We start from the raw sequence: 113,375 nt of genomic DNA, 5'->3' as shown, positions 1-113,375 counted from the left end.
GCTTCGACGCCGAGCGCCGGTTTTCGCCGGGCGACGCCTATGAAGTTCGCAGCGTGGACGGCAACGCGCCGGTCTTCGCCGCTGCGCCGGTTCCCTGGAAGAAGGGATCCATCGACCGTTCCGCCGGCGACGTCGGCTGGTGGTTCGATTTCTCCGAGGTCCACGCTGCAGGCAGCTATTACCTCTACGACGTGCAAAGGAACGTCCGGTCCGCGACGTTCCGGATCGCGCCGGACGTCTATCACGACATCCTCAAGGCGGCGGTGCGCGTCTACTACTACCAGCGCAGCGGCTTCGAGAAGAAACCGCCGTTCGCCGACGCCTGCTGGGCCGACAAGGCCGCCTATCTGGGGCCCGGCCAGGACCGCAGCGCGCGCGATATCCGCACCCCTGACGAGACGCGCAGCGAGCAGGACCTCAGCGGTGGCTGGTTCGATGCCGGCGACACCAACAAGTACGTGACCTTCGCCTCGCAGCCGGTGCACCAGTTGCTGACGGCCTATCAGCAATATCCCGCCGCCTTCACCGACGACTTCGACATCCCCGAATCCGGCAACGGCATTCCGGATGTCATCGACGAGGTGCGCTGGGAGATCGAGTGGCTCAAGAAGATGCAGCAGCCGGACGGCACGTCGCTGCTCAAAGTGGGCGCAAGAAAACACGTCACGGCGGCTCCTCCGAGTTCCGACACGCAGCCCCGCTATTACGTGGGCTCCTGCACGTCGTCGACCATCGCGAACGCAGCGATGTTCGCCCACGCGGCGCGTGTGTTCGCAGGGTTCCCGGCGTTGGCGAAGGACGCCGGGGATCTGAAGGCGCGGGCGGTGAAGGCGTTTGATGCCTATCAGGCAAAGCCGGACAAGGAGACGAACTGCGACGACGGCAAGGTCTTGTCGGGAGACGCCGATCAAGATCGCGAAACGCAGGAAGGTATCGCTGTCACCGCTTCGATCTACCTGTTCGCGGTGACCGGAGAGCAGCGGTTCCACGATTACCTGAAAGCCAACTATCGCAAGCTCCAGCCGTACAAGGACGTCGGATGGTCGCGCTACCACCCGCAGATGGGCGAAGCCTTGCTGTACTACACGCGTCTGCCGAACGCGGATAGCGAATTGCGCGCGACGGTCCTGGCCGACAAGCGCTCGGACGTGAAGGGCGGTCACGAGGTCTATGGAAGCAGCGGCGAGGATCTCTACCGGAATCCGCTGGGCGCGCAGCAGTACCACTGGGGCAGCAATTCCGTTCGCGCTTCGTACGGCTCGACCAATCTCGACGCCATCGACTACAGGAGCGATCCCGACAACGATGCTGCGTACCGGTTGCGCGCGCTCGACACGCTGCACTATTTCCACGGCGTGAATCCGTTCGGGATCGTCTATCTGACCAACATGTATCGCTACGGCGCTACGTACTCCGCCAACGAAGTGTTCAGCAGCTGGTTCTCGCTGGGTACGCGCTTCTCGAATGCCCGCACGTCCGCATGCGGTCCTGCGCCCGGCTATCTCGCCGGCGGCCCCAACGCGAATGCCGGGAAGGACGGCGTGCCGGAGCAGATCGTGCCTCCGGTCGGCCAGCCGCCGCAGAAGTCGTATCGCGACTGGAACAAGCCGTGGCCGGACGCCTCCTATGCGGTTACCGAGCCGTCGAACGTCTACCAGGCCGGCTACGTGAAGCTGATCGCAGCGTTCGTCCCGTAGGGGTTTCGCGCGGTCTTCAGAAGTCGAGATCCAGCGAGCCGCACAGCCAGTCCAGCATCGGCGCCATCAGCGTGTAGCGCGCCATCAGTTGCTTGACCAGATCAGGGCGCAACAGCATCTCGTCGTCGAGCTGGGCCGAGGCGATGAAGTCCTTGCGCTTGAGGTCCTCGATCAGCTCGTGCGCGGGGTCGTAGCCCTTCGGCGGGCGCACCAGCGATTCGCCGCCCGGCTCGAACTGCTTGCGAAACTTCGGGTCGCGCGTGGCCTTCTTCCAGCTCGCCGGGTTGCTGATCATGTAATCGCGGATGCGCTTGGTGGTCTCGGGCTGCGGATGCCAGATGCCGCCCCCGAGGAAGCAGTGACCCGGCTGCACCTGCAGGTAGAGGCCGGGGGCGTCGAGCCGTCCCGGCGCGCCGCCGCCCGCATCGTTGCGCGCCGCCTTGGTGGCTGCCGCATGCGAGAAGTACATGCCGGCGTTGGTCTTGTACGGGCTCTTGTCGCCCGCGAAACGCGTGTCGCGATGGATGCGGAACAGCGAGCCGCCGACGGGCTTGGCGATGGCGGTGAGCTGCGGGCTGATGTCCTTCAGCGGATCGGCGAGATCGGTGATCAGGCGCAGGCAGGGCCCGCGCACGGACGCCTCGTAGCGCGGCTTGTTGGCCAGGAACCACTCGCGCGTGTTGTTCTTCGCCAGCTGTCGCAGGAACTTGAACGTGTCTTCGGAAAAATACGGTGTCGCCTTGGCCATCGTTGGCTCCGATTTCGGTGGAGAGGATTGTCCCGCAATCGAGGGGGAGCGGGCACGGGTGTTTACGGGGCGTGGGTTCCAGGCCTGGCGCGGCCGCACCGTCGAATGATTGCGGAAACCCGTAGCCCGGACGAAGTCCGGGATCTTTCCTGGTTTGGCCGAGATCACGGGAAAGCGTTTGAACGCAGAGGCGCAGAGGACGCAAAGAGAAAATCCTTGCGGGTAGAGAGCGGGATGCCGCCCGGCAACGCCAGCGAATCCGTCCTTTGCGTCCTCTGCGCCTTTGCGTTGGAACGTGGTTTCGTCGCGACCCAAAGGCGACGTCCACGGACCTCGCCCGGGTAGCGAGAAAGGCAATAAAAAACCGCCCGGCTCTCGCGAGCCGGGCGGTTCTTCACATCGGGTACGGACTCAGGCCGCCTTGGCTTGCGCCGGGGCGTCCATCGTCTGGCGCAGTCGCGGCAGCACTTCGGCCGCGAACAGACGCTGGCTGCGCTCGCACTGGGCAAACGGCAGGCCGGCGAACGAGAACACCGTGTTCAGCGAGAAGTCGCCGATCAGGTCGCGCCAGCGCGCGTAGTTGGCGAGCACCTTGTCCGGTGTGCCCCAGCTCTGCGCATGGCGATAGGCCTCGGCCGAGGCTTCCAGGCCGAACTGACGGATCAGCGCTGCGCCTTCGCCGTAGCTCTTGTAGCCCTTCGTGTTGTCGAAGTGCGTGCCGGTGAACTCGTAGTGCTTGCACACCGACAGGAAGTACTGGGCGATGTACTCCTTGGAGACGCGTTCGGCTTCGGCCATGTCGGTATCGACGTAGCAGAAGTCGGTCAGCACCGGCGGCGGTGCCTCGCGCCCGTGGATCTCGCGGAACATCTTTTTGTAACGCAGGATTTCCGGTGCGTGCTTGGAGATGTCGTACTGGATGAAGCTGGTCATCGTGGCGCCGAGCTTGGCCGCGATGTCGACGGAGTCGGGAGACATCGCCACGCAGAACAGGCGGTCGCGGATGCCGCGGCTCGGCTTGGGACGCACCTCGACCCGCGGCTGCGGATAGAACTTGCCGTTGCCCTCGACGTATCCGGTCTCGAGGCCTTCGATGATCATCGGGGCGGATTCGTCGAAGCGCTCGCGCGCCTCGTTCATGTCGATGCCGAAGCCCTTGTATTCCATCTTGGCCAGGCCGCGACCCATGCCGAACATCATGCGGCCGCCCGACAGGTGATCGAGCATCGTCATCTTCTCGACGACGCGCAGCGGGTTGTTCCAGGGAAGGATCACGGCGCCGGTGGCGAGCTTGATCTTCTTGGTGCGGCCGGCGAGGTAGGACAGCGCCTGCATGTTGTCCGGGCACATCGAGTAGTCGTCGAAGTGATGCTCGGCCATCCAGATCGAGTCGAAGCCCAACTCCTCGCAGCGTTCGAGGAGCTTGAGTTCCTCCATGAACATCTGCTCGTCGCTCAAATCCTTGTGCCAGTTCTGGAAAACACCCAGTACGCCGACGTCCATGTCTATCTCCTGCCTAACGGTTCATGTCATACCGGTGGGTGCATGCCGCACCGGCTCGAATACGGGCCCATTCAACAGGCTCCCGGCGCAGGATGGACACGGCAGGAGGGCATTACTTGTCTCCAGATGCCGTGGCGCGCAGCCCCGGGAGCCGCCCTGAACGAGGGTGGTTTTCGATGCTAGGCCCACCTCGGGACCGGGGCCTATGAGGGCGAATCCCCCATCGGCGTGCCGTCCGTCGGCCGGCGCGTGGGATAATGCCGCCCCGCCAGGCCTGCTTCTTTTATGGACGCCACACCGCTGCTCGACTTCCGGACCCCGCGTACGCCTGCCGCGCGGGTGGAACGCGATCGCGTGGAGTCCAACAAGCTGGCCAAGCGCCTGCGCCGCGAAGTGGGCCGCGCCATCCAGGACTACCGGATGATCGAGGAGGGCGACCGCGTGATGGTCTGCCTCTCGGGCGGCAAGGACAGCTACACGATGCTCGACGTGCTGATGCAGCTGCAGGCCAAGGCGCCGGTGCGCTTCGAGCTGCACGCGGTGAACCTGGACCAGAAGCAGCCCGACTTTCCCGAGCACATCCTGCCGGAGTACCTGAAAGCGAAGGGCGTGGCGTACACGATCCTGGAACAGGACACGTACTCGGTGGTGAAGCGCAACATTCCCGAAGGCAAGACGATGTGCTCGCTGTGCTCGCGCCTGCGGCGCGGCGCGCTGTACACGTTCGCGCACGAGAAGGGCTTCAACAAGATCGCGCTGGGTCACCATCGCGACGACATCCTCGCGACGTTCTTCCTGAACCTGTTCTTCGGCGGCAAGCTCTCGGCGATGCCGCCCAAGCTGCTGTCGGACGATGGCCGCAACATCGTGATCCGCCCGCTGAGCTATTGCCGCGAGCCCGACATCGCCGAGTACGCGACACAGAAGGCGTTCCCGATCATCCCCTGCAATCTCTGCGGCACGCAGGAGAACCTGCAGCGCAAGCAGGTGCGCAAGATGATGGATGCCTGGGAGCGCGAGCATCCGGGACGCAGCGAGATCATCTTCAAGGCGCTGACCAACGTCGCCCCCTCGCAGCTGGCCGACGTGAACCTGTTCGATTTCGCGGGCCTCGGCGGCGTCACGGGCCCGGTCCCCGATTGGCTGATGCCCGGCCCGGATCCCGCCGGATAGCCCCTCGTTTCCAGCCGGACGCGGCGCATTCTGGAATGTGCGTTGGCGCACAGCCCGCTGGTTGACATCCCTTGTCCGCGGAAGGCGGCGGCGTAGATTGAAGCCGCTGTCAACTGCCCTGCGCCAGTTGGCCCGGGGCGACACCGCGACCACACAGGGAGTGTGCAATGTCCGACCAATACACCGTGACCTCCAGCCAGGGATGGGGATCCCGCATCGGGAATTCCATCAAGGGCATTCTGATCGGAGGCGTGATGACCATCGCCTCGTTCCCGATCCTGTTCTCGAACGAGGGCCGCGCCGTTGCACGCGAGAAGGCGCTCAACGAAGGCGCCGCCGCCGTCGTCAGCGTGGATGCGGCGAGCATCGACGCACAGAACGAAGGCCGGCTGGTGCACCTGTCCGGCAACGCGCAGACCACCGACGTCGTCCAGGATCCCGAGTTCGGAGCGCAGACCGTCGCTCTGCGCCTGGTCCGGGAGGTCACGATGTACCAGTGGAAGGAGAAGGAGGAGCGCGAGACGCGCAAGAAGATGGGTGGCGGAGAAGAAACGGTCACGACGTACAAGTACACGAAGGACTGGGACGATGACGTGATCGACTCGAGCTCCTTCTACGACAGCGAGGGGCACAAGAATCCAGGCGTGAAGCCTTACAACTCCGAATCGTTCCAGGCCGAGAACGTGACGGTCGGCGCGTTCCGCATGAACCCGTCGCAGGTGGCTCGCACGGGCTCGCCCAGCGACCTGCCGGATGACGTGGCCCTGACGCTTCCAACAGACCTGGGACCGGTGAAACGCGTGGGCAACACGGCGTACTTCGGCCAGGATTCGGCGAGTCCGCAGATCGGCGACGTCCGCGTGAGCTTCTTCCTCGTGCCGCCCAGCGATGTCAGCCTGGTCGCCGAGCAGAGAGACGGAACGATGCAGCCGTTCACGACCCCGTCGGGCGGAGAGGTCGACCTTCTGGAAGACGGCATCGTCTCGGCGGCGGCGATGTTCCAGATCGCGCAGGACGAAAACACCATGCTGACCTGGGTGCTGCGCGGAGTCGGGTTCTTCCTGATGTTTCTGGGCCTTTCGCTGCTCTTCAAGCCGCTGTCGGTGCTCGCCGACGTCGTTCCGATTTTCGGCAGCATCGTCAGCGTGGGCACCGGCGTGGTCGCCTTCCTGCTCGCCGCGGCCGGCTCGTTCCTGACCATCGCGATCGGATGGGTGTTCTTCCGGCCGCTGATCGGGATCCCGCTGGTCATCGTCGGTGTGGGCGCACTGGTGTGGACTTTCTTGAAGGTGAAAGCAGCGCCGCGGCCGGCAAGCCAAGGCGCCGTCACGGCCTGATCCGCCTTGCCGCCCAAAGGAGGGGCGGTTGACGGTGTTGTGGGCCGGAGGGTTTCCCTCCGGTCTGCACCGGCGGCCGTTGCAACGCGCGACGGTGGCTCGCGGGAGCTTGCTACTGTAGGGCCATGAACGGCGCAGACTCCTCCGGTGTGATTTTCACGGACCGCACGCGGCTCCATTTCCTGTTCGATTTCATCTCGCACAACGCCTACCTCGCGTGGCATCGCGCGCGCCAGATCGCGCGCATGCACAGCCTGGAATTCGAGCCGGTTCCGGTGGTGTTCGGCGCCATGCTGTCGGCGTACGGCCAGATCGGCCCGGCCGAAGTGCCGCCCAAGAGCGCGTGGATGCTGCGCGACGTGCTGCGCAAGGCGGCCGACCTGAATTTGCCGATCGCGCCGCCGCACTCGCATCCGTTCAAGTCGCTGTTGCCGTTGCGCTGGGCCTGCTGCGCGCTGGAGCCCTCGGCGCGCCTGCGCCTGATCGACGCGCTGTGGAACGCGACCTGGGCGCAGGGCCGGGAAGTCTCGAATCCCGCCGTGCTGCGCGAGGTCGCCGCAGAGCAGGGCCTGGATGCCGAGGCGCTGGAGCGCGAGACCGCCGGCGAGGCGGTGAAGCAGCAACTGCGCGCCAACACCGACGCTGCGCTGGCGGCCGGCGCGTTCGGCGTGCCGACGGTGTTCGTTCGCGGGCAGTTGTTCTGGGGCTACGACGACCTGGGCGCGATGACGCGCTTTCTCGAGGGCCGCGACCCGCTGGGCGATGCGCCGGATTTCTCGGCCTGGTCGAATGTGAAGCCGACAGTCCAGCGGCGCCGATGATGCCGGTGCTGCGGCTTGTCGCGCTGATGCTGGCCCTGTGCGCCGGCGGCGCACAGGCCGCTGCGGTCGACGCCCCGTTCCTGTGGAAGGTGCAGGGCCCGAAGGCCGTCCATTACCTGATGGGCTCGGTGCACCTGCTGCCGGCGTCCGCGTATCCGCTGCCGCCGGCGCTCGACGCGGCCTATGCGCAGACGCGCGCGCTCGTTCTGGAGACCGATCCGGGCTCGCTGGAGACGCCGCAGATGCAGACGCAGATGCTGCAGGCCGGCCTCAGTGCAGGCGGCCTGGGCAAGGAAATCGACGCGGCGCTGTACGCCCGCGTCCGCGAACAGGCGCAGAAGAGCGAACTGCCGACTTCGGCCTGCGATCGCTTCAAGGCCTGGTTGTGCGGACTGACGCTGACGCTGGTCGAGTTCCAGCGCTCCGGCATGAATCCCGAGCTGGGTCTGGACCTGCATTTCCATCATCGCGCGCAGGCCGATGGACGTGCCGTGAGCTGGCTCGAGACGCCGGAGTCGCAGCTTGCGGTGTTCGCCGGCATGACGGCCGCGATGTCGGCGGAGTTCCTCGCATCCTCGCTGGACGACCTCTCCGAGCCGGGATGGCGACCCGAGTCGATGGTGGACATGTGGCGTGACAACGACACCGCCAAGCTCGGCGGGCTGATCGACGATACGCGCAAGGAGTTTCCCGATACGTATGCGCGACTGCTCGGCGATCGCAACCGCGCCTGGGTCGACACGCTGGTCGAGAAGCTGAACGGCGCCACGCCGCAGCTCGTGGTGGTCGGTGCCGGACACCTGGTGGGCAAGGGCAGTGTCGTGGAGTTGCTGAAGGCGCGGGGTTTCGCGGCCGAGGCGATGGCGGCCCCGTAGCTCCGTTCAAGTCAACGGCTAACGCAAAGGACGCAAAGGGAAAAGAAAGGCGCGAAGGATTTTTCAAACCCTTTGCACCTTTCTTTGCTGTTCTCTGCGCCTTTGCGTTCGCCTTTCTTGTTTTGGCCCGTAGCCCGGACGAAGTCCAGGGCAGCGCTAAGTTCTCGCAGATCGAACGGGATCCCGGACTTCGTCCGGGCTACGCCGGGGACCGATCGCGCGTCGTGACGCTCAGCGCCCCAGCACCACCGATCGCATCGCATCGTCGCCCGTCGTGGACGCCGGCTGCGATCGCGACGCCTTCGGCGCATGCATCACGCTGTCGGTCCAGGCCTGCACCGCGTGGTGATCCAGCACCTGCGCCACGTAGTCGCGCTCCGCGCCGTCGAGTTCCACGGCGTATTGGTGAAGGCGCAGCGCCATCGGCGCAAACATCGCGTCGACGATCCCGAATTGCCCGAACAGCCAGTCCCCGCGCGAGCCGAAGCGGGTGCGGGCGGCGCGCCAGATGCTGCGGACGCGCACGACGTCGGCCTGTGCGCTGGCGCTGATCGCGGCCGGCGTCGGGCTGCGCGACATATCGAAGCTCAGTTCGCGGCGCAGGTGAAGGAAGCCGGACTGCATTTCCTGCGCGACCGAACGCGCCATCGCGCGTGCGCCGGGCGCCATCGGCCAGGCCGCCGGAAGCGCGAACCATTCGGCGGCGACCTCGCAGATCGCCAGCGACTCCCACACCGCGAACTCGTTCGACAGCAGTACCGGCAGGCGACCGGACGGGGAGTATTTGGCCACGATCGCGTGTCCACCGGGCTGGTCCTGGTTGACGACCACTTCGCGAAAGTTGACGCCGTGGTGCTTCAGAAAAAGCCAGGGACGCATCGACCACGATGAGGAACGCTTGTTGCCGATCACCAGCGTCGCCTCGGACATCCGTACTGCCCCGGTAATATGTCCCCGATGATTCTGCCACGACCCCGTCTGGCCGCGACGGGAGCCGCCTTCCTGCTCGGTTCGTTCACCGCCATCGCGGCGGCGGGCGTGCGCGTGGAGATCGAGGGCCTGACCGGCAACGAGCGCGACAATGTGCAGGCGCGACTGAGCCTGCGCGTGCGCGCCGAGAAGGAAAAGCTCGACGAGGCACAGGTCAAGCGGCTCCACCAGCAGGCACCGGACGACATTCGCGGCGCGCTGCAACCGTTCGGCTATTACGAACCCGAGATCGAATCGCGCCTCGAAGGCAGCGCGCCGAACTGGGTCGCTCACTACGACGTGAAGCTGGGGCCGGCGACGCACGTGAGTGCCATCGACACGAAGTACGAAGGCGAAGGCGCGGACTTCGAGCCGCTGTTGCAGCCGCTGCGAAGACTGCCGCTCAAGCTCGACGAACGTCTGCGCCACGCCGATTACGAGGCCACCAAGAAGCGCATGAGCGACGCTGCGCTTGCCAATGGTTTTCTCGATGCGAACTGGGCGGTGTCCGAACTGCGCGTCGAGCCGCAGAAGCGCGAAGCGCAGGCGATCCTGCACCTCGATACCGGACCGCGCTATTTCTTCGGTCCGGTGACGGTGGAGCAGGAAGGCCTCGACCCGGCCTTCGTACGCCGCTACATCGACATCCATCCGGGCACGTCCTTCGATCCGCAGAAGCTGCTCGATCTGCAGTTCCGGTTGTCGGATCTGGGTTACTTCCAGGCCGTCGAGATCGATCCGCGCCGCGAGGACGCCGACGAGGAGCGTCGCGTGCCGATCGACATCCGCACCACGCCGCGCGCCCGCACGCGGTACGACTTCGGCGTGGGCTACGGCACCGACACCGGCGCGCGCGTCTCCATCGGCACCGACTGGCGGCGCATCAACCAATACGGGCACACGATCAACACCGACTTCCGGCTGTCGGAGATCAAGAACACGCTCGCGGGCAAGTACAACATTCCGCTGGGCAGCGAACCGGGCGAGAGCCTGAGCTTCAACGCCAGCGCCGAGACCGAGAAGCTCGAGGACGGCGACACCAGGAAGTACACGCTCGGCACCAGCCTCAACCGGCAGCCCGGCGACTGGACGCGGCGTCTGTACGTGGAGTTCGCGCACGAAGAATCCGATTTCGGCCAGACGTCCGCCACTGCCGACCTGCTGACGCCGGGCCTGACGCTGACGCGCAGCGTCACCGACGATCCGATCTACACGCGCCGTGGCTGGTTCCTGTCCGGCGACGTGCACGGCGCGCTGCACAACGTGCTGTCGACGACCAGTTTCGTGCAGATGCGCGGCACCGCGCGCGCGGTGGTCTCACCGATGTGGCGGCTGCGCTTCATCGGCCGCGCCGAGATCGGCTACAGCCTGGTCGAGGAGTTCGGCGAACTGCCGGCCTCGCAGCGCTTCTTCGCCGGCGGGGACCAGAGCGTGCGCGGCTACGCCTACCAGTCGCTGGGGCCGCGCGACAGCAAGGGCAACGTCGTCGGCGGCAAGTACCTGAGCGTCTTCAGCATCGAGAGCGAATACCGCGTCATCGGCAACTGGGGCGCGGCGCTGTTCGCCGACGCCGGTGGCGCCGAGGACGATCCGGGCCCGAATCTCTCGATGGGCATCGGCGCGGGCGTCCGCTATCGCGCGCCGATCGGCAGCCTGCAGTTCGATCTGGCGCATCCGCTGGACGGCGACGAGTCGCCCGTGCGCATCCACATCGGCGTGAGGGTCGGCGTCTGATGGTCATGCGAGCCATCGGCATCGTGATGGTGATCTGCGGCGTGCTGCTGTCGGGCCTGGTCGTCGGCGCGATGTTCTTCGCCGGCTGGGTGGTGGGAACGCAGGACGGTGCGCGCTGGGTGTTCGACTGGATTCCGCGTGCGGGCCTGGCCGAGTTGCGCGTCGAGAACGTCGAAGGCCGGCTGCTGGGGCCGCTGAGCATCGAGGGCCTGAAGCTCGAAGTGCCCGGCGTGCAGATCGAACTCGACCACGCGCGGCTCGAATGGGCGCCCGGCGCCCTGCTGCGCAGTCAGGCGCGCATCTCGAATCTCGCGGCAGGGACGCTCGTCGTGCGTCTGCGCGAGAAGGACGACGAGCCGCAGGACGACACGCCTGCGCGCGTGCCACAGCTTCCGGTGTCGGTCATCGTGGATCGCGCGAGCCTGGACCGGCTGGAGGTCCACCTGCCGCCGCCGGACGACGCGAATGAGCCCGAAGCGCCGCCGCAGGTCGTCACCGGCGCGAGGATCGATCGCTTCGAATGGGTGGACGCCCGTTTTGCCGTCGAGCATCTCGAAGGCCATCACGACACGGTGGGGGGCATTGCGGCCAGCGCGCAGGCCACGCTCGCCCCCGCATCCGTGCGCATCGAGAAGCTCGCGGTGGTCACCAGCGGCGAGAAGCCGGCGCGCATCGACGCCCAGGGCCTGGTGCGGCTGGACGATCGTGATTCGCATCTCGACCTGAAATGGACGGACCTGCGCTGGCCGCTGCTCGGCGAGCCGACGGTGACCAGCCGCAGCGGCACGCTCAAGCTCGAAGGCACCGCGAAGGATCTGCGTGCGCAGACGGAGCTGGCACTGGGAGACACCGCGTCGATTCGCGGGCATGGCCACTACGCCGCGGAGCAGCTCGAAGCGCGGCTCGACTGGACGAACCTGACCTGGCCGTTGAGCGGCGCGCCGCGTGTGGCCAGCGCCAAGGGTGGGCTCGACGTCACCGGCACACCGCAGGCGTATCGCTATTCGCTGGACGCCGATCTCGCGGCCGAGGGCCAGAAAGGCAATGCGCGCGCCTCCGGCAGCGGCGGCCTCGACCACATCGTGCTCGACGCGCTGCGCTTCGCGGTGGCCAAGGCGAAGATCGAGGGCAAGGCCAGAGTGGAATGGTCGCCCGCGCTGGTCGCCGATTCCGACCTGCGCGTGCAGGACCTCGATCCGGGACTGATCGCGCCGGCGTGGCCGGGCCGGCTCAACGGCACCGTCAAGGCGCGCACGACGATGCACGGCGAAGAACCCGAAGTGCAGTTCACCGTCGCGCTGAAGGACTCGCGCCTGCGCGACTATCCGCTGGCGCTCGACGCCCGCGGCACCGCGATCGGCGCGAGCGTGAAGCTCGACGCGATGCAGCTCGTCACCGGCCAGACCAAGCTCGAGGCCCAGGGGCAGGTCACGCCGCCGTTCGATCTGACGGCGCGGCTGGACAGTCCGAATCTCGCAGCGCTGTGGCCCGGTCTGCGCGGCCGCGCGAAGCTCGATGCGAGCGTGCGCGGATCGCTCGAGGCGCCGCACGTGATCGCCAAGGGTGCAGTCGACGGTTTCGAGTACGACACGCTGGTGATCCGTCGCGCCGACCTCGACGCCGATGTCGATCTCGCCGGTGCGTGGAAGCTCGACCTCGCGGTGCTGGAGCTGAGCGGGCCGACGACGATGGCGCGCGCGCAGGCCACGCTCGCGGGCCGCGCTTCGGACCACGTGCTGAAGCTGGGCATCGATTCGGAGCCGGCGGACATCGACCTCGAATTCCACGGCGCTTTCGACGTGGCGCGCCAGGCCTGGAGCGGAACGGTCGCGAGCGGTCGCGCCGCACCCGAGGGCCTCACGCCGTGGACGCTCGAGGAGGCCGCCGCGCTGCGCATCGACGCAGCCAGCGTGCGGCTCGAACCCGCCTGCTGGAGCGCCGCCGATTCACGCGCCTGCGCACAGGTGACGCGCCAGGCCGGGTTGCTGCGCGCGGCGTTCCGTCTCGAGCAGCTCGACTTCGCGTACTTCAAGAGTTTCCTGCCGGCGGGCTGGGAACTCACCGGCGGCGTCGACGGCACCGGATTGTTCGAACTGCGCGACGGCGTGTTGTCGGAGGCGCGCGCGGATCTGGCGACGGATCCGACCGAGGTGCGGCGCGACGGGCAGCTCCTGCTGCAGGCCGAGCGCGGGTCGCTGTTGCTCGAGGAAGTCGGCGGTCGCGTCGTGGCGCGCGTGAAGCTGCCGCTGCAGAACGGCCTGGTGAAATTCGATGGCGAACTGGCGGCCGGCGGAGACGACTACGCGACGCGGCCGCTGAGCGGACAGCTCGACGTGAAGCTCGAGGACCTGGGTTTCCTGCGCATCGCGACCGAGGAGATCACGAAGGTCAGCGGGCGCATCGAAGGCCGCATGAACTGGACCGGTACGCTCGCGCGGCCGCGGCCCGAAGGACAGATCGAACTGCTCGACGCGACGCTCGATCTCGCGACACCCGGCATCGAGCTGACCGAACTGCGCGCGCGCGTCGGCACGCAGGCCGACGACGGCGTGCTGAAGATCTCCGCGTCCGCCAAGTCCGGAGGCGGGACGCTCACCGTGGACGGCAGCGCGAATCTCGCGAGCGAGCCGCGCAAGATCGAGATCGCGATCCGCGGCGACCAGTTCCAGGCCGCGGACATGGCCGAAGCGCGGGCGTGGGTGAGTCCCAAGCTGGATCTGAATCTGGTCGGCAACCGGCTCGAGCTGCGCGGCGATATCGAAGTGCCGCGTGCCGACATCACGCCGCCCAGCTTCGACACGGGCATCGGCGTGAGCAGTGACCAGGTGATCATCACCGGCGAGCAGAAGAGCGTGGACGACGCCAAACTCGAGCTGCACGCGGATGTGCGCCTGGTGCTCGGGTCGAAAGTGCGCTTCGAGGGCTTCGGACTGAAGACGCGGCTCGAAGGCAGCGTGCGCGCCATCGAGATGCCCGGCCGCAGCAGCAGCGGGCGCGGCGAAGTGCGCCTCGTCGAGGGCCGCTACAAGGCCTACGGTCAGGATCTCGAGATCGAGACCGGGCGTCTGCTGTTCAACGGCGGGCCGCTGACCGAGCCCGCGATCGAGATTCGCGCGCTGCGCAAGCCACGCGAGGACATCGAGGTCGGCGTGATGGTGCGCGGTACGCTCGACAAGCCGGAGTTCCAGTTGTTCTCGACGCCGGCGATGCCGCGTGAGCGCCAGCTCTCGTGGCTGGTGCTGGGACGCTCGATCGAAGAAGGCAACGGCGCCGACGAGCGCGCGATGCTGGCCAACGCAGCGCTTTCACTGGGCCTTACCGGCACCGACTTCCTGGCGCAGAACGTCCGTGGAGGCCTGGGCATCGACGACATCTCGATCGGCGCCGAGGCCGGCGAGCAGGCCGACCAGGCGCGGTTCACCGTCGGTAAATACCTGTCGCCGAAACTCTACGTGTCCTACGGAGTCGGTATTTTCCAGCCGGGCCAGGTCTTCAAGCTGCTGTACGACCTGGGCCACGGATTCAAGTTTTCCACGGAGTCGGGCGTGCATACGGGCGGCGACCTTCTGTACACGCTGGAACGCTGACGCCCGTTTCATGTCCGCATTGCGTCTGCCGCCGTTAAACTTCGGTTCCTAACCTTTCTTCCCCACTTCAATGGAGTCCGCGACTTGAGACGCAGGCGTCGCCTACGCATGTTGTTCTGGTGGAGCCTGGGCCTGTTCACCCTGTTCGTGGTGCTGTGCAACCGCTGGGTGATCAACAGCACGGATGCCTACCTGTACACGAACTACGCGCTGCTGCCGGAGAACGACGTCGGCATCGTGCTCGGCACCAGTTCGTATACGCGCGAGGGCGAGTCCAATCCGCAGTTCAACGAGCGCCTGCGTGCGGCGGCGGAGCTGTACCGCATGGGCAAGGTCAAGCACCTGATCGTCAGCGGCTCCAACCCGAGCGAGAACTACAACGAGCCCAAGCGCATGCGCCAGGCGCTGGTAAAAGCGGGCGTGCCCGAGAAAGTCATCACGATGGATTTCGCCGGGTTCCGCACGCTCGATTCGCTGGCGCGTGCACAGCATGTGTTCGGCGTGACCCGCTGCACGATCATCACGCAGCGCTACCACGCCTACCGCGCGGTCTTCCTCGGCAAGAAGCTGGGCATGCGCGTGGCGGCATTCGTTGCGCCGGCGGGCCCGAATCTGGATTACGGGCGGCGCAACCCGCCGCGCGAGATCCTCGCGCGCGTCAAGGCCGTGCTCGACCTGTTCGTGCTGCGCACCAAGCCGCGGTTCCTCGGTGCGCCCGAGCCCATCGAGATGCGGCCCGAGGTCCAGCTTCTGCCGCCGCCCGATTCGATGCAGCCGGATGATTCATCGGTGCCGCCGGCAGCGCCGTCGCCATCGCTGCCGCCGCGACGCGAGTCCACCTGATGACGCAGCGCGACTATTCACCGGCCGACCGCGTCGTGATGGGCCTGGCCGAGGGGCTCGGATCGCTGTTCGGCGGTAGCCGCCAGACGCCGTCCCCGCCGGCCGCAGCGCCTGGTGCGGCACTCGACGACGCCGCGCGCCGCGAGGCCGCCAACCTGATGCGCGTGAATCACGCGGGCGAAGTCGCCGCGCAGGGCCTGTATCACGGCCAGGCGCTCACGGCGCGCAATCCAGAGACGCGGCGGCATCTGCTCGAAGCCGCGGGCGAAGAGCAGAACCATCTCGAATGGTGCGAGTCGCGGCTGCAGGAACTCGGCGACGGTCCCAGCCGCCTTCGTCCGCTGTGGTACGGCGCCTCGTTCGCGATGGGCGCCGCGGCCGGATTGTTCGGCGATCGCTGGAGCCTGGGCTTCGTCGCCGAGACCGAGCGCCAGGTGTCCGAACATCTCGACGAGCACATCCAGAAGCTGCCGGCCGGCGATGCGAAGTCGCGCGAGGTGCTGCAGGCGATGCGTGCCGACGAACAGCGGCACGGCCTGGAAGCCGAACACATGGGCGGGGCGCCGCTGCCGGCGCCGGTGCGCGGCCTGATGCGCCGTATCGCGAAGGTCATGAAGGAAGGCGCGTACCGGTTCTGAGTCGGCGTAGCCCGGGTGAAACCCGGGGGCGTTTCTCCTCACATCAAGCAAGGGCTCCCGGGTTTCACCCGGGCTACGCGAGCGCTCGCCGTCGAGCCTTTGCGAAAGGCCGAGCGGTCATCGGTTCCGGCCGGGCCAGGCATTAGGCTGGGGCTCGTCTTTCCGTCGACACTGCCTCGTGAAGAAAACCAAGCTCAAACCTGCCGAGGCGCTGCTCGAAGCGCATGTCGCCTTCGTCGTCGAGCAACTCCGCGGCGCGCAACTCCAGCCCTTGCTCGAATCGCTGCTCGATCAGGCGCTGGCCGACGCCGCGGACCTGAAGCTCGAGCAGATGGTCACGCGCGACATGATCAAGGCCACGGCGCGCACCTATGCGATCGAACTGGATCTTCAGGGCGGCATTCCGGAACTGATCGGTGATATCGCACGGGCCTTGCACGCACATCCGGTGCACGAGCGCACCCGCCTGGCCGACCTGATCTCGCAGCGTCGCTTCGAGGATCTGCTCGACCATGTGCTCGCGCTCAAGTCGATCCGTCGGCGTCTGGTCGGCGAGGTGATCGCCAGCCCGCTGTACGAGCGCATCGCCTCGGCCCTGCTCTACAACGGCATTCGCGACTACCTGGCGCGCAGCACGATCCCGGCCGGCATCCCGGGCGCACGCTCTGCACTCAAGCTGGGTCGTGCGGTGGTCAAGCGCGCAACGGCGGGTTTCGAGGACGCGATCGAGGACGGGCTCAAGCAGCACATCGGCCGCAGCGTCGGCAGCGTGTCGCAGAAGACGGCGCAGTCGCTGCTCGATGGCGAGCACGACGAGGCGTTGCGCGAGGTGGCGCTCGATTCCTGGAAACGCCTGCGCGAGCTGCGCATCGGCGAGTTGCGCGAGGACCTCTCCGCGCTCGATGTGGAAGAGCTGTTCGTGACGCTCTACGAGTGCTGGAAGGAGCTGCGCGGGACCGACTTCATCGCGCAGATGATCGGCACCGGCATCGATACGTTTTTCGACAAGTACGGCGCGTCTTCGCTGAGCGATCTGCTCGAGGATCTGGGCATCGATCGCGACCTGATGCTGGTCGAGGCGCTGCGGTTTGGTCCGCACGTGCTCGCGCAACTCCATGCCGCGGGCAAGCTGGAGCCGGCGGCAAGGCGGCTGCTGGAGCCGTTCTATCGCTCCGGCAAGGTCGAGAAGATCCTGGCCGCAACGTGATGCCGCTGTTGTAGCCCGGGCGAAGCCCGGGATCGCGTCCGCTCGAACGGATCCTTTGCCCGATCCCCGGACAACAGGATCCGCAACGGATCGCCCGCTAGGCCGCGACCTCTGTCTGTGCCGCCGCGTTGCGACGGGCATTCAGATACGCATCGAGCGAGCGGCGCGCCGCCGGTCCCAGATCGATCGGCTCGGCGCGACCCGCGACGAGGTCGTCCAGGAACATCTGTGTGCGCAGCTGCAGCTTGTTCTGCCCGTTGAACTCCGCGAACGTCACCGTGCCTTCGGCCGGATGGTGCGCGATCACCTTGAGCCAGCGGTTCTGCCCGCGGTCGTGGTCGTAGACGCGGAACCAGCTGCTCAGGACCATCAGAAGATCCAGCAAGGTCACCGGGTCGGGCAGGTCGCCGGCGACTTCCGTCAGCTCTTCCGCCGCCGATGCTGCGGGCTGCCCGTGCGTCGCTGTCAGGAGTTCCGGCGGGATCTCGGGCATCAATGACGATTCGACATCGTCGTCGTCGCCGGTTCCTGCGACGGCCGCGTCGTCGCCGTGAACGAGATGTTCGGCGGGCGCGATCGGCCCATCGAGATCGAACGGGATTTCATCCAGCAGCGCCGCGGTGTCCGCGACCGCCTTCGCCTGCGGATCCAGCGGCACCTCGGGCGAAAGACTCGCCGGGACGGTGACGGGCGCGACGGCCGGCGCGGGGGCATCGAGCGACGGCGTCGTGACCGGCAGCGGTGCGGGAGGGTGCGCCGTGGCGGCAGCCTCGACTTCCTCGATCCCGGTGCGCCAGCTGCGCAGCAGCGCGTGGATCCGGTCCGGGATCATCCCGATTTCGTGGAAGCTGTCGGCCAGATCCTGCGCAAGCTCGTCGACATTGTCGCGGCTGCGTGCCGCCGGACGACGGATGTCGACGGAATCGAGCACGCGGTTGAGCAGCTTCATGGCATCGCGCCAGCCGTCGCTGTCGCCACCGAGCTTGAGCAGGCACAACGCCGCGAGCGGCGCCCAACCCGAATTCAGCAGCGGCCAGACGGCGTCCGGAATCTTGCGGCTCAGCGTCTGCAGCTGGAGCTCTTCGGCGACGACGCGGCGCGTGCGCTCGATGATGATCTGCCGGCGCTGGCGCGCGTCTTCCTTCTGCTGCGCGAAGAACTGCTCGAGCGTCTTCTCGTCGACCGCGCCGGGCAGCGCGGACTGCGAACGGACGTCGTCCGCCGCGACGTCGAACTGGCCCTGGATCTGACCGACGAGTTCCTCGATGCGGCGCAGCGCGTCCATGCCGCTGGCTCGCGCACTGGCGGCGAGCGTGGTCAGCTCGTTCATCAGACCGCGAACCGGATGCTGGCGGTCGGCGAAGAAGCTGGTGTCGCGCAGCGCACTCTTGATGACGGAGAAGCGCAGCTGATCGAAGCGCGGCTTCAGCGGAGCCGGCAGGCTGGGGTCCTGCATCAGCTCGTTGAACATCTGGCCGACGGCACCGGCGCGCTGCACATAGGCGTAGGCGCGCGGCGCCTCCCAGCCCGGAACGATGCGGCCCGATGCGACGGCCACCAGATCGGCGCCGAGCTGCACGTCGCCGTAATAATTGGCGCCGCCCCCACCTGCACCACCGTAGGCCGGCGCACCGACGGCCATCGCGCCGCCGGAGCCGCTCAGGTTGCGCAAGGCATTCAGCGTTGCGGCGTCCATCATCGGCGCCTGCGCGAAGCCGTAGCCCTGCGGTGCGGGCAGGCCGGCACCGGGCATCGCTTCGGCCGGAATCTGCGAGGGATCCAGCCCGGTTGCGCCCGGGATTCCGCCTTGGCCGCCGGTCAATCCTGCACGCGGTCCCGCGCCACCGATCGGCGCAGGCTTCACCCCATTCTCGTCCAGGAAACGCAAGGCGCGACTGTAGAGCTCGCCCAGATCGCTGATCACCAGTCGATCGAACAGCTTGAAGATCACCAGCTCGATGTCGAATTCGACATCCAGCGCCTCGGCGCTGCGACGGAACGCCGCGGAGATCGTCGCAGGTGCCAGCGCGTTGGTGGAGATCGCCGCGCCGTGTTCCTTGATCAGCCACTCGATCCGGCGCCCGAGTTCGAACAACAGATGGCTGTAGAGATTCTCGGCCTTGCTCGACATCGTCGAGATGGCGATCGATTCTTCCAGCGACTTGGATTCCTGCAGGCTCAGATTCTCGAACGCGATCTCGAGCGCCTTGTCGTCGTCCTTGCGCTGCGATTCGGGCACGAAGCCCGCGCTGATTTCCTCGCGGAAGATCTTGCCGATCTTCGGCCGGCCCAGGCGCACGACACGCATCGTGTCGAAATAGATTCGCTGGTCCTTGTTGTTGGAGGCGCGGCGGGCCATCTCGAACAGCATGTCGTCGGCGCCATCGAACATGCGCTCGATACCGCGGCCGAGCGTATCGGACGCCAGTGCACGAAGTTCCTCGACCAGCTTGGACGTGGCTGCGTCTTCCGGGCCGCGCCTTGCGGCGGGCGGTTGGGGTGCCGCGCTAGCGTTCAAGACTTGCTCCGATACACGCCCGTCCCGCCGACCGTTGGCGAAGACCGGCCCTCTGGGGCGTGCTGGCGGCCCCATCCCTTGGTACGTCGTGACTCCCTTGCCGGACGCCCGTCGCGATCATGCGCGATCCGTAACGGGCTTCCCCAGCGTGCGGAGTTTGCCGCGTTTGGGCCCGGCTTGTCGCATAAAGCCTGATCCTGCTCAGGCAATACGCAGCCGCATCTGGATCGTCTCCAGGTGGGCAGCTTCCTCGGTCAGATCGGCCTGGGTCAGGGGATGCGAAGCGAGCCATTTGCCGGTGAAGCCGAGCTCGAGGTTGCGCCGGTCGACCTTCAGGCGAACCGGCGGCATCAGGTCCGGGGTCCTCGACCGGTGGAGCAGGAAGGCCAGCCGGAACAGGATCGCCAGGCGCTGGATCGATTCCACGAACGTGCTGGGCAACTCGTCCAGGGCGCTGATCGAGAATTTGCTGCGATGCAGGCGGACCAGGCAGGCGAGCATGCGCTGGTCGGTCTGGGAAAAGCCCTGCAGGTCGGCGTTCCGCAGGATGTACTCGCCGTGCTTGTGGTACTGCGAGTGGGCGATGACCAGGCCGATCTCGTGCAGGCTGGAGGCCCAGCCGAGCAGCGCGGCGGAGGGCTTCGGATCGAGGTTCCAGGGCCCCTGCACCTGCTTGAGCAGCTTCAGCGCCGTGGTCCGCACCGCCTCGGCGTGAGCCAGGTCCACGTCGTAGCGCTTGGCCATGGCCTGCACCGCCCGGTCGCGCATGTCCTGGTCGGAGAGGCGGCCGAGCAGGTCGTAGACCAGCCCTTCGCGCAGCGCGCGCTCGGAGGTGGCCAGGGTCTTGAGCTGCAGGGAGTCGAACACGCCGGCCAGCACCGCCAGCCCACCGGCGAACACCGGACGGCGATCCTCGCGCAGCGCCGGGAAGTCGATGTTGTCGACATGACCGCGCTCGATGACCAGCGACACGACCTTCTCCAGACCGTCGCGGGTCAGTTCCTGATCGGCCCAGCCTTGTTCGCGCATCACGCGCCAGACCCCGCGCACCGTGCCGCTGGCGCCGATCGCCAGGTCCCAGCCGGCCTTGCGGTAGCGATGCTCGAGGAACTCGAGCCCGACCTGGGCGGCGAGCCGCGCCTTGCGGAAACGCGCGCGGGTGATCACTCCGTCCTCGAAGAATCTTGCCTGGTGGACCACGCAGCCCAGGCCCACCGACTCCATCAGGCGCGGCTCCGCGCCGCGGCCGACGATCACCTCGGTGCTGCCGCCGCCGATGTCCACGACCAGCCGGCGCGGCTTCGCCAGGCCCATGCCGTGGGTGACGCCGCCGTAGACCAGGCGCGCTTCCTCGACGCCCGAGATGATCTCGATTCGATGGCCCAGAGCCACTTCGGCCGCAGCGTGGAAGTCGGCGTCGCGCTTGAGCTTGCGCATCGTGTTGGTGCCGACCGCGCGCACGCGCTGGCCGGGCAGATTGCGCAGGCGCTGGCCGAAGCGCTTCAGGCAGTCGAGCGCGCGGGCTTGCGCATCAGGACGCAGCCGGCGGTCCGGATTGAGACCGGCGGCCAGGCGCACCGGTTCGCGCAGGCGATCGATGACCTGCAGCTCCGAGCCATGCGCGCGCGCCACCAGCATGTGGAAACTGTTCGAGCCGAGGTCCACAGCAGCGACCTGCAGCGAGGGATCTTTGCCAGCGGAAACGGGACTCGGCATGGGTCAGGTGGCCAAACGGGGCCGCTGTGCGACCAGAGTCCGCGCGACTATAGCCAAGCATGCATGACGCCTGCGCGTTGACCGGCGCGACGCATTCCCCGAACATAGCAACCCGCCGCGGGCCCTAGAACCGCGCGATGCAAGTCAGCCAGCTGGGAGCCAGCCACTCATGAAATTTGCGCGTTGGGGGTTCATCGCCCTCGCCGCCGTCCTCAGCCTGCCCGCATGGGCGGAAGGCAACGTCGAGGCCGGCATGGAAAAAGCCAATACGTGCATGGGGTGCCACGGCATTCCCGGCTACAACAACGTGTATCCGACGTATCGCGTGCCCAAGGTCGGCGGCCAGTCGCCGAAGTACCTCGAAGCCGCGCTCAAGGCCTATCGCAGCGGCGAGCGTCCGCACGCCACGATGCACGCGCAGGCCGCGGGCATGAGCGACCAGGACATCGCCGATGTCGCGGCGTACCTGGCCACCGCTCCGCACCACCGATGATCGCCGCCATGAACTTCAAGCGCATCCTGATTGCGGCCGTCCTCGCTGGACTCGCCCTGCCGGCTTCGGCCGCAGAAACCGCCGCTCCCGAGAAGGCCGCCGTCTGCGCCGCCTGCCACGGACCCGGCGGCGGCAAGCCGATCCTGCCGGAGTACCCCTCGCTGGCCGGCCAGTACTCGAACTACCTGCAGCACGCGCTGCACGAGTACAAGGACGGCAAGCGCAAGAACCCGGTCATGGCCGCCCAGGCGGCCGGCCTGTCCGACGCGGACATCAAGGCGCTCGCGCTGTATTTCGAATCGCAGGAAACGACGCTGTTCACGCCCAAGATTCCGAGCCACAAGGCCCGGTAAGGCGTTGCGTCAGGTGTCGTTCATCGGGGCCGGCTCTCGCCGGCCCTTTGTTTTTGCGGGTTTCCTTGGCCGGAATCCGGGCCTTGGGCATCATCGGGGCATGAGTGCCCTCGAACAGCGCCTGCGTTTGATCCGCCTTCCCGCGTTGATCGCAGGTGCACTGCTGCTCGCCGCCTGCGCCTCGAAGAACGAGCCGCCCTCGGACACGCCGGAAGGCGAGGCGGAATCGCTGGCGGCTGCGACGGCGGCCGCCGACGAGGTGGAGATCACCAAGACGCCGGCCTCGTCGACCGAGGTCGCGCAGGCGCCGCCGCCGGAGAAGGAGGCAACGTCGCCCGCACCGCGTCCCAACGTGGAGCCGCCCGACTTCGCCGGCCTGCTCGAGGCGCACAACCACTGGCGCAAGCAGGTCGGCACGCCCGCGCTGTCCTGGTCCAACTCCGCGGCGGACGTCGCGCAGGCCTGGGCCGATGAGCTGGTGCGCCGGGGCTGCCAGATCAGCCACAGCACGGGCGACAAACGCCGCCTGACCTGGGGCGAGAACGTGTTCAGTTACTGGCGCGGCGGAGCCTACGAGGGGTATCGCAAGACGCCGGAAATCGTCGTCGACCGCTGGGCCAGCGAGGGCCGCTGGTACGACAACAAGACGCAGACCTGCAAGGCGCCGCGCGGATCGGTCTGCGGCCATTTCACGCAGGTGATCTCCACGTATTCGACGCACGTGGGCTGCGGTCGGGCGCGCTGCGAGACGGCCGAGGTCTGGGTGTGCAATTACTCGCCGCCCGGCAACTACAAGGGCGTGCCGCCGTATTGATCGGTGCGGGGTCTGGGATGGCCTCGTGGTACGAGCAGCGCATCCCGGGTCGCACCCGCGCTACACGGCAGCCCGTAGCCCGGGTGCAACCCGGGATCGTCCCTAGCGCTGCTCGACGCGTCCGAGGTGGCGCGACACCGCCAGCCACGCACCGGCAAGACCGAGCACCGCGCCCGCACCCAGCACCACCGCCAGTGTCTGCGGATCGGGACCGCGCAGGCTGAAGGCACCTTCGTAGAGGGCGACCAGATGATTCACCGGCGCGGTCAGCGCATAGCGCGCGATGTAGACCGCCAGGATCGCGAAGACGCCGCCTGACAGGCCGTACCACAGGCCGGCGTACAGGAACGGCCGGCGGATGAACCCCGGCGGCGCGCCGATCAGCTTCATGACGACGATCTCCTCGCGCCGCGATTCGATGTCCAGGCGGATCGTGTTGCCCATCGCCAGTACGGCGGCGATCCCGAGCGCCACTGCGAGCAGCAGGGCCAGGCGCGAGGCCACCGCGAGCGCGCCGGAGAGCCGCTGGCTCCAGGTGTCGTCTAGCAGCACGCGCTCGACGCTGTCGCGCCCGCGCAGGTCCTTGGCCAGCAGCGCCAGGCTGGCAGCGTCTTCCTCGGTCCGCGGCGTGATCGAGATCGACGCCGGCAGGGGATTGGTCTCGAGCGCGTCGAGCACCGCGCCCAGGTCGGTGCGCGCGCGGAAATCCTTCAGGGCCTGATCGCGCGAGGTGTAGGCCACCGTCGCGATCTCGGCGCGCTTGCCCAGCGACGTGCTCAGCGCACGGCCGTCGGACTCGCTGATGCCGTCCTTCAGGAACACCGTGATGTTGCGCGTCTCGTTGAGGCCACCGGCCGCGGTGCGCAGGTTTTCGACCAGCAGGTGCAGGCCGGTGGGCAGCGCCAGCGTGATGCCGATGACCAGCGAGGTCAGCAAGGTGCCGACCGGATCGCGCCACTGCCGGCCGAAGGCGGCGACGCAGACGCGCAGGTGCTCGCCGAGCCAGCGCTGCAGGAAGTTGGGGCGCCGGAGTGTCATGCGCGTGCTCCGCGCGGGCGGCGCATGGGGGGATGCGCGCTCATGGCGCCGTCAGCCGCGACGCGGCCTCGGGTCGCGCCTGGCTCTCGCGTCCCGCTTCGAGATGGATGGCGCGATGACCGAGCTGCTCGATCAGGTCGATCGCATGCGTGGCGATCAGGAAGCTCACGCCGGCCTCGTTGAAGCGCTCGAACAGCCGCATGACGTCCAGCGCCATCCGCGGATCGAGGTTGCCGGTGGGTTCGTCGGCGAGGATCAGTTGCGGCCGCGCGACGATCGCGCGCGCGATGCCCGCGCGTTGCTGCTCGCCGCCGGACAGCGTGCGCGGCAGCGACTTCTCGCGACCCAGCAGGCCGACGGCATCGAGCGCTGCGCGCACGCGGCGCGCCAGATCGGTATGCGACAGCCCGCGGATCACCAGCGGCAACGCGATGTTGTCGAACACGCTGCGGTCGTGGAGCAGCTGGAAGTCCTGGAAGATCATGCCCAGCTCGCGCCGGTGCGCGGGGACCTTTCCCGGCCGCACGCCCGCGAGGTCCTTGCCGTTCATCAGCACCTGTCCGCGCGTGGCGCGAAGCTGCATCGCGGCCAGGCGCAGCACGGTGGACTTGCCCGCGCCGCTGGGGCCGGTGAGGAACAGCATCTCGCCGCGCGCGAGCTTGAAGTCCAGGCCGTTGAGCACGTCGACGCCGCCCTTGTAGCGGCAGCCGACATCCCGGAACTCGAGGATGTGTTCGCTGGTCGCGGCGGGCTTGATCACGTCAGCTTCCGATCAGCGCTTCGGCGTACGTCGTGGCGTCGAACGGCTCGAGATCGTCGATCGCCTCGCCGAGCCCGACGAAGCGCACCGGCAGCGACAGGCGCTTGGCGATGGCCATCAGGATGCCGCCCTTGGCGGTGCCGTCGAGCTTGGTGATCGTGATGCCGGTCAGGCCGATCGCCTCGTGGAACTGCACGGCCTGGTTCAGCGCGTTCTGCCCCGTCGTCGCGTCGACGACCAGCATGACCTCGTGCGGCGCGTAGGGATCGTGCTTCTGCACGACGCGCTTGATCTTGCGCAGCTCGTCCATCAGATGGCTTTGCGTATGCAGGCGTCCCGCGGTGTCGGCGATGACGATGTCGATGTTGCGCGCCTTGGCGGACTGCACGGCGTCGTAGATCACGCTGGCCGAATCCGCGCCCTCGCCCTGCGACAGGATCGGGACGCCCGCACGGTCCGCCCAGGTCGTGAGCTGCTGGACGGCGGCGGCGCGAAACGTGTCGCCGGCAGCGAGCAGCACGCTCTTGCCCTCGCGCTTGAAGCGCATCGCCATCTTGCCGATGGTCGTGGTCTTGCCCACGCCGTTCACGCCGGCGACGAACAGGATGTAGGGCTTGATGAACGCGGGAATCGTCAGCGGCTCGGTGACCGGCGCGAGCAGTTCGACGAGCGCTTTCTTCAGCGTTTCGCGCAGCTGCTTTTCGTTCTTGATGCGACCCAGGTTGATGTCGGTCTGGATGCGGTCGACCAGCCACTGCGTGACGTCGATGCCGGTGTCGGCCATCAGCAGGCGCGTCTCGAAATCCTCCAGCGCATCGGCACGCAGTTTCTCGGCGGCGAAGAAGCTGCCGATGTCGCGGGTCAGGAAGGAGTCGCCCTTGTTGAGCCGCGAGCGGAATTTGGAGAGCAGGTTCGGGGAGTCAGCCATGTCAGGGGGCGTGCAGCGGTACCGGCGGGCCGGGCGCCGCTTCCGGGATCGGCGAAGTGTAAAGAACCCGCGGTGCGCCCATCAGCCAGAGACGATCGCCGTCGCGTTCGACGATGCGGATCGCCGTGAAGGGCGTGCTCGCCGGCAGCGGCGGCAGGATCGGCTGGTCGGGTTCGGTGACCGGGTAGCGGAACAGCCGGTAATAGGTGCGCGCGCGCTGCTCGGTGACGGCGCCCAGCCAGACCGGTACCGGCTTGCCTTCGGCGGTGACGCGCGTGCCCGAATCCCACAGGCGAATCAGGTGCTGATGATTGTCGTCCACCGGGCGGCGCAGGCTCAGGCGCGCATGGTTGCCGGCGTGGACCTGCGGCAGCACCGGGAGGGAGGCGATGGAGGTGGTCTCGGTCAGCCAGCGCAAGGTGTCCGCCACGCTCAGCGGCGTCAGCGCCTGCCATCCGGCCGCGAGCAGCTCGGATTCCACCCGCGACTCCTCCGCCGCCCATTGCAGATCGAAGCGGCGGCCGCTGCGGCCACGCACGTCGATGCGCGAGGCCGGGAGGTCTCGCCAGCCGCCTTCCCACCAGACGCCGACGGGCATCGTGTGCGGAAGCGTCGGCGGACTGGCGGCCGCGGCATGCGTGGTGGCGCGATCCACGCCCCAGCTCATGCCCACGGCGACGGCGAACGCCGACAGCACCGGCAGCGCGAAGCTGCCGGCGAACAGCCGCTCGGGGCCGTGCTGGCGGTAACCCAGCGTCAGTGCTGCCGTCCACAGCAGGCCCATGATGATCGCGAAGCCGTTGAAGCCCAGCCACTCCTGTCCGAGCACCAGCCGCGCCAGCGCGATCAGCAGCACGACGGCGATGGCCATGCTGTACGCGAACAGGCGCACGCGCACCGGCCGCAACGTGGCGTACAGCGTCGCGGCGCAGCCGTAGATGATCGTGACCAGCGCAAGGTCGCGCGGTGGCGCGGGCCCGCCGTGCGCGAAGAACACGGCGGGCGGCGGCAGCAGCGGGCCGAACTGCATCAGCAGGGTCACGACGACGCCGAACGTCAGTGCCGACACCCAGTGCGCGGCGGCACGCAGGCGACGCCGCCACAGCAGCACGCCGAGCACCGCCATCGCCGTGCTGCCGTACACCGGCCATTCGCCGAGACGGGCGATGAAACGCGCCGCGGCCGAACCCCAGGGCGTCGAAAGGTCGGACAGCGTCTGGTGCACCACGGCGTCGAACGGCCCCGGGAAGCCACGCCAGCCCGCGCCGCCGAAACTCACGAGCCAGACGGCGCCGGCCAGCAGCAGCAGCGCGCCCACGGCGATCAACGCCGGCATCTCGGGCTGCGCCGGATCGGCCAGGCCTGGACCGAAGCGACCGAGCCGGCGATGGCGGCGGCTCCATTCGAGCAGGCCACGCACCCAGGATCCGGCCCGCAGGTTGAAGATGCCGATGGCCGCGCGCGCGGCCCAGATGCCGAAGACCAGCAGCAGGATGTTGATCACCAGCAAGCCGACCAGGCGCGTCGCGACTTCCGCCGCCAGTCCCAGCGAGGCGCCGAACACGACGCCGGGGACCAGGAAAATCAGCGCCCACAGCAGCGCCGCGATCGCATCGATGATCAGGAAGAACCACACTGACATATGCGAGGCGCCGGCCAGCGCCGGCGTGATCGAACGCACCGGCCCGAGGAAGCGCGCGAGCATCACGCCCTTGCCGCCGTGCCGCGCGAAGAAGCGGCGTCCGCCGTTGACGAAATCCGGATAGCGCAGCAGCCAGCGCGACTGGAACAGCTGCTCGCCGTAGCGTCGGCCAAGCGCAAAGCTCAGCGCATCGCCGGCCAGCGCGCCGGCGGCGGCGATCAGCGCGGTGGGCCAGAGTTCGAGCGAACCGAGCGCGACCAGGGCGCCCATGCCGAACAGCACGACGGCGGCCGGCACGAAGGCGCCGACGATGAAGATCGCGTCGAGCATCGACACCAGGAACAGCAGCACCAGCGATTCACCCGGATGCGCGGCGATCCAGGCGAACAGCGCTTGCGCGTGTTCGAGCACGCGGCGGGGCTCAGCTCTTCGCGATCAGCGCGAAGGCCTCGCGCGCGGCGTCTATCGTTGCAGCGATTTCCCGCTCGCCGTGGGCGGCCGACACGAAGCCCGCCTCGTAGGCCGACGGCGCCAGATAAACGCCGCGATCCAGCATCAGATGGAAGAAGCGCTTGAAGCGCTCGATGTCGCAGGCGCCGACAGCTGCGAGCGTCTCGATCGGGCCACTGCCGAAATACAGGCCGAACATGCTGCCGACCTGCGTCGTCGTGAACGCGACGCCCGCCGCGTCCGCTGAAGCCTGCAAGCCGCTGCACAACTCGCGCGTGCGTGATTCCAGCGATGCGTAGATCGAGGCGTCGTCGAGCGCGCGCAGCAACGCCAGGCCCGCGGACATCGCCAGCGGATTGCCGCTCAGGGTGCCCGCCTGATAGATCGGCCCGAGCGGCGCGAGCTTCTGCATGACGTCGCGGCGTCCGCCGAACGCACCCACCGGCAGCCCCCCGCCGATGATCTTGCCCAGCGTGATCAGGTCCGGCGCGATGCCGTACAGGCCGGTCGCGCAGGTGGGACCCACGCGAAAGCCGGTCATGACCTCGTCGAAGATCAGCAGCGCGCCGCGCTGCGTGCAGATCTCGCGCAGGCCCTCCAGAAAACCGGGACGCGGCGGCACGCAGTTCATGTTGCCGGCGACCGGCTCGACGATGATGCAGGAGATGGAATCGGGATTCGCGTCGAACAGCACGCGTACCGAATCCAGATCGTTGTACGTGGCGGTCAAGGTCAGCGCCGCGAGTTCCGCCGGCACGCCGGGCGACGTGGGCACGCCGAACGTCAGCAGGCCCGAGCCCGCCTTGACCAGCAGCGAATCGCCGTGGCCGTGATAGCAGCCCTCGAACTTCAGGATCTTGTCGCGGCCGGTGTAGCCGCGCGCGACGCGCAGCGCGGACATCGTCGCCTCGGTGCCGCTCGAGCACAGCCGCACCATCTCCAGATGCGGCACGCGCGCGCACAGCAGCTCGGCCATGTCGATCTCGGCCTCGGTCGGCGCGCCGTAGCTCATGCCGATCGCCGCCTGCTTGACCACCGCGTCGATCACGGCCGGATGCTGGTGGCCGAGGATCATCGGACCCCAGGAGCCGACGTAGTCGATGTATGCCTTGCCGTCGGCGTCGTGAATGATCGCGCCCTTGGCATGCGTGATGAAGCGCGGCGTGCCGCCGACGGACTTGAACGCGCGAACCGGCGAGTTCACACCGCCCGGGATGGTCTTCTGCGCGCGCGCGAACAGCGCGTCAGATCGGGGCGTGTCGGTTTGGGCCATGGTCGTGACGCAAGGGTTTACGGCGGGCGGTAGGGGGATTCTACGTTCCGCAGCGCGGCTCGCCGAACAGCCAGGCGAAGAACAGCGCCGCGAACAGCAGATCCCCGATCATCAGCAATGCGAACCGTCCACTGATGTCGCCGACGCACCACAGGATCGAGACGCCGAGGAACGCGAGCAGCTTTCCGGTCGCGCCGAGCATCAGCAGGGATCGTTCCACGACCCTGCGATGCGCAAGCCACGCGTATGTGAAGCCGAACAGCGCGATGAACACCGCGAGCAGCACGCGGTAGAGCGCGGGTGCCGGTTCCTGCGGCAGACCCGCGAGCTGGCCAGGCAGGGTTTGCGGGAGCAGTACGAGCAGCGCCACGCCGAGATTCGCCGCCGCGGTCGCCCACAGCGAGGCGCGCAGCAGCGCTTCGGGCGGCGCGCGCATCAGCCGAATTGCCGCGCGTAGGCCCGCGCGGCCGCCTCGATGTCGGCCGCCGCGAACACGCCTTCGACGGCCGCGATCAGGTCCGCACCGGCGGCAATCAGCGGCGCGCAGTTCTGTGCCGTGATGCCGCCGATCGCGCACAGCGGCAGCGAGGTCGTCACGCGGGCTTGCTCCAACAATTCGCGCGTAGCCTGCCGCGCATCGGGCTTCGTGCGCGACGGGAAGAACGCGCCGAACGCGAGGTAATCCGCGCCACCCTCGCTGGCAGCGCGCGCGCGGGCCAGCGAATCCTGGCAGGTGATGCCGATCAGCCGGTCCGGACCCAGCCGTGAGCGGGCCTCGACCAGCCCCATGTCGTCGAGGCCCAGGTGCACGCCGTGGGCATCGGCTTCGAGGACCAGCTCGACGTCGTCATTGATGATCAGTTTCGCGCGATGGCGGTCGCACAGCGTGCGCAACGCCCGCGCCGACGCCAGGCGTCGTGCATGGTCGTGGGTCTTGTCGCGGTACTGGACCACGCGGGCGCCGCCGCGCAGCGCGGATGCGACCGCCGTCAGCAGCCGTGGCGGGTCCAGGCACAGCGTCGTGGGCGTGATGGCGTACAGGCCGCGCATGCAGGGTCCTCTAGTGTCTCGGCCCATTAATTTGGCAACAAATGCGCGGCGTCTTTTCGCGCTTGGCTGCGTTGCTCCTCCTCACCATAGGTCCACTATGCCTCGTCGTCGCGCCTTGCCAGACACGAAAATCCGCATGCGCCTTTATTCTCAAATCAGTGTGCCGAGACACTAGTGTCGTCCGGGAATGCGGCGGCCGCGGCCGACCGCAATGGCGCGCTCGAGCGCCGATTGTGTCCAGCTTTGGCCTGTCTGGATCGCTGCGGCCATGTCGTCGCCAGCCGCCAGGCGCGCGGCGATCGCGGAAGCCAGCGTGCAACCTGCGCCGTGGAAGGTCTCGGGGAGTCGCGGCCAGACGTAGCGGCAGGGCGCTGCGCCCGCGCGATACCAGGTGTTGAGGACCTGGGCGCCCGGCTCGTCTCCACCGGTGATCAGCACGTTCGCGCAGCCGGCGGCCAGCAGCGCCTGCGCGCAGGCATCGAGGTCGGCGTCGGGCGCCTGGCCCACGAGGCGTCGCGCCTCGGCGGCGTTGGGCGTCACCAAGCGCACATTCGGGACCAGCTGCTCGCGTATCGCGGTTTCCAGCGAGGTGCCGGCGAGTTCGCGGCCGCCGCCGGCGCGCAGGACCGGGTCGAGCACCGCCGGGACGCGAAGCCTGGCGATGAGATCCACCGCCAGCGCGACCTGCGCAGGGTTGCCCAGCAGGCCGATCTTGATCGCCCGGATGTCACAGTCCGCTTCGAGACGCTGGAGCTGCTCGGACATCAGTCCCGGATCGACCGCCTCGACCCGCGAAACATTGCGACTGTCCTGGACCGTCAGCGCCGTGATCACCGTCAGCGGGTGCAGGCCCTGCGACGAGATGGCCTCGATATCCGCATGAACTCCGGCCCCACCGAGAGGGTCATGGCCGGAGAGACTCAACACGCAGGGACGACGGAAGCTCATGGGTGAATTCTCGCCCGTATGGATGCCGATCGGGCTTTCACACAATCTTGTGCGATGCAACATCCCCAGACGAACTATTCACAGTGGAGTGCACATGCCCCGCGAAGCCCCGTATTTGCGTAACCTTTTTGCAAGAATCCCGCAGCAATTACGGAACATATTGATTTAATAAAGGAATTCAGCTTGAGCAGAAACTGGTCGCAGCGCAGAAATGGCTGCACTGCCGGTCACTTAGGGGCACGGTACCGGGGTTCTGCACAAGCTTATGCACAAGGATTGGGGGCATCTCTTACTTCCTGAACGACACCATGGCGTTGGCCAACAAACTTAAAGTGATTACTGTCATCGGGGCGTTGATGGCCTGCGCGATCGCGTCGTCGGCGTCGACGCCGTCGGCCGCCCCGGCTGCAGAGGGTTTCGAGTACGTCGGCGCGCTGCTGGACCCGTCCCTGCCCGAGCTTTCGGGTCTGGCCGCCTCGTTCCGGCGCCCCGGTCTGCACTGGGCCTTGAGCGACAGCGGCAATGATCCGGCTCTGGTGGCGGTGGACGCCCAACTCGTGCGGCAGGAGGTCGTCGCCGTCGAGGGCGTGATCAATCACGATTGGGAAGATCTGGCGAGCTTCGAGCACGACGGCGAGGCCTGGCTGCTGATCGCCGACACCGGCGACAACTTCAGCCTGCGCTCCGAGGTGTCGCTGATCCTGGTGCCGGAGCCCGGGCCCGGTCAGCGGCAGGTCGCGCCGGGCAGGGTGATCCGCTTCCGCTACGAGGACGGCCCGCGCGACTGCGAGGCGATGGCGATCGATGCGACACGCCAGCGCGTGCTGCTGGCCGACAAGGGCCGCCATCCGGTCGGGCTGTACGAACTGTCGATCGCCGGAACGGACACCGACGTGCGCGTCGCGCGTCATCTCGCCAATTTCCCGGACCTGGTTCCGACGCCGCCGCCGCGCGTCCAGACCCTGAGCGGCGCGCGCTGGCGCGGTACGGCGACCGCGATGGACCTGTCGCCCGACGGGAACATGCTGATCGTGCTGTCGACCTTGTCGGCGAGCCTGTTCCGGCGTGGCCCGGACCAGGACTGGACGGCGGCGCTCGCGCAGCCGGTGCTGAGCCAGCGCCTGCCGCCGCTGCCGATGTTCGAGTCGATGGCGCTGGAGATCGGAGGCCGGTCGGCGCTGCTCGCCACCGAAGCGCGCCCGGCGCTGTTCTACCGCTGGTCGTTGCCAGCACCCTGAAGCGCGCGTAACCCGTAGCCCGGGCGAAGCCCGGGGTTCCCCTCTCTAGCTGGCGGAATCCCGGGCTTCGCCCGGGCTACACCCGGGCTACACCCGGGCTACACCCGGCTCGCCACCAGTCGACCGCGCAGCGCATCCGCCACCCACAGCACGAGCACCGACGCCCCCAGAAGCGGCATCACGGCGCACAGCACGACGCCGGTGACCAGCGCCCAGCGCGGCAGGCGGATCTCGCTGCGCAGCGGGGCGCCGAGGCGTCCGCGCGGGCGTCGCATCCACCACGACAGCAGACCGGTGGCGCTCATCCATACCAGCGCCAGCGCGACGATCGAGTTGAACCACTGGTTGGCGCGTCCGAAGAAGCTGCCCTCGTGCAGATCGACGCCGGTCGCAACGGCGCGCGGGATCGGCGGGAAATCCGCCCAGGTCGTCTTCACCAGCGTCGCGCGCGAGTAGCGGTCGAACGCGACCGCCGTTTCACGCGAGGCGCGCGCCAGGCGATTGCGCACCGACAGCGCCGAATCGGCCTTGCCGTCTAGCTTGATCTCGAGCCCGCCGATCACGCCCGCCGCACGCGCGTTCTGCACCGCCTCGTCCAGGCTCATCGCCGTCACGCCGGGCTGCACGACGCTCTTCGCACGCGCAGCGGCACCGAAGGGCGACGGCTGCCCGATCGCGTTCTGGATCGGCTTGAGCACCTGGTTGCCCCAGAACTGCGTCCACGGCAGCGCGCTGATCAGGAACGCGAGGATCACGGCGGAGAAGATCACCGCGACGCTGCCGTGCAGATCCTTCACCAGCACGCGCGCGCCCTGGCCGGTTCGCGGCACCAGTGCGGCAAGCAGGCCGCGATCGCGGGGCCACCACAGATACAGGCCCGTCAGCATCATCACCACCGCCCAGCACGCGCCCAGTTCGAGCAGCCACGAACCGGCGGCGCCCAGCGGCCAGCCGCCGTGCACCTTGCGCGTCCATCCCGGCATCCACTGCCAGCCGGACAGTTCACCGAGCACCTGCGCCGTGTGCGGATCCACGAACACGGGCACCGGCAGCGCATCGCCCTCGCCGTGATGGCCGCCGAACATCACCTGCGTCGAACGCGTCGGGTCGTCGGACACCAGCATCGTCGTGGCGTGTGCATGCGGATGCAGCGCCTGCGCGGCGGCGAGCTGTTCGTCGAAGCTCGCGACGATCGCCTGCGGTTGTACGAAGCGAAGTTCCGGGTGTGCCCAGTCCGCCCACTCGTCCTGCCACAGGTACATCGTGCCGGTGATGCCCTGCAGCAGCACGAAGGGAATGACGAGGAACGCGGCGTAGAAATGCCAGCGCCACAGCCGCCGGTACAGACGGCTCGACGATTCGGATTCGGGAGTGACGGACGTCATGGGCGATCTCAGAACGTGGCACGCAATTCGGCGATCCAGGTGCGGCCCGGATATGGATGGAAGATGTAGTACTCCTCGTCGGTGAGGTTCTCCACGCCGACGCCGAGCTCGATCGTTTCGCGGAAGTGCCAGGCCACGCGCGAGTCCACCGTCGTGAACTTCGATGCACCGCCGAACACATGGTCGTTCGTGTCCTGGTTGTCGAGGTCGCTGTACTGGCGGCCCGAGCGTCGCGCCGCGAGGTTCGCATTCCACTGCGGCAGGAAGCGCCAGTTGGCGACGAGGTTGGCGCGCACGTTGGGAACGCGCACCCAGTGCTTGCCCACCGTCTGCGGCAGCGCGTCGTTCTTCTCGATCTTGCTGTTCACCAGCGACAGGTTGGCGTCGAGGTCGACGTTGGGCAGGAGTTCCTTGATGCCGTAGACGAACTCGACGCCGTGCGTGTCGACGCGATCCACGTTCTGGATGTTGGTGACGTTGGTCGCCTGGTTGAGCTGCTGGGCGATGGTGTCCTTCACACGGTCGTAGAACAGCGACACGCGAACCTGGTGACGGTCGGCCAGCACGGTCTCGAGCGTCAGGTCATGCGAGATCGAGTCCTCCGGTTTCAGGTCGGGATTGTTGTTGACGATGTTCGTGCCGGTCTGCGAACCCTGGAAGAGTTCCGAGACCGTGGCGAAGCGCACGCCGCGTCCCACCGAGTAGCGCAGCGTGTAGGCCTCCGGCGCGTACGCGATCGACAGCTTCGGCGACACCGCATCCTCGTCGAGGTCGTCGTAGGGCGCGGTGACGACGGCGCCGCTCTCGGTGCGCTGGCGCTGACCGTCGAAGGCATCCCAGAACTCCACGCGCACGCCGGCCGTCGCGGTCCACAGCGGACGAAACTCCCACGCGTCCTGCGCGTACAGCGCCTGCTGGCGCGTCGAGCCCTGCGAGGCCGAGGTCAGCGTGCCGCGTCCGCCGTGCCGCCACTCGGCCGCCGAGAACGTCTTCGAGTCGAGGTCGTAGCTGGAGTGGTAGTAACCGAGCGTGATCGTGTGCGGCAGGCCATCGGCGCGATAGCTCGCCTGCAGGTCGGCGTTCCACCAGCCGTCACCCGATCCGCCTTCGACGATGTTGCCCGCGCGCGTGTTGGCGTCGGTGGGCGACGACGAGCGCAGTTCGTCCTCGCCGATGTGATAGATCGATCCGACGCCGGAAAAATTCCAGCCGCTGTCGCGTTGCGTGCGCACGGTCAGCGAGGACATCAGGTGTTCTTCGCGCCCTTCCTGTGGACCGAAGGCGTTGTTCGCCACCGTGTAGATATCGTCGCCGACGCGGATGTTGCCGCGCGTCACGGTGGCGCCGCCGGCATCGCGCAGGAAGCTGACGCCGTCGCGGTCGAAATCGTTGACCCAGAAACCGACCTGCGCGTCGGCGCGGAACAAATCGTTCTGGTACGAAAGACGTCCCTTCACCTGGTTCTGCTCGTTGCCCTCGAGCGAGCCGCCGTCGGGCCCGAGGATCAGACGCGGCTGGTTGCGCGAATCGCGATCGCGGATCGCACCGGTGACCGGCACGGCGCTCGCGATCACGGCCGCGGACGGGTTGTTCACGCGCGTGCCGGTGGCGTACTGCATCGGCTGGCTGTCGTTCTCCAGCCGGTTGATGCCCAGCGTGCCGCTCCAGGCGCCCCAGCGATTGCCGGTGAACGCGCTGTACTGACGGCCGCCGTAATCGTCCTGGTAACCGTAGCCCTTGTAGTCCTGGCTGAAGAACTGCACGCGGCCGGACGTCGTGAATTCGTTCGGATCGCGCGTCGTGATCAGCACCGTGGTGCCGATCGAATTGCCGGGATACAGCGCGGAGTAGGGGCCGTACAGCACATCGACGCGCGAGATCTCCTCGGGCGCGACCATGTTCCAGCGCGGCGCGTTGAAGCGGCCGAGAAAGTTGGAGAGCAGCACGCCGTCCGCGTAGACGACACCACGCGGCGCCTGCAGCGTGCCGTGACTGCGGCCGCCGATCAGCGCGTTGCGATCGCCGACGTAACGCTTGCGGATCGTGAGGTCCGGCAGGTGACGCAGCGCATCCTCGGTGTTGATGAACACGCGCTCGCGCAGCTCGGTGCCGGTGACGCCGGCGCTCGCGCCCGGAAGGTCAGCGCGCTTGGTGCTGCGCTGGCCCGACACCGTGATCGTCTCGACTTCGCGATCGGTCTCGTGCGTGTCGTGCGAAGCGACTTCGAGATAGCTGCCCGTCTCGGCGGCGGCTTGTTCGGTAGCCGGAGCGTCCACGACGACGCTCTCGGAAGGATGGACGGCAAAACTCGACAGCAGGGCGGCGATGGCGACGGCCAGAGGATGCTTCTTGAACACGAGGGTTTGAATCCTGATCGAGGTCCGCGACGCGGACCTGGGCGCCGAAGGGCGCGGCGGAGCCTTGCGGCTCCGTTCAAGGCGGGATCAGGACGCCTGCGGTGGACCGCGGGCGGGTACCGAATTCGTATACGCGTGATGCGCGTGGACCGCGGGCTGGGTCGGTGCGGCTTCGAGTCCCGCCGCGCGCAACGACACGGTGACCGGCGTCGGCGGCAGCGCACCGCCTGCGGCATTCGCGCAGAGCTGCGCGCAATCCTGGTGCTGACCGGACTGCGCCGAACCCTTCTGCAGGATCTCGCGGACCTCGAGCGGCAACGCCGCCAGCTTCTGCGTCATCGCCGGCGAAAACTCGCCGCACCAGGTCGCCAGACCCGCCTCGGGCTGCGCCATCACGGCCGCGTGCGCGACCGGCAGGCACAACTGCGCCAGCCACGCGATCAACGCGATCCAGATCAGCGGGCGGGAGCGGAGCTGCGCAAACATGGCGGCATTCTGCGGGAGTCGAAACGGCCTAAGCAAAGAATCTCGGCGGATCCCGTAGCCCGGGTGAAACCCGGGATGCCTCGCGCAGACGGAACGGACCCCGGGTTTCACCCGGGCTACGGGCTAGAGCTTCTCGATCTCCGCCGTCCCCAGGTGATTCATCTGCCCCAGGATCCACGACGCCCGTTGCTGCACGTAGGCGGACGGGGTCGCGACCTTCAGGCGCTTGGGATTGGGCAGCACGGCGGCGAGCAGCGCCGCCTCGGAGTACGTCAGCCGCGAAGCCGGCTTGCGGAAATACTTCTGCGACGCCGCTTCGACGCCGTAGACGCCGGGACCGAACTCCACGACGTTGAGATACACCTCGAGCACGCGCTTCTTCGACCAGAAGGTTTCGATCAGCAGCGTGTAGCCGACCTCGAGTCCCTTGCGAAACCAGCTACGGCCGGACCACAGGAACAGGTTCTTCGCCGCCTGCTGCGAGATGGTGCTGGCGCCGCGCTTGCGACGGTGATCACGGTTGTGTTCGACGGCCTTGCCGATGGCTTCGAGATCGAAACCGAAGTGCTCGGAGAAGCGCTGGTCCTCGGCGGCGATCACGGCGAGTTTCGCGGCGGGCGCGATCTCGTCCCAGCTCACCCAGTCGTGCGCGAGCGGCGGCATCTGCTTCGAGGACGTCAGGCGGTCCATCTGGTAGCCGACCATGAAGCTCGACGTCCACGCAGGCACGACGCTGAGCAGCATCACCGGGAGCAAGGTCACCGAGATGAAGGCGAGGCCGGCCCACAGCAGGATCCGGCGCGGGCGCGGGACGCTCCATTCACGCTTTCTGCGTGGAGAAGGTGCGAGGGCCTGTTTTTGCGGGTGGGGCTCGACTCGCAGTTCCGGCAGCGGCTTCGAGTCCTTCGGATCCAGCGTGGGGTATTGCCGTTCCACTGCGTGCGTCCGCGATAACGTGGCGCGATTCTAACGTCCGCTCCGACGGCTGCAGCGATATCCCGCAAGACGGCCGCGTCGTGCATTTTTCACGGCGACACGGCTTGCGCCGCGGTCTCGGGATCGGGCCGGCCCTGCAGGCGCGCGGCGTCCGCGGCCAGGCGGGTGCCGAAGAACTGCAGGCAGGCGCGGATGCGCGCGCTCTTGCGCAGATCGGGATGCGTGAGCAGCCAGGCCTGCACATCGGTGACGAGGTAGGTGCCGGGCAGGCGCTCCATGCGCGGATCGGCGTCCGCTGCGAAGCAGGGCAGCGAGCTGCAGCCGACGCCGTGCGAGACGGCGGCCACGACCGCGCCGATGGAATCGAAGCGCAGCTTCACGCGCGTGTCGGGAATGTTGTGCGCGATCCAGCGCGCCTGGCGGATATGCGCGAGCTGGCCGTCGAAACCGATCCAGTCGTACTCGGCCAGCGGCCTGCCGCGACCCTGCGCGTCGAGGTAGGCCGGCGACGCGTACGAGGCCACGCCCACGCGCCCCACGCTACGTCCGACGAGGTGATCCGGCGGCGTCGCCGTCGCGCGGATCGCGATATCGGCGTCGCGGCGGGTCAGGTCGACGATCTGGTTGCTGGCCGACACGTCGAGGCTCACGCCGGGATACATCGTCCGGAACTCGGCCAGGTGCGGGGGCAGCACGTGCAACGCGAACGCTTCGCTGGTGGCCACGCGGATGTGTCCCTGCAGGCGCACGTCGGTGCCGAGCACGCGGCGCTCCACCGCCAGCGCTTCGGTCTCCATGCGGGCCGCGGCCTCGGCCAGCGCCTCGCCGGATTCGGTGAGCCGGTAACCGCTGCGCAGGCGCTCGAACAGGCGGACCTCGAGTCGCTGCTCCAGGGCTTCGAGGCGCCGGTAAACGCTCGAAGGATTCACGCCCAGGGCCCGCGCCGCGGGGCTCAGGCCGGCGGCGCGGGAGATTGCCAGCACGTAGCGGAGGTCGTCCCAGTCCATGTCCGAGGCTCGTCGGTTATTTGCAAAAACGCAAGATCAAGATGCGATTCGAGGGAATGTCCGTGCAGATCGAACCGGCGCACGATGCATCCCATGAAGCCCCGGGAACGTCCCGGCGCCGAGGTCCAAGGAGTTCCGTCATGTCCTTCTTCAACGAGATCTTTTCTTCTTCGAATCAGTCGGTTGATACCGTCAACGTCGGCGCCGGCGCGAGCGTCCTGAGCGCCACGGGCCTGAGCCGCAAGGCGCTGGCCGAGCTGTTCCGCCAGGACGGCCTGTACGGACATGATTCCGACCTGTCGCCGGTCGAGCAGGCCATCGTGCAGAGCCGCCTGGGTTACATCCCCGGCCTGAAGGCCCGCCCGGTGCTGGCACCGACCGACGCCCGTCTGGTGGCGCTGGAGAACTTCACCGACGCTCTCGTCCAGGCCGGCGGCGTGGCCCAGGCCCGTGACGAAGCGCAGCTGGTGGCGGCCGGTTATTCGCAGGCCGCTACGAGCGAAGTGGTCCGCGTGGTCCGCCTGGCCCGCGACGTGTTCGGCCTGGTGGCGCAGCCGCGGCGCGCTGCGATTGCGGCTCGCCAGCCGGCCGCGCTGACGTACAACGCGTAACGGTGGACGAGGCGGAGCCGAAAGGTTCCGCCTCGTGCTTCCAGCCCGACGCTGCCCGGATGGCGGTTGGGGCGGGCGGAAGACGGTCGCGAAACTCCGTCAGACTGCCTCGCATCCCCTGCGACGGAAGCCGACATGAGCACGCTGGAGAAGGCCATCGAGATCGCGGCCCGCGCGCATGCCGGGCAGGTCGACAAGGGCGGCGCACCGTACATCCTGCATCCGCTGCGGCTGATGCTGTCGGTTTCCAGTCCCGAGCAGCGCATGGCGGCGGTTCTCCACGACGTCGTCGAAGACACGCCGATCACGCCGGACGATCTGCGCCGGGAAGGATTTTCGGAAGCGGTCGTCAGCGCGGTGATCGCACTGACCAAGCAGAAAGGCGAGACGCGCATGGATGCCGCGCGACGCCTGGCGCCGAATCCGGTTGCGCGCGCCGTGAAGCTCGCCGACCTGCGCGACAACATGGACCTGTCGCGTCTTGCGAATCCCACCGACAAGGATTGCGCGCGTCTGCGCGAGTACGAGCAGGTCCGCGCCTTCCTCGAGCAAGCGGCCGCCGAGAGTCGGTAAGGCCTGCGGCGCAGGCAGAATCAGTCGAGATCTGCGAGCGCAGCCTGGATTTCGGCGCGTCGACCGGCATCGGCATCTTCGCGCCCTTCCCGCGGCGGCGCATTCAAGGCTTTTTCGAGAAACCTGCGGCCCGCTTCCGCATTGCCGGTGTCGGTCAGCAATTCACCATAGAAGAAATTCGGGTCGATACCGTCCGGATTGATGGCCAGCGCCTGTTTCAGATATTCCGCCGCTTTTTTCTTGTCACCGAAGGACAGGGGCCAGCCCGGCGCCTTGGCGTAGAGACTGCCGAGCGATGTGTAGATCGATCCGCCCAGCACCTGCGGATCGACCTTCTCGGCGTCGAGCAGCAGCTTGCGTGCGTGCTTGATCAAGTCGAGCGCGTGCAGCCCGCCAGCGAATTTCGCATGGCTTGATTCGATGATCGCGCACCAGACCAGCGGCTCGGCACGCCCTGGGTTGCGCGCCACTGCGAGCTTCGCTTCTTCCTCGAGTTTGCCGAACGCTACATCCTTCTGGTCCTTGGGCAGTGAGTAGTAGACCTGGGCCCAGCCGTGCTGCAGCTGTGCCACGTCGCTCGTGACGGTGTCGGCCAAGGCTGTGCCGGCTAGCGTGAGCGCGGCAGCGAACAGCGCGTTGCGGAAGAGAGATTTCATCATCGGGCACTCCGTCTGGTTCTCAGGATTCGGGCAGTGACTGCAGTGCGTAGGGACGCATCTGCGCGGCCTGCTTGATCAGCGCGCCATCGACCAGGCGCGGGAACAGGCTGTTGAAGCGAACGAAGAATTTCTCCGGCCAGCCCAGGTAACGTTCTTTGGCGCGCTGTTCGATGGCCTGCGCTAGCTGCAGCGCCACCGACTCGGGTGAGTCCTCGTGCATCTTCACGGCCCGAGCCATGCGCTCGACCGCGCCGGCGTTGAACGCGGTGCGCGTGTAGCGCGGCGCGAAATACAGCAGCTGCACACCGCTGCCATCGAGCTCGCGCCGCAGCGCCTCGGAGAAGCCACGCAGCGCGAACTTGCTCGCCGAGTACGTGGCGAAACAAGGGAAGCCGATCGATCCGAAGATCGAGCCGATGTTGACGATCAGCGCCTCCCGGCGCCGTCGCAGTGCGGGTAGAACCGCCTGCGTCAGCCGCATCGGCGCCAGCACGTTGGTGCGCCAGATGCGATCGAGCGCGTCGTCGGGCGCCGTCTCGAAATTTCCGAAATGGATCGCACCCGCGCAGTTGACGACCATGTCGAGTATCGGGTCGCAGGCCAGTGTGTGCGCGACGATGTCGCGCGGACCGGATGGGGACAGCAGATCGCCGCAGATCACGTCGACGCGACCGCCCGCGAGTCTGAGTTCGGTCGCCAGTTCCACCAGCGCACGTTCGTCGCGCCCGGACAGTACGAGGTCGACATTGCGGCGCGACAGTTCGCGGGCGACTGCGCGGCCGATGCCGCCGCTGGCACCGGTCAGCAGGCAGCGGCGATGGGCGAGTTGCATGCGGAATTCTCCCGGTGGAGGTGGGCAAAGATGTCGCCGTACAGGCGATAGAAGCGGCGCGATGCGTGGATCACCGCCGCGCGGTCCGAGGGCTTGTCGAAGGCATCGACGAGCTCGCGGAAGAAATCCACGTGCTGGACGTCGAGCGCGCCATGGCTACTCAGGTAGGTGAACGCGCGCGGTGGCAGCTGCAGCGCAACGGCCAGGCTCGAGGCCGCGCGCGTCGCCAGCGCGGTGCTGGTGCCTTCGAGCACGTGCACCATGCCGAAGAAGCCCACGGGATTGCCGCGCTGCACCGTGTCGTAGGCGTAGGCGATCATCATCTCGGTGGGAAACGCCGGCTCGCTGCGACGCACGGCGTCGACGTCACCGCCCGCTGCACGGATGTCGTCGAGCACCCACTCGTGGTGGCCGTATTCCTCTTCAACGTAGTGCACGAGTTTTTCACGCAGCCACTCGTAGTCGGTACCCAGGCGTCCGCCGGCGGCCATCATCAGTGGCACGGTGTGGCGTACGTGGTGATAGGCCTGCGCCAGGAACGCGCAGTACAGGGGACGAGTGACGCGACCACTCATGGCATCGGCGAACAGCGGCTGCGCCAGCAAGGCGGCGCGCTCGTTCGCGGTGGCGTCGTGCAACATCTGGTGAAAGCTCATGCGGTCTTCGTTTCCTCGTAGAGAGCGACCAGGCGCGCGCCGTATGCCGACTCGATGGCGCTGCGCCGCAGCCGTCCGTTGGGCGTGAGTTGATCGTTGCCGGCGGCGAACGCCGCGTCGGCGCGAATCCAGCGAGATACGCGCGCGTAGTCCGGCAGGGTGGCGTTGACCTGGGCGAGTGCGGCATCGACCTCGGCATCGCCCGTGCGCGGCACGATCACTGCAGCGTTGAACGCGCGCGCCTCGCCGAATACGGCGGCCTGAGCGATGGCGGGCATCAGGCAGAGTTCGCGCTCCACCCATTCCGGTGAAACGTTGCGGCCGAAAGCGGTGACGAACATGTCCTTCTTGCGTCCGCTCAGGTGCAGGAAACCGGCAGAATCGATGTACCCGGCGTCGCCGGTGGCGACCGTCCCGGATTCCGGGCGTACCGGCTCACCCACGTAGCCGAGGAACCCGCGACCGCGAACGTGGATCTCGCCGTCGGCGGCGAATTCCAGCGACACCCCCGGAAGCGGCCGGCCCACGCTGCCGACGGCGCGCGCGCCTGACGTGTTGAGCGCCACCACCGAGCCGCACTCTGAAAGGCCGTAGCCTTCGAACACCGGCAGTCCGAGGCGCAGAGCGCGTTCGAGCAGGCGTGGCGACAATGGAGCGCCGCCCACCGCGACGAAGCGCAGCGTGGCTGGATGCGCCGCGCCGGCCTCGATGGCGAGCACCAGCGCGTGCAGCATCTGCGGCACCAGGATCAGTGTCGTGGCGCGGTGGGTCTGCACCGCGTGCAACAGGCGCCTGGGATCGAACTGTGTCGCGCCGCCGAGCCCGATGTCGGCCAGCGGCAACAGGCAGGCCTGGGCCCCGGCGAGCAGCGGCGCATACAAGCCGCCGACGTTTTCCAGCAAGGTCGCCAGCGGCAGTGCGGCCAGATGAAGGTCCTCGCGCGTGGCGCCGCTGGCGATGCACAGCGCGCGCGCCTGCCGCTCGAGCATCGCGACGCTAAGGCACACGCCGCGGGGTTGCCCCGTCGTGCCCGAGGTGTAGGTGATCTTCTGTGTCGCCGGTGCGATCGTCGCTGCGCGCGTCGCGGCAAGGGATGGCATACGCAGCAGTGACAGGGGTGCGTACTCCGCCACGGACAGTTTCTGCAGGGATAGCGCGCTGAGCATCGGCGGCAGAGGGACGCCCTGATCGGCCAACACGGCGTCGACGCCAGCGTCCCGGAGCGCGTGCGCCATCTGCTGTGGCGAGAAGAACAGCGGCAGCGGTACGAGGCGCACGCCCGAGTGCAGCGCCGCGAGATCGGCTAGCGCCCATGCGAGGCCATTGTCCGCGAGCAGAGCCAGCGTCCTCACGCCGGCGGTCTGCAGGCTCGTCGCAAGCGCGGTCACCGCCGTGCTCAGCGCCGCATACGACAGCGAAGCATCGCGGCCACGCAGTGCGACGGCATCGGGCCGCGACTTCGCGTGGTACTTCACCGCTTCGATCACGTCGCTCTTCATGGCGCGCCGACCCGCGCCAGGGGCGCCAGCTGCGCGCGCAGCTCGGCGGGTCGATCGGCCAGCGCGCTCAGCAGCTCGACGCCGAGGTCCACGTCGCCGAGCATCACGCTGGGCTGGTGGTCGTAGTAGCGCCCCCAGAGAGCGCGTTCCGCTTCGGGAAGGCGCTCTGGTGGTGCGGGCGCCACGACGCGCAGCGGCAGACCGAGCCGCGAGAAGCCGTTGCACAGGCGCGCTGAACCGGTGAAGGCGACGAAACGGTAGCCCTCGTCCTGCAGTCGGTGCGTGAGCGTGGGGATCAGCGAGCGCAATGCTCCGGGCGATGCGCCCGCGAGGTTGCCGACCTCCGCGATCTGACGGCGTCCGGCATGCCGGCCGAAGCTGGCGGCCACCAGGATTTCGACGGGAGCATCGAGATATTGCTCGAGAAACAGGGGGCCTTGATCAGCGCCGCGCAGACCGAACACGGCGGCCAGCGCGCCGCGTCGGTCCTGCGCACCGAATAGCCGCGGCAGGAAGGCGTGGATACGGGCGCCGTAGACCTCGAAGAAGCGCTGGGCGACGAAGGACTCGAGAGCGCCACGGCGGTCGGTCGATGCCTCGACCAGCGTCGTGCAGGCACCGGTCGAAGGGCGCAGCGGGGGCGGGATGGCGTCGGGGGATTCACGGCTGAGCGTGATCGCAGACGCGAAGTTTGAATCGGCAGGAGGCGCGAACATGGTGTTCGGAAGGACGGGGCCGACTTTCATCGCGCAAGACCAGTACCGCATGCGCTTTCGCGCCCGGCCGTTCGGTATGCCCGAATCAGATCAATGGCTTGTGCCGGTCGTCCGCGGCGATTGGCGACGCGCTGCGTGCCGACGAATCCTGCAGTGCTGCAAGAAACGTCTGCAGGATTTGCGCGATCGTCCACCGCACCGGTCGGGTCGGCCCTGCATTCCGGACCCGGCGATTGACGCCGTGACGAAACCGCGGCCGATCCGCCCTACAAGGATTTCACCGGGATTCCGCGCAGGCCGGCTGCTGATCCGCTGGCTTCAACTCTCCGGCCGGATCGATCAGCAGCACCGTGCGCAGGCCCGGCTCGGCGTAGCAGGCGGCGGTGTACCCGACCGCGTGCGCGGTGGCGGCCACGAAGCGCAGCATCGCCTGCTCGGAGCCGACCACGTGCGGCGGCAGCACGCCCTGGAAGTACTGCTGGTTCCAGTACTCCTCCAGCGCTTCCGGCCGCAGTCCGAGCACCGCGCGGGAGAATCGTTCGCGCAAGGCGTGGTCTGCCGGCAGGTTGACCGGCGTCATGCGCGTGCCGTCGTCGGCATAGAGCTTCTTGCGCTGGAAGATCAGGGCCAGCTCGCGCGGCGTGAACCGCTGCGTTTCACCGGCCGGGACGATCACCGCGATCCACGGCCGCTCCTGGGCGCTTGGAGTGCCGGTCGCGAGGGCTCCGGCCAGCAGCAGCGCCGCGCGCAGGACGCGCCGGAGCACTGGCATCAGAACAGCACCGCGATCGACGCGCGCCACCCGTCCGGCACGCCGACGTCGTTGTCGGTGGCGCGCGAGTACTCGCCCTTGAACACAAGCGCAGGCATCGGCCGCCAGGCGAGGCCGCCGAGGTACAGGTTCAGGTCGCGGTCCGCGCCCGACTGGTGGAAGGCCTCGTAACGGCCCACGGCGTATACCTGGGCGAACAGTGGCGCGACCGCCTGCACGTAGTAGCCCTTCTCGTCCTGCTGCTCCTCGCGGCCCGACAGCGAGCGCACGGCGTACTCGCCGGACAGCTCGAACCGATGCCAGGACCAGGCGAAGTCACCACCGATGAGCTGCTTGCGCGTCTCGGCGTCCGACTCCTGCTCGAACGTCGCCCACGACAGGCCCAGCTGCACGTGCGGACCGGCGTAACCGGACACACGGGCGCCGACGGCCTCGCGAAAGGTGTCGAGATCGTCCTCGCGGAACAGCTCCTCGCCGGGCGAGGCGTACACCGAGTACTCGATGCCCTGCGCGGTCCACGGCAGCACGCCGTACACCATCGCGCCGGTGGCGTTGGTGGGGAACGTGGCCTCGGTGATCAGTGGGCGCGAGCTGGTCCACGTGAGCGGTGCCGCATGGATCAGGTTCCAGCGTCCCACTGGCGTCAGGAACTTTCCGAAGCGCAGCTTGAGCTCGTCACGCCATGCGTAGTCGAGATACAGACGCTCGGAGATCAGTTCGGCGTCCGAGGCATGCGCGCCGTCGTTGTCGACGCGCGCCACGTCGGCGAGTTCGGTCTCGGAGAAGAAGCGCCAGCGTCCGCCGCCGTCCCACCACAGGAAGGCGCTGAGCGCATCTACCGCCGCGTCCCAGTCGCGGGCGTCACCGGGATCGCGGTAGCCGAGTTCGCCGTAGCCGCCGAGCGTGAACCCCGAAGAGCCCAATCGCAGGCCCTGGCCGAGCGCGTAGCGCTGCGCCAGCGGATCCTGCCCGATGGGCGGCGGCGCCGGCGCCGCTACCGGGTCCGCACTTTCCACTGCTGCCGTTTGCGCGGTCGCGGCAAACGGCAGCGCCCACACGGCTGTGAGCGCGAGTCGAACGAAGGTGCGGGAGCTGGGCACGGGGGCGCACGCTAGCGTCGCCGCGCTGGCGGAGCAAACACCCACAGCTGAATAATCGACGCGTGACCATCCGCCGCATCCTCCTGCTCGCCTTCCTGTTCGTCGGCGTGGTCCCGGCAACGGCGCTGACCTGGCTGGCGTTCGAACGCAGCCACGCGGCGATGCAGGCGCAGATCGAACAGGCGGTGTCGCAGGCCGCGGCAGGCGCCGGCCGCGACCTCGACCGCCTGCTGTACGAGCGTGTGCAGAACGCCACCACCTGGAATCACCTCGAGGTGATGCAGGACCTGCGGCTGCAGGATGTCGACAAGCGTCTGTCGGCGTTCCTGGCCCAGATGAAGGGCCGTTACGGCGGCGCCTACCTCGACCTGCACGCGGTCGACGCCGCCGGGCGCGTGATGGCCAGCAGCAATCCGGCAGCGATCGGCCAGTTGCGTCCGGAAGGGCCTGCGTGGCTGCACACGGATACGGCCGGCGGCCGCGTGCGCCTGGAAGCGCCGTCGACCGTGCGTGACCGCCGTGCGCTGCTGCTGCGGACGGATATTCCATCGTCGTTCGGCGAAGGCCGCATCGGTGACCTGCTCCTCGAGGTCGACTGGCGCCAGCTCGAGAGCGTGCTCGACGCCGCGGCCGACGCGTCGCGCCAATTGCTGGTCCTCGACGGCGACGGGCGCGTGATCGCGGCTTCGGAGGGACTGCGCGGACGCGGCTACGACTACGGTGTGCGCGTGGACGGCTGGAGCGGCGTGGGCTTGGTGCAGCTGCGCGGCGGCGAACCCTTGATGAGCGGCGAAGTGGTGGTGGGTGCGTCCGGTGTCTCCATCCTGGGCTGGCGCACGCTGATGCTGCAGTCGCGCGATGTCGCGCTGGCGCCGGTGCGGCGCATGGGGGTGGTGTTCGCCGGTCTGCTGACGGCGACACTGCTCGTGACCGTGCTGGCGAGCCTGGGCGTGTCGAGCCTGATTGCGCGGCCGGTGGTGCGCCTGACGCAGTTCACGCGCGACTACCTGCGGCCCGGCGCAGCCTCGGTGCCGCCGCGGGCCGGGCCCGGCGAGATCGGTGAACTCGGGCGCAGCTTCGTGCACCTGATCGACGAGTTGCAGCGCTCGCAGAACACGCTGGTGCAGGCTTCACGGCTGGCGGCGCTGGGCGAGGTGACCGCCCTGATGGCGCACGAGGTGCGCACGCCGGTGGGCATCCTGCGCTCGTCGGCGCAGATGCTGGGCGGCGAACCCGGCCTCAGCCCGGAGGGCGCCGAGCTGCTGCGCATCGTGCAGTCGGAGACCGAGCGCCTGAACCGTCTCGTCGCTTCGATGCTTGACCAGACGCGCACGCGCGCGCCGCAGAAGCAGGCCAGCGACGCGCACGCCCTGATGCGGCACGCGGCGACGCTGCTGGCGGCGCAGGCACGGGATCGCGGCGTGACGGTGGAAGTCGTGTGCGAGGCGCGCGAACCGATCCTCGACGTCGACGCCGAGCAGTTCATTCAGGTGTTGCTCAACCTGCTCGGCAACGCGCTGATGATCCTGCCGCGCGACGGCCGCGTGCGCTTGCGCAGCCATGGAGACGACGGGCGCTTCATCGTTGACGTCGACGACGATGGTCCGGGTATCGGGCCCGAGGATCGCCAGCGCCTGTTCGAGCCCTTCGTGCACAAGCGCGAAGGCGGACTCGGTCTGGGCCTGGCGGTGGTGCGGCAGATCGTGCGCGCGCACGGTGGCGACGTCGCGGCCGAGACCAGCACCTGGGGCGGCGCACGCATCAGACTATGGCTGCCACAACCCCCGGGCCGGACTCCGTGACTTCATCCCCGCGCGTACTGATCGTCGACGACGAGCCCAACATGCGGCGCGTGCTCGAAATCATGCTCGCGCGCCGCGGCTATCGCACCCTCGCCGCCGCCGATGGGCTCGAGGCCTGGGAGCGGGTGCAGGAAGGCGGCATCGACCTGGTCGTCAGCGACCTGCGCATGCCGCGGCTGGACGGCATCGAGCTGCTGCGCCGTCTGCGTGAAGCCAAGCTCGACGTGCCGCTGATCCTGATGACCGCGCACGGCAGCCTCGACAGCGCGGTGGAAGCACTGCGGCTCGGTGCCTGCGATTATCTGCTGCGGCCGTTTGACGTCGAGGCGCTGGAACTGGCGGTCAATCGCGTGTTCGCGTCGCGCCGGTTGCTGCAGCAAAACGATTTCCTGCGCAGCGAAGTGGCGCGCGCAAAGCACGGGCTCGTCGGCATCAGCAGCGCGATGCAGAAGCTGCGACGGCAGATCGAGCAGGTCGCGCCGACACGCACCAGCGTGCTGCTCACCGGCGAGACCGGCACCGGCAAGGAAGTGGCGGCACGCGCGATCCATGACGGCTCGGAGCGCGCGGATGCGCTGTTCGTGCCGGTCAACTGCGCCGCGATTCCGGCAGAAATGCTGGAGAGCGAATTGTTCGGACATGAGAAGGGCGCCTTCACCGGAGCGGTCAAGCACCGTGTCGGCAAGTTCGAACTCGCTCAGAGCGGCACCTTGTTCCTCGACGAGCTGGCGGAGATGCCGGTGGCGTTGCAGGCCAAGCTGTTGCGCGTCATCGAGTCCGGCGAGATGCAGCGCCTGGGTGGAAACGACGCTATCCGCCTTGACGTACGTCTTGTTGCCGCCACGAACCGCGCACCGCAGCAGGCCATCCGTGACGGTCGTCTGCGCGAAGATCTGTACTTCCGCCTCAACGTTTTCGCCATTGAACTGCCGCCGCTGCGCGAGCGGCGCGAAGACCTGCCCGCGCTTCTCGCGCATTTCGCGCAACTACAGCGCGGCGCGGTGCCGTCCGCGATCGCATCCGACGTCGTCGAGCATCTGCAGGGATACGCCTGGCCAGGCAACGTGCGCGAGCTGCGCAACATGGTGGAGCGCGCATTCATCCTGGCCGGCACACAGGATTTGAAACCCGTGCATTTTCCGCTCGATGTCGGGGCGCCTGTGGTGACGTACGCGACGACGGATCACCCGCCGTCCGACCTTCGCCTGGAGCCCGCGGTCGAGGCACTGGAACGCAGCCTGATTGCCGCAGCCCTGCGCGACAGCGGCGGGAACAAGTCGCGTGCCGCACAGAAGCTCGGGATCAGCGAGCGCTCGATCTGGTACAAGCTCAAGAAATACGGTCTGGGCGAATGAGCGTCCGCGTCCCATGACTGGCCCGGGCGCAGCCAGGGATCCTGTTCCTGCCTTGGCGAGCAGTCCCGGACTTCGTCCGGGCTACGGCGGCTAAGACCGCCGCGTCACGCGGTCTTGATCGCCGCGGCTTGTTCCAGCCCCAGGCGCTTCACGGCCTGCTCGCGCATCTCGACCTTGCGTACCTTGCCGGTGACCGTCATCGGATATTCGGTGACGACCTCGAGGTAGCGTGGGATCTTGTAGTGCGCGAGCTGATCCTTGCAGAAGGCCTTCATCGCGTCGTACGTCAGCGGCGGCCGGCCGTCCTTCATGATCACGCAGGCCATCACTTCCTCTCCGAACTTCTCGTCCGGCACGCCGATGACCTGCACGTCGCGGATGTCCGGATGCGTGTACAGGAAGCCTTCGACCTCCACCGGATACACGTTCTCGCCGCCCCGGATGATCATGTCCTTGATGCGGCCGACGATGTTCACGAAGCCCTGCTCGTCCATGACGCCCAGATCGCCGGTGCGCATCCAGCCGTCGGACGTGATCGTGTCCTTCGTGCGCTTCTCGTCGTTCCAGTAGCCGAGCATCACCGAGTAGCCGCGCGTCTGGAATTCACCGGTCTCGTCGTAGTCGCAGGTCTGCCCGGTGTCCGGGTGGGCGATGCGGATCTCGACGTGCGGATGCGCGCGCCCGACGCTGCCGACACGCTTCTCGATCGGATCGTCCGGACCGGTCTGCGCCGACACCGGCGAGGTCTCGGTCATGCCGTAGATGATCTCGACCTCGGGCATGTGGAAGTCGGTCACCAGGCGCTTCATCACCTCGACCGGGCACGGCGATCCGCCGATCGTGCCGGTGCGCAGGCTCGACTTGTCGGTCTTCTCGAAGTCCGGGTGCGCCATCATCGCGATGAACATCGTCGGCACGCACATCGCGCCGGTGCAGCGTTCCTGTTCGATCGCCTTGAGCGTGGCGCCCGGATCGAACGCGGGCGCGGGCACGACCAGCGTGGCGCCGAAGCTCGCGCACAGCAGGTTGCCGCAGACCATGCCGGCGCAGTGATAGAACGGCACCGGCACGCAGAAGCGGTCGTTCTCCGAGAAGTTCTGGCAGACGCCGTCGAAGTACGCGTTGTTGAGGATGTTGCGATGGGACAGCGTCGCGCCCTTGGGCGCGCCGGTGGTGCCCGAGGTGTACTGGATGTTGATCGCGTCGTTGCGATCCAGCGTCTTCATGCGCGCCGCGATCTCGCTGCGCGGAATGCGCTCGCCGTCGGCGAGAAGCTGCGCCCAGTCGGCGGGCTGGCCCGGATCGTCGATGAAGATCGTCTCCTTGAGGTCCGGCACGTCGGCGCGGATCTCGGAAATCATCTTCACGTAATTGCTGGTCTTGAACTGGCGGGCGGCCACGATGCCGCGGCAGCCCGACTGGCGCAGCGCATAGGCCAGCTCGTTGCTGCGATACGCAGGGTTGATGTTCACCTGGATCACGCCGAGCTTGGCGGTGGCGAACTGCACGAGAATCCACTCGATCAGGTTGGGCGCCCAGACGCCGATGCGATCGCCCTTCTGGTAGCCGCGCGCCAGCAGCCCGCGCGCGACGCGGTCGATCTCGTCATTGAAGCGCCGATACGTCCAGCGGATGTTCTGGTGTGGCATCACTACCGCTTCGCGGTCCGGAAACTTCGCGACCGTCGCCTCGAAGTTGTCGCCGAGGGTCTGCTCGAGCAGCGGGATATCGGTCCGGCCTCGGGACTGCGCACGCATCTCGAATCTCCTCATCTCTTTTTATGAGGGCGGATTGTGACCCACGACGCGCCCCTCGCGGGAGCGACTAAGGCCTACCCAATCGGGTGGTTCTTCGATCGAGCCCGTAGCCCGGGTGAAACCCGGGGCTGTTCGCCCGACGTTGGAGAAGAAGCCCCGGGTTTCACCCGGGCTACGTTTTTTTGTCGTTCGAAGGAGCGGTATCGCGTACGGCCATGCGGTCGACGGCTCAAATTGCGAACGCGATCAGGTGCTCCACGTCCAGCCGGATGCCGATGCGGCATCCGATCGCGTGATCGTGATGGCTGGGCACCAGCGACAGCACTTCGCGACCCGAGTCGAGCCGCAGCGAATACAGGAACTCGGCGCCACGAAACGCGCGGGCCGTGACGGTGGCCTGCACCGCGCTGCTGTCGTCGTGCACGACGTCGTCGGGTCGCAGCAGCACTTCGACGGGGCCGGGTGGCGGGATCTCCGCGTGCGCCCTCAGCACACCCAGTTCCATCTCGACGGCGCCATCCGCCCGGCGCGTACCCGGAAGCAGGCGACCTTCGCCGACGAAGTCCGCGACGAAGCGGTCCGCCGGCCGGTGATACAGGTTGTAGGCGGTGTCCCACTGATGCAGATGGCCGCTGCGCATCACGCCGATGACGTCGGCCATCGCGAAGGCCTCGAACTGCGAGTGCGTGACCAGCAGCGCCGTGGTCTTCTCGTGCAGCAGGATCGCGCGCACGTCCTGCGACAGCCGTTCGCGCAGTTCCACGTCCAGCGAGGAGAACGGCTCGTCGAGCAGGATCAGTCGCGGCTTCGGCGCCAGCGCACGCGCCAGCGCCACGCGCTGCTGCTGGCCGCCGGACAACTGGTGCGGATACGCCTTCGCCGAACCGGCGAGGCCGACCAGTTCCAGCAGTTCGGCGACGCGCGCATCGCGTTCGGCACGCGGCTGCCGGTGCAGCCCGAACGCGACGTTGGACGCCACGTCCAGGTGCGGCATCAGCGCCAGATCCTGGAACACCATGCCGATGCCGCGCTTTTCCGGCGGCACGATGTGGCCGGCGTCGGTCAGCACCATGTCGTCGCCGAGGATGCGGCCGGCGCCGATTGGCTCGAAGCCGGCGATCGCACGCAGCGCCGTGGTCTTGCCGCAGCCCGAAGGCCCCAGCAGGCAACCGACTGTGCCCGGCGCCAGTCGCAGGCTCAGCGCGTGCAGCACGGTGTGCGCGCCGTAGCCGGCGCGCACGGTTTCAAGTCGAAGATCCACGGATGTCCCTGGCTCCGGCGATGCCGTCGTCGAGATGGCGCACCAGCCACCATACCGGCACCAGGCCGGCGATGACGATGGCGATGGCGGGCAGCGCGGCGCGCTGCCACTCGCCCTCGCTGGTGAGTTCGAAGATGCGCACGGCGAGCGTGTCCCAGCCGAAGGGTCGCGTCATCAGCGTGATCGGCATCTCCTTCATGACGTCGACGAACACCAGCGCGCACGCGGCGGCCAGCCCCGGTCGCAACAACGGCAGATGCACACGAACGATCTGCGCGACGCCGGTGATGCCGGCGAGCCGCGCCGCCTCGTCGAGGCTGGGCTTGATGCGCGACAGGCCGGCCTGCACCGGTGCGTGCGCCACCGCAGTGAAGCGCACCGCGTAGGCCAGCAGCATCAGCACCAGGCCGCCTTGCAGCAGCAGCGACCAGCCGAGCGCCTCGTTGACGTGGCGCACCAGCGCGGCCATCGGCACGAACAAGCCCACGGCCAGCAGCGCACCCGGCAAGGCGTAGCCCAACGTCGCCGTGCGCGTGGCCCACTGCACGGTGCGGCTGGACGATCGGCGCGCCGCGTAGCCGAGCATGACGGCGAGGAAGGCGATCAGCAGCGCCGCGATGACGCCGAGCAGCACCGAGTTCGTCGCCGAACCCAGAAGCTGGGCGTTGACGTCGGCCAGATGCCGGGCCGACCAGATCACGAGCTGCAGCGCGGGCGCCGCGAAGCACAGCAGCAGCACCAGCGTGCAGGCGAGGACGGCCAGGGCCGCACCGATCGGCGCCAGCCGCAACCGCATCGCCGGCGGCCCGGACTGCGTCGTGCGCCGTGCCGCGTGCACGCGGTTCTGCAGCATCAGCAGCACGACGACGACGATCAGCAGCACCCCGGCCAGTTGCAGCGCGGCGTCCACCGAGAACAGCGCGAACCAGGCCTTGTAGATCGCACTGGTCAGCGTGTCGACGTTGAACGCGGCCACCGTGCCGAAATCGGCGAGCGTCTCCATCGCGGCGAGCAGCGTGCCGCCGAGGATCGCGGGCGCGGACAGCGGCAGCGCGACGCGCAGGACCGCCTGTGCCGGTGTCAGTCCCATGCCGCGCGCGGCTTCGAGCACGCGCGCGCCCTGCGTGGCGAGGCTGCTGCGCACGACCAGATACACGTAGGGATACAGCGCCGCGATCAGCACGATCGCCGCGCCGAAGGTGTTGCGCAGTTCAGGCAGCATCACGCCATGCTCCCGCAGGAACGTCGCGACACCACCCGCGTAGTCGAGGCTGCCGACGAACACCGTCGCCAGCACGTAGGCCGGCATCGCCAGCGGCAGCAGCAGAGCCCAGCTGAAGAAGCGGCGGCCCGGGAATTCGAACAAGGTCACCAGCACCGCGAGCGCCGTGCCGAGCAGGCTCACGCCCAGGCTCACGCCGAACAGCAGGATCAGCGTCGTCGGCAGCACCTGCGGCAGCACGTACTCCGACAGGTGCGACCACAGCTCCGCGTCGAGGCGCGTGAACGAGCCGAGCGATGCGGTGAGCGGCAGCAGCGTCGGCGCCGCGATCAGCGCCGCGATCAGTTTCCAGCCGACGGTTTCCGGTTTGCGGAACACGCCGGGTCAGCGCGGCCTGTGCCGGCAGGCTGCAGGCCGGGTCATGCGATCACTTCCAGCCTGCGCGATCCATCAGCTTCACGGCGTCCGCCTGGTGCTTGCCCGCTTCGGCCAGGTTGATCGGATCCTGGCGGAACGAACCCCAGTTGGCGGTGATCGCGTCCGGCGCCACCGAGGCGTTGGCCGGGAACTCGAGGTTCATGCCGCCGAACAACGCCTGCGCCTCGCGCGCCGACAGCCACTCGAGGAACTTCACCGCGCCGTCGCGATTCTTCGCATGCGTCGTGACGCCAGCGCCGGAGACGTTCACGTGCACGCCGGCGAGCTGCCCCTTGGCCTTCGACTGGTTGGGGAAGAACAGCTTGATCGGCAGCTCCGGCTTATCGCGGACCATGCGGCCGTAGTAATAGGTGTTCACCAGGCCCACGTCGCAGCGTCCGGCGACGATCGCGTCCATCACCTCGTTGTCGCTGGCGAAGGGCGCCGCCGCGAAATTCGACACCCAGCCGCGCACGATCTCCTCGGTGCGCGCCGCGCCCAGTTCCACCCACATCATCGCGACCAGCGACTGGTTGTAGACCTTCTTCGAGGTGCGCATGCACACCTTGTTCTTCCACGCCGGCGTCGCCAGCGCTTCGTAGGTCGACAGCTGAGCGGGTTTCACGCGGCCGGTGTGATAGACGATCGTGCGGGCGCGGATCGACATTCCGAACCAGGTGTTGCCCGGGTCGCGCAGATGCTCGGGAATGTTCGCCTGGAGCACCTTCGAGTCGATCGGCTGCAGCATCTTCAGATGGCTGGCCTGCCAGAGATTGCCCGCGTCCACGGTGAGCAGGATGTCGGCCGGCGTCGATGCGCCCTCGGCCTGCAGGCGCTGCAGCAGAGGTCCTTCCTTGTCCGTGATGAAGCGGATCGGCACGCCGGTCTCGTCGGTGTAGCGCTTGAAGATCGGCTGGATCAGGTCCTCGATGCGGGCCGAGTACACCGTCAGTCCCTCCGCGTACGCGGCCGAGGAGCACAGCAGGAGCAGCAGCGGCAGCAGGACACGGGACATGGCGCTGATCAAATAAGAATGTTTCGCAAGTATAACGATGAGGGTGGAGCGGCGTTCCGCGTGGCTCTAGAACCATCATTAAAGTTTTCCCCGAAAAGCAGTACTTCGTTGCCATGGCTGTGAAGTCTTTCCATCAAATGGACGTGCGCGGCCATCTGGTCGGCCCCAGCGGGTCAGCGCCTGACCGGCTCGGAGGCGCAACTCGTCGTATTCGCTTCTAATGTCAGGCTTTCTGAAGCGTGGTTCGCACCCAACTTCCACGCTTCCGGGCCGGCGGGCAGCCCAACCGATTTGCTAACGGAGTGCCCAAATCCCCAGGTGTTCCCGCCCGACTCAATTCTCATCCCCGAGCGTATCGACTGGGCGTCTGCCCGACCTGGCGACTGAAGGCGACGCTGAAGGCGCTCGCCGAGCCGTAGCCGATACGTTCAGCGATTGCAGCGATCGATTGCTCGCCACTGCGCAGTAGCTCTTTCGCGAGTTCCAGGCGCCATCGCAGCAAATACTCCATTGGAGGCACCCCCATGACCTGCGTGAAGCGCTCAAAAAATGTCGAGCGGGACAGGGCAGCAGCATCTGCAAGCTCCGCGACGGTCCACGGCCTCTCGACCCGTGCGTGAAGCGCTTTCAGCGCTCTTGCCAGTCGCTCGTCGCCCAAGCCGCGCAGCAAGCCCGGAGGAGCATTCGTCGTTGCCGAGGCTCTCATCGCTTCGATGAGCAGCATCTCTGCCAGCCGTGACAGCATGTAGTCACCGCCCGGCAAACCCTCACTGGATTCGTCGCCAACCATCTGCACCAGCTGCGTGAGACGGTTGGAGGCCTTGACGTGAATGACTCGTGGGAGCAATGCCACCAGCATGCCGGGATTGGCACCGTCGAATTGGAAGGCGCCCCCCAAGGAGCGCATGTCGGCCGGGCCGCTGGGATCGCCGTAGCGCAGCTCCGTGGTCCGGCCCTTCACCGACCGTGGGTCGAGATAGACCGGAGGCGCGGGCGCAAAGCTGGAAATCGTGAAGCCGGGTGTGGTCGGCAACAGCACAAAATCGCCAGCGCTGATCGTGATCGGTTCGTGTCCGTCGACCGTCAGCACGCTGCCGCCTTCCAGCACGATACAGAAGCTGGGCAGCCCCAATTCCGAATAGCGCACAGCCCAGTTGCCGCGGCCGCTGATCACGTTGGCCAGCATCGCCTGCGGACGCAGGAGGCGGACGACTTCGGAAAGAGGATCGGCCATATCGGACGCTCGCTAAAACAAGCCGGACTTCTGAGCATCGGCAATCCGGAAATGCTCAATTACTGTTCGCTCCGTCGTCAACACCCACCCACGGAGATCACCCTTGAAGACGGTCCTCATCACTGGTTGCTCGTCAGGCTACGGCTTTGAATCCGCCTGCCACTTCCACGCCAAGGGCTGGAAGGTCCTTGCCACCATGCGCACCCCCCGACCGGATCTATTCGACGGTCTGCCCAACGTCCGCGTTCTGGCTTTGGACGTCACCAACCTGCGCAACATCAGCAAGGTGCTGGACGAAGCCGGTCCGATCGACGTGCTCGTCAACAACGCTGGCATCGGTCTCTTCGGCGCCGTTGAAGCGACGCCAATGGCCACCGTCCGTGAAATCTTCGAGACCAACACCTTCGGCGTCATGGCGATGTGCCAAGCCATCATTCCGCAATTCCGTCGGCGTCGTGCCGGCGTGATCGTGAACGTCACCTCCAGTGCCACGCTGGCGTCGTTCCCGCTCGTCGCGGCATACACGGCCAGCAAGACCGCCGTCGAGGGCTTCACCGAGTCGCTCGAACACGAACTCAAGTTCTTCGACGTCAAGGTCAAGATCGTCGAACCCGGTTACGGCCCCTTGACCCGCTTCACGGCCAACGGCCAGGAGCGCATGCAGGGTCTTGTACCTGAGCCCTATGTGCCCTTTGCGCAAAGCGTCTTCGCAAGCCTGAGCGAACAGCACGCCCACACCCAGGCCATCGATGTAGCCGAGAGCGTCTTTGAGGCTGCAACCGATGGATCTGCGCGGCTGCACTATCCAGCCGGCGCTGATGCTGTGGCACTGGCCAACCGTGTCACTCCATGCCCGCGCTGAGGTCAGCGCCGCTTCGGCCTGGAGGTGTCCGAAGAACTTTATTGATTCGGCGCGGAAAACTTTTGTGACGGTTCCAGGGGCCGATGGACGAGCGGCATGTCACGAAGTTTCTGCCGCGAAAGCCCGCCCGGCGTTCAATTCTTCAACGACGGACCGCCCTCGAATGCCGCGATCGCCGCTTCCTGCACGCTCGTCTCGACCGCGCGGGGCGAGCGGACCTCGCGCACCTGCGCGATCGCCGAGGCGGTATCGACACCACGGCTCTTGAGCCAGCAGGCGGCGACCGTCCCGGCGCGGCCGATGCCGCCGACGCAGTGCACGACGACCTTCGCGGAGTCGGCGACGCGCGCCTGGATCCAGTCCACCGCCTCGCGGAGCTCGCCCGCGTTCGGCGGGCGCCCATCCAGCGTCGGGATATGCAGCACGTCGATGCCGGCCGCGCGATAGGTCTCGAGCAGATTCTCGACGCCGTAGCGCGCGAACTCGTCGCGTGCGAGCAGGCACACGATGGAACCGACGCCGGATTGCACCAGCGCGCGCACGTCTTCTTCGAGCACGCGCCCGGCGTCGCGGCGTCCGGGCAGCCAGGTCAGGCCAAGCTGGCCTTCGTTGCCGCCGAGTGCCGGCAGCCAATCGATGCGGATGCCGACCGCCGCCAGCAGGCGACGACGCACCTGGGCCGCGGCGCTCGCCGCGGTGTAGAGCGCCCAGCGCTTCTGCAGCGGCGTGGACTCGTCGAACGACAAGGTGTGCACCGCGTAGCGGATCTGGCCGACCAGCAGTTGCAGCGGTTCGCGATCAGCCTGCACCAGCTCGCGGTAATAGCGACGCAGCAGGGCCACCGTCTCGTAGGCGCGCACCAGCTTCGGCGAGCGCAAAGCCCCGGCTTCCAGCGGCGGCAGTTCGGCGGCCAGGTCCTCGACGCACAGCAGGCGATCGGTCAGCGCGAGCGCGTCCTCGAACTCGTCCTGCGTTTCGATCTTCGTGAAGATGTAGAGAACATCGTTCTCCAGCTTGATCAGATCCTTCAGCACGTGCCCGCGATGGGCGTGGAAGAAATCGATCAGCCAGACATTGCTCTGCGCATCGAGAATGATGTTCGCGCCGTTGAGATCGCCGTGCTGCTGCGCCAGGTAATGCGGTCGCGCACGGCGTGGCAGCTTGTCGAGCACGCTCGAATAGAACGCGGTGATGTTCGGCACGCGACGGCTGCCGGGAAATTCCAGCACCTCGGCATCCGCGTCCTCGCCCATTGCGAGCAGCTTGTCGGACACGGATCCGGCCCAGCGCGAACTGAACTGGTAGTACTCGAGCAGGTCGATGCGTTCGAGCTGCGCCGCGCGGTGGAAGCGCCCGAGCTGTTCGATGAACACCGAATCGAACACCGCCTTCACGCGCTCCAGCGGCAGGCCCTTCTCGTACAGCTTCTGGAACGAGGTGCTCGATCCGCGTCCCATCGCTGCGTAGCGATACTTGATCGCACCGCGGTCTTCCATGTCGGCGAAATCCGCGACGCGCGGTGCGGAGTTGCCGAGCACCGCCTCGATGCGCTCGAACGAATCGCGCTCCTGGCCGATCGGCCCGCGCGATCCGATCTTCACGACATGCGGCACCTGCTCGTGTCCTTGCAGGTCGACGCTTTGCGTCGCCAGCACCGCGTTGCCGGAGAAGCCGCCGTCCAGCGATTTCACGCTGACTTCGCGGCAACCGCGGAACAGGTAGCGCACGAGCTTGCGGTCGGTTTCGCGCAGCGCCCTGGCGTCGTGTCCGGTGATCTCGGGATGCTTGTGCGAGAAGCCGATCAGCGGCGCCTCCGACATGCTGCCGCCGAGGTAATCCACGAATTCGCCGACCGAGGGCAACACGCGCACGCCCAGGATCCGCTCCATCTGGTCGAGCGCGAGGAAATGATTCTGCCGCGACGAACTCGCCGTCAGCGCCGAGCACACCGCGATGCGGAACTGCGGATAGCGCGCCTGCAGGTCGTAGGCGAGAAAACTGATCTTGGCTTCGGTCCAGACACCCATCAGGCCGACGCGGACCGGCTCGTCGCGAAACGGCTGAAGCGCGTCGCCCAGATCGGCACCGACGAAGTTGGACAGGCCGGTGGCCCCGACCAGGCGCAGCTGCTTGCCCGGCGCCAGGTCGTCGGTGCGGAACACGAACGCAGCGCCCGGCGTATCGCGCACACAGTGCAGGCCGAACTGCGAAAGATGCGAACGCTGAGCGGGATCGTCACCGTCGTGCCAGTCGCGCACGTGGATGACCTGCAGCTTCTCGTCCGGTTGCGCATGTGCCCAGGCGATCGTGCGCGCCACCGGACCCTCCGCCAGCACCGGCCCGAGCAGGCGCATCGATTCGTCATGGCCGACGTGCAGGGCATTCGGAAGCGCATCGAAGCGGCCGATCGGCCCGACGAAGTCGTGCTGCAGGCAATCGGTGATCAGGATCGAGCGCATCAGGTCCCCAAGGTTCCGGCAGTCCGGCAGTCCGGCAGTCCGGCAGTCCGGCGATCCGGGCGCCGACGTCCTGCAATGGCCTTACGATCTCATCGCCGCTGCACCGCTGTCGAACAAGGAAACGAAAAGCATGCAGACCCTGGACCGCCTCAATCGCACATTCGCCATCGACGGCCACGCCGTCTTCGAGGAGCGCGAGCCCGGCATGTTGCGCTTGCAACTGTCGTCTCCGGAATCAACAGCGACGGTCTACCTGCAGGGTGCGCACGTCACGCAATGGACGCCGCGCGGCGCGGACCCGGTGCTGTACCTGTCCCCCGCCGCGGTTTTCGCGCCGGGCAAGGCGATCCGGGGCGGCGTGCCGGTGCTGTTCCCGTGGTTCGGCCCGCGCTGGAACGGTGCTGCGTTCGATGCGGCGCACGGAACGCGTTCGCCGGCACACGGTTTCGCCCGCACGTCGGTTTGGACCGTCGACTCGGTGCGATGCGAAGCAGATGGCGACGTCGTCGCCTGCTTGTCGCTAGCACCGGACGAGGTGTCGCGGGGCCTGGGCTTCGACGACTTCGCGCTGGTGCTGGAATGCCGTGTCGGCCATGAGCTGCAAGTGGCACTGCACGTCACCAACCGCGGCGCCGCGCCGCTCGAATACGAAGAGGGCCTGCACGCCTATTTCGCCGTCGCCGACGTGCATCCTGCGCGGCTGGACGGCCTGGGCGGGAGCACCTACCTGGACAAGCGCGACGGCTCGACGCGCAAGGTGCTGCACGACGGCCCGTTCGCGTTCACGCGTGACGTCGACCACACGCACCTGCACACCGATGCAGCGCTGAAGCTGCACGATCCGTCCGGACACCGCGTCGTCGACATCGTGAAGACCGGATCGCTGAGCACCGTGATCTGGAATCCGTGGACGGTGCTGACGCCGGGCTTCGCAGACCTGCCGGCCGACGGCTGGCAGCATTTCGTCTGCATCGAGACCGTCAACGCCGACGAGAACCGGCTGCGACTGGAGCCGGGCGCCACGCACACGCTGGCGATGACGGTGCGCGTGAAGACGGTGCGCGTGAAGACGGCGTGATGCGGACTCCGATTCGTGCCGACTTCGTCAGGCCGGCAGCTTGCGCCAGCGCTTGATCGCGAAGTCCAGCGCCACCGCCACCTGCACCACCATCAGGATCAGCCACGGCGGCTGCGCGAACAGCAGCGGCGGCCAGAATACGGCGGCGAGGAACTGCAGGCCGATCGCGACGAAGAGTCCCGGCAGCAAGGCGTACAGCACGACGAGGTAGACCGCGGCCGCGGAATCTGCACGTGACTGGTCGCGCGCGAAGTTCAGGCCCAGCACGAGCGCAGCGTCGCGCACGAGGAACAGCAGGAATCCTGCTGCGGTGCACGCCGCCGCGATGGCTCGCATCGGTGGTTCGGTGATCAGGCAGGCCACGACGAACGTCGCGACGACGCCTGCGCTCAGCGCGAACGTGGCGAGCCACTTCGGCGTCAGCTCCCAGGCGCGCGACCGCTGTCCATCGCGCCACAGTGCGACGAGCCGCCGCATGCGCACCCAGTCCTTGCGCTCGCTGAACAGCAGTCCGTAGTTCGCCACCAGGCAGATCAGCAGGCAGGTCGCGAGGTGCGCCGCGACGGGGCCCAGATCCTCGAATATCCGCGACGTCTGGCCGCCGTGGAACCAGCCGCCGCCGAACACGAACAGGAACAGCAGGAACGCGATCCAGGCGTTCGGCGGATCGCGGAACGACAGCTCCTCGCGCATCACGCGATACAGGCCCAGCGTGGCCCAGAACATCGCCAGCAGCACGCAGGCCAGCAGGAACTCGGGGGCCGGAATGTGCCAGGCGTACCAGTGCACGTTGCCCGCGGGCTCATCGCCCGGAAGCATGAAGAAGACCTGCGGCCCAAAGACGATCAGCAGCAGGATCGACGCCCCACGCGAGCGCGGGGTCGCCGTGCTGCGCGGCTGCTTGCGCCATGCGAGCAGCGCCGACAGCAGCGCGAGTGCATGCAGCGAGATCGCAACGGCCAGCGCCGTCAGCAGCATCCTCAGCGAGGCCCAGTTCCACGGCGTCGTGAGCGCGAACACGACCAGGCTCAAGGCGCCGCCGTACCACGCGAAGACCGGGCCGCCGGCGAGCTTGCCCAGCGTCATCTGCCACGCGCCCATGCCGGACAGGCGCTGGTTGTCCCAGGTGCCCTGGGTCAGTTCGTTGTTGAGCGAGTCGCTGGCGAGCTTGGCGCCCCACAGCGCCGTCATGCCGACGAACAGCCCCATCGAGACGGTCGGCAGCCCCAGCGAGGCGATTTCGACCTGCGAGACGATCAGCACGATCAGGCCGAGGATCAGCGGCGTGGCGAGCAGGCGCTGCGGCGTCAGTTCGAGCCAGACGTGGCGCAGGAATTCCGGATTGCGCAGCAGGCTCACGAGACGCCTCCGCGGTCGTGCTCGACGGCCCTCAGATACGCGTCCTGCAGCGAGGCCTGTTCGACGCTCAACTCGCAGACCGGCAGGCCGGCCGCGAGCAGCGACTGCAGCAGCGCGGACAGCTCGTCGTCGCCACCGGAGAATTCGAAGCTCGCCTTCTGCGTGTCCGCATCGAGCGGCGTTCGCGCGGAGACGTGCGGCGCGAGCAGCTCGCGAAGCCGTGTCGAGGCTTGCGCGAGCCGCAGGCGGATCATTCTTCCGGTGCCCTGCGCGGTCTGCTGTTCGAGCAGCCGGTGCTCGACGACGCGACCCTGCTGCAGCACCAGCATCCCGGTGCAGTACTCCTCGAGCTCGGCCAGGATGTGCGAGGACACGATCAGCGTCATGCCTTCGGATCGAAGGCGGCGCATCAATTCCGACAGGCCTGCGCGCGATTCCGGGTCGAGACCGGATGCGGGTTCGTCGAGCAGCAGCACGCTCGGGCGATGGACGATGGCCTGCGCGATCGCCAGGCGCTGGCGTTGTCCGCGCGACAGCGAGCCGGCCTTGTCGTCGAGCTTGTCGACGATGCCGAGCTGCGTGGCAACCTCGACGACGCGCGCATCGAGCGCCTCGCCGCCGAGTCCGCGCGAGCGGCCGGCATGGAGCAGGCACTGGCGCGTGCTCAACTCCGCGTACAGGCCGAAGTGATCCGGCAGGTAGCCGATGTGGCGATGCGCTTCGCGTGGGTGTCGCAGCACGTCGATGCCGGCGATCTCGATCGAGCCGGAGTACGGTTCATCGAGTCCGGCGATGCAGCGCAGCAAGGTCGTCTTGCCGGCGCCATTGGGGCCGACCAATGCGGTGATGGACGCGGCCGGCAGCAAAAAGCTGACGCTGTCGAGTGCGCGCTTGCCCGGATACTCGTAGACCAACTCGCCCGCACCAATCATGGCTCCTCCCGTGTCCGCAGTATGCGGGGATCGGCGCGGGGGCGATGCCGTGGCAGCTGTGGATCTGCGGTGCGGGAAGAAACGGGCGAGAGCAACACGCTCGCGTATGCGCGGCCCGCTTTCATTCCGATCCTGGCCTCAGCCAGCGACGACCGTTCCCGATACAGGCACGGCCAGCGGCAGGATCAGCCTGGCCGACAGTCCACTTCCGCTTTGCGCGTCTTCCAGCAGCAGGTCACCGCCGTGCAGCCGTGCGATCTCCAGCGCGATCGGCAGTCCCAGACCGCTGCCTTCGCCGCGATTGCCACGCACGAAACGACGCAGCATCTGGGCGCGCAGTTCCGGCGGAATTCCCGGACCGTCGTCCTCGACCGCGACGCTCGGTGTCGGCGTGGACGCCAGGCGCAGATGGATCGCGCCCTTGCCCGGGTGGTACTTGAGGGCGTTGTCGAACAGGTTGTTGATCGCTTCGCGCAGCAGATCGGGGTCGCCGTCGATCCAGATCGGCTGGCGATCCGGCTCCGACGTGAAGCGGATGTCCAGACCACGGGCCACGGCGCGAGGCACCCATTCCGCACCCGCTTCCTCGACCAGCCTGAGCAGATCGAAGCGACGGAACGCGCTCAGGCCTGCGCCGTCCGGCTCGGCCCGTGCGAGCGAGAGAAGCTGGTTCGACAGGCGCGCGGCCCGATCGGCGGAAGCGCGCAACGCATCGAGCAGCGGGCGCAGGCTGGTGGCCTCGCCTTCGCGGCGGATCTCGTCGGCCTGCAGCTTGATCGCCGTCAGCGGCGTGCGGAGCTGGTGCGCGGCCTCGGCGATGAAGCGTCGCTGCGATGCGAGTGCGCCTTCGAGCCGGGATAGCAATTCGTTGAGCGCTCGCGTCAGCGGCTGCACCTCGCGTGGTACGCCTTCGTCGGCCAGCGGCGCGAGCTGGCGATGGCTGCGCGATTCGAGACGGTCCGCGATCAGGCGCAGCGGATGCAGGCCGTGGCGGATGCCGCGGCGGATCGCCAGTGCCGCCACGGCGATCAGCACGAGCTGCGGGATCAGCGTGCTCAGCAGGATCACCTGCGCGAGGCCGCGGCGCTTGCGCGTGGTCTCCGCGACCTTGACCTTCACCTTCTCGCCGTAGTCGGTCTCCGGCAGTTCGAGCACGGCGACGCGGACGTTCTGTCCGTCCATGCGGGCGTTGTAGAGCTTCGCGCCCTGGTATTCGTCGACGTCGGTGTCGTCGTCGGGTTCGGGCAGATTGGCGCGTCCGACGATAAGACCGCGACGTGCGCCGGAAATATTGAAATAGGTGTTGTCGGTGACGTCCCACTCGAACAGCCGCTGCGTCTGCGGTGGCATGTCGACGACCGGGCCGTTCGCCGTGCGATCGATTTCCAGCGCCAGCGAACTCACCGAGTCGAACAGCCAGCCGTCGTAGACGGCATCCGCGAAGTATTGGGCCAGCCCGTAGGACGTGGCGCCGCTGATCAGGAACAGTACGGCAAGCGGGCCGATCAGCCCTGCGAGCAGTCGTCCGCCGAGGCTCGGATTGCGCGGCTCAGTCGTCGCCATCGACCTGCAGCAGATACCCGAATCCGCGCAAGGTCCGGATCACGCAGCCCGAGTGCTCGATCTTGCGGCGCACGCGGTGCACATAGAGTTCGGCCGCGTTCTCCGACAGGTCGGTGTCGCCGCCGCCGATCAGTTCGAGCAACTGGCGCTTGGAGACCACGCAACCGTGGCGCAGCAGCAGGCATTCGAGCACCGCGAACTCGCGCGGCGACAGGTCGACCGCATCTCCTCTTATATAGATGCGTCGTTCGCGCAACGACATGCGCAGGTCGCCGATCACGACGTCGTCGCCGCGGCGGGCGATGGCGCGGCGGATGACCGCGCGGATGCGCGCTTCGAGTTCGTCCAGCTCGAAGGGCTTGGCGATGTAGTCGTCGGCCCCGAGGTCGAGTCCGAGGACGCGGTCGGCGGTCTCGTCACGGGCGCTGAGGATCACCACCGGCGTGTGGCGTTCGGTGCTGCGAAGCTGGCGCAGCACCTGGGTGCCGTCGATGTCCGGAAGCCCGAGGTCGAGCACGACACAGTCGTAGTCGCTGCTACCGACTGCGCTGAGGGCCGAGCCGCCGTCGTGGCTGACGTCGACGACGTTGCCGCTTCGCTGCAGGGCGCGCTTGAGGCTTTCGGCGATGGGAGCGTCGTCTTCGACTACGAGCAGATGCATGAGATTCGGAGTCCGGCGGAGCGAAGGGAAATCGTAACACCGGGCCGAAAATCAGCCTGAAAGCCCACTGAAAGGCGGGAGGGCTGCGCGGGACGATTCGATGGCGGCTGATGGTCGGTTCAGCACGGGCCCGCTCGCCTTGCTGCACCGGCGCGAACCCCGAGCGTTGATCCCTTCCAGGACCCATCGAGTTGGAGCCTGTGAAAAGTGGTTGCTCCGCCCGGTCCGCGCTGGTACATTTCGCGCCCTTTTTGCGGGCGGCTGCGCCGTTCCGCGTCTCCAAAGAGAGCGCGTCATGTCCAAAGTCTGCCAAGTCACCGGCAAGAAGCCCCTGGTCGGCAACACCGTGTCGCACGCCAACAACAAGGTGCGCCGTCGTTTCGAGCCGAACCTGCACACCCACCGCTTCTGGGTGGATGCCGAGAAGAAGTTCATCAAGCTGCGCGTGTCGCATCACGGACTGCGCATCATCGACAAGAAGGGCGTCGAGGCGGTCATCGCCGAGATTCGTGCCCGCGGCGAGAAGGTGTAAGCCATGGCAAAGGGCAAGAAGGACCGCGAAAAGATCAAGCTCGTGTCGACGGCCGATACCGGCTACTACTACACGACGACCAAGAACAAGAAGAACACGCCGGACAAGTTCGAGTTCATGAAGTACGACCCGGTCGTGCGCAAGCACGTCGCTTTCAAGGAAGCGAAGATCAAGTAAGCCACCCGTGCACCCCGCCGGCGAAGCCAGCGGGCAAGCGAGTGGTGGCTGAAGCGGGCCGAAGGGTCAGCTTCAGAAGCAAAGCGGCGCGGCGTGACCAGCTTTCGTTCCCCTCGACAAACGAGGGGCAAGAAAAGCCAGAAAACCTACCGCACCGCAGCATCGAAAAAGCTTTGAGCTCATAACCGAAGCGAGTAACCTCGCCGTCCCGCCGCTAGAAAGGCGGGGAAAGAACTGTCAACAGGCTGCCTTATTTCGAAGGCACCCTGACCGAGTGAGAACAACGAGCAACGGAGCCGATCAAGGCCACCGGGGCCAAGCTGGAGAAACAAATCCAACGCCCGCGCAAGCGGGCGTTCTTGTTTCTACTCGCTTTTTCTGCATCGAAATCAGCAGGCAGGTCGGATGAACGACATCTCTTCCAGACAGCTCCACCACCGCCATCTCGAGCAGGCCCGCGCGCAGGTCATCGAGCTGCTGTCGCGGCAGGCCGTCGAGCGGGAACTGGTCAACCGTAGCGGAGAGGGTCCTGAGCGATCGGCCAAGCAGGATGTCGTGGCCCTGCTTGTGGCCCGTCAGCACCAGGCCGCGCTGGAGCAGCGCCTGGCCGGCTTCCATCCCGCCGACATCGCATTCGTGCTCGAAAGCCTAGAGCCCGAACCCCGTGACCTGGCCTGGTCGCTGGTCCGGCCGGAACGTAGGGGTGCGGTGCTCCTGGAGACGGCGGACGTCGTGCGCAGGGCCTTGGTCTGCCATATGCCGGCCGACGAGGTGGCCGATGTCGTGCGGCCGCTGGACCCGGAGGACATCGCCGAACTGATCGCCAGCCTGCCGGAGGAATCGCGGCGCGCGGTCCTCGAGCGGCTCGACCAGGCCGACCTCGCCGAGGTGCGCTCGGTGCTGTCGTTCCCGGAAGACTCCGTGGGCGCGGCGATGGACCTGGATTTCGTGTCGGTGCGCGAGGACGCCTCGCTCGAGGCCGTGCAGCGGCTGCTGCGCCGGCGCAAGGAGCTGCCGTCCCATACCAACGAGCTGATCGTCGTGGACCGGGCCAACAAGCTGCGCGGCTTCCTGCCGATCTCGCGGCTGCTGCTGGGCGAGCCGGAATCGACCGTTGGCGAGCAGATGTCGCGCGATCCGGTGTTTTTCTATACCGATGACCGCATGCAGGAGGCCGTGACGTCGTTCGAGAAGTACGACCTGGTGTCTGCGCCGGTGGTGAACCTGCACGACCAAGTGGTCGGCCGGATCACCGTGGACGCCGTGGTGGACGCCATCGCCGAGCGCGCCCAGACCGAGGGCCTGCGCAAGGTCGGCCTGTCCGGCGAGGACGAGGATCTGTTCGCGCCCATCCGGCATGCCGCGCGGCGGCGCTGGCCGTGGCTGGCGATCAACCTGCTGACGGCCTTCATGGCCTCGCGCGTGATCGGGGCCTTCGAGCACACCATCGGCGCCCTGGTGGCGCTCGCGGCGCTGATGCCGATCGTGGCCAGCATCGGCGGCAATTCGGGCAACCAGTCGGTCGCGCTGGTGATCCGGGGCCTGGCGATGAACCAGCTCGGGCCGTCGCAGTTGCGCCGGATCCTGGTCCGCGAGCTGGGCATCGCCGTCATCAACGGCCTGGTCTGGGGCTTCGTGCTGGGGGTCGCCACGTTCGTCCTCTACGGGGATCCGAAGCTCGCGCTGGTCATCGCGGCAGCCCTGACGCTCAACCTGCTGGTCGCCGGCTTCGTCGGGGTGTGCGCGCCGGCGGCGCTGCACCGCTTTGGCCGGGATCCGGTGATGGGTTCGAGCATCGTGCTGACGGCCACGACCGACAGCATGGGCTTCCTGATTTTCCTGGGCCTGGCGGCCGCATTCCTGGTCTGATCGATGCGTATGACAGAGGTCTTTCCACAGACCGAACGTTTCATTGCGACACCCCCTTTCATGGCGTAAGGTGCGCCCCCTTCATGACCCCCCAGACCGCGATTGCCGAGCTGATTTCCGCAGGTGAACTCTTTCACCGGCGCGGCTGGGTGCCCGCCACGGGCGGCAACTTTTCCGCACGGCTCTCCGCCGAAAAGATGCTGGTCACGGCCTCGGGCTGGCACAAGGGCGAATTGCAGGAAGACGCGTTCCTGATCGCCGGCATGGACGGGCGCCCGGACGATGCAAGCCGCAAGGCCTCGTACGAAACCCTGCTGCATTGCCAGGTCTATCGCTTCGACGCGCGGGTGGGTTCGGTGCTGCATACGCACTCCATCGCCAACACCGTGCTGTCACGACAAAAGGAGAGCATCCGTTTGTCGGGTTACGAACTGTTGAAACTCCTGCCGGGGATACAAACTCACGACGCGACGGTCGAAGTGCCCGTGTTCGAGAACGACCAGGACATCCCGCGGCTCGCGGCCAAGGTGGACGAGGCCATGAAGCGACGCCCGGGAATGCCGGCCTACCTGATCTCGGGACACGGGTTGTACGCGTGGGGTGATTCGGTGGCACAGGCGCGGCATCGCGTCGAGGCGCTGGAATTCATGTTCGAGTGCGAGTTGCACTCGAGGTAAGAACGAAGCAAGGAGAGAGAGAACAATGAGCGAACTTCGCATCTATGACGAGAGCCGCCCGCAGCAGGCCGAGCGCGTCTTCAACCGTTTCGAGGACATCCGCGACGCGCTGGCGGAAATCGGCGTCGAGTTCGAGCGCTGGGAAGCCAGCAAGCAGCTCGACGCGCAGGCCACGCAGGACGAGGTCATCGAGGCCTACCGCGAGTCGATCGATCGCCTGATGAAGAAGTACGGCTTCCAGTCGGTGGACGTCATCAGCCTGACGGCCAAGCATCCGCAGAAGGATGCGATGCGCGAGAAGTTCCTCAGCGAGCACACGCACGACGATTTCGAGACGCGCTTCTTCGTCGAAGGCGAAGGTCTGTTCAACATCCGCAAGAACGGCAAGGTCTACGCCACGCTGTGCACGCGCGGTGACCTGCTGAATCTGCCCGCCAACACGACGCACTGGTTCGACCTGGGTCCGGAGCCGAGCCTCAAGGCCATCCGCCTGTTCACGACGCCGGAAGGCTGGGTCGCCACGTTCACCGGCGACAAGATCGCGGACCAGTTTCCGAAGCTCGAAGCGCCGCATTACCCGCTGCTGCGTCAGGCGGCCTGAGCTTGGCCATCCGCGCCGTGGTGACGGACATCGAGGGCACGACGTCCTCGATCGACTTCGTTCACCACACGCTGTTCCCGTACGCGAAGAAGCGGCTGCGCGCGTACCTGCGCGAACACGCCGGCGACACCGCCGTGCAGCAGGTGCTGCAGGACGTCGAAGGCATCGAGCACGCGGACCTGTCTCTGGACGAGGCGGCCGACGTGCTCGAGCGCTGGATCGCCGAGGACCGCAAGCTCACGCCGCTGAAGACGCTGCAGGGGATGATCTGGGGCGAGGGTTACGCCGCCGGCGAACTCAAGGGCCACGTGTATGCCGACACGCCGGACGCGCTGCGCCGCTGGCACGCGCAGGGCAGGAAGCTCTACGTGTATTCGTCGGGTTCGGTGGAGGCGCAGAAGCTGATCTTCGGCCATACCGAGTACGGCGATCTCACGCCGCTGTTTTCCGGCTATTTCGATACGCGTATCGGCGGCAAGCGCGACGCGGCTTCGTATCGCGCGATCCTGCAGCACGCCAGCCTGCCAGGTGACGAAGTGCTGTTCCTGTCCGACGTCGGCGAAGAACTCGATGCCGCACGCGAGGCCGGCATGCAGACGCTGCAGTTGATTCGCGACGACAAGGCCAAGCCTTTCGCGGCGCACGAGCAGGCGAAGGATTTTTCAGCGGTCCTCCCGTAACCGTAGCCCGAGTGAAACCCGGGGTTGCGCTCGGTCTGCGAGGGGAATCCCGGGTTTCACCCGGGCTACAGACTCACCCCACCCTCGACAGCAACGTCTTCCAATTCCGCGCCGGATCACCGATCACCGCGAACAACGGATTGAGCAGCGAGTCCTTCTGGTTGTACCGAAGCCGCGCGAAACCCGGCAGCCGCAGTACCTCCGCACCCGCCTGTTCGGCCACGCATTGGCCAGCCGCCGTGTCCCACTCGGACGTGGGCCCGGTGCGCGGATACAGATCGGCCGTGCCTTCGGCGACCTGGCAGAACTTCAGAGACGAGCCGCGGCTCACCGCCTCGTGAGGCGGCGCGGCGGCGAGGAAGGCTTCGAGCGTCGCATCCTTGTGCGAGCGGCTGACGACGAAAGCGGGAACCGCCGCAGCGGGCCGCGTACGAATCGCTTCGCGCTTGCCGGCGCGAATGCACCAGGCGCCCGCCGCTTCCGCGGCGAAGTAGCTCAGATCCAGCGCCGGCGCGTGCACGACGCCGAGCAGCGGATAGCCGTCCACGACCAACGCGATGTTGACGGTGAAATCGCCGTTGCGCTTGATGAATTCCTTGGTCCCGTCGAGCGGATCCACCAGCCAGTAGTGCGACCATGCGCGACGCGTCTCGAACGGAATGTCGGCCGCCTCTTCCGACAGCACCGGATAGCCGACCGGCAACGCCGCCAGCGACGCCGCGATGTACTCATGCGCGGCGAGATCCGCCAAGGTCAGCGGAGATGCGTCGCCCTTCTGCGTGACGCCGAAATCGGCCGATGCGTAGACCTCCATGATCCGGTTGCCGGCCTCGATGGCGATGTCGAGAACAGGTTGCAGCAGGTCGGCTGGTTTCATCGCGGCGCAGGACGTCGGGGTCGAGTCCGTATCATAGGCGGCATGAAATCGAATCGACTGCCGCGATCGAACGAGGACCACGCCCCTCGGCGGAACCGCACGGGTTGCGGCGCATGAGCCTTGCTCCGCCCGACTGGTCGCGCATCGACGTCGTGTTGCTGGACATGGACGGCACGATGCTGGACCTGGCCTTCGACAACTATGTCTGGCGCACCGCCGTACCGACGCGGTATGCGGCGGCACGCGGCATCACGCTCGACGCGGCGCGGCGCGAGCTCGAGCCCCGATTCCTGGCGGTGGCGCACACGCTGCCCTGGTACGACCTCGACTACTGGAGCGAGGTCACCGGCGTGGATGTCGCAGCGCTGCACGTCGAGTATCGCGAGCGCATCCGCATCCTCGATGGCAGCGTGGATTTTCTCGACGCCGTGCGCGCCAGCGGGCGCCCGATCTGGCTCGCCACGAACGCGCACACCGACAGCTGGAGGCCGAAGCTCGAGTACACCGGCCTTGCGCATTATTTCGAGCACATCGTGTCGTCGGACGCCGTGCAGGCGCCCAAGGAAGACGCACGTTTCTGGATGGCGCTGCGCGAGCAGCACCCGTTCGATCCGTCCCGTGCGCTGTTCTGTGACGACAGCCTGCCGGTGCTCAACTCGGCGCGCGCGTACGGCATCGGGCAGATCGTGGCGATGCATCATCCGGACACGACGGCGCCGCGAAAAGTCTTCGAGGAGTTCTACAGCGTGGCGCGGTTGAACGAGCTGTTGCCGATCACCATGTAGCCCGGGTGAAACCCGGGATGCCTCCGATCGAATGAGCGATATCCCGCCTCTTTCGCTTCGCGAAATTCAACACCCGGGCTACGGTTGGGTTTTCGCCGCCGCTTCCGCCCGCGCCCTGACCTCCGCCGCACGCAACACGCTCGCCGGCGTGCCGCCGATCGCCCAGTCTTCCGGCGGAATCGTCCAGCATCCGCCGCGCACTGCGGCGCGCTCGGCGCCCAGGATATTCACGACCAGGTCGGTGAAGCCGGTGAGCAGCGCATGCCGTTCGTTCTCGGGTCGGCCCAGCAGCGCGAGGAAGAAGAAGAACGGCGCGGACTTGCCGCCCTGGTTCATCATCACGCCGCCGACCGCGACCTTCGAGGCCTTGTGCTCGTGGATGACCACGCGCACGCGGTCCAGCGGGCTCTTCAGGATCTCGGCGTAGAGCTTGCTCGACTCGACGAGCAGCTTCTCGCACTGGGCGTCGGAGTACTGATTTTCGGTCAGGTGGTATTCGAGGATGGGCATCGTAAGGTCTCCAGAAATTGGTTCGCCGTCGTAGCCCGGACGAAGTCCGGGGCGGTTCCTCGACCGCCGAGCAGAAACCCCGGACTTCGTCCGGGCTACGGAACTAAGGGATCGCCTTGCGACGCCCGGCATCCATGAACAAGGTGCTACCTGCAAGCGCATTCGCCTCCGGCGCGAGCAGCGTCTCGACGGCCCACGCTATCTGCTCGACCGTCGTGAATTCTCCGATCGCCGACTCCTTCCTCATCTGGCCCAGCACTTCGTCCAGGCTGATGCCGTCGCGCGTGGCGCGGGCCGCCGCAAGGCGATGCAGCCGATCGGTGTCGGCCGGGCCGGGTGCGATCAGGTGCGCCGTGATGCCGCGCGCTCCGTAGGCCCAGGACATCTGCTTCACGAGGTTGGTCAGAGCCGCGTTGCCGACACCCGCGGTCGCGGCATAGGGGCTCGGCTCGGAACCGTAGTGGCCACCGATCGCGATCAGCCGCGATCCCGTGGACAGCTTCGCGTCGACCGCACGAACGAGCCGCAGCATGCCGCCCACCTTGATGTTCACGGCATCCACAACAGCCGCGGTCGGCGCTTCGAGCACGCCACCCACCACCGCCACACCAGGGCCGTGCACGACGACGCGCACCGGGCCGTCGGCGGCTGCACGGATCGCTTCGATCGAGGAATCCGACGAGATGTCGGCAGCGCAGGGCACGACGTTCTTGCTGGACGCCACGAGCGAAGCCACGGCCTCTGCCGAACGCGCCACCGCGACGACCTTCAGGCCGCGAGCGGCGAGGCGACGGACGATGACCTGTCCCATTGCGCCGGTGGCGCCGACAACGACGGCGATTTCCTGGGTTGCTGCCATTCGAGGAACTCCTGAATGAAAAATCCCGGGAATTTCCCGGGATTATTTTTCAATAGAACGGGGCCGATAGGCCTCGTTTGAAAGTGATGATCACAACCCGTAGCCCGGACGAAGTCCGGGATCGCGCCTCGCTTCAGAGACCCGAACCCCGGACTTCGTCCGGGCTACGGATTGCTACGGATCGAGCGAAGCTCTTCTAAGTCAGTACCTGCAGGAAACTCTCGCGCACGATGTTGTCCTGCGAGAACGTCGCATGCCCCGCGTCGGTGGTGTCCCAGGTCAGCGTCGGCGTATCCGGGTAGTGCACATAGCCTTCCGCAAAGACCTCGCAGCGATTGCCGGAAGGATCGAAGAAATAGATCGTCGCGCCGCGCGTGATGCCGTGGCGATTGGGCCCTACGTCGATGGGCACGCGGTACTTGCCGAGGCGATCCGCCGCCTTGGTGACGTCGTGCGAGGACTCCAGCCAGAACGAGGTGTGGTGGTACTTGTTCTGCTCGGGCTGCAGCACGAACGCGATGTCGTGCGGCTTGGTCGAGCAGGTCAGGAACATCGCCAGCGGCATCTGCGATTCCTTCTCGACGAAGCGCTCCGACAGATCGAAGTCGAACACTTCCATGAACAGGCGCGCGCTCTCCTGGATGTGTTGTCCGCCCAGCAGCAGGTGGTCGACGCGGTTGATGTGGCAGCCGCGCACGACGCCGTCGTCCGGCGTCACGCCCGGGTTGAGCGTGGGCATCGTGTTGCCGATCTGCTCCTTCTCCGCGTACAGGTGCATCGTGTGCCCGGTGGGCAGCACGAATTCCAGGCGGCGGCCGCTCTTCGGGTACACGCCGGCCGCGATGTGTTTCACCTTGAGGCCGAACTTCTCGATCTTCGGCTCGAGGTCCGTCAGCACCGAATCCGAGCTCACCTTGAACGCGAAGTAATCCATGCCCGGACGATCGGACGGATTCAGGATGATGCTGTGATGGTCATGCTCGTCCCAGCACTTGTAGTAGACCTTGCCATCCGGCCCTTCCATCACTTCGTGCAGGCCCATGATCTCGTCGTAGTGACGGCGTGCCTTCTTCATGTCCATCACGCGGATGCAGACTTCGCCTACCCGCAGCAATCCTCGCAAAGCCATCTCGATTCTCCAGTAGTCCCGCTTGTCTCTTTATATGTACCGCGGCCCGGATGGGCCGGGTGCGATCAGGCCGCGCGCAGCGGCGTGACCTTGTCCGAATTGCCGCCGGGGATCAGCCCGCGTTCCTTGGCCAGGGTCAGCGCGGTGTCCTCGATCATGTCTTCCTGGCCGCCGATCATCTTCTTCTTGCCCAGCTCGACCAGGATGTCGCGCGACGGAATGCCGTACTTCTTGCCCAGCCGTTCGGCATGTAGCAGGAACGTCGAATACACGCCGGCGAATCCGAGCGTCAGCGACGAGCGGTCCACGCGCACGATGTGATCCATCATCGGAAAGATGATGTCCTGCGTCGTGTCCATCAGCTTGAACAGATCGCAGCCGGTGGAGATGCCCATGCGATCGCACACGGCGACGAAGACTTCCGTCGGCGTGTTGCCGGCGCCAGCGCCCAGGCCACCCACCGAAGCGTCGATGCGCGTCGCACCCTGATCGATCGCGGCCAGCGAATTGGCGATGCCCATGCCGAGGTTGTGGTGGCCGTGGAAGCCGATCTCGGTCTCCGGCTTGAGCACGTCACGCAACGCCTTTATGCGCGCCGTCACGTCGCCCGGCAGCATGTAGCCAGCCGAGTCGACCACGTAGACCGTCAGCGCGCCGTAGGACTCCATGAGCTTGCCCTGTTCGGCCAGGCTCTTCGGATCGTTGAGGTGCGCCATCATCAGGAAGCCCGTCGTATCCATGCCGAGCTTGCGCGCGTAGGCGATGTGCTGCGGGCTGGTGTCGGCCTCGGTGCAGTGCGTGGCCACGTGCACGCTGCGCACGCCGTGGTCATAGGCGCTCTGCAGATCCTTCATCGTGCCCAGGCCCGGGATCAGCAGCGCCGAGATCGTGGCCTGCTTCATCTTCGGCACGACGGCGTCCCAGTATTCCTCGTTGCTGTGCGGCGAAAAACCGTGCTGCAGGGACTGCCCACCGAGTCCGGCGCCGTGCGTGACCTGGATCAGCGGCACACCGGCGTCGTCGAGCGCGGTGGCGACCTTGATCATCTGCTCGGTGGAGATCTGCTCGCGCTTGGCATGCATGCCGTCGCGCAGCGCCATTTCGTGGATCAGGACCTTGCGGCCCTGGCGATTGATCACGTGGGTCATCGTCTGTTCCTCTTCTCGTGCTGCTTGATCAGGCGGCCTGCTTCACAGGACGCAGGTTGTAGCGCCCGGCCAGGATCTCGGCGGCGAACATCTCGGCGGTGCGCGCTGCGGCGGCGGTCATGATGTCGAGGTTGCCGGCGTACTTGGGCAGGTAATCGCCCAGACCTTCGACTTCCATCCACACGGCGACCTTGTTGCCGTCGAACACGGGGCCGTTGACCAGCCGGTAGCCCGGTACGTACTTCTGCACTTCGGTGATCATCTGCAGGACCGACTCGGTGATGCGCGCCTGGTCGGGCGCCTCTTCGGTCAGGCAATAGATCGTGTTGCGCATGATCATCGGCGGCTCCGCCGGATTGACCACGATCAGCGCCTTGCCCTTCTTCGCGCCGCCGATCTTCTCGATGGCGCCGGAAGTGGTGAACGTGAACTCGTCGAGATTGGCGCGCGTGCCGGGGCCGATCGACTTGCTCGCGGTGCTCGCGATGATCTCGGCGTACTTCACCGGCTGGATGCGCGACACGCCGTGCACGATCGGAATCGTCGCCTGGCCCGCGCAGCTGATCATGTTGACGTTCATTGCCTGCGCCTCGGCGTGCTGCTTGAGGTTCACCGGCGGAACGCACAGCCCGCCGATGGCGGCCGGCGTCAGGTCGATCATCAGCACGCCGAGCGCGTTGAGCTTGTCCGAGTTGGACTTGTGCACGTAGGCGGAGGTCGCGTCGAACGCGATCTGCACGCCGTCGGCCAGGACATGCGGCAGCAGGCCGTCGACGCCCTTGTCCGTGGTCTTGAGGCCCATGTCACGGGCGCGGACCAGGCCTTCGGACGTCGGATCGATGCCGACCATCCAGACCGGTTCCAGCACCGGGCTGCGCTTGAGCTTGTAGATCAGGTCGGTGCCGATGTTGCCGGGCCCGATGATCGCGCACTTGATCTTGTTGCTCATGCCTTGGCTCCGGCGGTTTCCAATACTGTTGCGTTGTAATCGGTCGGTGCGCCTGCGGCATTCACGGCGGCGCCGTTCGCTGCGAGCCGGTCCTGCGCGGTGACGCCGCCGACCGAGAAGTCCTGCAGCCCCATTTCGTGGATCAGGATGCGCACGGTCTCACGCTTGACGCCGAGAACCGCGACGACCGTGTCGGTCACCTTGGCGGCGAGCTCGCGCTTCATTTCGGTCGTGCGACCTTCGAGCATGTTGAACTGGATGATGGGCATGTGAGCGGGTCTCCTGCAAAAGCGAAAAGATTTGACGCAAAGGGCGCAAAGGAAAAAGAGAGGGCGCAAAGATTTTTATCACGAAGGTTTTCTTTGCGTTCTCTCTTTTTCCTTTGCGTCCTTTGCGCTGAAAGTTTTTGACGTCAAACGAACTTGAACGAAATGCTGCCCATGTCCTGGAAGCGCGCAACCACGTTGTCGCCGCGCGAAACCGGGATGGCCTCGGTAATTCCACCCGTCATGATGTAGCTGCCCGCGGGCAGCGATTCACCGCGCGCCGCGAGATGGTCCGCGAGCATGATGATCGCGTTGGCCGGGTGGTTGAGCACCGCGGCGCTGGCGCCGAGCGCCTGGATCTCGCCGTTCTTCTCGATGACGACGCCGATCGTGCGCAGGTCCACCTTGCGCGGATCGAGCGGACGCCCGCCGGTGACGTAGCGGCTGCTGCTGCAGTTGTCGGCGATCACGCTGACCAGGTCGAACTTGAACTTCTCGAAGCGCGAGTCGATGACCTCGACCGCCGGGATGATGTAGTCGGTGGCCTCGATGACCTGCTCGATCGTCAGGCCCTTGCCCTTGAGTTCGCTCTTGAGCACGAAGGCGATCTCGGCCTCGATGCGCGGGTGGACGAGCTGGTCCATCTCGATCAGGCCGTTCTCGGGCCGCGCCATGCTCGACATCAGGATGCCGAAGCCCGGCACGTCGACGCCCATCTGCTGCATCTTGGCTTTCGACGTCAGGCCGGCTTTCACGCCGACCGGGCGATCGCCGCGCGCGATCCAGCGACGGCGCAGCTCGTCCTGCACCGCGTAACCGTCATCGACGGTCATCGACGGATGCTCGTCGGTCAGCTTGGAAATGGTGTGCGCGTGGTCCTGCGCGTGCAGCACGCGATCGGTCAGCGCCGAAATGGTCTTGGCATCGAGGCTCATTTCACGGCTCCGGAGAAACGCACCGTGCAGGAACCCAGTCCGCCCACGGTGCACTTGAAGGAATCGCCGACCTTGGCCGGGATCAGCATCGACTGCGATCCCGACAGGATCACTTCGCCGGCGAGGAACGGAATGCCCAGCGCGCCCAGCGTGTTGGCCAGCCATACGACGGCGTTGACGGGCCCGCCCTGCACGGCGGCGCCGGCCGCGGTGCTGAACAGCTCGCCGTTGATCTCCAGCACCATGCCCGCGAGTGTGAGATCCAGGTCGGTCAGCTTCTTCTTGTCCTTGCCCAGCATGTAGACGCCGCAGGAGGCGTTGTCCGCCACCGTGTCCTGGATCTTGATCTTCCAGTCGGTGATGCGGGAGTCCACGATCTCGAAGCAGGGCACGACGTAATCGGTGGCGCGGATCACGTCCGTGGCGGTGATGCCCGGGCCCTTCAGGTCACGCTTGAGCACGAATGCCACTTCGGCTTCGGCCTTGGGCTGGATCAGCCCGCCGATCGGCAGGTCCGCGCCTTCTTCGTAGTGCATGCCGGACGTGAGCTGCCCGAAGTCCGGCTGCTTGACGCCAATCATGTCCTGCACGGCCTTGGACGTGACGCCGATCTTCTTGCCGACGATCTTCTCGCCAGCCTTCAGCCGGTGCGAGACGAAGCGCTCCTGGATGCGGTACGCGTGCTCGATGGTGATGCCCTCGGCACGGCCGAGCAGCGGCGCGACCGTGGTGCGCGTCAGGAAGGCGTTGTACAGCTCGTCGCCGTAGTGGTTGATCTGTTCTGGGGTCATGGTGTCAGGCCGTGTTTGGCAAACGCTTTCAACGCGGAGGCGCAGAGGACGTAAAGTGAAGACAAAGCAGGAGCGGGTACCTTTGCGATCTCTGCGCCTTTGCGTTGATAGACTTTCATAGCTTCACGTCACAGCTTCACGCAGATGTTTCGCATCTCGGTGTAGAACTCGAGCGAATGCACGCCGCCTTCGCGGCCGATGCCGCTCTGCTTGCTGCCGCCGAACGGGGTGCGCAGGTCGCGCAGGAACCAGCTGTTGATCCACGTGATGCCGACGTCGACCTTGGCGGCGACGCGATGGGCGCGCGCCAGGTTCGTGGTCCAGATCGTCGTGGACAAGCCGTACTCGGTGGCGTTGGCCTTGTCGATCACCTCGTCCTCGGTATCGAACGGCGAGATGTGGCAGCAGGGTCCGAAGATCTCCTCGCGCACGACGCTCGCGGTCTCGGGCAGGCCGGTCCAGACCGTCGGCTGCACCCAGTTGCCGTTCGCCAGTTCGCCCGCCATCTGCGGCACGCCGCCGCCGGTGACGATCGTGGCGCCCTCGGCCTTGGCCTTGTCGTAGTAGCCCAGCACCTTGCGCTTGTGCTCGTCGGAGATCAGCGGACCCAGGCCCGTGGTCTTCTCCTCCGGTGCTCCGGGCTTCAGCGATTCGGCCTTGGCCTTCATCGCGGCCACGAACTTGTCGAACAGCGGGCGCTCGACGTAGACGCGCTCCGTGCCCAGGCAGATCTGCCCGCAGTTCAGGAACGCCGCGCGACCGATGCCTTCGATCGCCGCATCGAGGTCGCAATCGGCGAAGACGATGCCGGCGTTCTTGCCGCCCATCTCGAACGACACGTTGCGCACGCCGTCGGCTGCCGCCTTCATGATCGCCGTGCCGGTGCGCGTCTCGCCGGTGAACGTGATCGCCGCCACGCCCTTGTGCTTGGTCAGTGCTTCACCCGCGGAGTTCGGGCCGAAGCCGTGCACGACGTTGTAGACCCCCTTGGGCACGCCGACCGCGTTCATCACTTCGCCGAGCAGCGTCGCCGAGGCAGGCGTCTCTTCCGAAGGCTTGACCACCACGGTGTTGCCGCAAGCCAGCGCCGGGCCCACTTTCCAGGTCATCAGCAGCAGAGGCGCGTTCCACGGGCACACCACGGCGATCACGCCCTTGGGCACGCGGATCGCGTAGTTCAGCGCGCCGGCGCCATCGGGCGTCGGCATCATGAAGCTCTCGGTGGGCACGTTCTTCACCACGTCGGCGAAGATCTTGAAGTTGGCCGCACCGCGCGGAATCATCGCGTGCTCCATCATCGATTTCGGCTGGCCGGTGTCGTTCATCTCGGCCTGCACGAAGTCGGCGAAGCGCCGCGTGATCTCGTCGGCGACCTTGTGCAGCAGCTCGGTGCGCTGCTCCACGGTCATCTTGCCCCACGGTCCCTTCATCGCGGCACGCCCGGCGGCCACGGCCGCATCGACTTCGGCCTGCCCGCCCTCGTGGATGTAGCCGACCAGCGCGTTGTCGCTGGGGCGGCGCTTCTCGAAGGTCTTGGCGCTGCCGACGAATTCGCCGTTGATGAAGTGCTTGAACTGTGTCGGTTCCATGTGGTTTCTCGATTGCTAAGCCAGCAGGGCGGCGACGCCGGCCTGCGCACATTCCACGTCCTGCGCCTCGCTGCCACCCGAGACGCCGACGGCTCCGATCAGAGCCTCACCCGCACGCAGCGGGAAGCTGCCGCGGATCATCATGAAGCCGGTCTGCACGATGCCTTCGCGAACGCGCGGCGCTTCCTGCGACAAGGCCTGCTCGACCAGATCGGCCGGCACGCCGATGGACACCGCGGCGTGCGCCTTCTTCGTCGCGATGTCGCCGGAGATCAGGAAAGCGCCCGGCATGCGCGCGAAGCCCGCGAGCGTGCCCGCGCTGTCCACCACGCTGACGCACACCTTGATGCCCAGGCCCTCGGCCTTGGCCAGCGCGGCCTGGATCACGCGGATCGCGGCGGCGTGATGGATGACGGCCTGAGCGACCGACACCGTCGAAGAAGGGGCGTTGCTCATGCGGCGGCTCTCGCGGTAAGGCGGCGGAACAGCGCCGCGGTCGGATCGTTCTGGTCCACGTTCTTGCGACCGAGCACCTTGATCTGCAGATCGCTCCGGGCCAGCAGCTGGCAGGCCAGCACGATGCCCTTGGCGAGATCGCCTTCGCAGACCTCGGCCCGGCTCATCAGTCCGGTTTCGAACTGACCGTCGAGCACCTGCACCCGGCACACCCCGCAGCCTCCGCTGCGACAGCCCACCGTCATGCATTGCTTGCCCGCCGCGCTCATGGCAGCCAACACCGTCTGAGCTTCGCCGCAGGCGAAGTCCAGCGAGGTGTCCGCCACGCGGATCCGGAACGACATCGACGTAGCCCTCGGGTGGGGAAAACGGGCAGAAAAGCATGCCATCCGCATCCCGCGCGGACTTCATGCTGATGGATGAACCTTAGGACCCGCGACGGAGCCGGTCCAATACCTTTGCCGGGCCTTTGCGATACCACCAACGTATCGCTAGCCTGTCCAAATGTTCACTTTCGTACATCCGCGATGAGCCTGGCCGCCGTCGAGTTTCGCCATCTGCGTTATTTCGTGGCCGTGGTCGAACAGCGCAGCTTTCGCGGGGCGGCCCTGCGGCTGCACGTCTCGCAGCCGCCGCTGACGCGGCAGGTGCAGCAGCTCGAGGAAGCCTTGGGGGTGCAGTTGCTGCTGCGCAAGCCGCGCGGCATCGAGCCGACCGATGCCGGGCAGGTCTTCTACGAGGAGGCGCGCAACATCCTGATGCTTACCGAGCAGGCCGCCAGCCGCGCGCAGCTCGCGGGGCACGGCCAGATCGGCCGTCTGGACGTGGGCATCTTCGGGTCCGCCGTGTTCGGCGCGATTCCCCGCATCATCCAGATGTTCCGCGACCGCTATCCGAAGGTCGAGGTCGTGCTGCACAACCTCGATCGCGCGGGCCAGATCCGTGCGCTGCGCGAGCGGCGGCTCACGGTGGGCTTCAACCGCTTCTTCGAGGACGAGCCGGACCTGACCTGGGAAGTGATCCAGACCGAGCGGCTCAACGTGGCGCTGCACCACCAGCATCCACTGGCGACGTCGGCCGGCGTCACGCTGTGTCAGCTCACCGACCAGCCGCTGATCCTGTATCCGCGGGCACCGCGCCCGAGCTTCATCGAGCAGGTGCAGCGGCTGCTGCACCGACGAGGCGTGATGCCGCAGTCGATCCAGGAAGTGGACGACGTGGTGACCGCCGTCGCGCTCGTCGCCAGCGGTTTCGGCCTGAGCCTGGTCACCGATTCGGCCTGCAACCTCAAGCTGCCCGGGATCGTCTACCTGCCGCTGCGCGGCGAGGACCAGGCCACGTTCGACCTCTGCATGATCCACCGCAGCGACGACGAGTCCGCGATCCTGCTGGCCTTCCTGTCGACGGTGCGATCGATGCGGGATTCTTTGACCGTATTGCGGCCCGCGGTCGCGAAGAAAGGAAAGAAGCGCCCGTAGCCCGGACGAAGTCCGGGATTCCCCTCTCTAGATGGCGGGACCCCGGACTTCGTCCGGGCTACGGGTTGCGGGTTGCTCTCGAACGCGTCACGCCCTTCACCGTCGCCCCCCGCTTGGCTCTCGCCGGCGTCGCACCCGCAAGCGGCGCCTTCTCCATCCGCGCCTGCCGTTCCGCCAATGCACCGGGCGACCCTTCGAACCGCGTGTTCGCGTGGTGGATCGGGCCGTCGCAGCAGGAGCATCGCAGCTTGAGCTTGGTGAGCTTCCCGCACTCGGTGTGCCGCACGTAGACCGGGCGCCCCTGCGGCCATTCGCCCCAGCGGTCCGCCCAATCGAGCAGCGCGAACATCACCGGCCACAGGTCGGCGCCTTTCTTCGTCAGGAAGTGCTCGTAGCGGCCCGCGCGATATTCGGTGCGTTCGACGATTCCATCCGCGACCAGTTCGCGCAGCCGCACGCTCAGCAGATGCGGCGAGATTCCGGTGGCGAGCTGCAAATCGTCGAAGCGGCGCGTGCCGAGAAACAGCTCGCGAACGACCATCAGGGTCCACGTGTCGCCGACCACGCCGATGGCGTGGGCGATCGAGCAGTTCTGCGTTGCGATGTCTGGAATGCGCATGCGTTTCTTGACTTCAAAAATTGAAGTGATCTACCTTGAGCGCAGTGGTGCCGGAAAAACGCTGCGCTTCTGGACCGGAATTCTGGGCGATTCGATGCGACATGGTTGCACCGATCGCGCCAGGCGGACACTCGAAGTCGCGACGCTCATCGATGTAGGCGGTGGTCCGCATCCGTCGCGGAGGCCTGCACCCACCGCGCGTCGCCTCGACGCGACGCCGCCTGCAATGGAGAAGACCGCATGTCGTCCGTGAGTTTCTGTTTCGATTACGTCAGCCCCTACGGGTATCTCGCGATCCAGGCCGATCTGTCGCGTCGCAACCAGGCCGCGGCGGACGCCGGTGTCTTCGGCGTGCCGACGTTCGCCGTCGGCGACGAACTGTTCTTCGGCAACGACCGTCTCGAGCTGGTCAAGCAAGCCGTCCTCGGAGTCGCCGCATGAGCAAGCCCATTGCCCTGATCACCGGAGTGGGTCCCGGTACCGGCGCCGCAATGGCACGCCGCTTCGCCGCGGGCGGCTACCGTGTCGCGATGCTGGCGCGTGACGCCAACCGTCTGCATACGCTCCAGCAGGAGATTCCCGACAGCCGTGCGTACACCTGCGATGTGGCCGACGAAGGCCAGATCGATGCCGCAGTGAAGGCAGTCTGGGCGGAACTCGGAGAGCCGTCCGTGTTCATTCACAACGCGGTAGGCGGCACGTTCGGCAACTTCCTCGACATCGATCCGGCTGCGCTCAATCGCAACTTCCAGATCAACACGATGGGCCTGCTGCACTTCGCCCGTCGACTCGCGCCCGCGATGATCGCGGCAGGCGAGGGCGTGATGCTCGCCACCGGCAACACCTCGGCCCATCGTGGCAAGGCGAACTACTCGGCCTTCGCGCCGACCAAGGCGGCCCAGCGCATCCTCGCGGAGTCGATGGCCCGGGACCTCGGCCCCAAAGGCGTTCACGTGGCCTACCTGATGATCGACGCGATCATCGATGTGGAGTGGGCGCGCAAGATGTTTTCCGACAAGCCCGACAGCTTCTTCATCCAGCCGGCCGCGATCGCCGACGAGGCCTGGCACGTGGCGCACCAGGATCGCTCGGCGTGGTCGTTTAACGTCGAAGTGCGGCCGTACGGCGAAACCTGGTGATCCCGGTCCACGCGAATCATCCCTCCAGGAGCGCCCATGAGCGCCGAGCTGCGAATCTTTTCCTACATGCCCAATCCGCGTGTCGCCAAGGCGACGATCGTGGCGCGTCTGTGTGGCATCGAACTCGACGTGCGCGGCGCCGCGCCCAACGAGCTGTCGGACTGGCTGTGGGATTTCGAAGCGCGCCCGCTGTCGGATGAAGACAAGGCGAAGCACGAGCATCTCGTGCGACAGGCCAAGACCGGTTTCACGGCGCGCCTGTTCAAGACCGAGGCTTTCCTCGCGGCGCATCCGTTCGGCACCGTGCCGGCCGCGTTCAGCGCCGACGGCGAGATCGGCATCTTCGAATCGAACAGCATCATGCGGGCGGTGGCGCGCCTGCGCGAAGGACAGCACGGCCTGTACGGCCGCGATGGACTCGGCGCCTCGCGGATCGACAGTTTCCTCGACGCCGGCCTGCTGTTCGCGCGCGACGTGCAGGTCTACGTGCTCGCGATGCGTGGCGGCGCGATTCCAGCGCATGTCCACGCCGGCGTGACGCAGGCGTTTGCGAGCTACATGGCCGGTATCGAACGCGCGCTGTCGGGCGGTCACGGTTTCATCGCGGGCAAGGAGCTGACCTTGGCCGACATCTGCTACGTCACCGAACTCGCGCTGATGCACAACGAGTTCAAGTATCACGAGCTGCTGGCGAAGAATGATCTGCCGGTGTTGCTCACGAATGCGGCACGCGAAACGTATCCGCTCGCGTTCGCTCATTTCGATCGGCTGTGCGCGCACGAGGCGTTCGCGCCGGACATGGGGCCGTACCTGCGTACACTCAAAGCCCCGTAGCCCGGACGAAGTCCGGGGTTCCCCTCGCATACGGAGCGCAACCCCGGGTTTCACCCGGGCTACGGGTGCGCGCTCTCTTCGACCTTCGTCGTCCGGCAGGTATAAAGGCACCTCACCGAAAGAGGTCCGCGGCCACGCACCGCGACGACCCGCCCGGGCGATGGAAGAGAGCCGGACGCAAGAACGATGACGACGACGCAAGGCGCGGGCGATCCGCTGCATCAGCTTTTGTCCCGACCGCTGGTTCCGCTGCGTCCGCACTGGCGTTCGACGCGCCAGCAGAATCTGCTCGCCGAGGCGCGCGCCGTGCAGGCCTCGCACGGCAAGGACGCCTACTGGGAATGGGCAGCCGGGCATCTGCGCTGGATGCAGCCCTGGACCACGACGCGCGAAGGACATTTCCCGAACTTCCGTTACTTCGTCGGCGGACGTCTGAACGTCTGCGACAACTGCGTCGACCGCCACGTCGACGATCCGGCCCGCGCGAACAAGCCCGCGATCATCTGGGAAGGCGAGCCGGGCGAAGTCGTGCGCTGGACGTATGCCGAGTTGCGCGAGCGCGTGGCGCGATTCGCCAACGCGCTGAAGTCGCTCGGCGTGCGGCGTGGCGACGTCGTCGCGATCTATCTTCCGAACCTGCCCGAGTCCTTCGTCGCGGTGCACGCCTGCAACCGCATCGGCGCGGTCTACACGATCCTGTTCGCGGGCTTCTCGCCCGAAGCCGTCGCGCTGCGCCTGCAGGCGGCGCGCGCGAAAGTGCTGGTCACGGCGGACGCTTGCTGGCGTCGTGGCAAAAAAGTCCCGCTGCTCGGCAACGCACGCAAGGCGCGACCTTCAGCACCCGCGCTCGAGACGATCGTCGTCATCGATCGTTGTGCAACGAAACCCGAACTCGATGCCGGCGAAGTCGCGTACGAAACCTTGATGGCCGCACATCCGGCCGATTGTCCCTGCGAGCCGCTGGAGGCCAATGAACCGGCGTTCCTGATCTTCACCAGCGGCACCGAATCCAAACCCAAGGGCGTCGTGCACAGCGCGGCCGGTTTTCTGCTGGGTGCGTGGGCCAACGTGCTTTGGCAGGTCGGGCCCGACGACGCGGACCTGTACTGGTGCGCCGCCGACATCGGCTGGCTCACGTTTCCGATCCATGTCGTCATCGGCGGTCTCGCGCACGGCACGAGCCTGCTCTGTTACGAGGGCGCGTTCGACACGCCGGTGAAGGATCGCTTCTACCAGATCATCGCGCGGCACCAGGTCACGAAGATCCTGAGTGCGCCGACGGCGTTGCGCATGTTGCGATCGCTTGGGGACGAGGCGGCGAGGGCGCAGGACCTGTCGCGACTCAAGCTGATCACCGTGCAGGGGGAGCCGCTGGATCCCGACACGTTCGACTGGACCGTGCAGACGTTCGACGTGCCGGTGATCAACGCCTACGGTCAGACCGAGACGGGCTCGACGTGGACGTTGCCTGTGTACGGCGTCGAGCCGCTCAAGGCCGGATCCTGTGGCACGCCGGTGCCGGGGCACGACTACGAGGTGGTCGACGACACCGGTCAGCCCGTGCCGCGCGGCGTGAAGGGAAACCTGGTGCTCAAGGATCCGTTCCCCACGCTCGCCCGCACGATCTGGGATGACCCGGACCGTTATGTGTCGGCGTACTTCACGCGCTTCCCGGGCCGCTACCAGACCTCCGACGAGGCCATCGTCGATCACGACGGCCACCTGTGGGTGCTGGGCCGTGCCGACGACGTCATCAACGTGGCGGCGCACCGCATCAGCACGATGGAGATCGAATCCATCGTCTGCGCGCAGCCCGGCGTCGCCGACGGCGCGGTGGTGGGCGTCAACGATGCGCTGAAGGGAACGGTGCCAGTGGCCTTCGTGATCCTGCGCGCGGGTGCCGACGTGGCAGCGGTGCAGGCGCAGGTCGACGCGGCCGTCGTCGACGGCATCGGTGCGATCGCAAGGCTCAGCCGGGTCTACGTGTGCAGCGCGCTGCCGAAGACGCGTGCCGGCAAGACGATGCGCCGACTGCTGCGCGAGGCGGCGGAGACGGGGAACATCCGCGGCGACACGACCGGGCTCGAAGACCTCGCGTCGCTAGGGGCGGTGCTGAAGGCTGTGGCGGACGCGTAGCCCGGGTTTCACCCGGGCTACGCGGGTGTCACGATTTCGAGAGCACCTGGTTCGGCGCGCCGAGACCGCCCGCCGTCACGAACTCCTTGGCGCCTTCGATTCCGGGCCAGCGTTCGGGAGTGCAGGTAGGTGCGGTCGAGGATGATCTTGTTGTCCTTGTCGAACGTCAGGATCGCGATCCGCGGCCGTAGAAGCCGGGCTGTGCGCGGGCTTGGTAGCTGGGACGATGCCGGGGGTCTCCCGCGCCTTCGACGAATGTTTCTCGCTGGCCGCGGAACTCCGCGGGGCAAGCGGTACTCCCTGCTTGATGTGGCGCCATCCCCGACTCCGGCTCGCCTTCCTCGGCCTCGTCCTCCTCGTAGGACAGTTGCTGGAGGTTGCGCACGCCTACGAGCACCCGGCGCTGTCGGAACACCCGGTCTGCCAGATCTGCCTGCTCGGCCAGGGTCTGGATTCGGGTGCGCCGGCGCCGACGATCGCCGCGCTTCCGGTTTTTGCGCTGGATGCGCCCACGGCGCTCGAACTGCCCGCGGCCATCCGCATCCAGCGCGTCTCGGCCCATCGTTCCCGCGGTCCCCCTCTCGTCCTCGCTTGAAAGCGCCGTAGTTCCGCGCGTCGCCGGCTCGTGCCGGTGACGCGGCCTGCTTTCGCTGTTCCTGCGACGAGGATCCGATGTCCACCTTCCGCTACGCCCGATTCGGGGCGGCGCTCCTTGCGAGCGCGCCCCTGGCTGCGCATGCCGCTGCCGAACCCCCACCCACGCCCGCCGAACTCCAGCAACTGCGCGACGAGCTTCGCGCGCTGAAGTCCGATTACGAAGCCCGCCTCCATGCACTGGAGGAACGCCTCGAGCACGCCGAGTCGTCGCGGCAAGCGGTTGCCGAAGCGGCGCCCGCGCCGGCCGTCGCCACCGCGAGCGCGCCGTCGGGCGCAGCCTTCAATCCGAAGATCAGCCTGATCCTCGATGGCGGTTACGCCGACTACAGCCGGTCGCACCGCGAGCCGGACGTGGCCGGATTCCTGCTCGGCGATGAAACCGATCCGCGGCCCTCGGGGCTGTCCCTCGGAGAAACCGAACTGGCCGTCGAGGCCAACGTCGACCAGAGTTTCCACGCATGGACGACCTTGTCGGTGGCGCCCGAAGGCGGCATCGGCGTGGAAGAGGCCTACATCAACACGCTGGATCTTCCGGACGGCTTCTCGGTGAAGTTCGGACGCTTCTTCTCCGACATCGGCTACCAGAATCATCAGCACGCGCACGCCTGGGAATTCGTCGATGCACCGCTGGTGTATCGAGCGATGCTCGGCACGCAGCTCGGTGACGACGGCGTGCAGCTGCGCTGGCTGGCGCCGACCGATACGTTCTTCGAAGTGGGCACCGAGCTGCTGCGCGGCGCCTCGTTCCCGGCCGGCGGCGATGGCCGCAACGGCATCAAGGCCATCACCGGCTTCGCGCACCTGGGGGGCGACGCGGGACTCGATGGTTCCTGGCGCCTCGGGCTTTCGCATCTGCGCGCGGACGCCAACCGTCGTCCGACCGGCGACGAAGACGAACCCGCGCTGACGTTCGACGGCAAGAGCGACCTGACGATCCTCGACGGCGTCTACAAGTGGGCGCCCAACGGCAACGCGACGGTACGCAACGCCGTGCTGCAGGGCGAGTACTTCTTCCGCCACGAGCACGGCGAACTCGTGGCGGATCCGGACGGCAGCGCGGACCTGAGCCGTTACCGCGGCGACCAGCAGGGCTTCTACGTTCAGGGCGTCTACCAGTTCATGCCGCGCTGGCGCGTCGGCCTGCGCTACGACCGACTGTTCGCCGACAACGACGTGGCGAACGCCGTGCCGGACAGCGCACTGGATCGCCTCGCCGACGACGGTCACGACCCGCAGCGCTGGAGCCTGATGACGGATTTCTCCAACAGCGAGTTCAGCCGTTTTCGCCTGCAGCTCAGCCGCGACGTATCGCGCCCGAATCACATCGAGGACGACCAAGTCTTCCTCCAATACATCCTGAGCCTGGGTCCGCACCCGGCGCATCAGTTCTAGGAGTTCGTTCCCATGAAGAAACTCATTGCAACGCTTCTGCTCGGCGCCGCCGCGCTGACATCCGTTCCGGCCAGCGCAGCGCTTCGTGTGTTCGCCTGTGAACCCGAGTGGGGCGCGCTGGCGAAGACGCTGGGTGGCGACGACGTCGGCGTGTACGTCGCCACATCGGCGCTGCAGGACGTGCACCAGATCCAGCCCAAGCCCAGTCTGATCGCGCAGTGGCGGCAGGCGGATCTCGCGGTCTGCACCGGCGCGGAACTCGAGATCGGCTGGCTGCCGGCGCTGGCGGAGAAGGGCAACAACCCGAAGGTCGCGCCGGGTGCGCCCGGCTACTTCGAAGCAAGCCGATCGGTGCAGATGCTCGAAGTGCCGACGCGGCTCGATCGCTCCGATGGCGACGTGCATCCGCAGGGCAATCCGCACATCCAGACCGATCCGCGCAACATCGCGAAGGTGGCGCGTGCCCTGACGGACAAGCTTGTGGAGGTCGATGCCGCGCATGCCGATGGCTACCGCGCACGCTACGACGCCTTTGCGAAATCCTGGGCGACGGCGGTGCAGGGTTGGGAGACACGCGCGGCGCCGCTGCGCGGCGTGGCCGTCGTCAGCGCGCACAAGTCCTGGGCTTATCTGTACGCTTGGCTCGGCATCCGCGAAGTCGCCGCGCTCGAATCCAAGCCCGGCATTCCGCCCAGCGGCGCGCACCTGCAGGAGGTGCTCGACACGCTGAAGACGCAGCCCGCGAAGATGGTCGTCTACGCCGCGTACCAGGATCGCCGGCCGGTGGAGTGGATGACCGGGCGCGCGGGCATCGCGTCGGCGCAGTTGCCGTTCTCGCCCGGCGGTGCGGACGGCACCGACGAGCTGACCGGCCTGTTCGACGTCACGATCACGCGCCTGCTCGATGCGCTCGCGGGCAAGTCTTCGTGAGCGCCGGGACCTGGGGATTCGATCTGTCGCTGCTCGGTGCGCCGCTGGTCGCGGGCCTGCTGGTCGTGGCCACGCATGTGCTGCTGGGTCGCCGCGTGCTGGAGCGCGGCATCATCTTCATCGACCTGACGATCGCGCAGGTCGCGGCGCTGGGCGTGATCGCGGTGGGGCTGATCGAAGTGGATCACGTCGACGGCTGGCTCACGCAGTTGGCAGCGGGTGTCGCGGCGCTCGTCGCCGCGTCGTTGCTGACGTGGACCGAGGGTCGCTTCCGCAAGCTGCAGGAAGCGCTGATCGGCAGCCTGTACGTGGTGTCGGCCAGTGCGGCCCTGCTGTTGCTGGCGCGCAACCCGCACGGCGCGGAGCACATGCAGGAGCTGCTGGCCGGGCAGATCCTGTGGGTCGGCACGGCGCAGCTGTGGCCGGTGGCGGTGCTGTATGCCGGCGTGCTCGGCCTGTGGTTCGTGTTCGCGCGGACGCGGCCGAAGGCGTTCTACTTCCTGTTCGCGCTCACGGTGATGGCATCGGTGCAGCTCGTCGGCGTGTACCTGGTGTTCGCGAGCCTGATCCTTCCGGCGATCGCGACGTCGGGGCTCGACGAGCGACGCGGGCTCTGCGTGGGCTACGGCCTGGGCGCTGCGGGTTACGCGCTGGGCCTGTGGCTTTCGGTGCCGCTGGATGTGCCGGCAGGGCCGCTGATCGTGTGTGTGCTGGCGGCGTTGATGATCGGCACGGCGATTGTTCGGAGACTGTCGTAGCCCGGGTGAAACCCGGGATCCCCCTCGAATATCGAGCGCAACCCCGGGTTTCACCCGGGCTACTTCAAGGATTCAGGATCGTCATCCTGACGGATACCCACGCCTACGGTGGTGAAGCAGGGCTCAGCCCTGCTTCACGATCCACTCGCTGATCCGCGCCCACTGCTGCTTGAGCGTTTTGGCGCCCATGAACAGGCCGATGTGCCCGCCCGGTGCCAGCTCCTTGCGGATCTGCGACTTGGGCGTGCCCACGAGATTCTCGGCGTTGAACACCTGCTCCGGAGTCGTGATGTCGTCGTCCGAACCCGCGAGCAGATACACCGGCACGGTGATGGTCTTCAGCGAGATGCGCTCGCCGAGCGCCACGAACTCGCCACGCGCCAGGCGGTTGAGCTTGAACAGGTGCTTCACCGCTTCCAGGTACATGCGGCCCGGCAGGTCGACGACGTGCTCGTACCAGCGCGAGAAATGTCGCGCGCGTTCCACGTACTGCGGGTTGGTGATGTTGTCGAACAGGTCGATGTACTTGCCCCAGTAATGCTCGTCCGGGTGCATGTTCTTCCAGCCCTGCAGCATGAAGCGGCCACGCATGCGTCCGCCGCCCATCGCGACCAGCGAGCGATAGAAGTTGAACGGCGTGCGCTGCGCCATCTTCGTCACCGGGCCATGACCCGCGTGCGTGTCGATCGGCGCACCGGCGAGCACCAGTGACACCGCCTTGCCGGGGAAGCGCGCGGCGTGCATCGCCGACAGCCAGCCGCCCTGGCACAGGCCGACGAGATGCGCGCGGCCGCCGACGGCATCGATGGCGTCGTTGAGGTCGGACAGATATTTGTCGATGCCGAAGTTGCGCATCTCGTGCGTCGCGCTCTTCCAGTCGGTGACGTACACGCGCTTGCAGCCGCCCGCCTTCAAGGTCTGCACCAGGCTCTGGCCGTCGGCGTAATCGGCGATCGTCGACGGATGGCCGGCGTACGGCGCATCGATGATCACCGGGATGGCATCGGCCGGCGCATCGGCGTCGGAGAAGTCGCGCAGCAGCATCGTCTGCGACTCGAACGCCAGCGTGTTCGGCGTCACCCAATCCGGATAGTCCGGGAACGTGATCGAGCGGGCGGCCCGCACATAACTGACCCAGTCCTTGGGCAGGTTCGTGCCGCGCTTGCGGATCTGGCGCGCCCACTCCACCGGCCAGTAGGCGGGTATGGCGAGCAGGGCTTTCTGGAAATTGGTGCGTTCGACCACGGGGGTAGGGCTCATCGACGACCTTGGGACATGGAAATAAAGGAATACCGCAAAGGCGCAAAGGTAAAAGAAAGGGCGCAGAGAAAAGCCTCGCAAGAAAATCTTTGCGCCCTTTCTTTTACCTTTGCGCCTCTGCGGTGAAAACCCATCTAGGCGGAACCAGATTCATCCGCATGCATCGCCGCGCTCCACGGCCTGCGATGCTCGGACTTGGTCTGCACCGCGTTCTCGCCTTCGAGGAAATCGCGGACGAGGTCGGCGGTGATCTGCGGCTGTGCGATGACGAACAGATGCCCTTCGTCCAGCACTTCGAGCCGCGAATTCGGAATCAGCTTGGCCAGGATGTGGCCGTTGAGCGGCGGGCAGATCGGATCATCGGCGCCGGCCAGCACCAGCGTCGGCTGGCGCAGCCGCCAGACCCACAGTGCGCTGGTCCATCCGGTGATCGCGTTGAGCTGCAGCAGGTAGCCCGCGCGGCTCGGCTTGCGGATGCGCGAGGCGTAGTCGCGCGTCAGCGCCTTGTCCCAGCGGAAGCGTCCGCCGTAGAGGCGTCCGGCCTCGCGTTCCATGTAGCCGGGTTTGAGATAGCGCTGCGGGCTCAGCAGTTTCCAGAACACCGACGGCGACGCGGGCCAGGCCAGCGGCGAGCCGGCCATCGTCGCGCACAGCACCAGGCGACGGCAGCGGCTGGGCGCGGTGTGCGCGAACTGCTGCGCCAGCGCGCCGCCCCAGGAGACACCGATCACGTCGGCGCGCTCGTGTCCCATCTTCTTGAGCACGTGCACGGCCAGGCGCGCCACGGTGCTCATGCGATACGGATACGGCGGCAACGTCGAGCCGCCGATGCCGGGCATGTCGAAGCTGATCACCTCGACGTCGCCGAGTGCGGCGACGAAGGGCGTCAGCAGCTCGAAGTTTCCGCCGATGCCGTTGAACAGCAGGATCGGCGCCGGCGTCGATTTGCCGGGCCAGTGCGCCACGCGCAGGGTCATGCTGCCGACGCGCACTTCCTTGAGCAGCAACGAGCGCGGGGGCGGATGCAGGGGATCGGGAGCGTTCAAGGCAGGGGCGGGATCTGGCGGGAGCTAGAGAAGCAATTCAACGCGGAGACGCAAAGAGCGCAAAGGAAAAGCGATTCGATCGAACCTCTGTGTCCTTTGCGGTTCTGCGTTGAAAATCCTGTTTCAAGATTCACGCTTCCGGGGCGGTGGTGTCGAGCGGATCTGGAGGCCAGGCATGGTCTCAAGCCCGCACGTAATCGCCCGGCGCGGCGCCGATCGACGGATATCTCTCGCTGCCCGGCGTCTTGGGCGCCGGCTTCTTCTTGCCGTGGCGTTCCGAGGCCCACTTGATCCACAGCTCCCACCAGCTGCCGGTGGTGGCCTTGGAGGCGGCGAGCCATTCGTGCGGATCCTCGGGCAGCACGTCCGCGGTCTGGTACGAGGCCTTGCCCTTGCCCGGCGGGCACACGAGCGTCTGGATGTGGCCGCTATTGACGAGCACGAACTGCGACGGGCCGCCGAGAAGGTTCACCGACTTGTAGCAGGCGTCCCAGGGCGTGATGTGATCCGTGCGACCGGCGACGACGAAGCTCTCGATGTCGACCTTGCTCAGGTCCACCGTCGCATCCGGCAACTGGTAGGTCTCGCCGTTGCCGAGCTCGTTCTTGGCCACCATGTCGCAGAAGTCGTGATGCAGCGCGGCCGGCAGTCGCGTGCTGTCGCTGTTCCAGTACAGCACGTCGAACGCGGCCGGCTTCTGGCCCATCAGGTAGTTGTTGACCCAGTAGTTCCACACCAGGTCATTGGGCCGCAGCCACGCGAACATCTTGGCCATCTCGTACCCGTACAGCACGCCTTCCTTCTCCGAGCGCTTGCGCGACTTGGCCAGGCCGTCCGGCGTCAGGAAGTAGCCCATGTTCGTCTTCTCCATGCCGGAGATGTCGAGCAGGGTGACGTTGAGCGTGAGCGTGTTGACGGTGTCGAGCTTGCCCTGGTCGGCGTAGCGGCCCAGCGCGACCGCCGAGGTCAGGCCGCCGGCGCACAGGCCCTTGAAGCTGACCTTCTTGGCGCCGGTGATTTCCATCGCCGCCTCGTGCGCTTCCTGCAGCGCGCGCAGGTAGTGATCGAGCGACAGGTGCGCCAGCTCCGGTCCCGGATTGCGCCAGCTCACCATGAACACCTGGAAGCCCTGCTTCACGGCGTAGTTCACGAAGCTGTTGCCGGGCGACAGATCGAGCACGTAGTACTTGTTGATCTGCGGCGGCACGATCATCAGCGGGATCTCGAAGACCTCCGCGCTCTGCGGCTTGTACTGCAGCAGTTCGAGCACCTCGTTGCGGAACACCACGTCGCCGGGCGTCGCCGCGACGTTGCGGCCCACTTCGAACGCGGTGCGATCCACCATCGAGATCATGCCGGCGTTGTCCAGACGATCCGACAGGAAATGCTGGAAGCCGCGGATCAGGCTCTTGCCGCGCGTCTCGCGCACGTGCTTGAGCACGACCGGATTCGTCAGCGGGTTGTTGCTCGGCGCCAGTGCCTCGACCAGCATCGTCGACAGGAAACGCGCGGCGGAGGCGTCGCGGCCTTCGAGTTCCAGTTCCTTGACCAGCGCGTAGGCTTCCTGGCTCGCGGCGAGGTACACCTGCACCAGCGCGCCGCTCAGGCCCGAACTCCAGGCGGCGTCGGCGAAGCGCTTGTCGCCGGCGGCGGGCGCAACGGCGGACTTGCCGCGCAGGATGCGCAGGAATTCCTTCGCGAACGCCGCGATGTGGCGGATCGGCAGACCGGGGTTGCCGCGCAGGCGGCCGAGGATGACGAGCGCCAGGCGCAGCAGCTCGGAGCGCGACGGCGGCGACGGAAGGCGGGCCCGTCTCGGCGGGGCCTTGGACTTGGCCATGGGTTCTCTCCTGGATTCTTTCCGGCGCGTCGTTACGCGGCCTTGGGCATCAGCATGACGAGCAGCTCGGCGATCAGCGCCGGCTTGGACTCGTTCTCGATCTCGACCGTGTACTCCTGCGTCAGCAGCAGGCGGCCCTTGTCCTTGGGTGCAGCGGCGACCAGCTTGATGCGGGCGCGCACGCGGCTGCCGGACTTCACCGGCGTCAGGAAGCGCACCTTGTCGAAGCCGTAGTTCAGGATCGCGCCGGCGTCCGCCGGGGCTGCGGGCAGCTCGAACAGCCACATCGGCAGCAGCGAGAGCGTCAGCATGCCGTGGGCCACCGGTCCACCGAACGGGCTCTCCTTGCGCGAGCGCTCCACGTCGGTGTGGATCCACTGACGGTCGCCGGTGCAGTCGGCGAAGCTGTGGATGCGGGGTTGATCGAGTGTCGTCCAGTCGGTCACGCCAAGCTCTTCGCCGACCTTCCCGGCGATGTTCTGCATCGTCAACGCGGACATCGGTTCTCCTCCTCGCTGCATTGAATGGGTGACGCCGGGCGTCCGCTGCTTTTGGCGGACTTTCACGCTATCGGTACCCGGGGCAGTTTACGCCTGCCCATCCGAGTAGGGCTCCCCCCGAACGGATACCGTCCCGGCATCGTACGTCCCCGGCAAAGGTATTGGAGAAAGCGGTGCCCTGCCGATACCGTGCCGCATGGCGGCACACGCCGGGAAAAGTCCCGGTTCCGGATGCGTAATGGAGCAAGGAGAACGCGAGCGATGGCGGCGACGAACGACCGGCTGAGCCTGAAGGTGACCGACGTGCGCTGCGAGGCGCGGGACGTGATGGTGCTGGAGCTGCGGTCGCCGGAGGGCGGGGTGTTGCCGGCGTTCACGGCGGGCGCGCACCTCGAGATCTACCTGGGCAATGGCCTGATTCGCCACTACTCGCTTTGTAACAACCCTGCCGAGCGCGACCGCTACTGCATCGGCGTCGGCCTTGCCCGCGACAGCCGTGGTGGGTCGAGCTTCGTGCATCAGACCTTGCGCGTGGGTTCGAAGCTCGACGTGAGCGCGCCGCGCAACAACTTTCCGCTGGAGCTGGCCGCCGAGGAATGCGTGTTCGTTGCCGGCGGCATCGGCATCACGCCGATCATGGCGATGATCCGGGCCTGTGAGGCGGTCCATAAACCGTGGCGACTGTTCTATTGCGCTAGGAATCGACAGCGGACGGCGTTTTACGAGGATCTGCGGACAATGGCACCCGAGCGCGTCCAGTTTCATTTCGACGATGAGCAGGACGGCCGGCTGTTCGATGCCGTCGCGTCGTTGAAGGACGTTCCCGACACGGCGCACGTCTACACCTGCGGGCCGGGACCGCTGATGAAGGCGGTCGAAGCGGCCACGGCGAGCCGGCCGCAGGATCGCGTCCACTTCGAGTGGTTCACCGCCGCGGCGGTGGATGCGAGCGCCGATCAGCCGTTCACGGTCGTGCTGAAGAATTCCGGGACGTCCTACGAGGTGCCGGCGGGGCGCAGCATTTTGGAAGTACTCGAAGACAACGACGCCGGGGTTCCGTATTCGTGTCGCGAAGGGTTGTGTGCGACCTGCCGGACGACGGTGCTGGCGGGCGAAGTCGATCATCGGGACAGCGTTCTGACGGCCGCGGAGAAGGCGTCGAACAGGGAGATGATGATCTGCGTGTCGCGGGCGAAGTCGAAGGTGCTCGAACTCGAACTGTGATCCCGTAGCCCGGACGAAGTCCGGGATTCCCCTCGAACACGGAGCGCAGCCCCGGACTTCGTCCGGGCTACGGGGGCGATGACCCGCTCCTGCCGTTCGCACCCGCCGCCGCATCACCCGCCTGCGTAGCCCGGGTGCAACCCGGGATGCCCGTTCAATGAGCGAGAGAAACCCCGGGTTTCACCCGGGCTACCCGACCTGCGCCCTCCACACCCGCGCCGCCTGCACCCGCCGCCGGATCACCAGCTTCCGGTACGCGTTCTTCAAATGGAACTTCACGGTGTTCTCGCTCAGGCACAGCCGCTGGGCGATCTCCTTGTTGGAATGTCCGAGGGAGAGCAGCTCGATGGCCTGGCCCTCCCGCGGACTGAGCAGCTCCGGCTCGGTCATGTCCTCTGAAGCGCGCGGCTACGCGGCGACGGTGCGCGGCTCGCCTTCTTCCTTGAGCAGCTTGTCGAGCACCCACAGCATCTTCCCCGGCCCGGCATCGAGCGCGATGTCGATCGTCTTCAGATGCGGACGCTCCTTCACGCGGATGTGCTGCGCCTCGAGTACGTCGGCGTCTTCGCGGAACGCGATGTTCAGCGTGTCGCGCAGCATGTCGCTCAGGCCCGGGAACTCGGTGGCCCGGCTCGCGCCCCACGAGTAGTAGTAGTCCACTGAATCCGCATCGCGCGGCGTGACCGCCTGGCAGGTGTAGGTGTCGGCCACGAGCTGTCCGTTGGAATCGCCCTCGGTCGCGGTGCCGGCGGTGTAGATCGTGAAGTGCATGATCCAGTTGCAGGGCACCGTCATCTGGATCTCGAAGCGCAGGTCGAACAGCGTGCCTTCGGCAAACAGGTGCGCCACGGCCGCCGTCGGCGGCACCTGGCGAACCCAGAAGAAGCTGTTCATGCCGCGTGGTGTCAGCGTGTGCTGCGGCTTGGCCTCCGGATACTTGCGGCTTCCACCGACGGTGTTCTCGTGCACCCACGCCAGGTGGCTGAGATCCGCGAGGTTGGCGATCTCCAGGCGATAGTTGCAGTTGACGCGCATCTTCGACGTGCGGATCACCCAGTCCGGGTGGCTCGGTCCGACGGCGAAGCAGATCAGCTTCGGATCCGCCTTCGCGGCGTCGCCCATCCAGACCCAGATCCAGTCGTCCTTCTCGACGACGGGAAACGCGCGCACGCAGGCGCGCTCCGGAATCACCGACTGTCCCGGAATCTCGGTGCACGCACCGTCGGCCGCGAACTTCATGCCATGGTACATGCAGCGCAGCGAGTCGCCTTCCTTGCGTCCTCGCGACAACGCGGCCTGCCGATGCGGGCAGCGATCCTCGAGCGCGACGATCTCACCGCTCGGCTTGCGATACAGCACCACCCGCTCGCCCGCGATCTCGCGAGCCACCAGGTTGTCACGACCCTGCGTGACCTCGTAGTTCCATCCGGCGCAGTACCACGCGTTGCGTACGAACATGCTTCGTCTCCTCTGTCGTTGTCGGGACGTGCGGCAGCGCGCGGCGCTGACCGTGCCGGCCCGCGGTTCGTGACCGCGGGCGTTCGCCGAATCTTCGACGGCGGGCAAACGAGCGATCACCCTCCGAAACGCACGGCGCGGGCGCGGGCGAACCCGCAGCGAAGCCTCGTCAGCCGGCCGAATGGGGCGGTGACCGCCGTGTCCGTCGGCTCGAACAATCCTCCGAGCAGTACATAACGGAGGAGTGGGACATGAGAATTCGCAAATACGATTTCAACTACGGTCGTCGCGCGCTGCTGGAGAAGGCGGCCCGCGGCGTCACGGCCGCCGGCGTGCTGGCGCCGCTGTGGCCGATCATCGCCAACGGTGGCGACATCACGAAGGCCTATCCCGACGAACTGGTCAGCATCGAGGCCTACACCAAGGGCAAGATCAAGCCGGGCGACATCCTCACGGCCAACAACGTCGAACACGTCAAGGATCTGGTTAGCAGCATCGTATACACGCAGATCCGCGACATGGGCCGCCGCATCCTGATCCAAGAGCCGCTCAAGGACATCACCAAGCTGTTCCCGGCCGACTATCTCGAAGCGACGCTGCGCAACAAGGGCAAGGCGAAGCTCGATGCCGGCGGCAACGTCGTGACGACCGATGGCGGCCCGTGGGTCGGTGGCAATCCGTTCCCGGAGCCCACCTCCGGCTACGAGGCGATGGCCAACATCACGCTGAGCTGGGGACGTCACGACTATTCCCAGTACGCGATCCGCGACTGGGATCTGAATCCCAACGGCGAAGTCGCCTACCAGTACGACTTCATGTGGTGCGAGATGAACACCACCGGGCGGCTGTCCGCCGACGGCCCCGTGTGGAAGGAAAAGAAGGACCTGCTGCGTTACCAGTCCGTGTTCTTCGTGTCGCCCAACGACGTGAAGGGCAGCTCGTTCCTGAATATCTGGAAGTACGACCAGCGTCAGTTCCCGGAACTGTACGGCTACTTCCCGGCGTTCAAGCGCGTGCGCCAGTTCCCCACCAACCAGCGCTTCGAGCCGCTGGTGCCGGGCATCTCGCTGTTTCTCTCCGACGCCTGGGGCTCGGGCGATCCGATGGGCACCTGGGGCAACTACAAGATCCTCAAGCGCACGCCGTTCCTCGGTGCGATGTCACGCAACTGGTACGGCGGCCGTCACGCCAATTGGGAGCGGCCGGTGCACGGCGGTGCGAAGAACCAGACGTTCTTCGACACGGCGATGGAATTCATCCCCGAGTGCCTGGTGGTTGAGAGCACGCCGACGGGCTATCCGCGTGCGCCGGTGAGTCGTCGCGAACTGGTCATCGACGTGCGCAACGGCCTGTTCCCGTCGTACATGACCTACGACCGTCGCGGCAATCCGTGGAAGAACAACTGCCCTTCGTACTCCGTCTACGAAGACGGCAACACGTCGTACAAGGTCAACGGCAAGCCTTCGTGGTCGTTCGCCAGCGTCATGTTCCACGACATCCAGTCCAACCGCATGAGCCGCTTCGTGCAGGCCAAGCAGATCACCGGCGGCTATCCGACGCAGCACACCGACAAGGGCGAGGACGTCTACAACCGCTATCTGACGACGACGGCGATCCAGCGCTTGGGGAAATAAGCAGACGCGTATCGAGGGAGCGTAGCCCGGGTGAAACCCGGGGATGCTGCTCGTCCCTCGATACGCGACGTCGCTATCTGGGGCGAGCGGGCGTCAATTGATCCACCCATGCTGCCGCGCCACCTGCACCGCATCGAAGCGCCGGTGCACGTCGAGCTTCGAGAAGATCCGGTTCCAGTACCACTTCACGGTGCTATCCGAAAGGCACACCGACTTCGAGATGTCCGACGTGCGCATGCCCTGCGCGGAGAGACGGATGATCTCGATCTCGCGCGCACACAAGGTGTCCACCGGCCCGGCGCCCGCCGGCGTCCTGGCCGGAGCGGCGACCACCGGTCGTCCGTGCTGGCTGTCCAGGATTCTTCGGACCTTCTCCTGCAGATCGACCTGCGTTTGCGGAACCGTGTCGCGCAGATGCTCGAGCACCGGAACGATGAACGGCCCCTCGTCGAGCAGCGTGCGAACGAACAGGAAGCGCGGCGTCGCGGTCAGGCATTCGACGACGACGCGGCTCGCAGCTGCGATGTCCTGCGTGCGGGCGACGAGTCCGGCCAGCACCGCCGACAGCCGCGCGACAGAACGTCCGGCGCGACGTGTGCGAGCGAAGCTGAGCCAGCGCCGGATCAGCGCGATGGCATCGCGCAGGTTGCCGTGCGCGGCGGCGTCGCGCGCCCAGATGATCGCGACGGCCTCGTCGGTCATCGTCGGCGTCGTGCCCGGCACCGGCATGCGCGCCTCGTAACCGCGAAGCGCTTCGTCGAGCACCTCGCGCACGGTTTTCTCGCGGCCCGACATCACCATCTGGCGCGCGCGTTCCGCCAGCAGTTGCACCCGCACACGCTGCAGTCCCTTGCGGGCGGCGATGCTCATGCCCGCGTCGAGCGCCGAGGTTGCGTCGTCCGGACGGTTGTCGAGGAAGTCGAGGCGGGACGCGGTGACGAAGCGGGCGATGGCGTGATCGACGAATCCCGATTCGACCGACAGGCTGCAGTGGATCGCCAGCAGGTCACGCGCCTCGACGGTGTTGCCGCGTTCGTAGGCGAGTTCTGCGAGCAGCGCGACCGGCATCGACGAGAGTTTCGATTGCAGTCCGTGCAGCTTGACGGCGCAATCACGGGCGCGCGCCACTGCGATCGTCGCCTCTTCGATGTCGCCGTGCGCCATCAGCGCAAGGCCGGTCGCGCAGTCGTGAAACACCGTTCCGTAGATCGCGCCGCCCTTGATGAAGCGCTCGCGCATGACCGCCGCGGGGCCGGGAATATCCTGGAAATCGTAGTGTTCGCGGCGCGCCATCATCTTCGCGGTGCCGACGGAGGCCACCATGAAGGAATCTTCCGAGGGCGTCTTCTCGTGCCAGCGCTCGCAGTCCTCGACGACCGTCGACAGCTCGTCGCTGAGGACCTTGAGCATCATGCGGCGGTGCGCGAGCTTGCTGATCAGCTCCTGTCGGCGCGCCGGATCCGGATCGGCCGTGCGAGCGGATTCCTGCGCGTCCAGCAGCCGCGTCACCGAGTCCAGCGATTCGCGCGCCTCGTCGAAGCGCCACTCGAGCTGTTCGTGCCAGCTCAGTTCGAGTTGCAGCACCGGCAGCTGGCGCACGCGCTTGGTCGGCAGCATGCCGACGTAGCGCTCGAGCGTGCGGATCTGGCCGGTGGCGAAGAGCTGGGTCGAGGCTTCGTCGAGCAGCGCCGCGGCCTGCGCGATGTCGCCGGCCTGCAGCGCGTGATCGATCGCCTCGGGCACCGACCCCTGCGCAGTCAGCCAAGCCACGGCGCGCTGATGCAAGGTCGCCACGAGATCTGGATGCCGGTCGGTGAGCTGGCGGCGCAGGAATTCCTGGAACAGGTGGTGATACCGGTACCAGTTGCGATGATCGTCGAGCGAGAAGATGAACAGGTTCTGCGACTCGACGGTGTCCAGGATGCTGCGGCTGTTGTCGCGGGCGCACACCGCGTTGGCGAGCCCGGCGTTGAACTGGCGCAGGATCGACGTGAACAGCAGGAACTCGCGCACTTCCGCGCTCTGGCGCGACAGGACTTCGGCGCTGAGCAGTTCGCCGATGCTGCGCGATTCGCCGGAGAACGAATCGAGCACGCGCTGCACGTCGTCCGCGTCGCGCAACGCGATCGACGCGAGCTGTAGGCTGGCCGCCCAGCCCTCGGTCTTCTCGCGGATCAGCGAGACCTGGCTGCGATCGAGCGCGTAGCGGCCCGAACGCCCGAGCAGATCGGTGGCCTCATCGTCGGAGAACGCGAGATCCTCGGCCTGGATCTCGGCCAGATGTCCGAGCGCGCGAAGGCGGCCGATCGGCAGCTCGTTGGCGCTGCGGCTGGCCACCAGCAGGTGCACGCGCGGCAACGTCGCCAGCAGCAGGTCGTTGACGGTGGCGCGCACCTCGGTGTCGGTGATCAGGTGGTAGTCGTCGAGAAACAGGTACAGGTCGCCCTGCAGTGCGGTGAGCTCGTTGAGCAGGCTGGAGCGCAGGATCGACGGCGGCAACGGAACGCCGGAGCGGAGCAGCGAATCGGTGCTCAGGCCGAACTGCGCATCGGACCGGCGGATCGGCTCGATCAGGTGCGCGAGGAAGCGCGCGAGATCGTTGTCGGATTCGTCGAGGCTGATCCAGCCCACCGAGCGTGACCGCCCGAGCAGCGCTTCGTGCACCTGTCCCAGCAGACTGGTCTTGCCGTATCCGGCGCCCGCGACGATCAGCACCAGGCGGCCCAGCGCGCCGTGCACCGCGCGCGCCACCAGCTGCCCGCGCTGGACCGTCCCGCCGCGCTTGGCAGGGGGAATGAGCTTGGTCTGGAGAATGCTCCAGCCCTTGGCTTGATTGCCCACTTCGCCCTCCTCGGGTCGACTCGAATGGGTCTGGCTGGGCCTGAATGTGGCACAGCGCCGCGGGTGCGTCCCGCGGTCGTGCGCGCGGCACAGTCTCCCGCGGCGGGTGCGGGCGGCGTCACCCTCCGAAACGGTCGGTGGCGGGACGGCGGGCCGCTCGGAGCGCCGTCCGGGGCCGACCGTGTCAGGCGGTGCGCGGTGCTGTCGCGGAGAGCCACGCTCGGGCCTCGGGTCGACAGGCCGCCGGCAGCGGCCGCCTCCGCGGCCGCCCACGGACCTGCCTGCCATGACCCCGGTGAAGCGCCTCAGACTGGAAGAACCGCCGGGCGAGGGGCCGGGCAACGAGGCGTCGGCGCGCAGGAACATCGCCGATCTCGTCGCGCGGCTGCGCTTCTCGCCGGAGGAGGGCCACATCTGGCTCGACGACACCCGCATGGTGCTGCTCGACATGCCGGCGCTGACGACCCTGCGGCGCGAACTGGTGACGGAGCTGGGCATCGGCAAGGCGCGCGAGATCCTGATGCGCATCGGGCATGCCTCGGGCACGCGTGCGGCGATCACCGCGATGAAGGTCCGCTGCGACCGCCCGGACATCGACACCTTCCTGGTCGGGCCGCAGCTGCACGGTCTCGAGGGCATGGTGCAGGTCGAGCCGGTGCGCATCGAGGCCGACGTCGAGCGCGGCCATTACTACAGCGAGCTGATCTGGCGTCACTCGGCCGAGGCCGAGGCGCATCTGAGTTCGTTCGGCGTCAGCGCGGAGCCGATCTGCTGGAGCCAGCTCGGCTATGCCTCCGGCTACACCAGCGCGTTCATGGAACGTCCGATCCTGTTCAAGGAAGTCGAATGCGTGGCCTGCGGCGCGCCGCACTGCCGCATCGTCGGGCGGCCGTTGTCGGAATGGGAGCTGTCGGAGCAATCGCATTTCCCCGGCCGCTCGGTGGCACCGCTGCCCAGGGCTGCCGTGGCCGGCAACGAAATGGTCGGCGCATCGCCCGGGTTCGTTGCGGCCTGGCATCTGCTGCAGCGCGCCGCGCCGGTACGCACCTCGGTGCTGCTGCTCGGCGAGACCGGCGTGGGCAAGGAGATCTTCGCCAAGGCGCTGCATCGCGCCAGCCCGCGTGGCGAGCGCGAGTTCTTCGCCGTCAATTGCGCGGCGCTGTCGGAGACGCTGCTCGAAGGCGAACTGTTCGGCGCCGAGCGTGGCGCCTTCACCGGCGCCACGCACAGCCGCGCCGGCTGGTTCGAGGCCGCCAACGGCAGCACGCTGTTCCTCGACGAGATCGGCACGCTGAACCTGTCGGCGCAGGCCAAGCTGCTGCGCGTACTGCAGGAAGGCGAGGTCACGCGCGTCGGCTCCACGCAGAAGCGTCGCATCGACGTGCGCCTGGTCTGCGCCACCAACATGGATCTCAACGAGCTGGTCGCGAAAGGCCAGTTCCGCGCCGACCTGCTGCACCGGATCAACGTCTTCCCGATCCGCATCCCGCCGCTGCGCGATCGTCGCGACGACATCCCCTCGCTGATCGGCCGCTTCCTCGCGCGCTTCAACGAACAGATGGATCGCCACGTCCCCGGATTCACGCCGCGCGCGGTAGATGCACTGCTGCAGTACGCGTTTCCGGGGAACGTGCGCGAGCTGGAGAACATGATCGAGCGGGCCGTCGTGATCGCGCTGAAGGACGAACCCATCGACGTCTTTCATCTGTTCAGCGATCACCGGATTCTCGAGCGCCGCCTGCTCGCGCCGGGTGTCGACGGTCGTCTCGACGAACGTCTGGACGAGGCGGATTCCAAAGGCCTGGACGAACGGCTTGCCGATGAGCTCGTGCAGGTGGCGTCGTTGAAGGACGTCGAGTCCTCGCTGGTCGCGGCGGCGTTGCGGCGTTCGGGGAACAACATTTCGCAGGCGGCGCGGATGTTGGGTCTGACGCGTGCGGAGATGCGGCATCGGTTGCAGCCGACGACGCTGCGCGGCCACTGACCGTAGCCCGGGTGAAACCCGGGGTTCCTTTCCGATTTGCGAGAAAGCCCCGGGTTGCACCGGGGCTACGGGAGCGAGTCACGGCCACGCGCATCGCCCCACTCCGACCATAGCCCGGACGAAGTCCGGGATTCCCCTTCGATCTGCGAGAAAAGCCCCGGACTTCGTCCGGGCTGCGGTGGCGAATTACAGCCAAGCGCTTCGCGCACCCGGATACGAACTGGTCTCGGACAACCACGCTCTCGCACACGCGTCTGCAAACCGCGACATCGCCCCACGCGGACTCCCACACGAAATGAAGCACTTGCCTCACACGCGCCGACGCACAGCGCGCTTGGCACACCCGGTGCAATCCATCGCGCACCGCAAGCGCAACCCGATGGCATCCGCACGAGGTCGCGCTGCATCCACCGAGGAGGAGTACGCGATGAACGACCTGAGCACCCCGAGCTTCATTTCCGAGCACGACCGCGCGCTGCGCGCGTTCGACCTGTCCGCCGGCCCCGATGAATCCATCATCGCCAAGGCGCGCGGGTTGCGGCCGTTGATCAAGGCCAACGCGCAGGCGAGCGAGGACGGTCGCCGTGTCGTGCAGGCTTCGATCGACGCGCTGCACGAGCAGAACCTGTTCCACGTCTCGGTGCCCAAGCACCGCGGCGGGCAGGGCGCGTCGTTCCGCACGTTCATCGAGACCGTCGCCGAAGTGGGCCGCGCCGACGGTGGCACCGGATGGGCCTGCTGCCTGCTCAACGTCTGCACGTGGTTCGCGACGTTGTTCTCCGATCGCGCGCAGGACGAAGTGTTCGGCCCCACGCCGCGCGCCCGCGTCTGCGGCATCTTCACGCCGGCCGAGAAAGGTGAGCGCGTCGAGGGCGGCTATCGCGTGTCCGGCATGTGGCATTACGGCTCGGGTTCGCTGCACGCGGACTGGGGCGCGCTGGGCATCCGCATCGGCACGCGCGCCGACGGCTCGCCGGAAGTGGGCCTGGCGCTGATCCCATTCACGGACCTGACGATCAAGGACACCTGGTACGTGGCCGGCATGCGTGCGTCGGGCAGCAACACGCTGGTCGCCGACGACATCTTCATTCCGGAGCATCGCGTGATGCGCTTCGAGGACATGGCCGCGGGGGACTACTCGCGCACCTACGCCGACGAGAACAACTACCACGCGTCGTTCGTGCCGGTGGCGGCGATCGTGCTCGTCGCCGCGCAGCTCGGCCTCGCCCGCGCCGCGATGGATGCGACGCTCGGATCGGGCGCGCGCAAGGCCGTCAGCTACACGATCTACAACCAGGCCTCGCAGTCGCCGCCGCACCAGATCAAGACCGCCGAGGCGATGTGCGACATCGACCAGGCGCATCTGCTGATCGCGCGCGCCTGCGCCGACATCGACTACGCCGCGAGCCAGCGCCAGAAGCTCGAGCTGGTGACGCGCGCGCGCATCCGCATGGACACGGGCCGCGCCGCGCAGCTGTGTCGCGGCGCCATCAACATGCTGCTGAGCGTCAACGGCGCCGGCAGCTTCGCCAACGTGAATCCGCTGCAGCGCATCTGGCGCGACAGCGAAGTCGCCAGCCGCCACGCCTTCGTGCTGCCGGAGTTCGCCAGCTTCATCTACGGGCGCGTGCTGTTCGGCGTTCCGGATCTGGTCCAGCCGTTCTAAGGGGAGACAGACCATGCACAAGCTCATCGCGCTGTATCACCCGCCGGCGGATCGCGAGCAGTTCGCACGTCACCTGGTGAACGTGCACCTGCCGATCGTCGCGCGCTTCCCCGGCCTGCTGTCGCTGCGCCATGGCCTGCACGTCGCTGCCGGCGACGGTGCGAGTCCGTACGCGGCGGTCGTCGAATGCGAATTCGCCGACGAAGCGTCGATGCAGGCGGCACTGGCTTCGCCCGCAGGACAGGAAGCGGGCGCCGACGTGCCGAATTACGCGCAGGCCGGCGTCACGATCCTGACCTTTCCCAGCGTCGACTCGGTGGCACGCCGATGACGCCGAGCACGAGGAACCTTCCCATGGGCAAGGACATCGGCGCCGTCGTCGCCAACGACATGGCGCAGGACTTTCGCAGCGCGATGCGGCGGCTGGCCACGACCGTCAGCGTCATCACCTGCGTCAACGAAGGCGAGCGGCACGGCATCACGGCCACTGCGGTGACGTCGGTATGCGCCGAGCCCGCGTCGCTGCTGGTGTGCATCAACAACGCCACGCGTTTCTACCAGCAGCTTGTCGCCAGCAGCACGTTCTGCGTGAACATGCTGCGCACCAGCCAGGTCGACCTGTCGCAGGCCTTCGGCACGCGCGGCGGCGGTCTCGAGCGTTTCGGCATCGGGACCTGGGCGCAGAATGAAGATGGCGTGCCGTACCTGGTCGATGCGCAGGCCAACGTCTTCTGCACCGTCCGGAATGTCACCCACTACGGTACTCATGGCATCTTCATCGGCGAGGTCTCGGCAGTGCTGTGCGCCGACGAGATCGCGCCGTTGATCTACCAGGATGGCCGCTACGCACGCACCGCGGAGATCGCCGCATGAACATCGAAACGCCCAGCCGCAACACCACGAGCCAGGCATCGTCCCCGAAGGCCCGCGTCGCCGCGGACCCGGGAGACATCCGCTACTTCTCCGAGGCCGCGTCGGCCGAGGTCGTCAACGCGCGCATGGGCGCGAACGCCGATCCGCGCCTGCGCCAGGTGATGACCAGCGTCGTGAAGCACCTGCACGAGGTCATCAAGGAAGTGGAGCCGACGCACGACGAACTGATGGCGGCGATCCAGTTCCTCACCGACACCGGCCACAAGTGCAACGACTGGCGCCAGGAGTTCATCCTGCTCTCGGACGTGCTCGGTGCCACGATGCTGGTCGACGCGATCAATCACCGGCGCCCCGGCGGCGCCACCGAGAATACGATCCTCGGTCCGTTCTTCGTGCCCAACTCGCCCAAGCGCGCCAACGGCGACGACATCTGCCTGGATCACAAGGGCGAGCCGATGCTGGTGGAAGGTCGCGTGCTGGATACGCAGGGCAAGCCGGTGGCCGGCGCGAGCATCGAGGTCTGGCAGACCAACGACGACGGCTTCTACGACGTGCAGCAGAAGGGCGTGCAGCCGGACTGGAACCTACGCGGCAACTTCACGTCGGACGCCGACGGTCGCTACTGGTTTCGCAGCGTGCGTCCGCGTTTCTACGCGATCCCGGACGACGGTCCGGTCGGCAAGCTGTTGGGCCGCATCGGTCGCCACCCGAACCGGGCCGCGCATATGCACCTGATGGTCAACGCGCCGGGCCACGAGCCGGTGATCAGCCACATCTTCGATCCGGATTGTCCGTATCTCGACCAGGACACGGTGTTCGGCGTGAAGTCCTCGCTGATCGCGGACTTCCAGCGCGTCGAGGATCGTGCGGAGCGCGAGCGCCACGGATTCGCGGGTCCGTTCTGGCGCGTCCATTGGGACCTGATCGTGCTGCCGCTGCCGGCGTCGGATCGCAAGTGAGCGTAGCGCTTCCTGCGATCGCCGACTTCACGTACCAGGCGTCGGCGACGCGCGTCGTGTTCGGCGCTGGGAGCCTGTGCTCGCTGCGCAGCGAGATCGAACGGCTCGGCCGCAGCCGCGTGCTGCTGATCACCACGGCCGGGCGCCGCGACGACACGCGTGCCATCACCGAGCTGCTGGGTGCGCTGTGCGTCGCGCACTTCGGCGACGCGACGATGCACACGCCGGCGGACGTGACGCAGCGTGCCTGCGAGGCGGCGCGGGCTGCGAATGCCGACCTGCTGCTGACCTTCGGCGGCGGATCGACCATCGGTCTTGCCAAGGCGATGGCGCTGCAGCTCGACCTTCCGATCGTCGCGATTCCGACGACGTATTCCGGATCCGAGATGACGCCCGTCTTCGGCATCACGGAGCAGGGCGTGAAGCGCACCGGTCGTGACGATCGCGTGCTGCCGCGCACGGCGATCTACGACGTGGATCTCACGCTCGGCCTGCCGGTGGAGGTTTCGGTTGCCAGCGGTCTGAACGCCATCGCGCATGCGGCCGAAGGACTCTACGCGCGCGATGGAAGTCCGCTGACGAGCCTGATGGCCGAGGAGGGGATTCGCGCGCTGGCGTCCGGTCTCGTTGCGCTGCGTGCACGTGCTGATGATCTTGCGGCAAGAACAGCCTGCCTGTATGGCGCGTGGCTGTGCGGTGCAGTGCTCGGCAGCGTCGGCATGGCGCTGCATCACAAGCTTTGCCACACGCTGGGCGGCAGTTTCAATCTGCCGCACGCGCAGACGCATGCGGCGCTGCTGCCGCATTCGATCGCGCACAACGCGGCGCACGCGCCCGAGGCGATGGCGCTCCTGTGCCGGGCGCTCGGCGTGACGCATGACGCCGGCGGCGCGCTGCATCGGTTGAACCTGACGTTGGGGATCACGACGGCGCTGAAGGACCTGGGATTGCAGCAAGCGGACCTCGCGCGCGCGGCCGATCTCGCCGTGCAGAACCCGTACTGGAATCCGCGACCGATCGAGCGCGGGCCGATTCTCGCGTTGCTGGAGAACGCGTGGAGCGGGGCTGTGCCGGTCGCGCTGGATCCGGCGGCGCTCTCGAAGGAGGCCCGGGCATGAGCAACAACGTCCCGCAGGATTCGGAACCGATGAACGCACTGCTCGCGCGCGAGGTCGAGCGTGGCCGTGCGCTGGTCGAGCAGGACTTCGATCGCCTCGCAGATCTGTTTGATGACGATCTGGTCTACGCCCACACATCGGGTGTCACGCAGAACCGCACCGAGTACCTGGCCTACGCGCGCGAGGTCTTCGAATTCCTCGAGGTACGTCGTGGCACGCTGAAGATTCGATCTCTCGCGGACGACGTCGCCGTGATGAGCGGCCCGATGACCTATGTGTTGCGTCGGCGTGGAGAGAGCGAAACGCAGGTGCTCGAAGCGGTTGCGATGCAGGTCTGGACGCGTCGCGACGAGACGTGGCGCATGGTCGCGTTCCAGGCGACGCGCAAACCGTAGCCCGGACGAAGTCCGGGGTTCCCCTCGTTCAACGAGGGGGCATCCCGGGTTTCACCCGGGCTACGTGGGCGTGATTCTTGACGCGGCCAAGCCCGAGTGAGTCAGCGCCCGTAGCCCGGGTGAAAGCCGGGATCTCACTCGCAAAACGATTTCAAACCCCGCTCGACCGCCACCGACACCGCCTGTCCTACCCCACGCACATCGTGGCGCGCCCACGGCGGCCTCGAGCTGATGAACCAAGGTCATCACCAGGCGTGCGCCGCCATTCGGATTCACTTGCGGCGCGTCGACGCGAAAACCGTAGCCCGGACGAAGTCCGGGATTGCGCTATCAATTCGAGGGGGTGCCCGGATCAGGGGCTTCCCGGACTTCGTCCGGGCTACGGGCGCCGATTCACTTCGAGACCGACCGCGTCGAGATCAACGCCAACGGCGCTGCTCGCGAAACGAACTCACACCCGCTCCACCGCCATCGACACCCCCTGTCCCACCCCCACGCACATCGTGGCGAGCCCCCGTCGTCCGGCTGTGGCTTCGAGCTGATGAACCAAGGTCATCACCAGACGCGCGCCGCTCATGCCGAGCGGATGCCCGAGCGCGATCGCGCCGCCATTCGGATTCACCTGCGGCGCGTCGTCGGCAAGGCCGAGCAGGCGCAACACCGCGAGCGACTGGCTTGCGAACGCTTCGTTGAGTTCGATGACGTCGAACGCGCGGATCGCCAACGACAACCGCGCGAGCAGCGCCTGCGTCGAAGGCACCGGCCCGATCCCCATCAATTGCGGCTCGACACCCGCGCTCGCCGCGCCGAGAAAACGCGCGCGCGGACGCAGGCCGAATCGATGAGCGGCTTTCTCTGTCGCCAGGATCATCGCTGCCGCCCCGTCGTTGATGCCCGACGAATTCCCGGCCGTCACCGTCGAGCCAGGTCCGAACAGCGGCTCGAGCCGCGCCAGCCGTTCGAGCGTCGTGTCCGCACGCGGGTGCTCGTCTTCGTCGACGACAATGGCGTCCTGCCCGCGACGTGTAGCCTGAAGGCGAACCGGCACGATCTCGTCGCGGTGAAAGCCGGATTTTCGCGCCGCCTGCGCGCGCGCCTGGCTGCGCAGCGCGAACGCATCCTGATCTTCGCGATTGATGCGATAGCGCTCGGCCACATTTTCGGCCGTGCGCGGCATCGGGTCCACGCCGTAGGACGCGGCCATCGCGGGGTTCACGAAGCGCCATCCCATCGTCGTGTCTTCCAGCTTCGCGGCGCGCGAGAACGCTTCGCCAGGCTTGCCGAGCACGTACGGCGCACGACTCATTGACTCGACGCCGCCGGCGATGCCGATCTCGATCTCGCCACCACCGATCGCGCGCGCGATGCCCGCGACGGCATCCAGTCCCGATGCGCACAGACGGTTCACCGTCACGCCCGGAACGCTCGCCGGCAGCCCGGCCAGCAGCAGGCTCATGCGCGCGACATTGCGGTTGTCTTCGCCGGACTGGTTGGCGCAGCCGAGCATCACTTCCTGCACGGCAGCCGGATCGAGTTGCGGATTGCGTTCGAGCAGCGCGCGCAGCGGCAGCGCCGCGAGATCATCGGCGCGGACCGTCGCCAGCGCGCCGCCGTAGCGGCCGATCGGCGTGCGCACCGCGTCGCAGATGAAGACCGGGATCATCGATCGTCGCGTTGTGGATCAGCTGCGTCCGTCGCGTAACGCCGCGAAACCCACCATCCGTCGCAGCGCCTCGAATTCCAGACCCTCGACGCATTCCGCCACGCGCACGCCGTTGCGATCGATGTCGAAGATCGCCAGATCCGTGTACACGCGGCTCACGCAGGCCAGGCCCGTGAGCGGGTAGGTGCAACGCTCGACCAGCTTGCACTCGCCGCCGCCGGTCATCAGTTCCATCATCACGACGATGCGGCGTGCGCCGACCGCGAGGTCCATGGCGCCGCCGACGGCGGGAATCGCGCCTTCCTTGCCGGTGTGCCAGTTGGCGAGATCACCCGTCACCGACACCTGGAATGCGCCGAGCACGCACAGGTCGAGATGCCCGCCGCGGATCATCGCGAACGAATCGCCGTGGTGGAAGAACGAACTGCCCGGCAGCTGCGTCACCGGCTGCTTGCCGGCGTTGATCAGTTCCGGATCCTCGTCGTCGACATCCGGAGCGGGCCCCATGCCGAGGATGCCGTTCTCGCTCTGCAGCACGATCTCGCGATCGGCCGGCAGATGGTTGGCGACCAAGGTTGGCAGCCCGATGCCGAGATTCACGTAGGCGCCGTCCGCGATGTCCTGCGCCACGCGTGCCGCCATCTGTGCGCGATCGAGCCGCTTCATGCCGCGACTCCGAGCGCGCCGGCCCCCGCGGCGCCGTCGATCTTCACGACGCGCTGCACGTAGATGCCCGGCGTGACGATGACTTCCGGATCGAGTTCGCCCAGGATCACGACCTGCGTCACCTGCGCGATCGTGCAGCGCGCCGCGGTGGCCATGATCGGTCCGAAATTGCGCGCCGCCTTGCGATAGACGAGGTTGCCCCAGCGATCTGCGCGATGCGCCTTGATCAACGCGAAGTCGGCGTGGATCGGCAGCTCGAACACATAGTCGCGATCGCCGATGCGTCGCGTCTCCTTGCCCGTCGCCAGCGGCGTGCCGACACCGGTGGGCGTGTAGATGCCGCCGAGGCCCGCGCCGGCCGCTTCGATGCGTGCGGCGAGCGTGCCTTGCGGCACCAGCTCGAGTTCGATCTTGCCGGCGCGATAGAGCGCATCGAAATGATGCGAGTCGGACTGGCGCGGAAACGAGCAGACGACTTTCGCGACGCGTCCGGCCTTCAGCAGCGCGGCTAGGCCGTGTTCGCCGTTGCCGGCGTTGTTGCTGATGATCGTCAGGTCGCGTGCGCCCTGTTCGATCAGCGCATCGATCAGCTCGTCCGGCATTCCGGCCGTGCCGAAGCCGCCGACGAGAACGCGGGCGCCGTCGAAGACATCGGCGACGGCCTGCAGCGCGGTCGCCACGGACTTGTCGATCACCGGAAGACTCCGACGGAACGAGGGGTCAGGCCGAGAGCTTGCCGGCGCGCTTCGCCGCATGCGTGGACAGCGCATCCATCAGCGGCGGGTTCAGGCAGTCGTAGGGTGCGAGGCCAAGTTCCTGCAGCCGCGTGCGGACACCCGTCATGCCGTCCGGCGCGAAGCCCGACTCGATGATGGAGGACACGAAGGCAGCGAAGCCCGGCGCACTCCAGCCGGCCTGCGCCGACAGTTCGGGGTGGATGAAATCCAGGCCGAAGAAAGCGTGCGCGGAATTCTCGATGCGACCGAAGAGATGCGTGCCGCAGTCGCGGCAGGCATGACGCTGGATCGTCGCGACCGGATCGACGATGGCCAGCTTGTCGCCATTCGCGAGCACCGAGACCTTGTCGCGCGGCACGACCGCGACCATCGAGAACAGCGCGCCCTCGGGCTTCCAGCACTTGGTGCAGCCGCAGACGTGGTTGTGCGCGCAGTCGCTCGCCACGTTGATCTGGACGCGCCCGCTCGCGCAACGGCATTCCAGGGTGCCACCAGCGAATCCCGCGACGCCGGCTTTCACGCCCTGGTCGACGGAGGGATGAATGCGGGGGGTCGCCATGATGCGGTGCTCCTGGTGCGGGATCAGAGGTGTCGGAAGTCGCACGGGCCTCGTGATGCGGCGGGCCGGTGTCGTCGAGGGAAAGCCTAAGACCGCACACGCATGTCGCCACCGCCCGAAAAGATCGGAGTGACGACTGACCCAAAAGGCCGGTGCATCGACGCGCGCCGATTCGCTACGGTCAGGCGATGCTGGTGCCGGCGGCTTCTTCGCGCGGCGCTCATCGATCTGCGGCCTACCGACGACACTCCGATGCAAACCAACTCCCGATTGCGCCTCGCGGTGACCGACGTGCGCTGCGAGGCGCGGGACGTGATGGTTTTGGAGCTGCGGTCGCCGGAGGGCGGGGTGTTGCCGGCGTTCACGGCGGGCGCGCACCTCGAGATCTACCTGGGCAATGGCCTGATTCGCCACTACTCGCTTTGTAACAACCCTGCCGAGCGCGACCGCTACTGCATCGGCGTCGGCCTTGCCCGCGACAGCCGTGGTGGGTCGAGCTTCGTGCATCAGACCTTGCGCGTGGGTTCGAAGCTCGACGTGAGCGCGCCGCGCAACAACTTTCCGCTGGAGCTGGCCGCCGAGGAATGCGTGTTCGTTGCCGGCGGCATCGGCATCACGCCGATCATGGCGATGATCCGGGCCTGTGAGGCGGTCCATAAACCGTGGCGACTGTTCTATTGCGCTAGGAATCGACAGCGGACGGCGTTTTACGAGGATCTGCGGACAATGGCACCCGAGCGCGTCCAGTTTCATTTCGACGATGAGCAGGACGGCCGGCTGTTCGATGCCGTCGCGTCGTTGAAGGACGTTCCCGACACGGCGCACGTCTACACCTGCGGGCCGGGACCGCTGATGAAGGCGGTCGAAGCGGCCACGGCGAGCCGGCCGCAGGATCGCGTCCACTTCGAGTGGTTCACCGCCGCGGCGGTGGATGCGAGCGCCGATCAGCCGTTCACGGTCGTGCTGAAGAATTCCGGGACGTCCTACGAGGTGCCGGCGGGGCGCAGCATTTTGGAAGTACTCGAAGACAACGACGCCGGGGTTCCGTATTCGTGTCGCGAAGGGTTGTGTGCGACCTGCCGGACGACGGTGCTGGCGGGCGAAGTCGATCATCGGGACAGCGTTCTGACGGCCGCGGAGAAGGCGTCGAACAGGGAGATGATGATCTGCGTGTCGCGGGCGAAGTCGAAGGTGCTCGAACTCGAACTGTGATCCCGTAGCCCGGACGAAGTCCGGGATTCCCCTCGAACACGGAGCGCA

The 113,375-nt window shown here is 67.1% G+C and carries 106 protein-coding genes (1 of these 106 running past the window's edge); 47 read left to right on the top strand and 59 right to left on the bottom strand.

What is annotated here, in order from left to right; genetic code table 11:
- Nucleotides 1–1,697 carry the 3' portion of a glycoside hydrolase family 9 protein gene (locus DFR24_RS14880; protein ID WP_162851223.1) on the top strand. It extends 274 nt beyond the left edge of the window, so 1,697 of the gene's 1,971 nt are visible here — the last part of the coding sequence; the start codon falls outside the window, past its left edge; its stop codon occupies nt 1,695–1,697.
- 16 nt (nt 1,698–1,713) lie between these two features.
- On the opposite strand, the gene DFR24_RS14875 is transcribed toward DFR24_RS14880, so the two are convergent.
- The gene (locus tag DFR24_RS14875; protein ID WP_133882176.1) at nt 1,714–2,445 is read right to left on the bottom strand and encodes a DUF2461 domain-containing protein; all 732 of its coding nucleotides are present in this window, start codon (nt 2,443–2,445) and stop codon (nt 1,714–1,716) included.
- A gap of 411 nt (nt 2,446–2,856) precedes the next feature.
- Nucleotides 2,857–3,948: an LLM class flavin-dependent oxidoreductase gene (locus DFR24_RS14870; RefSeq protein WP_133882175.1), complete on the bottom strand. Its 1,092-nt coding sequence runs from the start codon at nt 3,946–3,948 to the stop codon at nt 2,857–2,859.
- Between the two features lie 285 nt (nt 3,949–4,233).
- Between DFR24_RS14870 and ttcA the strand changes: the two genes are divergently transcribed.
- The 4 genes from ttcA to DFR24_RS14850 all read left to right on the top strand — a co-directional run bounded on the left by ttcA (nt 4,234) and on the right by DFR24_RS14850 (nt 8,154).
- Nucleotides 4,234–5,121 (top strand): tRNA 2-thiocytidine(32) synthetase TtcA, encoded by an 888-nt coding sequence (ttcA, locus tag DFR24_RS14865; protein ID WP_133882174.1) that lies wholly within the window; start codon nt 4,234–4,236, stop codon nt 5,119–5,121.
- A 167-nt stretch (nt 5,122–5,288) separates the two neighbouring features.
- On the top strand, nt 5,289–6,458 hold the full coding sequence (locus DFR24_RS14860) for a TMEM43 family protein (protein WP_133882173.1): 1,170 nt from the start codon (nt 5,289–5,291) through the stop codon (nt 6,456–6,458).
- 149 nt (nt 6,459–6,607) lie between these two features.
- Nucleotides 6,608–7,279, top strand: a complete 672-nt coding sequence (locus DFR24_RS14855; protein ID WP_211346606.1) for a 2-hydroxychromene-2-carboxylate isomerase — start codon at nt 6,608–6,610, stop codon at nt 7,277–7,279.
- 5 nt (nt 7,280–7,284) lie between these two features.
- Nucleotides 7,285–8,154 (top strand): TraB/GumN family protein, encoded by an 870-nt coding sequence (locus DFR24_RS14850; protein WP_162851222.1) that lies wholly within the window; start codon nt 7,285–7,287, stop codon nt 8,152–8,154.
- A 231-nt stretch (nt 8,155–8,385) separates the two neighbouring features.
- Here the strand turns inward: DFR24_RS14850 and DFR24_RS24460 are convergent, their stop codons facing one another.
- Nucleotides 8,386–9,084: a glutathione S-transferase gene (locus DFR24_RS24460; RefSeq protein WP_162851221.1), complete on the bottom strand. Its 699-nt coding sequence runs from the start codon at nt 9,082–9,084 to the stop codon at nt 8,386–8,388.
- Between the two features lie 27 nt (nt 9,085–9,111).
- Here DFR24_RS24460 and DFR24_RS14840 point away from each other — a divergent pair, with 27 nt between their 5' ends.
- From DFR24_RS14840 to DFR24_RS14820, 5 genes are all read left to right on the top strand, one after another.
- Nucleotides 9,112–10,857, top strand: a complete 1,746-nt coding sequence (locus DFR24_RS14840; protein WP_162851220.1) for an autotransporter assembly complex protein TamA — start codon at nt 9,112–9,114, stop codon at nt 10,855–10,857.
- A complete protein-coding gene (locus DFR24_RS14835; protein ID WP_133882169.1) occupies nt 10,857–14,444 on the top strand; it encodes a translocation/assembly module TamB domain-containing protein in 3,588 nt (1,195 codons plus the stop codon). Before DFR24_RS14840 ends, DFR24_RS14835 begins: the two co-directional genes overlap by 1 nt.
- A 108-nt stretch (nt 14,445–14,552) precedes the next feature.
- Entirely contained in the window at nt 14,553–15,287 is a 735-nt protein-coding gene (locus DFR24_RS14830; protein ID WP_133882168.1) for a SanA/YdcF family protein, read from the top strand.
- A complete protein-coding gene (gene coq7 / locus DFR24_RS14825) occupies nt 15,287–15,925 on the top strand; it encodes a 2-polyprenyl-3-methyl-6-methoxy-1,4-benzoquinone monooxygenase (RefSeq protein ID WP_133882167.1) in 639 nt (212 codons plus the stop codon). The genes DFR24_RS14830 and coq7 overlap by 1 nt, the downstream gene beginning before the upstream one ends.
- 178 nt (nt 15,926–16,103) lie before the next feature.
- On the top strand, nt 16,104–17,132 hold the full coding sequence (locus tag DFR24_RS14820; protein WP_133882166.1) for a hypothetical protein: 1,029 nt from the start codon (nt 16,104–16,106) through the stop codon (nt 17,130–17,132).
- Between the two features lie 97 nt (nt 17,133–17,229).
- Here the strand turns inward: DFR24_RS14820 and DFR24_RS14815 are convergent, their stop codons facing one another.
- Both DFR24_RS14815 and DFR24_RS14810 read right to left on the bottom strand, forming a co-directional pair.
- Nucleotides 17,230–19,650 carry a DUF1631 family protein gene (locus DFR24_RS14815; protein WP_162851219.1) on the bottom strand — a complete coding sequence of 807 codons (2,421 nt, stop codon included), beginning with the start codon at nt 19,648–19,650 and terminating at the stop codon, nt 17,230–17,232.
- Between the two features lie 201 nt (nt 19,651–19,851).
- Entirely contained in the window at nt 19,852–21,366 is a 1,515-nt protein-coding gene (locus DFR24_RS14810) for a Ppx/GppA phosphatase family protein (RefSeq protein ID WP_133882164.1), read from the bottom strand.
- 169 nt (nt 21,367–21,535) lie between these two features.
- On the opposite strand from DFR24_RS14810, the gene DFR24_RS14805 reads away from it, so the two are divergent.
- The 3 genes from DFR24_RS14805 to DFR24_RS14795 all read left to right on the top strand — a co-directional run bounded on the left by DFR24_RS14805 (nt 21,536) and on the right by DFR24_RS14795 (nt 23,026).
- Complete coding sequence (locus DFR24_RS14805; RefSeq protein WP_133882163.1) at nt 21,536–21,859, top strand: c-type cytochrome; 324 nt, start codon at nt 21,536–21,538, stop codon at nt 21,857–21,859.
- A gap of 8 nt (nt 21,860–21,867) precedes the next feature.
- Nucleotides 21,868–22,212, top strand: a complete 345-nt coding sequence (locus DFR24_RS14800) for a c-type cytochrome (protein ID WP_133882162.1) — start codon at nt 21,868–21,870, stop codon at nt 22,210–22,212.
- 100 nt (nt 22,213–22,312) lie between these two features.
- The gene (locus tag DFR24_RS14795; RefSeq protein ID WP_133882161.1) at nt 22,313–23,026 is read left to right on the top strand and encodes a CAP domain-containing protein; all 714 of its coding nucleotides are present in this window, start codon (nt 22,313–22,315) and stop codon (nt 23,024–23,026) included.
- Nucleotides 23,027–23,128: 102 nt separating this feature from the next.
- Here DFR24_RS14795 and ftsX read toward each other — a convergent pair whose 3' ends face one another.
- From ftsX to thiD, 8 genes are all read right to left on the bottom strand, one after another.
- Nucleotides 23,129–24,064, bottom strand: a complete 936-nt coding sequence (gene ftsX, locus DFR24_RS14790; RefSeq protein ID WP_133882160.1) for a permease-like cell division protein FtsX — start codon at nt 24,062–24,064, stop codon at nt 23,129–23,131.
- A gap of 40 nt (nt 24,065–24,104) precedes the next feature.
- Entirely contained in the window at nt 24,105–24,794 is a 690-nt protein-coding gene (locus tag DFR24_RS14785) for a cell division ATP-binding protein FtsE (protein WP_133882565.1), read from the bottom strand.
- Nucleotides 24,795–24,825: 31 nt separating this feature from the next.
- Nucleotides 24,826–25,752: a signal recognition particle-docking protein FtsY gene (gene ftsY, locus DFR24_RS14780; protein ID WP_133882159.1), complete on the bottom strand. Its 927-nt coding sequence runs from the start codon at nt 25,750–25,752 to the stop codon at nt 24,826–24,828.
- A 1-nt stretch (nt 25,753) separates the two neighbouring features.
- A complete protein-coding gene (locus DFR24_RS14775; protein WP_133882158.1) occupies nt 25,754–27,805 on the bottom strand; it encodes a VTT domain-containing protein in 2,052 nt (683 codons plus the stop codon).
- A gap of 10 nt (nt 27,806–27,815) precedes the next feature.
- The gene (gene hemL / locus DFR24_RS14770) at nt 27,816–29,117 is read right to left on the bottom strand and encodes a glutamate-1-semialdehyde 2,1-aminomutase (protein ID WP_133882157.1); all 1,302 of its coding nucleotides are present in this window, start codon (nt 29,115–29,117) and stop codon (nt 27,816–27,818) included.
- A gap of 40 nt (nt 29,118–29,157) precedes the next feature.
- Nucleotides 29,158–29,553, bottom strand: coding sequence for a hypothetical protein (locus DFR24_RS14765; protein ID WP_133882156.1), 396 nt, complete (start codon nt 29,551–29,553; stop codon nt 29,158–29,160).
- Entirely contained in the window at nt 29,553–30,167 is a 615-nt protein-coding gene (gene thiE, locus DFR24_RS14760) for a thiamine phosphate synthase (RefSeq protein WP_210772315.1), read from the bottom strand. The genes DFR24_RS14765 and thiE overlap by 1 nt, the downstream gene beginning before the upstream one ends.
- Before the next feature lie 171 nt (nt 30,168–30,338).
- Nucleotides 30,339–31,115: a bifunctional hydroxymethylpyrimidine kinase/phosphomethylpyrimidine kinase gene (gene thiD / locus DFR24_RS14755; RefSeq protein ID WP_162851218.1), complete on the bottom strand. Its 777-nt coding sequence runs from the start codon at nt 31,113–31,115 to the stop codon at nt 30,339–30,341.
- Nucleotides 31,116–31,447: 332 nt separating this feature from the next.
- Between thiD and DFR24_RS14750 the strand changes: the two genes are divergently transcribed.
- On the top strand, nt 31,448–32,353 hold the full coding sequence (locus DFR24_RS14750) for a hypothetical protein (protein ID WP_133882153.1): 906 nt from the start codon (nt 31,448–31,450) through the stop codon (nt 32,351–32,353).
- Between the two features lie 98 nt (nt 32,354–32,451).
- Here the strand turns inward: DFR24_RS14750 and DFR24_RS14745 are convergent, their stop codons facing one another.
- From DFR24_RS14745 to DFR24_RS14725, 5 genes are all read right to left on the bottom strand, one after another.
- The gene (locus DFR24_RS14745) at nt 32,452–33,738 is read right to left on the bottom strand and encodes a PepSY-associated TM helix domain-containing protein (RefSeq protein WP_133882152.1); all 1,287 of its coding nucleotides are present in this window, start codon (nt 33,736–33,738) and stop codon (nt 32,452–32,454) included.
- Nucleotides 33,739–33,746: 8 nt separating this feature from the next.
- A complete protein-coding gene (locus DFR24_RS14740; protein WP_133882151.1) occupies nt 33,747–36,095 on the bottom strand; it encodes a TonB-dependent receptor in 2,349 nt (782 codons plus the stop codon).
- A gap of 87 nt (nt 36,096–36,182) precedes the next feature.
- Nucleotides 36,183–36,581 (bottom strand): hypothetical protein, encoded by a 399-nt coding sequence (locus DFR24_RS14735; protein ID WP_210772314.1) that lies wholly within the window; start codon nt 36,579–36,581, stop codon nt 36,183–36,185.
- Nucleotides 36,582–36,704: 123 nt separating this feature from the next.
- Nucleotides 36,705–37,376 carry a monofunctional biosynthetic peptidoglycan transglycosylase gene (mtgA, locus tag DFR24_RS14730; protein WP_133882564.1) on the bottom strand — a complete coding sequence of 224 codons (672 nt, stop codon included), beginning with the start codon at nt 37,374–37,376 and terminating at the stop codon, nt 36,705–36,707.
- A gap of 230 nt (nt 37,377–37,606) precedes the next feature.
- Nucleotides 37,607–38,524, bottom strand: coding sequence for a LysR family transcriptional regulator (locus DFR24_RS14725; protein WP_133882150.1), 918 nt, complete (start codon nt 38,522–38,524; stop codon nt 37,607–37,609).
- A gap of 140 nt (nt 38,525–38,664) precedes the next feature.
- On the opposite strand from DFR24_RS14725, the gene DFR24_RS14720 reads away from it, so the two are divergent.
- A complete protein-coding gene (locus DFR24_RS14720; protein ID WP_133882149.1) occupies nt 38,665–39,135 on the top strand; it encodes a hypothetical protein in 471 nt (156 codons plus the stop codon).
- Nucleotides 39,136–39,270: 135 nt separating this feature from the next.
- Complete coding sequence (locus DFR24_RS14715) at nt 39,271–39,708, top strand: HD domain-containing protein (RefSeq protein ID WP_133882148.1); 438 nt, start codon at nt 39,271–39,273, stop codon at nt 39,706–39,708.
- Nucleotides 39,709–39,728: 20 nt separating this feature from the next.
- Here DFR24_RS14715 and DFR24_RS14710 read toward each other — a convergent pair whose 3' ends face one another.
- The 7 genes from DFR24_RS14710 to DFR24_RS14680 all read right to left on the bottom strand — a co-directional run bounded on the left by DFR24_RS14710 (nt 39,729) and on the right by DFR24_RS14680 (nt 45,858).
- The gene (locus DFR24_RS14710) at nt 39,729–40,304 is read right to left on the bottom strand and encodes a tetratricopeptide repeat protein (RefSeq protein ID WP_210772313.1); all 576 of its coding nucleotides are present in this window, start codon (nt 40,302–40,304) and stop codon (nt 39,729–39,731) included.
- Nucleotides 40,305–40,386: 82 nt separating this feature from the next.
- Nucleotides 40,387–41,199 carry an SDR family oxidoreductase gene (locus DFR24_RS14705; RefSeq protein WP_133882146.1) on the bottom strand — a complete coding sequence of 271 codons (813 nt, stop codon included), beginning with the start codon at nt 41,197–41,199 and terminating at the stop codon, nt 40,387–40,389.
- Entirely contained in the window at nt 41,169–41,855 is a 687-nt protein-coding gene (locus DFR24_RS14700; RefSeq protein ID WP_133882145.1) for a TenA family transcriptional regulator, read from the bottom strand. Before DFR24_RS14700 ends, DFR24_RS14705 begins: the two co-directional genes overlap by 31 nt.
- Nucleotides 41,852–43,354 carry an AMP-binding protein gene (locus DFR24_RS14695; protein WP_133882144.1) on the bottom strand — a complete coding sequence of 501 codons (1,503 nt, stop codon included), beginning with the start codon at nt 43,352–43,354 and terminating at the stop codon, nt 41,852–41,854. The genes DFR24_RS14700 and DFR24_RS14695 overlap by 4 nt, the downstream gene beginning before the upstream one ends.
- On the bottom strand, nt 43,351–44,070 hold the full coding sequence (locus DFR24_RS14690; protein WP_133882563.1) for a thermostable hemolysin: 720 nt from the start codon (nt 44,068–44,070) through the stop codon (nt 43,351–43,353). Before DFR24_RS14690 ends, DFR24_RS14695 begins: the two co-directional genes overlap by 4 nt.
- Before the next feature lie 277 nt (nt 44,071–44,347).
- Nucleotides 44,348–44,842, bottom strand: coding sequence for a hypothetical protein (locus DFR24_RS14685; protein WP_210772312.1), 495 nt, complete (start codon nt 44,840–44,842; stop codon nt 44,348–44,350).
- Nucleotides 44,842–45,858: a hypothetical protein gene (locus DFR24_RS14680; RefSeq protein WP_136249364.1), complete on the bottom strand. Its 1,017-nt coding sequence runs from the start codon at nt 45,856–45,858 to the stop codon at nt 44,842–44,844. The genes DFR24_RS14685 and DFR24_RS14680 overlap by 1 nt, the downstream gene beginning before the upstream one ends.
- Before the next feature lie 146 nt (nt 45,859–46,004).
- Here DFR24_RS14680 and DFR24_RS14675 point away from each other — a divergent pair, with 146 nt between their 5' ends.
- Nucleotides 46,005–47,744 (top strand): sensor histidine kinase, encoded by a 1,740-nt coding sequence (locus tag DFR24_RS14675; protein WP_133882142.1) that lies wholly within the window; start codon nt 46,005–46,007, stop codon nt 47,742–47,744.
- Nucleotides 47,741–49,099: a sigma-54-dependent transcriptional regulator gene (locus DFR24_RS14670; protein ID WP_133882141.1), complete on the top strand. Its 1,359-nt coding sequence runs from the start codon at nt 47,741–47,743 to the stop codon at nt 49,097–49,099. The genes DFR24_RS14675 and DFR24_RS14670 overlap by 4 nt, the downstream gene beginning before the upstream one ends.
- 104 nt (nt 49,100–49,203) lie before the next feature.
- On the opposite strand, the gene DFR24_RS14665 is transcribed toward DFR24_RS14670, so the two are convergent.
- The 5 genes from DFR24_RS14665 to DFR24_RS14645 all read right to left on the bottom strand — a co-directional run bounded on the left by DFR24_RS14665 (nt 49,204) and on the right by DFR24_RS14645 (nt 56,005).
- Entirely contained in the window at nt 49,204–50,856 is a 1,653-nt protein-coding gene (locus DFR24_RS14665; protein ID WP_133882140.1) for an AMP-binding protein, read from the bottom strand.
- A 229-nt stretch (nt 50,857–51,085) separates the two neighbouring features.
- Nucleotides 51,086–52,117 carry an ABC transporter ATP-binding protein gene (locus DFR24_RS14660; protein WP_133882139.1) on the bottom strand — a complete coding sequence of 344 codons (1,032 nt, stop codon included), beginning with the start codon at nt 52,115–52,117 and terminating at the stop codon, nt 51,086–51,088.
- Nucleotides 52,101–53,717: an ABC transporter permease gene (locus DFR24_RS14655; RefSeq protein ID WP_133882138.1), complete on the bottom strand. Its 1,617-nt coding sequence runs from the start codon at nt 53,715–53,717 to the stop codon at nt 52,101–52,103. The genes DFR24_RS14660 and DFR24_RS14655 overlap by 17 nt, the downstream gene beginning before the upstream one ends.
- Before the next feature lie 49 nt (nt 53,718–53,766).
- A complete protein-coding gene (locus tag DFR24_RS14650) occupies nt 53,767–54,771 on the bottom strand; it encodes an extracellular solute-binding protein (RefSeq protein WP_133882137.1) in 1,005 nt (334 codons plus the stop codon).
- Nucleotides 54,772–55,111: 340 nt separating this feature from the next.
- Nucleotides 55,112–56,005: an AraC family transcriptional regulator gene (locus DFR24_RS14645; protein WP_133882136.1), complete on the bottom strand. Its 894-nt coding sequence runs from the start codon at nt 56,003–56,005 to the stop codon at nt 55,112–55,114.
- 103 nt (nt 56,006–56,108) lie between these two features.
- On the opposite strand from DFR24_RS14645, the gene DFR24_RS14640 reads away from it, so the two are divergent.
- A complete protein-coding gene (locus tag DFR24_RS14640) occupies nt 56,109–56,867 on the top strand; it encodes an SDR family oxidoreductase (protein ID WP_133882135.1) in 759 nt (252 codons plus the stop codon).
- A 134-nt stretch (nt 56,868–57,001) separates the two neighbouring features.
- On the opposite strand, the gene DFR24_RS14635 is transcribed toward DFR24_RS14640, so the two are convergent.
- Nucleotides 57,002–59,326 carry a phosphatase domain-containing putative toxin gene (locus tag DFR24_RS14635; protein ID WP_210772309.1) on the bottom strand — a complete coding sequence of 775 codons (2,325 nt, stop codon included), beginning with the start codon at nt 59,324–59,326 and terminating at the stop codon, nt 57,002–57,004.
- A 130-nt stretch (nt 59,327–59,456) separates the two neighbouring features.
- Between DFR24_RS14635 and DFR24_RS14630 the strand changes: the two genes are divergently transcribed.
- Complete coding sequence (locus DFR24_RS14630; RefSeq protein ID WP_133882134.1) at nt 59,457–60,404, top strand: D-hexose-6-phosphate mutarotase; 948 nt, start codon at nt 59,457–59,459, stop codon at nt 60,402–60,404.
- Between the two features lie 27 nt (nt 60,405–60,431).
- Here the strand turns inward: DFR24_RS14630 and DFR24_RS14625 are convergent, their stop codons facing one another.
- The 4 genes from DFR24_RS14625 to DFR24_RS14610 all read right to left on the bottom strand — a co-directional run bounded on the left by DFR24_RS14625 (nt 60,432) and on the right by DFR24_RS14610 (nt 64,919).
- Complete coding sequence (locus tag DFR24_RS14625; RefSeq protein ID WP_133882133.1) at nt 60,432–61,763, bottom strand: hypothetical protein; 1,332 nt, start codon at nt 61,761–61,763, stop codon at nt 60,432–60,434.
- Entirely contained in the window at nt 61,760–62,695 is a 936-nt protein-coding gene (locus DFR24_RS14620) for an ABC transporter ATP-binding protein (protein ID WP_133882132.1), read from the bottom strand. The genes DFR24_RS14625 and DFR24_RS14620 overlap by 4 nt, the downstream gene beginning before the upstream one ends.
- A gap of 138 nt (nt 62,696–62,833) precedes the next feature.
- Nucleotides 62,834–64,258, bottom strand: a complete 1,425-nt coding sequence (locus DFR24_RS14615) for a sensor histidine kinase (protein ID WP_133882131.1) — start codon at nt 64,256–64,258, stop codon at nt 62,834–62,836.
- Complete coding sequence (locus DFR24_RS14610) at nt 64,245–64,919, bottom strand: response regulator transcription factor (protein WP_133882130.1); 675 nt, start codon at nt 64,917–64,919, stop codon at nt 64,245–64,247. The genes DFR24_RS14615 and DFR24_RS14610 overlap by 14 nt, the downstream gene beginning before the upstream one ends.
- 295 nt (nt 64,920–65,214) lie before the next feature.
- Here DFR24_RS14610 and rpmB point away from each other — a divergent pair, with 295 nt between their 5' ends.
- The 6 genes from rpmB (at nt 65,215) to mtnC (ending at nt 69,455) form a co-directional block, all read left to right on the top strand.
- Entirely contained in the window at nt 65,215–65,451 is a 237-nt protein-coding gene (gene rpmB, locus DFR24_RS14605; protein ID WP_133882129.1) for a 50S ribosomal protein L28, read from the top strand.
- A gap of 3 nt (nt 65,452–65,454) precedes the next feature.
- Nucleotides 65,455–65,628 carry a 50S ribosomal protein L33 gene (gene rpmG, locus DFR24_RS14600; protein ID WP_133882128.1) on the top strand — a complete coding sequence of 58 codons (174 nt, stop codon included), beginning with the start codon at nt 65,455–65,457 and terminating at the stop codon, nt 65,626–65,628.
- Nucleotides 65,629–66,033: 405 nt separating this feature from the next.
- On the top strand, nt 66,034–67,497 hold the full coding sequence (mgtE, locus tag DFR24_RS14595; protein WP_133882127.1) for a magnesium transporter: 1,464 nt from the start codon (nt 66,034–66,036) through the stop codon (nt 67,495–67,497).
- A gap of 83 nt (nt 67,498–67,580) precedes the next feature.
- Complete coding sequence (locus DFR24_RS14590; RefSeq protein ID WP_133882126.1) at nt 67,581–68,174, top strand: methylthioribulose 1-phosphate dehydratase; 594 nt, start codon at nt 67,581–67,583, stop codon at nt 68,172–68,174.
- Between the two features lie 25 nt (nt 68,175–68,199).
- Nucleotides 68,200–68,775: a 1,2-dihydroxy-3-keto-5-methylthiopentene dioxygenase gene (locus DFR24_RS14585; RefSeq protein ID WP_133882125.1), complete on the top strand. Its 576-nt coding sequence runs from the start codon at nt 68,200–68,202 to the stop codon at nt 68,773–68,775.
- Nucleotides 68,776–68,777: 2 nt separating this feature from the next.
- Nucleotides 68,778–69,455 carry an acireductone synthase gene (gene mtnC, locus DFR24_RS14580; protein WP_133882124.1) on the top strand — a complete coding sequence of 226 codons (678 nt, stop codon included), beginning with the start codon at nt 68,778–68,780 and terminating at the stop codon, nt 69,453–69,455.
- A 73-nt stretch (nt 69,456–69,528) separates the two neighbouring features.
- Here mtnC and cysQ read toward each other — a convergent pair whose 3' ends face one another.
- Entirely contained in the window at nt 69,529–70,332 is an 804-nt protein-coding gene (cysQ, locus tag DFR24_RS14575) for a 3'(2'),5'-bisphosphate nucleotidase CysQ (protein WP_133882123.1), read from the bottom strand.
- A 113-nt stretch (nt 70,333–70,445) separates the two neighbouring features.
- Between cysQ and yrfG the strand changes: the two genes are divergently transcribed.
- The gene (yrfG, locus tag DFR24_RS14570; protein ID WP_133882122.1) at nt 70,446–71,117 is read left to right on the top strand and encodes a GMP/IMP nucleotidase; all 672 of its coding nucleotides are present in this window, start codon (nt 70,446–70,448) and stop codon (nt 71,115–71,117) included.
- A gap of 78 nt (nt 71,118–71,195) precedes the next feature.
- Here the strand turns inward: yrfG and DFR24_RS14565 are convergent, their stop codons facing one another.
- The 11 genes from DFR24_RS14565 to DFR24_RS14515 form a co-directional block, all read right to left on the bottom strand.
- The gene (locus DFR24_RS14565; RefSeq protein WP_133882121.1) at nt 71,196–71,627 is read right to left on the bottom strand and encodes a tautomerase family protein; all 432 of its coding nucleotides are present in this window, start codon (nt 71,625–71,627) and stop codon (nt 71,196–71,198) included.
- A 103-nt stretch (nt 71,628–71,730) separates the two neighbouring features.
- The gene (locus DFR24_RS14560; RefSeq protein ID WP_133882120.1) at nt 71,731–72,486 is read right to left on the bottom strand and encodes an SDR family oxidoreductase; all 756 of its coding nucleotides are present in this window, start codon (nt 72,484–72,486) and stop codon (nt 71,731–71,733) included.
- Nucleotides 72,487–72,682: 196 nt separating this feature from the next.
- On the bottom strand, nt 72,683–73,615 hold the full coding sequence (locus tag DFR24_RS14555) for a catechol 2,3-dioxygenase (RefSeq protein WP_133882119.1): 933 nt from the start codon (nt 73,613–73,615) through the stop codon (nt 72,683–72,685).
- Nucleotides 73,616–73,680: 65 nt separating this feature from the next.
- Nucleotides 73,681–74,763 (bottom strand): 4-hydroxy-2-oxovalerate aldolase, encoded by a 1,083-nt coding sequence (gene dmpG, locus DFR24_RS14550; RefSeq protein WP_133882118.1) that lies wholly within the window; start codon nt 74,761–74,763, stop codon nt 73,681–73,683.
- 28 nt (nt 74,764–74,791) lie between these two features.
- Nucleotides 74,792–75,712 carry an acetaldehyde dehydrogenase (acetylating) gene (locus DFR24_RS14545; protein ID WP_133882117.1) on the bottom strand — a complete coding sequence of 307 codons (921 nt, stop codon included), beginning with the start codon at nt 75,710–75,712 and terminating at the stop codon, nt 74,792–74,794.
- Entirely contained in the window at nt 75,709–76,050 is a 342-nt protein-coding gene (locus DFR24_RS14540; protein WP_281280174.1) for a tautomerase family protein, read from the bottom strand. The genes DFR24_RS14545 and DFR24_RS14540 overlap by 4 nt, the downstream gene beginning before the upstream one ends.
- A gap of 74 nt (nt 76,051–76,124) precedes the next feature.
- Nucleotides 76,125–76,913, bottom strand: coding sequence for a 2-oxo-3-hexenedioate decarboxylase (gene dmpH / locus DFR24_RS14535; RefSeq protein WP_133882115.1), 789 nt, complete (start codon nt 76,911–76,913; stop codon nt 76,125–76,127).
- On the bottom strand, nt 76,910–77,704 hold the full coding sequence (dmpE, locus tag DFR24_RS14530; RefSeq protein WP_133882114.1) for a 2-oxopent-4-enoate hydratase: 795 nt from the start codon (nt 77,702–77,704) through the stop codon (nt 76,910–76,912). Before dmpE ends, dmpH begins: the two co-directional genes overlap by 4 nt.
- 128 nt (nt 77,705–77,832) lie before the next feature.
- On the bottom strand, nt 77,833–79,293 hold the full coding sequence (locus tag DFR24_RS14525) for a 2-hydroxymuconic semialdehyde dehydrogenase (protein WP_133882113.1): 1,461 nt from the start codon (nt 79,291–79,293) through the stop codon (nt 77,833–77,835).
- A gap of 15 nt (nt 79,294–79,308) precedes the next feature.
- Nucleotides 79,309–79,749 (bottom strand): GlcG/HbpS family heme-binding protein, encoded by a 441-nt coding sequence (locus DFR24_RS14520; RefSeq protein ID WP_133882112.1) that lies wholly within the window; start codon nt 79,747–79,749, stop codon nt 79,309–79,311.
- A complete protein-coding gene (locus tag DFR24_RS14515) occupies nt 79,746–80,093 on the bottom strand; it encodes a 2Fe-2S iron-sulfur cluster-binding protein (protein WP_133882111.1) in 348 nt (115 codons plus the stop codon). Before DFR24_RS14515 ends, DFR24_RS14520 begins: the two co-directional genes overlap by 4 nt.
- A 183-nt stretch (nt 80,094–80,276) precedes the next feature.
- Between DFR24_RS14515 and DFR24_RS14510 the strand changes: the two genes are divergently transcribed.
- Nucleotides 80,277–81,227 (top strand): LysR family transcriptional regulator, encoded by a 951-nt coding sequence (locus tag DFR24_RS14510; RefSeq protein ID WP_133882110.1) that lies wholly within the window; start codon nt 80,277–80,279, stop codon nt 81,225–81,227.
- A 58-nt stretch (nt 81,228–81,285) separates the two neighbouring features.
- Here the strand turns inward: DFR24_RS14510 and DFR24_RS14505 are convergent, their stop codons facing one another.
- Complete coding sequence (locus tag DFR24_RS14505) at nt 81,286–81,846, bottom strand: winged helix-turn-helix transcriptional regulator (protein WP_133882109.1); 561 nt, start codon at nt 81,844–81,846, stop codon at nt 81,286–81,288.
- Here DFR24_RS14505 and DFR24_RS14500 point away from each other — a divergent pair.
- The 9 genes from DFR24_RS14500 (at nt 81,845) to DFR24_RS14460 (ending at nt 89,692) form a co-directional block, all read left to right on the top strand.
- Nucleotides 81,845–82,099 carry a hypothetical protein gene (locus tag DFR24_RS14500; protein WP_133882108.1) on the top strand — a complete coding sequence of 85 codons (255 nt, stop codon included), beginning with the start codon at nt 81,845–81,847 and terminating at the stop codon, nt 82,097–82,099. The genes DFR24_RS14505 and DFR24_RS14500 overlap by 2 nt on opposite strands.
- Nucleotides 82,087–82,287: a DsbA family protein gene (locus DFR24_RS14495; RefSeq protein WP_133882107.1), complete on the top strand. Its 201-nt coding sequence runs from the start codon at nt 82,087–82,089 to the stop codon at nt 82,285–82,287. The genes DFR24_RS14500 and DFR24_RS14495 overlap by 13 nt, the downstream gene beginning before the upstream one ends.
- Nucleotides 82,284–82,985 (top strand): SDR family NAD(P)-dependent oxidoreductase, encoded by a 702-nt coding sequence (locus DFR24_RS14490; RefSeq protein WP_133882106.1) that lies wholly within the window; start codon nt 82,284–82,286, stop codon nt 82,983–82,985. The genes DFR24_RS14495 and DFR24_RS14490 overlap by 4 nt, the downstream gene beginning before the upstream one ends.
- A 36-nt stretch (nt 82,986–83,021) precedes the next feature.
- Nucleotides 83,022–83,819, top strand: coding sequence for a glutathione S-transferase family protein (locus tag DFR24_RS14485; protein WP_133882105.1), 798 nt, complete (start codon nt 83,022–83,024; stop codon nt 83,817–83,819).
- A 186-nt stretch (nt 83,820–84,005) separates the two neighbouring features.
- Nucleotides 84,006–85,955, top strand: a complete 1,950-nt coding sequence (locus DFR24_RS14480) for an AMP-binding protein (RefSeq protein WP_133882104.1) — start codon at nt 84,006–84,008, stop codon at nt 85,953–85,955.
- A gap of 307 nt (nt 85,956–86,262) precedes the next feature.
- Nucleotides 86,263–86,550, top strand: coding sequence for a hypothetical protein (locus DFR24_RS14475; RefSeq protein WP_133882103.1), 288 nt, complete (start codon nt 86,263–86,265; stop codon nt 86,548–86,550).
- A 77-nt stretch (nt 86,551–86,627) separates the two neighbouring features.
- Nucleotides 86,628–88,004 carry a hypothetical protein gene (locus tag DFR24_RS14470; protein ID WP_133882102.1) on the top strand — a complete coding sequence of 459 codons (1,377 nt, stop codon included), beginning with the start codon at nt 86,628–86,630 and terminating at the stop codon, nt 88,002–88,004.
- 12 nt (nt 88,005–88,016) lie between these two features.
- Nucleotides 88,017–88,934, top strand: a complete 918-nt coding sequence (locus DFR24_RS14465) for a metal ABC transporter substrate-binding protein (RefSeq protein ID WP_133882101.1) — start codon at nt 88,017–88,019, stop codon at nt 88,932–88,934.
- Nucleotides 88,931–89,692, top strand: coding sequence for a metal ABC transporter permease (locus tag DFR24_RS14460; protein ID WP_133882100.1), 762 nt, complete (start codon nt 88,931–88,933; stop codon nt 89,690–89,692). The genes DFR24_RS14465 and DFR24_RS14460 overlap by 4 nt, the downstream gene beginning before the upstream one ends.
- 123 nt (nt 89,693–89,815) lie before the next feature.
- Here the strand turns inward: DFR24_RS14460 and DFR24_RS14455 are convergent, their stop codons facing one another.
- The 4 genes from DFR24_RS14455 to DFR24_RS14440 form a co-directional block, all read right to left on the bottom strand.
- Nucleotides 89,816–90,952, bottom strand: coding sequence for an alpha/beta fold hydrolase (locus DFR24_RS14455; RefSeq protein WP_133882099.1), 1,137 nt, complete (start codon nt 90,950–90,952; stop codon nt 89,816–89,818).
- Nucleotides 90,953–91,086: 134 nt separating this feature from the next.
- Nucleotides 91,087–91,998, bottom strand: coding sequence for a poly(3-hydroxyalkanoate) depolymerase (gene phaZ, locus DFR24_RS14450; RefSeq protein WP_210772308.1), 912 nt, complete (start codon nt 91,996–91,998; stop codon nt 91,087–91,089).
- A 181-nt stretch (nt 91,999–92,179) separates the two neighbouring features.
- Nucleotides 92,180–93,838: an alpha/beta fold hydrolase gene (locus DFR24_RS14445; RefSeq protein ID WP_133882098.1), complete on the bottom strand. Its 1,659-nt coding sequence runs from the start codon at nt 93,836–93,838 to the stop codon at nt 92,180–92,182.
- Nucleotides 93,839–93,870: 32 nt separating this feature from the next.
- Nucleotides 93,871–94,338 (bottom strand): MaoC family dehydratase, encoded by a 468-nt coding sequence (locus tag DFR24_RS14440; RefSeq protein WP_133882097.1) that lies wholly within the window; start codon nt 94,336–94,338, stop codon nt 93,871–93,873.
- Between the two features lie 261 nt (nt 94,339–94,599).
- Between DFR24_RS14440 and DFR24_RS14435 the strand changes: the two genes are divergently transcribed.
- The gene (locus tag DFR24_RS14435; protein ID WP_133882096.1) at nt 94,600–95,562 is read left to right on the top strand and encodes a PDR/VanB family oxidoreductase; all 963 of its coding nucleotides are present in this window, start codon (nt 94,600–94,602) and stop codon (nt 95,560–95,562) included.
- 189 nt (nt 95,563–95,751) lie between these two features.
- Here the strand turns inward: DFR24_RS14435 and DFR24_RS14430 are convergent, their stop codons facing one another.
- The gene (locus DFR24_RS14430) at nt 95,752–95,952 is read right to left on the bottom strand and encodes a response regulator transcription factor (protein WP_133882095.1); all 201 of its coding nucleotides are present in this window, start codon (nt 95,950–95,952) and stop codon (nt 95,752–95,754) included.
- An 18-nt stretch (nt 95,953–95,970) separates the two neighbouring features.
- Nucleotides 95,971–97,020 carry an aromatic ring-hydroxylating dioxygenase subunit alpha gene (locus tag DFR24_RS14425; protein WP_133882094.1) on the bottom strand — a complete coding sequence of 350 codons (1,050 nt, stop codon included), beginning with the start codon at nt 97,018–97,020 and terminating at the stop codon, nt 95,971–95,973.
- Between the two features lie 251 nt (nt 97,021–97,271).
- Here DFR24_RS14425 and DFR24_RS14420 point away from each other — a divergent pair, with 251 nt between their 5' ends.
- Entirely contained in the window at nt 97,272–98,654 is a 1,383-nt protein-coding gene (locus tag DFR24_RS14420) for a DUF1329 domain-containing protein (protein WP_133882093.1), read from the top strand.
- Between the two features lie 93 nt (nt 98,655–98,747).
- On the opposite strand, the gene DFR24_RS14415 is transcribed toward DFR24_RS14420, so the two are convergent.
- On the bottom strand, nt 98,748–101,495 hold the full coding sequence (locus DFR24_RS14415) for a helix-turn-helix transcriptional regulator (RefSeq protein WP_162851217.1): 2,748 nt from the start codon (nt 101,493–101,495) through the stop codon (nt 98,748–98,750).
- A gap of 286 nt (nt 101,496–101,781) precedes the next feature.
- Between DFR24_RS14415 and DFR24_RS14410 the strand changes: the two genes are divergently transcribed.
- The 7 genes from DFR24_RS14410 to DFR24_RS14380 all read left to right on the top strand — a co-directional run bounded on the left by DFR24_RS14410 (nt 101,782) and on the right by DFR24_RS14380 (nt 108,490).
- The gene (locus DFR24_RS14410) at nt 101,782–103,479 is read left to right on the top strand and encodes a sigma-54-dependent Fis family transcriptional regulator (protein ID WP_133882091.1); all 1,698 of its coding nucleotides are present in this window, start codon (nt 101,782–101,784) and stop codon (nt 103,477–103,479) included.
- Between the two features lie 427 nt (nt 103,480–103,906).
- Nucleotides 103,907–105,145, top strand: a complete 1,239-nt coding sequence (locus DFR24_RS14405) for an acyl-CoA dehydrogenase family protein (RefSeq protein ID WP_133882090.1) — start codon at nt 103,907–103,909, stop codon at nt 105,143–105,145.
- A gap of 13 nt (nt 105,146–105,158) precedes the next feature.
- Nucleotides 105,159–105,476, top strand: a complete 318-nt coding sequence (locus tag DFR24_RS14400) for an EthD family reductase (protein WP_133882089.1) — start codon at nt 105,159–105,161, stop codon at nt 105,474–105,476.
- A 23-nt stretch (nt 105,477–105,499) separates the two neighbouring features.
- On the top strand, nt 105,500–106,018 hold the full coding sequence (locus DFR24_RS14395) for a flavin reductase family protein (protein WP_210772595.1): 519 nt from the start codon (nt 105,500–105,502) through the stop codon (nt 106,016–106,018).
- Nucleotides 106,015–106,977, top strand: a complete 963-nt coding sequence (locus DFR24_RS14390) for an intradiol ring-cleavage dioxygenase (RefSeq protein ID WP_133882088.1) — start codon at nt 106,015–106,017, stop codon at nt 106,975–106,977. Before DFR24_RS14395 ends, DFR24_RS14390 begins: the two co-directional genes overlap by 4 nt.
- On the top strand, nt 106,974–108,095 hold the full coding sequence (locus DFR24_RS14385) for a maleylacetate reductase (RefSeq protein WP_246051665.1): 1,122 nt from the start codon (nt 106,974–106,976) through the stop codon (nt 108,093–108,095). The genes DFR24_RS14390 and DFR24_RS14385 overlap by 4 nt, the downstream gene beginning before the upstream one ends.
- Nucleotides 108,092–108,490 carry a nuclear transport factor 2 family protein gene (locus tag DFR24_RS14380; protein WP_133882087.1) on the top strand — a complete coding sequence of 133 codons (399 nt, stop codon included), beginning with the start codon at nt 108,092–108,094 and terminating at the stop codon, nt 108,488–108,490. Before DFR24_RS14385 ends, DFR24_RS14380 begins: the two co-directional genes overlap by 4 nt.
- Nucleotides 108,491–108,941: 451 nt before the next feature.
- On the opposite strand, the gene pcaF is transcribed toward DFR24_RS14380, so the two are convergent.
- The 4 genes from pcaF to gfa are packed head-to-tail and all read right to left on the bottom strand — an operon-like array spanning nt 108,942 to nt 112,115.
- Nucleotides 108,942–110,153, bottom strand: coding sequence for a 3-oxoadipyl-CoA thiolase (gene pcaF / locus DFR24_RS14375; RefSeq protein WP_133882086.1), 1,212 nt, complete (start codon nt 110,151–110,153; stop codon nt 108,942–108,944).
- An 18-nt stretch (nt 110,154–110,171) separates the two neighbouring features.
- Complete coding sequence (locus DFR24_RS14370) at nt 110,172–110,819, bottom strand: 3-oxoacid CoA-transferase subunit B (protein ID WP_133882085.1); 648 nt, start codon at nt 110,817–110,819, stop codon at nt 110,172–110,174.
- Nucleotides 110,816–111,514: a 3-oxoacid CoA-transferase subunit A gene (locus tag DFR24_RS14365; protein ID WP_133882084.1), complete on the bottom strand. Its 699-nt coding sequence runs from the start codon at nt 111,512–111,514 to the stop codon at nt 110,816–110,818. Before DFR24_RS14365 ends, DFR24_RS14370 begins: the two co-directional genes overlap by 4 nt.
- 25 nt (nt 111,515–111,539) lie before the next feature.
- A complete protein-coding gene (gfa, locus tag DFR24_RS14360) occupies nt 111,540–112,115 on the bottom strand; it encodes an S-(hydroxymethyl)glutathione synthase (RefSeq protein ID WP_133882083.1) in 576 nt (191 codons plus the stop codon).
- Between the two features lie 252 nt (nt 112,116–112,367).
- Here gfa and DFR24_RS14355 point away from each other — a divergent pair, with 252 nt between their 5' ends.
- On the top strand, nt 112,368–113,327 hold the full coding sequence (locus tag DFR24_RS14355; RefSeq protein ID WP_133882082.1) for a PDR/VanB family oxidoreductase: 960 nt from the start codon (nt 112,368–112,370) through the stop codon (nt 113,325–113,327).
- The last annotated feature ends 48 nt before the right edge of the window (nt 113,328–113,375 follow it).

The sequence above is a fragment of the Panacagrimonas perspica genome, assembly GCF_004364935.1.
In the GTDB taxonomy this organism is placed as follows: Bacteria; Pseudomonadota; Gammaproteobacteria; order Nevskiales; family Nevskiaceae; genus Panacagrimonas; species Panacagrimonas perspica.
This window is presented reverse-complemented; position numbering and strand designations above follow the sequence as displayed.

Excerpts from the sequence above, each read along its gene's own strand:
- DFR24_RS14875 (WP_133882176.1), bottom strand. The coding sequence starts at position 2,445 with ATGGCCAAGGCGACACCGTATTTTTCCGAAGACACGTTCAAGTTCCTG.
- DFR24_RS14870 (WP_133882175.1), bottom strand. The coding sequence starts at position 3,948 with ATGGACGTCGGCGTACTGGGTGTTTTCCAGAACTGGCACAAGGATTTG.
- ttcA (WP_133882174.1), top strand. The coding sequence starts at position 4,234 with ATGGACGCCACACCGCTGCTCGACTTCCGGACCCCGCGTACGCCTGCC.
- DFR24_RS14860 (WP_133882173.1), top strand. The coding sequence starts at position 5,289 with ATGTCCGACCAATACACCGTGACCTCCAGCCAGGGATGGGGATCCCGC.
- DFR24_RS24460 (WP_162851221.1), bottom strand. The coding sequence starts at position 9,084 with ATGTCCGAGGCGACGCTGGTGATCGGCAACAAGCGTTCCTCATCGTGG.
- DFR24_RS14840 (WP_162851220.1), top strand. The coding sequence starts at position 9,112 with ATGATTCTGCCACGACCCCGTCTGGCCGCGACGGGAGCCGCCTTCCTG.
- DFR24_RS14835 (WP_133882169.1), top strand. The coding sequence starts at position 10,857 with ATGGTCATGCGAGCCATCGGCATCGTGATGGTGATCTGCGGCGTGCTG.
- DFR24_RS14830 (WP_133882168.1), top strand. The coding sequence starts at position 14,553 with ATGTTGTTCTGGTGGAGCCTGGGCCTGTTCACCCTGTTCGTGGTGCTG.
- coq7 (WP_133882167.1), top strand. The coding sequence starts at position 15,287 with ATGACGCAGCGCGACTATTCACCGGCCGACCGCGTCGTGATGGGCCTG.
- DFR24_RS14810 (WP_133882164.1), bottom strand. The coding sequence starts at position 21,366 with ATGCCGAGTCCCGTTTCCGCTGGCAAAGATCCCTCGCTGCAGGTCGCT.
- DFR24_RS14805 (WP_133882163.1), top strand. The coding sequence starts at position 21,536 with ATGAAATTTGCGCGTTGGGGGTTCATCGCCCTCGCCGCCGTCCTCAGC.
- DFR24_RS14800 (WP_133882162.1), top strand. The coding sequence starts at position 21,868 with ATGAACTTCAAGCGCATCCTGATTGCGGCCGTCCTCGCTGGACTCGCC.
- DFR24_RS14795 (WP_133882161.1), top strand. The coding sequence starts at position 22,313 with ATGAGTGCCCTCGAACAGCGCCTGCGTTTGATCCGCCTTCCCGCGTTG.
- ftsX (WP_133882160.1), bottom strand. The coding sequence starts at position 24,064 with ATGACACTCCGGCGCCCCAACTTCCTGCAGCGCTGGCTCGGCGAGCAC.
- ftsY (WP_133882159.1), bottom strand. The coding sequence starts at position 25,752 with ATGGCTGACTCCCCGAACCTGCTCTCCAAATTCCGCTCGCGGCTCAAC.
- hemL (WP_133882157.1), bottom strand. The coding sequence starts at position 29,117 with ATGGCCCAAACCGACACGCCCCGATCTGACGCGCTGTTCGCGCGCGCG.
- DFR24_RS14765 (WP_133882156.1), bottom strand. The coding sequence starts at position 29,553 with ATGCGCGCGCCGCCCGAAGCGCTGCTGCGCGCCTCGCTGTGGGCGACC.
- thiE (WP_210772315.1), bottom strand. The coding sequence starts at position 30,167 with ATGCGCGGCCTGTACGCCATCACGCCCACGACGCTGTGCCTGGACCCG.
- thiD (WP_162851218.1), bottom strand. The coding sequence starts at position 31,115 with ATGAGCTTCCGTCGTCCCTGCGTGTTGAGTCTCTCCGGCCATGACCCT.
- DFR24_RS14745 (WP_133882152.1), bottom strand. The coding sequence starts at position 33,738 with ATGACGTCCGTCACTCCCGAATCCGAATCGTCGAGCCGTCTGTACCGG.
- DFR24_RS14735 (WP_210772314.1), bottom strand. The coding sequence starts at position 36,581 with ATGTTTGCGCAGCTCCGCTCCCGCCCGCTGATCTGGATCGCGTTGATC.
- DFR24_RS14725 (WP_133882150.1), bottom strand. The coding sequence starts at position 38,524 with ATGGACTGGGACGACCTCCGCTACGTGCTGGCAATCTCCCGCGCCGCC.
- DFR24_RS14720 (WP_133882149.1), top strand. The coding sequence starts at position 38,665 with ATGTCCTTCTTCAACGAGATCTTTTCTTCTTCGAATCAGTCGGTTGAT.
- DFR24_RS14715 (WP_133882148.1), top strand. The coding sequence starts at position 39,271 with ATGAGCACGCTGGAGAAGGCCATCGAGATCGCGGCCCGCGCGCATGCC.
- DFR24_RS14705 (WP_133882146.1), bottom strand. The coding sequence starts at position 41,199 with ATGCAACTCGCCCATCGCCGCTGCCTGCTGACCGGTGCCAGCGGCGGC.
- DFR24_RS14700 (WP_133882145.1), bottom strand. The coding sequence starts at position 41,855 with ATGAGCTTTCACCAGATGTTGCACGACGCCACCGCGAACGAGCGCGCC.
- DFR24_RS14695 (WP_133882144.1), bottom strand. The coding sequence starts at position 43,354 with ATGAAGAGCGACGTGATCGAAGCGGTGAAGTACCACGCGAAGTCGCGG.
- DFR24_RS14690 (WP_133882563.1), bottom strand. The coding sequence starts at position 44,070 with ATGTTCGCGCCTCCTGCCGATTCAAACTTCGCGTCTGCGATCACGCTC.
- DFR24_RS14685 (WP_210772312.1), bottom strand. The coding sequence starts at position 44,842 with ATGCCAGTGCTCCGGCGCGTCCTGCGCGCGGCGCTGCTGCTGGCCGGA.
- DFR24_RS14665 (WP_133882140.1), bottom strand. The coding sequence starts at position 50,856 with ATGCGTGCGCAGTCCCGAGGCCGGACCGATATCCCGCTGCTCGAGCAG.
- DFR24_RS14650 (WP_133882137.1), bottom strand. The coding sequence starts at position 54,771 with ATGTCCCGTGTCCTGCTGCCGCTGCTGCTCCTGCTGTGCTCCTCGGCC.
- DFR24_RS14645 (WP_133882136.1), bottom strand. The coding sequence starts at position 56,005 with ATGGCCGATCCTCTTTCCGAAGTCGTCCGCCTCCTGCGTCCGCAGGCG.
- DFR24_RS14635 (WP_210772309.1), bottom strand. The coding sequence starts at position 59,326 with ATGCGCTCGATCCTGATCACCGATTGCCTGCAGCACGACTTCGTCGGG.
- DFR24_RS14630 (WP_133882134.1), top strand. The coding sequence starts at position 59,457 with ATGCAGACCCTGGACCGCCTCAATCGCACATTCGCCATCGACGGCCAC.
- DFR24_RS14620 (WP_133882132.1), bottom strand. The coding sequence starts at position 62,695 with ATGATTGGTGCGGGCGAGTTGGTCTACGAGTATCCGGGCAAGCGCGCA.
- DFR24_RS14615 (WP_133882131.1), bottom strand. The coding sequence starts at position 64,258 with ATGGCGACGACTGAGCCGCGCAATCCGAGCCTCGGCGGACGACTGCTC.
- DFR24_RS14610 (WP_133882130.1), bottom strand. The coding sequence starts at position 64,919 with ATGCATCTGCTCGTAGTCGAAGACGACGCTCCCATCGCCGAAAGCCTC.
- rpmB (WP_133882129.1), top strand. The coding sequence starts at position 65,215 with ATGTCCAAAGTCTGCCAAGTCACCGGCAAGAAGCCCCTGGTCGGCAAC.
- rpmG (WP_133882128.1), top strand. The coding sequence starts at position 65,455 with ATGGCAAAGGGCAAGAAGGACCGCGAAAAGATCAAGCTCGTGTCGACG.
- mgtE (WP_133882127.1), top strand. The coding sequence starts at position 66,034 with ATGAACGACATCTCTTCCAGACAGCTCCACCACCGCCATCTCGAGCAG.
- DFR24_RS14590 (WP_133882126.1), top strand. The coding sequence starts at position 67,581 with ATGACCCCCCAGACCGCGATTGCCGAGCTGATTTCCGCAGGTGAACTC.
- DFR24_RS14585 (WP_133882125.1), top strand. The coding sequence starts at position 68,200 with ATGAGCGAACTTCGCATCTATGACGAGAGCCGCCCGCAGCAGGCCGAG.
- cysQ (WP_133882123.1), bottom strand. The coding sequence starts at position 70,332 with ATGAAACCAGCCGACCTGCTGCAACCTGTTCTCGACATCGCCATCGAG.
- yrfG (WP_133882122.1), top strand. The coding sequence starts at position 70,446 with ATGAGCCTTGCTCCGCCCGACTGGTCGCGCATCGACGTCGTGTTGCTG.
- DFR24_RS14565 (WP_133882121.1), bottom strand. The coding sequence starts at position 71,627 with ATGCCCATCCTCGAATACCACCTGACCGAAAATCAGTACTCCGACGCC.
- DFR24_RS14560 (WP_133882120.1), bottom strand. The coding sequence starts at position 72,486 with ATGGCAGCAACCCAGGAAATCGCCGTCGTTGTCGGCGCCACCGGCGCA.
- DFR24_RS14555 (WP_133882119.1), bottom strand. The coding sequence starts at position 73,615 with ATGGCTTTGCGAGGATTGCTGCGGGTAGGCGAAGTCTGCATCCGCGTG.
- dmpG (WP_133882118.1), bottom strand. The coding sequence starts at position 74,763 with ATGACCCACGTGATCAATCGCCAGGGCCGCAAGGTCCTGATCCACGAA.
- DFR24_RS14545 (WP_133882117.1), bottom strand. The coding sequence starts at position 75,712 with ATGAGCAACAAGATCAAGTGCGCGATCATCGGGCCCGGCAACATCGGC.
- dmpH (WP_133882115.1), bottom strand. The coding sequence starts at position 76,913 with ATGAGCCTCGATGCCAAGACCATTTCGGCGCTGACCGATCGCGTGCTG.
- dmpE (WP_133882114.1), bottom strand. The coding sequence starts at position 77,704 with ATGACCCCAGAACAGATCAACCACTACGGCGACGAGCTGTACAACGCC.
- DFR24_RS14525 (WP_133882113.1), bottom strand. The coding sequence starts at position 79,293 with ATGGAACCGACACAGTTCAAGCACTTCATCAACGGCGAATTCGTCGGC.
- DFR24_RS14520 (WP_133882112.1), bottom strand. The coding sequence starts at position 79,749 with ATGAGCAACGCCCCTTCTTCGACGGTGTCGGTCGCTCAGGCCGTCATC.
- DFR24_RS14515 (WP_133882111.1), bottom strand. The coding sequence starts at position 80,093 with ATGTCGTTCCGGATCCGCGTGGCGGACACCTCGCTGGACTTCGCCTGC.
- DFR24_RS14510 (WP_133882110.1), top strand. The coding sequence starts at position 80,277 with ATGAGCCTGGCCGCCGTCGAGTTTCGCCATCTGCGTTATTTCGTGGCC.
- DFR24_RS14500 (WP_133882108.1), top strand. The coding sequence starts at position 81,845 with ATGCGTTTCTTGACTTCAAAAATTGAAGTGATCTACCTTGAGCGCAGT.
- DFR24_RS14505 (WP_133882109.1), bottom strand. The coding sequence starts at position 81,846 with ATGCGCATTCCAGACATCGCAACGCAGAACTGCTCGATCGCCCACGCC.
- DFR24_RS14495 (WP_133882107.1), top strand. The coding sequence starts at position 82,087 with ATGTCGTCCGTGAGTTTCTGTTTCGATTACGTCAGCCCCTACGGGTAT.
- DFR24_RS14490 (WP_133882106.1), top strand. The coding sequence starts at position 82,284 with ATGAGCAAGCCCATTGCCCTGATCACCGGAGTGGGTCCCGGTACCGGC.
- DFR24_RS14485 (WP_133882105.1), top strand. The coding sequence starts at position 83,022 with ATGAGCGCCGAGCTGCGAATCTTTTCCTACATGCCCAATCCGCGTGTC.
- DFR24_RS14480 (WP_133882104.1), top strand. The coding sequence starts at position 84,006 with ATGACGACGACGCAAGGCGCGGGCGATCCGCTGCATCAGCTTTTGTCC.
- DFR24_RS14475 (WP_133882103.1), top strand. The coding sequence starts at position 86,263 with ATGTGGCGCCATCCCCGACTCCGGCTCGCCTTCCTCGGCCTCGTCCTC.
- DFR24_RS14470 (WP_133882102.1), top strand. The coding sequence starts at position 86,628 with ATGTCCACCTTCCGCTACGCCCGATTCGGGGCGGCGCTCCTTGCGAGC.
- DFR24_RS14465 (WP_133882101.1), top strand. The coding sequence starts at position 88,017 with ATGAAGAAACTCATTGCAACGCTTCTGCTCGGCGCCGCCGCGCTGACA.
- DFR24_RS14455 (WP_133882099.1), bottom strand. The coding sequence starts at position 90,952 with ATGAGCCCTACCCCCGTGGTCGAACGCACCAATTTCCAGAAAGCCCTG.
- DFR24_RS14445 (WP_133882098.1), bottom strand. The coding sequence starts at position 93,838 with ATGGCCAAGTCCAAGGCCCCGCCGAGACGGGCCCGCCTTCCGTCGCCG.
- DFR24_RS14440 (WP_133882097.1), bottom strand. The coding sequence starts at position 94,338 with ATGTCCGCGTTGACGATGCAGAACATCGCCGGGAAGGTCGGCGAAGAG.
- DFR24_RS14435 (WP_133882096.1), top strand. The coding sequence starts at position 94,600 with ATGGCGGCGACGAACGACCGGCTGAGCCTGAAGGTGACCGACGTGCGC.
- DFR24_RS14430 (WP_133882095.1), bottom strand. The coding sequence starts at position 95,952 with ATGACCGAGCCGGAGCTGCTCAGTCCGCGGGAGGGCCAGGCCATCGAG.
- DFR24_RS14425 (WP_133882094.1), bottom strand. The coding sequence starts at position 97,020 with ATGTTCGTACGCAACGCGTGGTACTGCGCCGGATGGAACTACGAGGTC.
- DFR24_RS14420 (WP_133882093.1), top strand. The coding sequence starts at position 97,272 with ATGAGAATTCGCAAATACGATTTCAACTACGGTCGTCGCGCGCTGCTG.
- DFR24_RS14410 (WP_133882091.1), top strand. The coding sequence starts at position 101,782 with ATGACCCCGGTGAAGCGCCTCAGACTGGAAGAACCGCCGGGCGAGGGG.
- DFR24_RS14405 (WP_133882090.1), top strand. The coding sequence starts at position 103,907 with ATGAACGACCTGAGCACCCCGAGCTTCATTTCCGAGCACGACCGCGCG.
- DFR24_RS14400 (WP_133882089.1), top strand. The coding sequence starts at position 105,159 with ATGCACAAGCTCATCGCGCTGTATCACCCGCCGGCGGATCGCGAGCAG.
- DFR24_RS14395 (WP_210772595.1), top strand. The coding sequence starts at position 105,500 with ATGGGCAAGGACATCGGCGCCGTCGTCGCCAACGACATGGCGCAGGAC.
- DFR24_RS14390 (WP_133882088.1), top strand. The coding sequence starts at position 106,015 with ATGAACATCGAAACGCCCAGCCGCAACACCACGAGCCAGGCATCGTCC.
- DFR24_RS14380 (WP_133882087.1), top strand. The coding sequence starts at position 108,092 with ATGAGCAACAACGTCCCGCAGGATTCGGAACCGATGAACGCACTGCTC.
- pcaF (WP_133882086.1), bottom strand. The coding sequence starts at position 110,153 with ATGATCCCGGTCTTCATCTGCGACGCGGTGCGCACGCCGATCGGCCGC.
- DFR24_RS14370 (WP_133882085.1), bottom strand. The coding sequence starts at position 110,819 with ATGAAGCGGCTCGATCGCGCACAGATGGCGGCACGCGTGGCGCAGGAC.
- gfa (WP_133882083.1), bottom strand. The coding sequence starts at position 112,115 with ATGGCGACCCCCCGCATTCATCCCTCCGTCGACCAGGGCGTGAAAGCC.
- DFR24_RS14355 (WP_133882082.1), top strand. The coding sequence starts at position 112,368 with ATGCAAACCAACTCCCGATTGCGCCTCGCGGTGACCGACGTGCGCTGC.